Here is a 115,343-nt window from a genome sequence, read left to right on the forward strand (position 1 = left end):
GGCGTGTACCCGGCCGGGCGGGCGGCGAGCCGGCGCCGCCGGAAGGCCTGCGCGGCGGGCTGTCGCCGCTGCCCGCGCTTGGACGGGCCGGGCGGGCCTGGCCCTGCCGGCTCGGGCTCGAAGAGCTGCTGCGCGATTCGCCGCGGGCCAGCAGGCTGCGAACGGCTTCTTCGCCAAGCGGCAGCACCGTGTCGGCGAGCAGCTTGAAGCCTTCGTCCTGCTGCTGGACTTTGGCGCGCAGCGCCAGCAGCGCGCCGGGCTGCATGACGTCCTGGCTTCGCTTCCACACTTCGGGGAACATGACCAGCTCGCAGCGCTCGATCTGGTCTTCGATCTCGGCGAACGCCATCGCTTTGCCCTGCTTGGTCGTGATCGTCTTGAGGCTGACGACCATGCCGACCGTGACGGCGTGGCTCTCGTCCGGCGCGTCGCCGAGTTCCATCAGCTTCTGCACGCCGGCCTCGCCGAGCAGCGGTTCGTAATCGTCCAGCGGATGGCCGGACAAATACAAACCGAGCAGATCGCGCTCCAGATCAAGCTGTTCCGACGACGTGTAATCGCGCACGTCGGGATATTCGATCTCCCAATTCGGCGTCTCGACGAAATCGAACATCTGGATCTGGAAATCTTCGCGTTCTTTGCGCCATTTGGCGGCGGCGTCCAGCGCCTCGTCCAGCATGGCGAGCAGCTGGGCGCGGTGGCCGGGCAGCGAATCGAACGCCCCGGCCTGGATCAGCGCTTCGACCACGCGCCGGTTGCTCGTCTTCGGATCGACGCGGCGGCAGAAGTCGAGCAGGCTGTCGAACGGCCGCTCCGCGCGTTCGTCCATGATGCTGCGGATCGCGTTCGTACCGACGTTTTTGATCGCCGCAAGCCCGAAGCGCAGGCTCGCTTTGCCGTCTTCTTCGGACGGCGTGAACAGCATGCCGCTCCTGTTCACGTCCGGCGGCAGCACCGGGATATTCATCCGGCGCGTCTCGACGACGTATTCGGCCACCTTGCGATGGTTGCCGGTCACGGCGGCGAGCATCGACGCCATGAATTCGACCGGATAATGCGCTTTGAGGTAAGCGGTCTGGAACGCCAGCACGCCGTAGGCGGTGGCGTGGGCGCGCGGGAAGCCGTAATCGGCGAAGCGCACGATCATGTCGTACACTTTGTTCGCGTCTTCTTCGCTGTAGGCCTGGCCGAGGCTGCCGCGTACGAAGTGGCCGCGTTCCTCGTCCAGCGTCTCGCGCTTTTTCTTCGAGACGGCCCGGCGCAGCAGATCGGCTTCGCCGAGCGAGAAGCCCGCCATCGTCGAGGCGATCTGCATGATCTGCTCCTGGTACACGATGATGCCGTGCGTGTCTTCGAGAATCGGCTTGAGGTCTTCGTGCGGATAATCCGCGCGGACCAACCCGTGCTTGACCTGGATATAATTCGATATAAATTCCATCGGACCCGGACGGTACAGCGCCACGACCGAGATGATGTCTTCGATGACCGACGGCTTCATCTCTTTCATGACGCGGCGGATGCCGGGCGACTCCAGCTGGAACACGCCGGTCGTATCGCCGCGGCCGAGCAGTTCGTACGTGCCGGGATCGTTTTCGGACACGACTTTGAAATCGACGGCCGCTCCGGTTCGCTCCGCGATCCATTTTTGGCAGCGTTCAATGATCGACAGCGTGCGCAGCCCCAGAAAGTCCATCTTCAGCAGGCCGACCGCTTCCAGACTCTCCATCGGATACTGGGTCAGCGCCGTCTTCTCGCCGCCTTCCTGCAGCGGAACGTAATCGGTCAGCGGACCGCGCGCGATAACGACGCCGGCGGCGTGCGTCGAAGCGTGCCGCGGCATCCCTTCGACCCGGCGGGCCGTGTCGATCAGCCTCGAAGCGTCGGGCGACGCTTCGAGGCGGTCGCGCAGCGCCGCGTTCTGCGCCAGCGCGCGGTCGATCGTCATGCCGACCTGCACCGGGATCAGCTTGGCCGTCTTGTCGACTTCGCCGTACGGCAGCGCCAGCACGCGGCCGACGTCGCGCACCGCGGCGCGGGCAGCCAAAGTGCCGAACGTGATGATCTGCGCGACGCGGTCCGCGCCGTATTTGTCCGTCACGTAGGCGATAACCTCGTCGCGGCGTTCGTCGCTGAAATCGATATCGATATCGGGCATCGTGATCCGCGCCGGATTCAGGAACCGTTCGAACAGCAGATTGTATTTGATCGGATCGACGTCCGTAATGTTCAGCGTATAGGCGACGAGACTGCCCGCGGACGAACCCCGGCCCGGTCCCGTGACGATGCCCTGCTCGTGCGCGTAGCGGATAAAGTCCCAGACGATCAGGAAATAATCGGAGAAGCCCATCGTTCCGATCACGCCAAGTTCATACTCCAGCCGTTCGTCGAGCTTGCTCCGATGAGCGGCGTCTTCCCAGCCCGGCAGATGGGCGTAGCGACGCTCCAGCCCTTCGCGGCACAGGTCGATCAAATACTGCTGCGGCGATCGGCCTTCCGGCAGCGGCTGGTATTCCGGCAGAATCGAGCGGCCCAGTTCAATTTCCAGTTCGCACTGCTCCGCGATCTTCGCCGTATTGGCCAGCGCCTTGGGCAGATGCGGGAACAGCCGGGCCATCTCTTCGCCCGTTTTGAGATACAGCTGCCGCGTCGGAATACGGAACCGTTCTTCGTCTTCCATCGTTTTGCCGGTGCCGATACAGATCAGCACGTCCTGAATGTCGGCGTCCGGTTCGGACAGATAATGCGAGTCGTTCGTCACTATAAGCTCGACCTGAATCTCTTCGGCCAGCGCGATCAGCATCGGATTTACTTTTTTCTGTTCGGCCAGACCGTGATCCTGCAGTTCGATATAGAAGTTTTCCCCGAAAATCTCTTTGTACCGCAGCGCCGCCGCTTTGGCTTCTTCGGGACGTCCGTTCAGAAAATGCTGCGGAATCTCCCCGCCGATGCACGCGCTCGTGCAGACGATGCCTTCGCTGTAGCGCTCCAGCACTTCGCGGTCGATACGCGGCTTGTAATGGAATCCTTCGAGATGGCCGGCCGAGCAGATCTTCATCAGATTGCGGTAGCCGGTCTCGTTTTTGGCCAGCAGGAGCAGATGGTAGATCGGCTGCTCTTTGCGGCTGGCCCGTTCGGTCCGGGAGGCCGACGTATAATAGGCTTCGAAGCCGAGAATCGGCTTGATGCCGGCGGCCCGACACGCTTTATAAAACGGAATGGCGCCGTACATGACGCCGTGGTCGGTCAGCGCGAGCGATTTCATGCCGAGTTCGGCCGCGCGTCCCACCAGTTCCTTGATCCTCGCCGCTCCGTCGAGCAGGCTGTATTCGCTGTGCACATGCAGATGGACAAAATCGTTCATGCGGGCGTTCCCCCTTTTCCGTTCGTGATGAATCGGCGTTTCAGCCGTTTTCGATCGAATGCAGCGTCATCATCGCTTTGGCGACGGTCTGCTCGCCGTGCGAAATAGCGATCTCCAGCCGGCAGATCCGGCGGCCGACCTCCAGCACGATCGGCATGACCATGACGGCATCCTCGATCTGGACCGGCCGGATAAAATACGTGCTCATGTTATCGACGACGTAATCGTTGCCGCTGTGATCTTTGGCCATGCGCAGCGCGGCCTGCATCATGACGGACGTCATGACGCCTTCGGAGATGGTGCCGAGGTCGGTCGCCATCTGCGGGGTAATGAATCCATGGAAAAAGAGTCGGCCTTCCGCGTCGCGTTCTTCCGCGAAACCGTTCCAGATCAAATGATCGAACGTCTCGCCGAGGCTGCTCTGCTCGCGCGCGTCGCGCATCGCCTGCAGCACTTCGCGCCGCGTCAGCACGCCGGCCAGCTTGCGGTTGCGATCGACGACCGGCAAGAAATCGATCCCTTCCCACGTCATGATCTGCGCGGCCGACGCCAGCGAAGTGAGCATGCCGGCCGTGACGGGGCTGCGCACCATAGCCCGTTCGATGCTCTGGCCCGGCTCGACGCTCTCGATGTCTTTGCGGCTGACGATGCCGAGCACCCGGTTCCATTCGTCCGTCACCGGAAAGCTGTTCGCGCCGGTCCGCTCCGCGACGCGCCGGAAATCTTCGGCGGTGCTCGTCGCTTTGAGCGAATACGGCTTCGACTTCAGGCTGACGAGGTCTTCGACCAGCATAATTTTTTTCTTGATCAGGCGGTCGAAGATCGCCCGGTTGATCATCGACGCGACCGTAAACGTATCGTGCCGCGAAGAGATGATCGGCAGCCCGAGCCGGTCGGCGAGGCTTTTCACTTCGCGGCTCGTGCCGAATCCGCCGGTAATGAGCACGCCGGCTCCATGTTCGATCGCGAGCGAGTGCGCGTTCTCCCGGTTACCGACGATCAGCAGGCTGCCCATGTCGATATAACGCGCCATGGCGTCGACTTTCATGGCGCCGATCACGTATTTGTTCAGCGTGATGGACAGGCCTTCGTTTCCGCCGAGCACATGCCCTTCCACGATGTCGACCACGTCCGCGAACGTCAGTTGGTCCGTGATGTTGCGGGGCTTCTTCTCTACCCGGACGGTACCGATCCGTTCCTTCGTAATGACGATCCCGAGCGTCTCCGCTTCCTTGACGGCCCGGTAGGCGGTTCCTTCGCTGACGCCCAGTTCCTTGGCCAGCTTCCGAACGGAAATCTTCGTGCCGACTTTGAGCTGTTCGATATGCTGCAGCAGTTGTTCGTGCTTCGTCACGGCTTGTTCATGCCCTTCCAACTGTTCCACTCCTCTCCGGAAATCTGTATTAGACTGTACCTATATTATATCACAAATACCGGCATTTAAAATCCGGCCCGCCGCTTGAATGCCATACGAAAAAGCCCCGGTTTCCCATAAGGAAACGGGGGCTTGCGCGGAAAGTCACTTTGCGGCTTTCCGGCTTGGCGTCGTTTGGCTGCAGCGGCTTGACTGCGGCCGCTTGATCCTAGTTCGAATCGTACATATTGGCCAGACTGTCGGAGATGATCTTGTTGACGTCCTGGATAATGACGCTCAGACGCTGCTCGGCGTCGAACAGACGGCGAATGTTCAAGTTCAGGCTCAGCACTTCGAACAGCTTCTCCATTTGTTCCATTTCTTCCTGCGGCGGCATGTCGCCGCTCATGATCCGCTGCTGGATCGTCATCTGGCGGGCACGGAAATCGTCGAGCATGCGCTTGCTTTCGGGATCGGCTTCGATCAATTTCAAAGCTGCCGTAATATCCTGGACTTCCGCGCTTTCCTGAAGCGATGTGGCAAGGTCGTTGGCTTTATCGTAGATAAGAGTCATAAGGTAAGTCTCCTTCGCGTCGGGGCTTGGTCCAAGCCCCGTTGATGGGTGAATCTTTGCTTATTTGCTTATTCGGCCTGCCGGCTGTTAAGGCAGCCGATGATGCGCCTGAGGACGCGCCTGTGGATCTGCCCGCTTATTTGCCGGCTTGTTCATACAGTTCGATCAACTGACCGAACTTCGTAATCAGCACGTCGGCGTCTTCGAGCTCGTGGTTGGCTCCGAAATCGGCGTAGGCGCAGCCGATCACGCCGAGCCCGTTCCCGAGTCCCGCCTGCACGTCCGACGAACGGTCGCCGACCATCCAGGCGCTGTTCACGCCGTGGTTTTTGAGCAGCATTTCGACGAGCAGCACTTTGGTCGCGGTCTGATATTCGCCCGCGCTGTACTGCGCTTCGAACAGCGGCGCGATGCCGAGCGCATCGGATACGCCTTTGACGTAGCCTTCGAGGCCGTTGCTCGCGACGAACAGGCGTACGCCGCGCTGCTGCAGCACTTCCAGCGTTTCTTTGACGTCCGGGTAGAGCAGCGCTTCGCCGCCTTTGAGCACTTCCAGCTGCAGTTCCAGCAGCAGGTCGTTGGCCCGGCTGCGCACGTTCTCGTCGGCGTCCGGAATGACGATCTGCCAGATTTCTTCGAGCAGCATGCCGAGGCTGCCGAGAATTAGCCGCTCCGGCGGCGTCTCGCCCGTATAGAGCCCTTCGGCCCGCAGGACGTCAAACATCCGGTGATAAGCCGGCAGCAGCGCCGTTTCCGTCTGGAACAATGTGCCGTCCATATCGAAGATCATCGCTTCGGGCTGGCGTAAACGTTTTTCGTTTTGCATGTTCATATTCATCCTTCCCCAAAAACGAGCGGGGGCGATCAGTCGTCGCCCCGTTCGTTTTCTTCCCCGTTTTGTTCGTGAAGCTCCGCGTCTTTATGCGGTTTGTGGATATGGACGCGCGTGATGCGCAGCCGCTCCGCTTCGGCGACTTCGAACGTGATGCCTCCGAATTCGACTTTCTGGCCCGGCAGCGGGTTGCCTTCTAGCTCCTTAAACATCCAGCCGCCGATCGAATCGACTTCTTCGTCGTCGATCTCGGCTCCCGTCAGATCGTTCACGTCTTCGATCAGCAGACGGCCGTCGACAGAGATGACGTCGCCGACCACTTCGATCTCCGGACGTTCGTTCTCGAATTCGTCGTACAGATCGCCGACGATTTCTTCCAGAATCTCTTCCGCCGTCAGCAGGCCCGCCGTACCGCCGTACTCGTCGACGACGAGCGTCAGCTGGGCCCTTTTCTGCTGCATGAGGCGCAGCACGTGGCTGATCTCCATCGATTCCGGCACGTTCAGGATCGGGCGGACCAGCTTGCGCAGATTCGGCTCGGTGCCCTGCGGCCAGAGCAGGATATCGGTAATATGCACGAAGCCGATGATCCGGTCTTTATCCTCGATCGCCACCGGATACCGCGAATGGCGGGTCTCCGTAATGATCTTCAGGTTTTCTTTGAGCGACAGATTGACGTACAGACAGTCCATATCTGTTCGCGGCAGCATGACCTCGCGCGCCAGCATATCCGAAAAGTCGAAGATATTGTCCATCAGCTTGACTTCTTCCAGGTCGATGGCTCCGCTTTTCGCGCTCTGGTTCATCAGGATGCGAATCTCTTCTTCCGAATGCGCCGCTTCCGCTTCGCCCGCCGGCTCAAGGCCGAACAGTCGCAGAAAAGCGTTCGCGGCATGGTTAAGCAGCCAGATGACCGGCAGGAACACGTAATAGAATACCAGCAGCGGTCCCGCCAGCACAAGCGACGTTCCTTCGGACTTCTGGATCGCCAACGATTTCGGAGCGAGTTCGCCGAGCACGATATGCAAAAAAGTAATGATGGCGAAGCCGATCGCGACAGATACGCCGGCAATCAGCGTCTCGTCGGTGAAGCCCATTTGGTACATGAGCGGTTCGACGAGCAGTTCGGACACGGCCGGCTCTCCGAGCCAGCCGAGTCCGAGCGACGTCAGCGTGATGCCGAGCTGCGTCGCGGACAAATACGCGTCCAGCCGGTTGGCTACTTTGAGCGCATAGGGAGCCAGACGGTTCCCTTCGCTGTTCAGCTGCTGCAGCCTGGAATGGCGAACTTTGACGAGCGAAAATTCCGCGGCGACGAATACGCCGTTCAGGAGAACCAGAAGCAGGACCAAAAATAAATTAATCGCCAAGCTTCCCAACTCGATCTCGTGCTCCAAATGAAATCTCCTCTTTTCTTCGGCGCAGGCTGTCCGTTATCGGGGCTTGCGCCCCGGGCGCAGGCCTGCAGCCGGTTCAATCCATAATCGCGCGGCGCGACTTGAAGTCGACGCCTTTGTAGTACATGTCGGCCACGAGCAGGTTCGGCCCGCAGCAGCTGGCCGCGTCGCAGTGGCAGTCGACCGTGCGGTTCAGCGGATGGTTCGTCGTCCATTCTTCGAAAATGGAATCGAGATTGTCGCGGTACACGCTGCCGAACGAAGGAATGGCGGCAAAATCCGTCACGAACACGTCGCCCGTGAACATATTGACGTTGACGCGGCTGCGTCCGTCCGGGTCGTTGCGCACGGTAACGTTCTTGGAAGCGTACAGCCTGCGCAGCAGCGCGCGCTCTTCGTCGGTGCTGCCGCAGGCGAAGAAAGGCAGCGTGCCGAACAGCATCCAGACGTTCTCGTCGCGATGATCCAGCAGATCGTGGATCGCGACCCGCATCTCGTCGAGCGACAGCACCGGCAGGTTGGCGGCGAACGCCGACGGGTACATCGGATGCACTTCGTGACGGCGGCAGCCCATCTCCAGAATCGTTCGGTGCATCTGCGGCAGATGTTCGTGCGTCCGGAAGTTGATCATCGTCTCCGCCGAGATGAGCATGCCCGACCGGCTGAGGCTTTTGGCGTTGTCGATCATGCGCGTATACATTTTTTCGGCCGCGGCATAAGGAACGGGATGTCCGCTGTTGGCGAACCCGGTCTGATGGAAATTTTCCGGACCGGTATAGTTGAAGGAGATATGCATGACGTCCAGATAAGGCAGCAGCTTCTCGTAGCGCTCCAGATCCAGCGTCAGGTTCGAATTGATCTGCGAACGGATGCCCCGTTCCCGCGCGTAGCGCAGCAGCGGCACGATGACGTTATCGACGGTCTGCCGGCGAAAAGAAGGTTCTCCCCCCGTGATGCTGATCGTCTCCAGATGTTCCACCTCGTCCAGACGGCGGAGCATCAAATCCAGCGGGATCATGTCCGGTTCGTTCAATACGAGCGTATCGCCTACGGCGCAATGCTCGCAGCGCATGTTGCACAGGTTGGTGACCGTCATTTCCACGCTGGTCAAGCGGTGCCTTCCGTGTTTGCGCAGCGAGCGGATCGGATCCCAAGGATCGTAGCTCGGAGACAAATCGCGAAGTGTGGAACCGCCGTTATTGATTACTGTCATGTTGACCACCTTTATTATTAAGAACCTCCTTCGGGCCGCCGGCAGATGCCGAAGCGGCCCGAAAGGGATGAAGCGCGTTCTTTGTTCTATTAACCTTCCGACCGCGTTTTATGACGCCTGCCGGTTTTTTTAATTTTCCGCGATCCGGCTGACCATAATCGACAGATGGCGCGACAGGTCGACTTCGTACGGCTGCACGCTCGCGCCTTCTTCGTCTTCGATCACCCGCACGATCGGCCGGTTCGGCGTCTTCGGCGGCACGCTCGTCACGACGCCCGTCTGACCCGTGCTGAGTCTGACGGTCAGGCCGACCGGATACAGCGCGACCTTGTCGCGGAACACTTCCAGCTTGCGCTGGTCGTATTGGGTGCAGGAGCCGCTGTACAGGATGTCCACCGCTTCGTGCGGCAGCATGCCCCGGCGGTAGACCCGATTGGTCGTCATGGCGTCGTACGAATCCGTGATGGCGATCCATTTGGCAAAATCGTGGATCTCCCCGTCGCGGATGCCGCGCGGATAGCCGCTGCCGTCCAGCCGCTCGTGGTGCTGGAACGCGCAGTGCGCGGCGAGCAGCGGAACAAAAGGCTCGTCTTTGAGCAGGGCGTAGCCAAGTTCCGTATGCCGTTTCATCTCCGCGAATTCTTCGTCGGTCAACCGGCCGGGCTTGAGCAGCACTTTCGGCGAAATTCGCGTTTTGCCGATATCGTGCAAAATCGAACCCATGCCGAGCGTGAACAGGTCTTCCCGCGAATGCCCGGCAGCCATGCCGAGCGTCAGCGTGTAGAGACAGACGTTAAACGAATGGGTGTATAAATAATGATCCGTCGTGTGGATATCGCCGAGCATAATCAGCACGTCTTCCCGCGAACCGAGATCGTCCAGAATGCTTTCGGTCATTTTGCGAAAACTGTAACCGAGATGCGGATAGGACATGCGCCCCATCTTGTCGTTCATCATGCTGCGATAGACCGTGCGGATCTGCTTGACGGCTTCGCGGCGCGTCTCGTCGGCGACCATCTCCGGCAGCACGATATCGTCGGTCACCTCGTCTTGGACGTACAGGATATCGATGCCGAGCCGTTCCAGCCGGCGAATGATCGAGACGGTCAGTTCCGCCCCTTCGGCCAGCAGCGTGAGGCCCTCTTCATTATAAATGCGTTTGCCCAGCTTCATGCCGGGCCGTATTTGTCCGATCGACAGCAGGCGCACAAACTTCCACTCCATTTAAGCCGTCTCGTCGTCCGGATCGTGCGATTTGCGTTCGCGTCGGCGAGGGCGATTGGTATTTTTGAACCTTACCGAAAAAAGCGGGCCGAACCGAATGGTCAGACGCGGACCCAGCGGGCCGCGGCAGCTTCCAGGGCCGCCCCGGGGCGGCCGAGTTCCAGCCGCAGCAGGTCGCGCAGAAATTCGGGCAAAATAAACGTCTTGTCCGTTCCGCGGCTGAGTGATTCGTACCCGGCGCCGAACGTGAACATGTCCAGCGTGCCGACCCGGTATTCGCCGTCCGGCTCGATCGTCCGTTCGGACGTCCGGGCTTCCACGATGCGGGCATAGGCCGGCGCTTCGGGATCGTACCGGACGGTCAGGCCGTCCGCGCACAGCCCGCCGAGGCGTTCGCCGCGGAATCCGAATCCCGTCAGCTTTTTGCCCGTGTATTCGGGCAGCAGCGACTGTTCGAGGCTGCGCAAAATGTCGCTGCCCCGCAGCGTAACGACGCACGGATTGATCGGCGACGGACACAGGGCGTGCAGCAGCCCTTCCGTGATCTCTCCCGCCGGCAGCGGTCCGAGCACCTGGCCGGAATTGACCAGCGAGAACTCCCCGCCGGCGAAGCGCCGAACCGACTGGGCAAGCAAATTGCCGAGTTCGGATTCATGCTCGTAATCGATCGGCAGTTCCCGCTCGGAGACGGCCGCGACCTGCCGCAGGCGACGCGCCGCTTCTTCGTGATGCCAGGCGATCGCATCGTCCACGCGGGCGTCGGGCTCGACGTTCGCAAGTTCGACGAGCCCCGCTTCCTCCACGACGCACCGTCCGGACGACGTATCGCGCGCGATGACGATGCGCCCGATATGGCCGCCGAATTTGCCCGCCGCGCAGACGACGGTTCCGCCGATATCGATCGGCTCCGCCAGCAGATGATGCGTATGCCCGCCCAGAATAAGGTCGAGCCCTTCCGTCATTCCGGCAATCCGTTCATCCGACGCCAGTCCCAGATGCGACAGCAGCACAACGACGTCCGCGCGGGTGCGCAGCTCGTCCACCTGCCGCTGCAGACCGGCGAACGGATCGGACACGTCGACGCCGAGCAGCCGGTAAAAATCCGAGAACGGCGCCGTCAAGCCCAGCACGCCGACCCGGAATCCCCCGGTCTCGATCACTGCGCTATCGCGCAGCCAGCCTGGCAAAGAGCCGTCCGCCATGCGCACATTGCCGCACACGACCGGACAGTTCAGCGAAGCGTACACGTCTCCGAGCCGCTCCGGCGTAAAGGTCAATCCTTCGTTATTGCCGATCGTCACGGCATCGTAGCCCGAACGATTCAAAATATCGACATTGGCCGCTCCGAGACTGCCTTCCGTCTCGATCGCCATCCGATCCATATGGTCGCCCACGTCAAGCGTGCATACCGGCTTCCCCTGCGCTTTTTCCGCAGCGATATAAGCGGCGATTCGGCCCATCTGCTCAAAGTGGCTGTGCAGGTCGTTGGTATGCAAAATCGTCAGCGTCTCTCGCTTTTCCGTCTTTGAGCCCATCGAGGCCGTCCTCCTTCGGACCTTGCATCGCGCAGGCGGCGGCAGCCGCAACTGCCGGAGCTGTCCGCCGCCAACGCGGTTCGAGTCGATCTTCAATCATATAGCCGTCCCTCTGAACGCACAAGCGGAATTTCGAATGCCAAACCGGATGCCGAACCGGCCGTGCCGGAACGGTCCGCGGTCTATGCAAGTATTTTAACATGCCTCCGGCTCCCCGAAAAGAATAAGCAATTCGACAACCGTAAAATTTCTGCACGTTTTTTATCAAGCAGGATGAAAAATAAGGATATTTTGCACTTGTATGAGATAATTGACTGGTATATTTTACTCCAAATTGGTGACAAAATATGATATATTGAGAGGGTCAATCTCATCTTGGCTTCAAGTCTAAAGTCCCAAACAAATGAGTTGAATTGTGCCGATATACGAGTTACACAGCCTCTGCGCGTTTTGGACCCGAACCGAAGACATTCTCCATCTCGCGCCGGCCTTTCCACTTGGAGCGGTCGGCGCGGGAGTCTACTCAGGCGAAGCGATCCAGGAACCTACCTTTACCCATTCGCAGAAACACAGATCCGGAGAACGGCGCAGCCGTTCGGGAAGGGATGCCGCCCGGCATCTTCGCTCGTTCTCCACCCCACCGCATTCGCTTGTTACAGAAAGGAGAAATCGCTTTGAAAGTTCATGTAACCGACCTCAAAAACGGCGACCGCCTGATCGCCGATACGTTCAATCGACACGGCGTACACATTCTCGCCAAAGGCACCGCCCTGTACGATGCCGAAATCGCCCGTCTGATGCAGCACAGCATCGACTACGTCGAAGTTCACCCCAATGAGGAAGACCCTTATGCCAACGCAGGAACGGCAGCGTTTTTCTTCCCCGAAATCAAATCGACGTTCGACGACGCGGTACTGCTGTTCGAGTCGCTGTTCCACGATTCGATGACGACCGGCCGTTTCGACAGCGCGCTTGTCGAAGACATCATGCAGCCTCTGTTCAACGTACTCGCTTCCCAGAAAGACGCCGTCGCCCTGCTTCTGCTGCTCAACCGGGACGCCAATTACACGTACGTCCATTCGATGCAGGTCGGCATGCTGTCTTACTACCTCTCCCTCTGGCTCGGTTATCCGCATGATCAGGCTTCCGCGATTTGCCAGGCGGGCTATCTGCACGATATCGGCAAATCGACCATTCCCGGCGAGATTCTTAACAAACCCGGCCGTTTGACCAAAGAAGAATACGAAATCGTAAAAATGCATACCGTCAACGGGTATGAGATCATCCGCAACTCGCTCGGCGACACCGTCGCGGCGACAGCGGCGCTGCAGCACCACGAACGCGGAGACGGCAGCGGGTACCCGCACGGGATCAAAGCGGACGAGATGCATCCGTGGTCGGCGATCATCGCCGTAGCGGACGTCTACAGCGCCATGACGAGCAATCGGGTGTATCAGGACAAGCAGGAACTGATCAACGTGCTCAAAGAGCTCCATAGGCTCAGTTTCGGACAGTTGGCGCCCGAACCGACGCATACGTTTATCCGCAACATGCTGCCTTATTTTATTAACAAAAAAGTCCGGCTCACGAACGGCGAATACGGTTATATCGTCATGAACCATCCGACCGATTTTTTCCGTCCGCTCGTTCGCGTCAGCGACCGTTTCGTCGATCTGTCGACCGAACGCGAACTCGATATCGAAGAAGTGTTTTCCGACAACGCGGGTTGATCCCGGTGCGGGCCTCCCCTGGCTTTAGGGCGGTCGCCCGATCCCCTTACGGTCGGATATCTCAGGTTTGCGGCGTTTCGCAGCACAAAAAACACGTATCCGCCCAAGGCGGTACGTGTTTTTTAGGCTTTACTTCTTCAGCACGAGCTTGACCGTCGATGCGTTGACGTCTTCGTCCTTCGAAGCGACGTAGCGATGCAGCAGCTTCTGGGACTGGATCATGACGCTCGGCGTGTCGGTGCCCGTCTCTTTCCAGTAGCTCTGGAGCAGTTCGTACAGATTGCCGTACTTGCCCGCTCCTTCCGCCAGGAAGAAGTAAGCGATCTCGCTGCCGCGGGGCTTCAGATGACGTTCCGCGTGGCTGTTCGGATCGTACGTGCACACTTCGATCTCTCCCTCGCGGTTGACGCCGCCGAATGCGGTCATGACCGATTTGCCTTTTTCGGAAAACACGGCAAGCGTCATCTGCAGGATGACGAGAATGCGGTCGTACGGTGTACCTTCTTCAAGCAGCCCCGATATGTGCTTCGCGATCGTTTCGCGCGCTTCGCGGTCTCCGCCGGCGGTCGCCACGAATTCGCGTTCGCCCACTTTCACCACATGCTCTTCCGGCTGCGGCGTATGTTCCGAACCGTTGGCGCCGTTGTCGCTCATTACGGTTATAAAATTCTCTTTTGCGATTACGGAAATGAAGCTCATTGTCTATATTCCTCCTTCTTTAAAAGCGCGTACGCAAATGGCTCATGCAGCGGTGCAGGCAAAAGCGGCGGCGGCCGCTGCGGGTCCTTCCCGCCGGGCGGGATCGAACACCGCGCCATGCGCAATTTGCTTACACGCCGTAAGCCAACTAATTCGGGGGCAAGCAAGCTTATTCCTGCCGGCCTCGCAAATTTAAAAGAAAACGTCAGCTTTTTCAGTATAGCAGACTATCGGCGGTTTCGGCGAGCGAAGCCCGCGCTCAATCTGCATGTTTGTGGAAAAACATGGCGTGATCTCTATCTTTTCTAATGGGAATTCCGGAATCTTGCGTTAATATAGGTCTATAAGCCCAAATGATGCGTACCCGATTCGCCCGTCCCCGCATGAATGCCCAGACAGAAGAGGAGAATGAAAGTGAACTTACTTTGGAAAAATTCGCTTGGCCGCAAATCCCCGATCGATTCGTTCTCCGAGATCCGCCAGGCCGGCGGCATCCTCGATCGCTCCGTCCTCCCGGCCGTCTCGCCGCATCAGCTCTACGCCGAACTGGAGAATGCGCTCAATCTGCTGAACCTTTTTCCCAAAGCCAAAGTGTACCGCACCTGCAAAGAAATCGAGACGTATATGGAACGGCTGCGCACGGCACTGTAGGCGTATTATACAAAAAGCGAACCCCCGAGGCCGGGGGTTCGCTTTTTGCTTTTGCGTTTAATTATCCGGCTTGGCTGTGCAGCGTAATACGGTACCCGTCGGGATCGGCAAACGTAAACGTGCGTCCGAACGGTCCGTCGATCGGAGCGGACGTAATCTCCACCCCTGCGGCAAGCAGCTTGTCGTGGAGCTCCTGCGCCTCCGGCGCATGCAGCCACAGCGCAACGCCGAGTCCCGGCTGAACCGGCGAGCCGAGCTCGACGCCCGGCAGCAGGTCGCGCAGGGCAAAAGCGATCGGCCGGGTCTCGAACACGACGGCATGAGGCGGGCCGGCCGGCGAGCGAACGAGGCCCAGATAATCTTGATAGAAAGCGGCAGAACGATCGAGATCGTTCACCTGCAAAGAGATAAAATCGGGTCCAATGACTGGCATTTGGGTATTCTCCTTTGTCTGAGCGCTTATTTGTGAATGTTTCTGTGTTCATTGTATAGGTCTCCTCCTGACAACGGCATGTCAGCAGCCTTTTGGGGAATTTCATTTTACGCAAAAAAAAATCTCCGGGCAGGCCCGGAGATTTGTGGATATAACGGAGGAACAGGAGCGATCGGTTTAGCCGATCGAGCCTTCCATCTCAAACTTGATCAGACGGTTCATTTCAACCGCGTATTCCATCGGCAGTTCTTTGGTGAACGGCTCGATAAAGCCCATGACGATCATTTGCGTCGCTTCGTTCTCGCTGAGGCCGCGGCTCATCAGGTAGAAGAGTTGATCTTCGGATACCTTCGAGACTGTCGCTTCATGCTCCAGCATCACGTCGTCGGTCAGAATCTCGTTGTACGGAATCGTATCCGACGTCGACTCGTTGTCGAGAATGAGCGTATCGCACTTGATGTTCGACTTGGCGCCCTGCGCCTTGCGGCCGAACGAAGCGAGACCTTGATACGTCACCTTGCCGCCGTGCTTGCTGATCGACTTGGAGATGATCGTCGATGTCGTGTCCGGAGCCAGGTGGATCATTTTCGCGCCCGCGTGCTGATGCTGGTTTTTGCCGGCAACCGCGATCGACAGGACGGAACCTTTGGCACCGCGTCCTTTGAGAACGACAGCCGGATATTTCATCGTCAGCTTGGAGCCGATGTTGCCGTCGACCCATTCCATGTTGGCATTCTCTTCGGCAACCGCGCGTTTGGTTACGAGGTTGTAGATGTTGGAAGACCAGTTCTGGATCGTTGTATAACGAACGCGAGCGTCCTTTTTGACGATGATCTCAACGACCGCACTGTGCAGGGAGTTCGTTCCGTAGACCGGAGCGGTACATCCTTCCACATAATGCACGAAGCTGCCTTCGTCCGCGATGATCAGCGTGCGTTCGAATTGGCCCATGTTTTCCGAGTTGATCCGGAAGTAAGCTTGCAGCGGAACTTCGCATTTGACGCCCTTAGGCACGTAGATAAAGCTGCCTCCGGACCATACCGCGCTGTTCAGCGCCGCGAACTTGTTGTCGGTCGGCGGAATGACTTTGGCGAAATGTTCTCTCAGAATTTCCGGGTGCTCTCTGAGCGCCGTATCGGTATCCATGAAAATAACGCCCTGGTCTTCGAGCTCTTTCTGGATGTTGTGGTAGACGACTTCGGATTCGTACTGCGCCGAGACGCCGGCGAGGAACTTCTGTTCCGCTTCCGGAATGCCCAGCTTGTCGAACGTTTCCTTGATTTCGCTTGGCACTTCTTCCCACGTCTTGCTCTGGCCTTCGGAAGCTTTGACGTAGTATTGAATCTCGTCGAAGTTCAGTTCGCTCAGATCGCCGCCCCATGTAGGCATCGGCATTTTCTGGAACTGTTCGAACGCTTTGAGGCGGAAGTCCAGCATCCATTCGGGCTCGTTTTTCATTTTGGAAATGGAAATCACGATCTCCTTGGTCAGGCCTTTGCCGCTCTTGTAGATGGACTCGTGTTCGTCGCGAAAACCATATTGGTAATCTTCGCTAATCGGTGCTTGTTTAGCCATGTTGATTCCTCCCTTTTCTTAGTGGTCTTCCCGTTCGATTCCTTTGCGCAGGGCGTTCCAGGCAAGGGTGGCACATTTGATCCGGGCCGGAAATTTATTTACGCCCGATAAGGCTTCGATATCTTCATATTCTTCGAATTCCACGTTCTCGCCCTTCATCAGGGAAGAGAAGCGTTCGGCCAGTTCGAGCGCCTGCGGCAGCGTCTTTCCTTTGACCGCTTCCGTCATCATCGATGCGGAAGACATGCTGATGGAACAGCCGTCGCCGGTATAGCGGGCATTCTTCACGACTCCGTCTTCCAACTGAAGCTGCAGCGAAATTTTGTCGCCACAGGTCGGATTGTTGAGGTCGATCGTGACACCTTCGTCTTCGAACTTGCCTTTATTCCGAGGATTTTTGTAATGATCCATAATGACGCGGCGGTACAGATCGTCAAGTTGCATCTCCAAAGTACTCCTTTGTCCGGATCAAGGCGTCGATCAGTCGGTCGATGTCTTGTTCGTTATTATACAGGTAAAAGCTGGCGCGCGCCGTCGAGCTCACGTTCAGCCAGCGCATAAGCGGCTGGCAGCAGTGGTGGCCGGCGCGGATCGCGACGCCGTACGAATCGAGCACGGTCGCCACGTCGTGCGGATGCACGTCGTCCAGATTGAACGTCACGATGCCGACTTTGCGCTCCTGCGGGCCGAACACCCGCAGGCCTTCGATCTCGTTGATGCGGCGCATGGCGTACATCGCGAGCCGGTGCTCGTGCTCGGCGATGTTATCCATGCCGAGCTCGGTCAGGAAGTCGACCGCCGCCCCGAGTCCGACGGCGCCGGCGATAATCGGCGTGCCGCCTTCGAACCGGTACGGCAGATCTTTCCAGGTCGATTCGTAGAGGCCGACTTCGTCGATCATCTCGCCGCCGAATTCGACCGGCTCCATCCGCTCAAGCAGCGCCTTTTTGCCGTACAGGGCGCCGATGCCGGTAGGTCCGCACATTTTATGTCCGGAAAGGGCATAAAAGTCGCAGTCCAGATCCTGCACGTCGACCTGCATATGCGGCGTGCTCTGCGCGCCGTCGACCACGAGGATCGCGCCGTGCTTGTGGGCAAGCGCCGCGATTTCCTTGACCGGGTGGACGACGCCCATGACGTTCGATACGTACGCAATTGCCACGATTTTGGTCTTGTCCGTGATGACCTTGGCCGCGGCTTCCACGGTGATCGTGCCATCGGGATTCGGTTCGATATATTTGAGCGTCGCGCCCTTCCGCTTGGCCAACTGCTGCCAAGGGATCAGGTTGCTGTGGTGCTCGATCGGCGTGATGACGATCTCGTCGCCTTCTTGCACGTTGGCGTCCCCGTAAGAGGAAGCCACCAGATTGAGCCCCACCGTCGCGCCGCGGTTGAAGATGATTTCTTCGGCATGGGCCGCGCCGATAAACTTCGCGACTTTCTCCCGTGCGCCTTCGTAGGCGTCGGTCGCCCGGCTGCCCAGCGTATGCACGCCGCGGTGCACGTTCGAGTTGTCGAATTCGTAATAACGGCGCAGCGCGTCAAGCACGACGCGCGGCTTCTGCGAAGTCGCCGCGCTGTCGAGATAGACCAGCGGGTGGCCGTTCACTTCCTGGCTGAGAATCGGGAATTGCTCCCGAACGGAGGCGTTCATTACTGCCCCAGCTTTCTCTCAACGATACGCTGCAGGCGCGTGCGCAGCAGTTCCAGCGGGATCTCCGCGATAATCGGCGCCAGGAAGCCGTAGATGATCAGGCGCTCGGCATTCGTCTTGGAGATGCCGCGCGACATCAGGTAGTAGACCTGATCCGGATTGACTTTGCCGACGGAAGCCGCGTGTCCGGCCATAACGTCGTCTTCGTCGATCAGCAGGATCGGGTTCGCGTCGCCGCGTGCGTTCGGGCTCAGCATCAGCACTTTTTCCGTCTGCTGCCCGTTCGACTTGGTCGCGCCGTGCTCGATCTTCGTAATGCCGTTGATGATCGCCTGCGCTTCTTCTCTCATAACCGCGCGGGTGAACATGTCGCTCTCCGACGATTTGCCGAAGTGGACGGCGCGGGTCGTGAAGTTGAGCTTCTGCGCGCCGGAACCGATCGCGATGATCTTCGCATCGGAATGCGTGCCGCGGCCGTTCAGCGTCGTCGCCGTATCCGCGACCGTGTCGCCGTCGTTCATCTCGCCGACGATCCATTCGATATCGGCGTCGTTCGACAGCAGTGCGCGGCGGTACGAGACGTCCGTCACTTCTTTGCCGAACTGGTGAACGGTCGCGTATTGGACTTTGGCTCCGTCCAGCGCGATGACTTCGACGGCGCCGTTATGCAGCACGCTGCCGTTCAGGCCGGCGGACACGTAGTTGTCCACGTAAGTGACGCGGCTGTTCGTGTCGGCCACGACCAGGATGTGCGGAGCGAACGAAGCGGAAGCGTCGTCGCTCAGGAACACGGCCTGCAGCGGCACTTCGAGTTCGACGTTTTTGGGTACGTACAGGAATACGCCGCCGTTCCACGCCGCGTGATGCAGCGCGGACACTTGGTGTTCGCTCGGCTTCACGGCGGTGCCGAGGTATTTCTTGACGAGCACTTCGTGCTCGCGGGCAGCCGTTTCAAGATCGGTGAAGATGACGCCTTTGGCGCTCAGCTCTTCCGACAGCGAAGTGAACACGACGCCGGAGTTGTGCTGCACGATCAGGTTCTGCGTGCCTTCTTCGATCAGATCCTGCGCTGCGGACGGCAGGTCGCTTTGCGAAGATACGGCAGCGGCCGCTTTGAACGTGCCGTAGTCGCTCAGGTTCCAGCGGTCGAGCTTGGTTTTTTCCGGCTTCGGCAGTTCCAGCGAAGCGGCCAGTTCGAGCGCCTGCAAGCGGCGTTCGGTCAGCCATGCGGCTTCGCCGCGGGCTGCGGCCCACTCGGTGATCTGAGCGGCCTGAACCGGAAGAATGGTTGTTAAAGTCATAATCGGTGTTCCTCCTTCCGTTCCTTATTGGATTACGCTTCTTGTTCTTGTCCGACCGTCTCGTCGGTAATGCCCAGTTCTTCCTTGATCCAGTCGTAACCGTCCTGCTCCAGGCGCGCCGCAAGTTCCGGTCCGCCGGACTTGACGATGCGTCCCTGCATCATGACGTGCACGAAGTCGGGCGTAATGTAATTCAGCAGGCGCTGATAGTGGGTAATGATCAGGAAACCGCGGTCTTCGTGCTTGATTTCGTTCACGCCGTTCGCTACGATGCGCAGGGCGTCGATGTCGAGACCGGAGTCGATTTCGTCCAAAATGACGACTTTCGGATCGAGCATCATCATTTGCAGAATTTCGTTACGCTTTTTCTCGCCGCCGGAGAAGCCTTCGTTCAGGTAACGGTGCGCGAACTCGGGATTCATCTCCAGGCCTTTCATGCTGCCTTCCATTTGACGGATGAACTTGATCAGCGAGATCTCGTTGCCTTCGCCGCGGCGGGCATTGATCGCGCTGCGCAGGAAGTCGGAGTTCGTCACGCCGGCGATTTCGCTCGGATACTGCATGGCGAGGAACATGCCGGCGAGCGCGCGTTCGTCGACGCCCATGTCCAGCACGTCTTCGCCGTTCAGCGTAACCGTGCCTTCCGTAACTTCATATTTGGGATGTCCCATGAGCGCGGAAGCCAGCGTACTTTTGCCTGTGCCGTTCGGTCCCATGATCGCGTGGATTTCTCCGCCGTTCATTTCCAGGTTGATGCCTTTCAGAATTTCCTTGCCTTCGATTTGAGCTTTGAGTCCTTCGATGACGAATTTAGTTGCCATGTTCAGCGTCCCTCCAGAAATATAATGGTGAATCCGTGATATCCTTTTGATCAAACGCTCTAACCAAAATAATTATAACCTTGTAATGATTATAAACTGATTATCGTTGATTCTCAATTTATTTTACCCGAATTTATTTTGTAGTTCAACGAATCGCCATATATTTAAAAATTAAAGCTTCTTATCCATGAACGCGCCGAGGCGATTTAGGTCTTCTTTTGTGTCTTCTCGCAGGGGCGGGACCGACGTTCAATAACAAAAGCCCGGTCTGCATCAGACCGGGCTTTGCCTATGTCCGGCCGAAGCCGGAATCGTAAAGGTGCGTCAAGCTTGAATCTTAGTGTCCGAGGAACGAACGCAGCATCCACATATGTTTCTCGAGATCCTGCTTCATCGAGATCAACATGTCGCTTGTCGCTTGATCGTGCGCTTCTTCAGCCAGTTCGAGACCTTCTTGCATCTCTTCGGCTACCGTTGCGAAGTCTTCGATCAGCGTCTGTACCATCGTGCGGTAATCTTCGTTGCCGGCAGCTTCCTGAATGCTGGACAGCTCCAGATATTCTTTCATCGTTGCGGCCGGGCTTGCTTTGATTGTCAGCATGCGCTCCGCCACTTCGTCCATCTTCTCCGTCACTTCGTTGTAAAGTTCTTCGAACTTCACGTGCAGCGTGTAGAAGTTTTCGCCTTTTACATACCAGTGGAAGTTATGGATCTTCACGTAAAGAACGTTCAGGTTCGCGACCTGGCGGTTCAGAATTTCCTCGATTGTTTTGGTTTGGGCTTCTGTTTTCGTCTTGTCCATGATTAATCCCTCTTTCCTTAAAATGTATTCCGCGCGTTGTGTGTTCGGTTCATCGCGTGGGAAGTTCGTGTGTGTAAGACCGGCACGGCTTCGCTTTTCTCTTGGCCGCTTCTAAGTACAGATTACCCGAACAAAAATGCGGCGAAACAAGTCAACGTTCCAAAACGTGCCGCGCCCGACCCCAAAGGCGGAAGAACGCGGCGGCCGAAGAACACCTGCTCGGCCTCCTCCATTAAACTGGATATTTTCATGCCTGCAAGCTTACCAACCCCTAGGATTATGCCAAAAGTCATGCTATCATTGGAGAACGCCGGGTCCCGATCGCATTCAAGATCGAGGTCCGAATCAGAACGGGTTCAGACCGGAGGAACTATGACCAATAAGACATCGCAAGAACGTTCCGGATTTCTTTTCAACGTGGACATTTTGATCGACGGCTCGACCAACGGCCAAGCGCTGCAAGCCCTGTTGGCCCTTTTGAACGATTCCGACAAGGTGGTCGACCTTCGGATCAATTCCGGCATCGAACTCGGTCAGGTGATCGAATCGGCGCTGGCCAGCATGAAGACGAATTACCAGGAGAAATCCCGGGCGACGCTGTCCGCGGCCAAAGGCTTCCAAGCCAAAGCAGCAGCCGCGCAAATCGCTTCGCAGCCGGCTCCCAAAGCGGCGCCCAAACCTGCTTCTTACCTGACTCCCGACGACATTCGGGAAAGCATAAGCAAAAACCGGCTCGTGCGCCTGATCGTCAACAAGCCGGGCGGCAATCGCCTCAGCATCCCGTGCCGGATTCTCAACTTCGACGAATCCGCGCAGATGCTGAGTGTCTACCACGTCGACGAGAAGCAGGTCTACAGCTTCTCGCTCAACGAGATCGACGAATTGACCGGTCAGTAGAGGCTGCACCGCAGCCTGTCCTTTCCATTAAAAAAGACTCCGGAACCGCGTCTCAGCGGCTTCCGGAGTCTTTTTGGCTTGGCGCGGCGCAAGCCCGGTTCCGCAGCGCGGAATCAGCGCGCTTCGGACCGGCGGCCGGCGGAGAAGGCCAGCACGACCCAGCCCGCGATGAAGGCCACGCCGCCGAGCGGCGTAATCGGCCCGAAGATGCGCAGGCCGGTCGTGCTCAGCAGATACAGGCTGCCGGAGAACAAGACGATGCCGGCCAGGAACAGCCAGGCCGCCCACGCCAGGCCGCGCGATTCGCCCCATACGCCCATCGCGACGGCAACGATCAGCATCGCCAGCGCGTGAATGAAATGATATTGAATGCCGGTCTGGAACGTCTTCATGGAGTCTTCGCCGATGGCGTCGCCGAGCATATGGCTGCCGAACGCGCCGAGTCCGACGCCGATCATGGCCAGAAGGCAGGCCGTGACCGCAATTTTCCTCTGCATGCTATCCCTCTTTTCCTTGTGTTCGCCTCGTTGCGGAAACCCGGCGGCGCAGGATCGCCCGAACTCCCGCAAATCGACCTTTATTATAGAGCGTGGCGGCGCGAAAGACCAGAAAAAGCCACCTTCTTCGCGCGCAGCTTTTCGAAACCGTTCGGGATCCGAACCGTATCAAGGAAGATGTGCGCAACTTAAGGTTGCTTTTTACAGTCAAATATGGAAGAGTAATCACATAAAAGTTGCCTATACAAAGGAGAGTTGAAGCATGGATAATCGTTTTCCCCCGCCCGACGGTCCGAACGGCCGCCAGAACGGTCCGGATCTGCGCAAAAACCCGGAACGCGGCGAATTCGGCTCGCAGCCTTCCGATGACCCGTACCTGAACGACAACGACGGGCGAACGTACGAAGAACGCATGAATCCGCCGTTCAGTCCCTACGACGAATTTCCGCGCGACGACCGGGAGTTCGGCAAGCTGAAGCATTCGGGACCCGGCATCGCCTCGTTCGTCCTGTCGCTCGTCGCGATCGCGCTGTACGTCGTCTTTTTCGTTTCCGCGGTCGGCGTCGTCTATTCGATCGGCTCCGCGGGCACGACGTTCGATCCGTATACGGCGACCGAAGAACAGATGATGAGCGTCGGCGTCGGTGCGCTCGTGCTTATTGCGAGCCTGCTGGGCGCGGCCGTGCTCAATCTGATCGGCGTCATTCTCGGCATCGTCGGCCTGGTGTCCAAAACGCGCAAAAAAGTGTTCGCCGTGATCGGTACCGCGCTCAACGCGCTGTGCCTGCTCGGCGGAGGCGGATTTATCCTGATCAGCACGCTGATGGGCGCGGGCGGGCTGTAAGCCGCAGCCGCTCCCCTGCTTCCGAATTTACGTTCGAAAGATCGTCCCCGCTTCGCCAAAAAGGCCGGTGCGCAAGCGCCGGCCTTTGGCCTGCCTAATCTTCACCGATCGTGCTATACTGGTAACGGAACGCCATTGTATGGAAAACGTTCCGAATTCGCTTATTTCGCCCCTTTGCTCTCAAAACGCTCGGGAGCGGTTACAAGGAGATGAACATGTCCAACATCCGAATTTTTTCCGATAGTACCAGCGACCTTCCCCCGGAACTGCTTGAGCAGTACGGGATCGGCATCGTTCCGCTGTATGTGGTATTCGAAGACCAGACGTACCGGGACGGTACCGACCTGACCCCTTCGCAGCTGTTCGACAAAGTCTCCCGGCAGGGCAAACTGCCGAAGTCGGCGGCGCCTTCGCCTGCCGATTTCAGCCGGGCTTTTGCGCCGGTGCTCGAACGGGGAGATCGCATCCTATACATCAGCTTGTCGGCCGAATTGTCGTCCACCTACCAGAACGCCCGGATCGCCGCCGACGATTTCGAGCCCGGCCAGGTGACGGTGTTCGACTCGCGCAACCTGTCTACGGCAATCGGTCTGCAGGTGCTGCGCGCAGCGCGGGCCGTCGAAGCCGGCATGGACGTTCCGGAGATCGTACATATGCTGCAGCTTGCGCTGCCCGGCATCGAGACGGAATTCGCGATCGACACGCTCGAATATTTGCACAAAGGCGGCCGCTGCTCGGGCATGCAGAACCTGATCGGCAGCCTGCTCAGCATCCGTCCGATCATCAAAGTGATCGACGGCGCGATGACGCCGGCTTACAAAGTCCGGGGCAAACGCGAGAAAGCGCTGGATAAAATGCTGCAAAACCTGCTCGCCAACAAAGACCGGCTGGACGGTCCCGTCGCTGTCGTGCACGCGGATGCGGAGCAGGACGCCCTGCGCCTGCGCAAAACGATCCTGCGCGAGACGGGCGCCCGCGAAGTGCTGCTGTGCACCGCCGGCTGCGTCATCTCCACCCACTGCGGACCGGGCACGCTCGGCTTGATGTATGCGTTAAAATAAAAGCCGAACCGCAAACGGCGGCGCAATCCTCTGAGGATTGCGCCGCCGTTTTTGCGTTGCCTGCCGTTATCATGCACGCCGCCGCGCCGTCTTCGCGTCTAACGCCGTTCCGCTCTGCCGCCCGCCGCTCAGGCTTCGCCCAGCAGCGGCAGCGCAAACGAAAAGACCGATCCTTCGCCTTCGCTGCTCTCGGCCCAGATCGTGCCGCCCATACGCTCGATCCACCGTTTGCAGATCGCAAGGCCAAGTCCCGTGCCTTCGTAACGGCGGTCCATCGCCGAATGGATCTGCGAGAACGGCTGGAACAGCAGCTCCATTTTGTCCGCCGGAATGCCGATTCCGCTGTCGCGCACGTCGACCTTCAGCACGTACCGGAGCGGTTCGCCGTCGTCCGTCCCCGGCCGCATCACGCAGTCGGCTGTCACGACGATGCGGCCTCTCGGCGTAAATTTGACCGCGTTGCCGACCAGGCCGACCAGAATCTGCCGCAGCTTGCCGGCATCGCCGACGAGCCGCTTCGGGAAAGCTTCGCCGAAGCGCAGATCCAGCTCCACCCCGGAAGCTTCCGCCTGGACGGAGAAAGACGCCACCGCTTTTTCAAGCAGCAGCCGGGCATCGAACGATTCGCGTTCGAACGTCAGGCTGCCGCTCTCGGCCGCGTTGAAATCGAGAATCCGGTCGACGACGACCTGAAGGCCGAGACCGCTGAGGCGCAGCACTTCCATATAATCGCGCTGCTCTCCCGTCAGCATCGTATCGGACATGAGATCGGCCATGCCGAGTACCCCGTTCAGCGGCGTGCGGATCTCATGGCTCATAAGGCTGAGGAACTCGGTCTTGGCGGCAAGTCCCCGCTGCGCTTCGTTCTTCTGCCGAACGATCTCGCTCTGGCTCGTCACGTCCTTGAACACGACGACGGCGCCGGCCGGTTCGCCGTTCTCGAACAGCGGATTGACCCGGTATTCGACCAGCAGGCTCGTTCCGTCTTTGCGCCAGAACACTTCGCCTTCGACGAAACAGGAATCGCCCTGCCGGATCGAGCGGTGGATCGGGCATTCCTCGATCGGATACGGAGTGCCGTCGGAACGGCTGTGGTGAATCAGGTCGTGGTTATAGACGTTTTCGAATTCGCCGCTTGCGTAACCGAGCATACGGGCTCCCGCCCGGTTGATAAAGATCGAACGTCCTTCGCGGTTGATCTCGAAAATGCCTTCGGATACCCCGTTCAGAATGGACGTATACTGCTCGGTCAGTTCGCGGCTGCGCTGCATCTGCCGTTTCCACTCGGTGATGTCCAGCGCGATCATATAGACGCCGAGCGTCTCGCCGTCCACGATGATCGGCAGCACCGTCAGATTAACGTCGATGCGCTGGCCGTCTTTGGCTTGCACCTGCGTCTCGAAATTGCCCGACTCGCCGCGGAACGTGCGCTCGAAGCGCTCCCGCAGCCGCTCCGTCGTCTCGGCCGGAAAAAAGTTCAGGTACGGCCGCCCGGACAGTTCGCCGCTCGCGTATCCGGTCATCGCTTCCAGGTTCGGGTTGACCGACAAACAGCGGCCTTCCGCATCGAACGACAAAATGCCGGCCGGATTGTATTCGAACAACGACCGGTACAGCTTCTCCTGCTTTTTCAGCTTCCGGTTTTTGTCTTCGGCTTCCGTGATGTCTTTGGCAATGCCGTAGATGCCGACCCGCCGTCCTTCCTGTTCGATCGCCACGTAAGTGACCGCGAGGGTCCGCAGGCTGCCGCTTTTGCTCACGATGTTCAGCTTGAATTCCAGGTGCTTCTGCTCATTCATCGCGCCGCGGCCGACCCGGCTCCGTTCGTATTCGCCGTCCCGGTAAAGCTCCCGCAAATCCATCGCCTGCAGCTCTTCCAGCGTGTAGCCGCTAATGCGCTCGGTCGCGGGATTTGCGTAAATCAGTTGTCCCGCCATGTTCATCACGTAGATGGCGTCGGGATGATATACGAACAGCGGACGATAAATTTCACTCTCCGCAAACGTTTCTCCTAACAAATCGAATGGATTTTTCAAAGCCGACTCCCTTTCATTTTTGCATAATCCGTAAAACGGCCTAATCCAACTGCATACCCCGTATTTTATCTCAAATTTTGTATAAAAAATAGGGGAAATCCAGTTGCCGGCCTCTTTTGCATCTTCCCTTCCCCGGGAGTGCTTCATTTAGCTTGCTTGTTGTTATATACAGTTAGCGCGATTGTGCAAGCTTGCCCATCGCAAAGGGAAGGATGAACGGGGATGCGAAACGAAGAATCATGGACGACGCACCGCAGCTCGACCATCATGCGGGCGGCGGGAAAACACAAAGAAACCAGGCACAGACCGGGCAGGCGCGCCCGGGGTTCCCGGGCTCCTTTTTCCGGGGGACGGATCATTCGCACCGCGCTCCTGCTGCTCGTCGTATGGCTGCTGGCGGTCATCGTCTACCAGATGAACAAACCGCTGCCGGACGGCGTTTCGTACGCAAGCCCCGTCTATCGCACGGACCGGGTCGATTTTCTGTACGACCTCACGTATCCGGCGCAGACGCGCGAGTTTACGCAGGAGAGGCAAATTTTTGACCGGACGATCGAGCTGATCGGCGAAGCGGAACGGTTTATCGTCATCGACGTTTTTCTGTTCAACGATTACACGCACGAAGACCAGCAGTATCCCAAAGTCAGCGCCAAGCTGGCCAAAGCGCTGATCGAACGCAAACAGGCGGTGCCCGAGCTCGATATCGTGTTCATCACGGACGAGGTCAATACCAACTACGGTTCGGCGCCGAACGCCCTGCTCGAAAACCTCAAGCAGGCCGGCATCCGGGTGGTCATTACCGACGTCGATCCGCTGCGCGATTCCACGCCGGCCTATTCGGCGGTCTGGCGCACGTTTATCCAGTGGTTCGGCCAGTCGGGCAGCGGCTGGGTGCCGAACCTGATGGCGACCGAAGGCCCGGACATCACGATGCGTTCGTATCTGAAGCTGCTGAACGTCAAAGCGAACCATCGCAAAGCGTTTATCACGGAGAAAAGCGCGATCGTCTCCAGCGGCAATATCCACGATGCCAGCGCCTACCATTCGAATATCGCGCTTGAAGTCGACGGCCCGATCATCGGCGACATGCTTCAAGCGGAGCAGGCGGTGCTCGACATGTCGGGCGGCGGCACGCTTCCGGTCTATACGGCCGACGAGGGGGCGGGCGCCGACGGCCAATATGCGGTGCAGTATTTGACGGAAGGCAAAGTGTACGACCGGGTGCTGCAGGAGATCGACAGCGCCGTGTCCGGCGATACGATCTGGATGGGCATGTTCTATCTCGCGGACAAAAAAGTGCTGGAAAGACTCGGCGCGGCGGCCGATCGGGACGCGGAAGTGCGGCTCGTGCTCGATCCGAACGAGAACGCGTTCGGCCGGGACAAAATCGGTATCCCGAACCGCCCTGTCGCGGCCGGCCTGCACAAGGAAGCGCCGGACAAAATCGCGATACGCTGGTACAATACGACCAAAGAGCAGTATCATTCCAAAATGATCTTCGTGGACCGTCAAACCGGCGACAGCAGCGTGCTGGCCGGCTCCACCAACTTCACGCCGCGCAATCTGAAAGATTACAATCTGGAGAACGACCTGTTTGTCGAAGCGGCGGCGGACACCGAATTGATGGACGGGATTCGCGCTTATTTCGAGCGGATCTGGACCAACGACGGCGCCGAGTACACGCTCGACCTCGAAGAGCATCTGGAACCGACGACGTGGCTCAAAGACATCGTGTACCGTATTCAGATGCGGGCGGGCTTCACGACGTTCTGATGTTTGGATGCAGCGGAAGATTTAAGCAGACGGAAGATTTGGATTCGATAAAAAAAGGCCCGGCGGAAGTAATCCGCCGGGCCTTTTTTTGTTTGAAATTCACGATTTGCAATTCACGATTTGAAGCTCACGATTTAAGGTGCAGGTCGAAAAATTCGCCGACCTTGTCCAGCACGTCGCCGCGCGTCAGCAGCTCGGCGGTGGAATGGCCCGTGCCTTCCAGCACGCAGAATTCGGAAGGAACGCCGGCTTCCGTCAGCGCATCGTGCAGCAGCTGGCTCTGACGCAGCGGGACGGTCGTGTCGGCATCGCCGTGCATGATCAGGAACGGCGGCACTTCGCGGCCGTCCAGGTAGGCGATCGGATTCGTGCTGCGCGCAAGTTCCGGCTTCATGCGGATCGTGCCGCCGAGCATCATCGCCATGACCGGCATATGGTATTCGCTCTGGAAGTCCAGTTCGATATCGATCGGGCCGCTGAATTCGGCGACCGCCCGCACCCCGGTCGACTGCTGGAGATGGTCGGCCGTCTCGAATTCGGGCGATCCGCCGGTCACGCCCAGCAGCGCCGCCAGCTGTCCGCCGGCGGAATGGCCCCATACGCCGATTCGGTCGGCGTCGATGCCGTATTTGGCCGCATTGGCGCGCAGGAAGCGCAGCGCGCTTTTGGCGTCTTCGATCTGCGCCGGAAAGCGCGCTTCGTGCGCGAGGCGGTATTCGATCGCGGCGACGGCGTAGCCCTGCTCCGCGAAGCGCACGAGCTGCGGCAGGTTCCGCGCCGCGTTGCAGCTGACCCAGGCCCCGCCGACGATCCACAGGATCAGCGGCACGGGCCGGTCGGAAGCCGGCAGCAGCAGGTTCAGGCTGAGCGTCTTGCCGCCCGCGAATTGGGCGAACTGCACGTCCGGAACGAGCCGGACAAACGGACGGTCGGCGCTGACCGCCGACCAGGTATTTTGGGTATTCATGAGAAGTCTCTCCATTTCGTCTATATAAGATAAGCAGGTCATCGACCGTGTTCGTCGGTCCGGCAAAAATTGTGCGAATACGTCTATCATAACATAGCCTCGGCGCACACATCGAACAATTCGGGGCGACCGCCGACAGCCCCGAACGAACGCCCAAAACAAAAGACGTTTCCCGGGCTTTCCCGGCGAAACGTCTGTATGGCTGCACATTTACGGTCAGGCCGCTTGTTGGGACAGGCTCTTGGGCCCGATCTCCTGGGTCTGCTGACGGGAGATAACGAACAGGACCGACCAGATCAGGATAAACCCGACGATCTGCGCCGACGTCACCACTTCCCCGCCGTACAGCCAGTTGATCAGCACCCCGACCATCGGGAAGCTGAGTTCGGCCAGCGTCGCGACCGACGCTTTGGTCGTTTTGAGTCCTTTGTAGTAGGCCAGCAGACTGAGAAGGCCCGGCAGCAGCGCCTGCAGCAGCAGGTTGACGCCGACAAGCGTCAGCGCGATGCCTCCGGCCGGCAGCGCCCAGGCGGCGCCTTCCCCGGCCGTGATCGCCAGCAGAAGCGGCAGCGCCAGAATGAAGCGCAGCGAAGTGACCGTCTCGTATTTGAGCTTGCCGACCATAAAGCGGCCCATGACCGTCGATCCGCCCCACAGGGCGGCGGCGCCCAGCGCGAGCAGGCTGCCGAGCTGGAAAAACTCGCCGGCATGGCCGACCGGCATCGTGAAGCCGAACGTCAGCAGATACGTGCCGAACAGCGCGACCAGCAGCAGCGGGCCGAAGCGGCGCGGCAGCGATTCCTTGAGCATGAAGTGCGCCAGGATGATGGCGAACAGCGGCTGCAGCTTTTGCAGCAGCAGCACCGTGTTGAAGGCGCCGCCCGCATGCTGCAGCGCAAGCGTGAACATCAACGTCGCGAGCGCCGAGCCGCCCCACGAGATAAACAGCAGCGCGCCGACGTGCCGCAGGCCGAGACCTTTCAGTTCCGCGCGGTTTTTCCACAGGATCGGAGTGACGAACAAAGCGATAATGACGTGTTCGAGCAGAACGATCTGCGATGAAGTCATCGATTCCAGCAGCAGGATGCGGAACAGCGGATCGACGCCCCAGAGCGCCGCTCCCAATACGATCAGCCAGAAGCCGCTGCCGGCTCTGGAGAAAAATGAAGATCCGTTCCCTCCCGTGTGTGCTTGACTCAAGTGATTACGATTGTCGGTTGTCATTTCCCTAGTCTCCTCATCCGAATAAGGGGGATCCCGTGCGCAAAAAGCCCCGAAGCCGGAAGATCCGGCGTTCGGGGCGGTTTTTACGTCAATCGAAGGGTCGAGCGGCAGGCCAAATACGCGGCGGGTAGCTGCGGCAGGTTCCATAAATAAACCTGCAGTGTACGTACACCGGCATGCCTGTGCTTGATCTTCTCCCATCCGGACTGTACCGTCGGCTCTGGAATCGCACCAGATCAGTCCCGCGGCTTCTTCTCGAAGACGCCGCGGGAGTCGCGGGCCAAGTTCGCATAAGCGAACCATTACCGCCGGTCGGGAATTTCACCCTACCCCGAAGATCCTTTATTCATTTGTATTTTGATAGTCTTAGTTTAAACCTTTTTCTGTCCGCTGCCTGTGAAAGTTGTCACGGTAGAATCGCCCCGGTCTTTTTTCGTAAAAAGAACATGCGCTTCATTCCGTTTCGCAAACTTTCGCAAGCCCTGCGGCTTTCAGCTCTGGTTACATTCTAAACGATCATTCACACTTTTACAAGTAGGTGAATAAAATAAAGCTGGTTTCTATAAAGCCGGACGTTTCCGCTTCAATCGGCTTCGTGTTCCGGCTCCCACGGATAGCGCGAAGTCAAAAATTCGGCCAACGCGCGGCTCGCTTCGCGGCGCTGCTTGCGCATCAGCGCCCGCTCGGGCGCGCTGTCGTGCAGCTTCTGTTCTTCTTCCGTCTCCGGCACGACGGGCGCGACTTCGATTTTGCGGCCGTGGTCGTCCATCGCGACGAACGTCAGAAACGCCGTGGCCGCGATCTGGCGCTCGCCGCTTTTGAGATCTTCGCGTATGACTTTGACGAAAGTCTCCATCGAGCTGCGGCCTGTCCAGGTGACGAACGCTTCCAGCGTGACGGAATCCGTCATGTAGATCGGGTACAGAAAATCGACGGAGTCCGTCGAAGCGGTAATCGTATTGGCGCGCGACAATTTGGCGGCGGCAATCGACGCGATATCGTCGATATACGCCATCAGCCGGCCGCCGAACAGCGTCTGGTAGCTGTTGACGTCGGTCGGGAACACGCGGGCCATTTTGTAGCTGCGCGTCGTTCGAATCGGTATGGGCTGCATGCTGCACTTCCTTTTTCCTCAGGGTAAACGCTCGTTCGTTCATTATAAGCTTCCACCGATCGGCGGAACAAGTCGGAAGCCCGGTTTGTCTCGTGAACGCCAAACAGCCGCCGTCCCCTGGGGGATCGGCGGCTGCATGCCGGCTTGCCGCAGCGGGCGGAATCTGCGCCCGCGTGGACGCATGAACGCTGCGCGTTACAGCTTGATGAAATCGGCCATCGATTTGACTTCGACGGCTCCGGCGGAGCCGTGGGACAGCGTTCCGTCTTCGCGGCGGGCCTGGAACTCGACCGTGACCGGTTCGCCCGGCACAAGGTCGAAGTAATTGTCCGTGAAGACGCCTTCCGCTTCGGCGGACAGCCAGACCTGCTTGGCCAGCGCGTCCGTCTCCAGCGTGAACGTCGATCGGCCTTCGCCGTCGTCCGTACGGCTGACGACGATATTCGGCGCCGACAGCCCGATTTCGCGCGCGGACACGAAGTAGTGCGTCCGCTGATCGAGAATGCGGCCTCCCTGTTCCAGTTCGGCCACCAGCACCGTGCGCTCCGGCGCTTCCGCGCCGAGCAGCTCGGCCGCTTTGACCGAATACGCTTTGGCGGCGCTGTTCGCGGCCGCTTCGAGATTCAGCACCTGTTCGCCGCGCACGCCGCCGCCGAAGCTGACCAGACGCAGTCTCAGCGACACCGATTCGGCGCTTAAGCCGTCGTTGAGAATATGGAAGTTCAAATCTTCCCCGTTGGTGCCGTCGATCGAGACGGACAGATCGCGGAAGCTGCGGCGCGCGTAGTAATGCAGCGCTTTCCAGCGGCCGTAATAGTCGATGCCCGACCAGGAAGCGACCGGCCAGCTGTCGTTCATCTGCCAGTACAGCGTGCCCATGCAGTACGGCATGCTGCGGCGGTGCGCTTCGATCGCCGACTTCATCGCTTCGGCCTGCAGCACCTGGCTCATGTACAGGAACGAGACGAAGTCTTTCGGTTCCGGCAGGTACTTGTCCATGTATTCCTTGATCAGGAAGTTGCCGCGGCCGTTTTTCTGATGCGCGAGCATGATTTTCGAATCGAGCTGCAGCGCGTCTTCCGGCGCATATTGCAGCACCGATTTGTGCTCGGGGAACGATTGGAAGCCGTATTCGCTCATGAAGCGGCCGATGTATTTGTTATAGTTCTCGAACGGTTCGGAATTGTGCCACACGCCCCAATAATGGATATCGCCTTCCGACGTGCCCGGATGCGCGTGCTGGTTCTCGTCGTTCGACAGCGAGACGAGCGGCGACGAAGGCCAGTATTCCGCGCCCGGCGCAAGCTTGGAGATCGCATTTGGCAGCAGCTGATGGAAAATCGTTTCGTAATCGGCCCAAATGACGTTTTGCTGCTCCGGCGTATAGTCTTTTTTCCAGCCCCAACCGCCGTCCGGAATATAATGCGCCCACGCCGAATCGATCTCGTTGTTGCCGCACCAGAGCACGATGCTCGGATGGTTGCGCAGCCGGCGGACATTGTCTTCGGCTTCGTGGCGAACGCTCTCCAGAAAGTCTTCGTCGCCCGGATACATGCTGCAGGCGAACATGAAGTCCTGCCAGACCATGATGCCGTACTCGTCGCACAGCTCGTAGAAAGCGTCTTCTTCATAGATACCGCCGCCCCACACCCGCAGCATGTTCATGTTCGCTTCGGCCGCGGAGACGATCTCGTACCGGTACCGCTCGCGCGTCACGTCCGTCTCGAAGTTGTCGTTCGGAATATGGTTCGCGCCTTTGGCGAAGACCGGCACGCCGTTCAGCTCGATGTAGAACGAAGCGCCGGCGCCGTCTTTTTCCCGCTTCAGCTTGACGCTGCGCAGGCCGGTCCGTACGCTCTTGGACGCGCTGACCGATTCGCCTTCGAGCAGCTCGGCCTTGAACGTGTACAGATGCGCGTCGCCGAGTCCTCTCGACCACCACAGCTTCGGATCGTCTATCGCGAATTCCAGGCGGACCGTATTGTCGCCGAGACGGATCGCTTCCGTATGCTGGACTTCGAATCCTTCCGCGGACAGGCGCAGCCGGCCTTCGAAATCACGATCCGATTCGATCGTCAGCAGCGCGGTCAGCTTGGCCTGCGACGCGCTTACTTCGTCCTGACGGATACACAGGTCGGTAATGCGCACGCCCGTCCAGCCTTCCAGCCGCACCGCGCGCCAGATGCCGCTCGTGACAAAGCGCGGGCCCCAGTCCCATCCGTAATGATACGGCGCTTTGCGCGCGAACACGCTGACCCGCTTGTCGCCGAGTCCGCCGAGTTCCGATTGGTCGTTGGCGGCAGGCAGCGCGTACCCGAGCCGCTCAAGCTTAGGCAGGTCTTCGTTGATCGGCGAACGGAACACGATGCGCAGCCGGTTCTCGCCTTCCGTCAGATGCGTCTTGACCGGCACATTCCACGTGCGGAACATATTGTCGACGGACAGGATGCGCTGTCCGTTCAGTTCGACGTCCGCATACGTGTCCAGGCCGTCGAACACGAGGCTGAGATTGTCCTGGCGCAGCAGATCGCCGGGCACGGTGAACGCCGTCTCGTACTCCCAGTCGCGCTTGTCGATCCACTGCAAATCATGTTCGTTCGTGCCGTAATACGGATCGGGAATCTGCCCGTTCCGATACAGATCGCTGTGCACGCAGCCCGGCACGACCGCCGGCTGCCATTCCTGCTGTCCGGCTTCCCGGAAAGTCCATTCGTTCAATTCCCATTTGATTTCGTTCAAAATTTGTTCCTCCCCTGCCAAAGTGTAACCGCTTTTACTCTCCTTCACACCGTATCATCCCCCGCGCTGAAATTCAATAAAAGATCTAACTTTTATGCTTATTTTATTTTTTATAACTAACAAAATACTTATAATAGATTTTTGTTAGTATCGGTAAAATAAAAAAAGACCCTGCCGCAAATGGGTAGGGTCTGTGCATCAAGCGATATCCATCGATTCCGGCAAACGGTATTCGCCGATCCGAAAGGATTCGAACCGATTCGCTCTGATCCGATACGAACCGATCCGGCGGTTCGAACCGCGGGGACTACGGACGGATGCGCCGCGGTTCCCGCTTACGGCGCTGCCGGATCAGGACTTGGCGCCGCCCGGCTTGGCCGTCGTGCAGCGGACGACCAGATTCGAAGGTTCCGTGACGACCGGCGGCAGAAAATCCGTGTTCTCGATCATCGTGATCAGCGTCTCGATCGCGTGCGAGCCGATCGAGCGAATATTCTGGTTGATCGTCGTCAGCGCCGGGCTGAAAATTTCCGAATAATACGTATTGTCGAAGCCGACGACGGAAATGTCTTCGGGCACCGACAAGCCGCTGCGGTGAATAACGCTGATAGCGCCGATCGCCATCATGTCCGACGTGCAGACGACGGCCGTCGGGCGTTCCTTAAGCTCCATCAGCTCGTTCATCGCCACCGTTCCGCCTTCCATCGAATAGTCGCTGACTTTGACGTACGATTTGGGAACGTTCAGCTTGTGCGTCTTCATCCCTTCGAGGTAACCTTCGTGGCGCAGGGCGCCGACCGCATTGTCCAGCTCGCCCGAGATGAACGCGATGCGCGAATGGCCGAGTTCGGCCAGATGCGCGACCGCCTGCATCGTGCCCGCTTTGTTCTCGGTCGTAATGTAGCCTGCCCGCGGTCCGCGAATATCCGCGTCGACGAACATGGTCGGAATATCCGATTTGAGCAGTTCTTCCAGATGCGGATCGTCCCGGTCCACGCCGAAGCCGACCACGCCGTCCACGTTCCGGCTCAGGCAGTGCTCCACGAACGAGTAACTGTCGTCGTCGAAACGCGTGGACAGCAGCACGAGGTCGTACCCGCTGTTCTGGAGCGCCGTCTTGATCCCTTCCAGCAGTTCCGTCACGAACGGATTCGTGAACGGCGAAGTGACGAACACGCCGACCGTCCACGAACGCCCTTTGACCAATCCTCTGGCCGCGACGTTCGGATGGTATTTGAGATCCTTGATCGTTTGGCTTACTTTTTTGCGCGTTTTATCGCTCACGTCCGGATAATTGTTAATGACCTTGGAAACGGTTGCAACGGACACGCCCGCTTCTTTGGCTACATCATGAATCGAAGCCATCGCTTTACCTCCTTCCCGGCCGGATTTTGCGTTTTGGCAAGACTCCGTCCGGAAAACCATATTTATTTCTTCTATTATATATAGGTGTCCGTTGCGCGACAAGCTTTTTTGCCAACCGACTGTTTTAGCGGTATGATGAGATATTGAATTTACGCAATTCCACCTGTCAAAGGAGCTTAGAAGATGGCCGTGAAATACGAAACGGAACTGTATCCGCCGCTCAAAGCCTTTTTCGAGCAGCAGGGCTATTCCGTCAAAAGCGAAGTCCGCCACTGCGACCTGCTGGGCTACCGCGACGGCGAACCGGAACCGCTGATCGTCGAGATCAAAAAGACGTTTACGCTGGAGCTGCTGCTTCAGGGCGCGGACCGTCAGCGGACCGGAGGCCGGGTCTACCTGGCGGTCGAACGCAATCGAACCAAAAAAGGCGCGCATAACCAGCGGTTCGGCGATATCGCGCTGCTGTGCGGACGGCTCGGCCTCGGCCTGATCGCCGTCACCTTGTACAAGACCAAAGACCCGTTCGTCGAAGTGCTCTGCGAAGCCGGCTGCGCCGGGAGCAAAAAACCGGGCACGCGCTCCAAGCGGCTGCGGGCGGAATTCGACGCGCGCAGCGGCGACCACAACGTCGGCGGTTCGAGCAAACGCAAAATCGTGACGGCCTACCGGGAAAACGCGCTGAAAGTCGCCCGCCAACTGTGGATGTTCGGCGAAGCGTCCCCCGTCATGCTCAAGGAAGCGGCCGGCGTCGGCAAAGCGGCGGCGATGCTGCGAGACAATCATTACGGCTGGTTCGAGCGGGTGTCGCGGGGGCGCTACAAGCTGACCGAAGCCGGAATCGCCGCGCTGGACGAATACGCGTCGGTCGTCGCGGCGTGGCCCGAGCGCTAACGAAAACGGTGAAGAATTAGGTGTGAAAATTGAAAACTTTTGTTGAAAACATATAAAACGGCTTTTGCGAAATAAAACCCCGCATGATAAAATGAAAGCTGAAATTCGGGCCTTGGGCCCAGGTTTTAAATTTGCGACGAGGTGATGGAATGAAAGCTTCAACGGGACCTGCCTCTACCCCGTCCCGCAGCATGAAAAAGGACAGACTTCCCGCCAGATGGTTCCTGCTGTTCTGGGTCGTCCTGATCGCCGTGTTCATCTATGCCGCCTACGCGTACAGCCAGAAGCTCCAGGAGCAGACGCTGACGGCTCTGGAGGCCCAGACGGCGGCCCAGATGGCCGAACTGCGCGCCGACTACGAGCAGCAGTTCGTCGCGCTGGACAAGCAGGTGGCCGCGCTGCAGGGCAAGGTGGACTCGTTCAACGAACTGCTGACTTTTACCCAAGACAACGCGAACGACAAAACGGATAACAGCAACAAGCTGTACACGCAGCTGAACGAAGTGAAGAGCAAGCTCAGCGAACTCCAGAAGAAAATGGACCTGCTGCAATGACGAGAGTCCAGCGGGTGAACCGCTTCTTCCTGCTGCTGGCCGCGCCGGTCATCGGCCTGATGCTCTGCCTGCTGCTGTTTCCGCCCGAACCCGTTCTGCGTTTGAATACCGATTCCTACAAAACGGACAAAAGCCTGCATCCTTCTTCCGCCAAGCTGATCCGGGATCTGGGTGCGGCCGAACAAAAAGCGAAGTCCACTTCCGATTCGCTGCAGAAGACGCTGAGTCTGTACAACGAGACGACCCGGACGATGTCTTCGATCGTCCAGAAAGCTTCGATCCAGGCGCAGCGCCCGGAAGGCATCTACGACAAGCGGATCCGCTCCAAGCTCGGCCGCCCGATCGAGACGGTCGACAGCGGCAAAATCCGTATCGAGCTGTTCCGCGTCAACGCCGTAACGTACAACGGGTACGCCATGAAGGTCAAGCTCAAAGACCCGGCGGCGATGCGCATGAGCCTGGCGGGCGAAGCGCTGGGCAGCTCGGAGACGACGCTCAGAGCCGTCCAGCGGCACGGAGCCGTCGCGGGTATCAACGCGGGCGGCTTCGCCGACCAGGACGGCAAGCGCTACCCGCTCAGCACGACCGTAGTGGACGGCAAGTACCTCACCGGCTTCCAGTCCAGCTTCAAGGACCTGTACTTCGTCGGTTTGAACGAGTCCGGCAAATTGATCGGCGGCAAGTTCAACCAGCAGGAACAGCTCGACCGGCTGGAGCCGCAGTTCGGCGCTTCGTTCGTGCCGATCCTGCTCAAGGACGGCAGGAAGATGCCGATTCCGTCCAAATGGAAAGCCGCGCCCAAACGGGCGCCGCGCACGATCATCGGCAGCTACAAAGACGATCAGCTGATCGTCTTCGTGATCGACGGGTATAACGAAGGCGGCCGCTCCGGCGCGACGCTCGAAGAAGTGCAGGACCAACTGCACAAGATCGGCGTCGTCAACGCCTACAATCTGGACGGCGGCGGTTCGTCTTCGCTCGTCATGAACGGGCGCGTCGTCAACCATCCGTCCGACGGCACGCTTCGGCCCGTGCCGACCAGCTTTTTGTTTTTCGACTGATCGACCGAGCCGGAGTCGCCCGCTTACTACCCGCCTACTTCAGTATCCGACCAAAAAACGACAAAAAAAAGAGCCCAAGGGCTCTTTTTTTGCGTCTTGCCGAGTTCGAACGGGTTCAGCCGTGCTTCGGAATCTGCATCATCTCGGAGACGCACGCTCCGCAGATATACCGGTCCCTGAATTCGCTGACTTCTTCGATCGAACCGCAGAACACGCATTTCGGGCGGTAACGCTCCAAAATGATATGATCTCCCTGGACCAAAATTTCGACCGGATCGCCTTCGTTCATTTGGTATCTTTTTCTCAGCGATTTTGGGAGGACGATCCGTCCCAATTGGTCGACTTTCCGGACTACTCCAGCAGGTTTCATAATTGATAACACCTCTTCTGTTTTTAGTTTGCTGCTTCTGCCCCACCTGCAGAAATAAATCTGCAAACCCAAGAATACATATTCGAGGTCCGAAGAAGAATTCCTTCTTTACGGATAAAAAAAGAAAGGCTGGTTAATTATCGGTTTTTTGACTAATCAGGCAATGACCTAATGCCAGAGGAAATCTATTGGTCATTCCCCCTACTCCATCCCGGGGAAATCAAGCTGGCGCAGCGCCTCGTACAGCATGATCGCGACCGAGTTGGACAGGTTCAGCGAACGGACATGCTCGGTGCGCATCGGCAGCCGGATCGCGGTCTCCGGGTTCGCCTCGATCAGCTCCGGCGGCAGCCCTTTGGTTTCTTTGCCGAAAACGAGAAAGTCGCCGTCGCGGAACGACACGTCGCTATAACGCTTCGTCGCCTTGGTCGTCGCGTAGAAAAAGCGTCCTTCCGGATGCTCGGCCCGAAGCTCTTCGAACGAATCGTGATAGGTCAGCTTAACGGACGGCCAGTAATCGAGCCCGGCGCGCTTCAGCGAAGCGTCGTCGGTCCGAAATCCGAGCGGACGCACCAGATGCAGATGGGTATCCGTTGCGGCGCAGGTTCTGGAAATATTGCCGGTGTTGGCCGGAATTTCCGGCTCCACCAGCACGATGTGCAGTGGCATAAAGATCGATTCACTCCGTTTCTGGAAAATGGACGGACAGCGCCGGGCTCCGGGAATGAGGCACACGTAAAAGCCGCCCGAAAGTCGGGCGGCTTTTACGTCTCGTGCTCTTCCGTCTCTTCTGGTTCTATATTACCCGAATCGCCGGCTTAAGGGAAGAACCGGAATCAGCCGTTGCGTTTGGCGAAATCGCCCATGAAATCGACCAGCGCCGCGACGCTCTCGTGCGGAACGGCATTGTAGATCGAAGCGCGCAGGCCGCCGACGCTGCGGTGCCCTTTGAGCCCGACGAAGCCCTGCTGTTCGCTCTCTTTGGCGAAAGCTTTCTCCAGCTCCTCGGAGCCGAGGCGGAACGTGACGTTCATCAGCGAGCGGCTGCCCGCCTGGGCGACGCCGCTGTAGAACCCGCCGCTGTTGTCGATCGTGTCGTACAGCAGGTTCGCTTTGGCGCGGTTCTTCGCTTCGACGCCTTCGAGGCCGCCCTGCTCTTCGATCCAGCGCAGCGTCTCGTTCACCATATAGATAGAGAAGGACGGCGGCGTGTTGTAGAGCGAGTTGTTCGACAGATGCGTGCTGTAGCGGAACACGGTCGGAATATGCTTCGCTTCGGCCGACAGCAGCTCTTCCTTCGCGATTACGACCGTCACGCCCGACGGGCCGAGGTTCTTCTGGGCGCCGGCATAGATCATACCGAACTTTTCGATCTCGAGCGGACGGCAGAAGATGTCGCTGGACAGATCCGCGACGAGCGGCACGCTGCCGGTGTCCGGATACTGCGCGAACTGCACGCCTTCGATCGTCTCGTTCGACGTGATATGCACGTACGCCGCGTCTTCGCGAATCTCGATCTCGTCCTGCGCCGGCATGCGCGTGAACTTGTCGCCTTCCGTCGAAGCGGCGGCGTACACGTCGCCGATCAGCTTCGCTTCCTTGGCCGCTTTGGAAGCCCAGCTGCCGCTCATGACGTAGCCGGCCTGGCGGCCCGCAGCCAGCAGGTTCATCGGAATCATCGCAAACTGCGTGCTGGCTCCGCCCTGCAGGAACAGCGTCTTGTAGCCGGACGGCTGGCCGAGCAGCTTCAGGATGCGCTCCTGCGCTTCGTTATGTACGCTCTCGTAGACCGCTCCGCGGTGGGACATCTCCATGATCGACATGCCCGTTCCCTGAAATTCCACAAATTCCGCCTGCGCGCGCTCAAGCACTTCGAGCGGCAGCGCCGCCGGTCCCGCGTTAAAGTTGTAAGCCCGTTTGCCCATGAATCGAAAGCCCCCTCAAGCCATAATTTAGGGTTAATCATAACAGCAATCTAACATTACTTCAAGTAAAACCCCGACGCGATAACGCGGTGACGGACTCCTTTTTTCAACCTGTACGCTTTTTGCCATAATTGGCTCTTCGTTCGTGTTTTTGATTTTGGACAAAATAATTTGACAAAATCATTGACGTTTGCGGCCGCCGCTTATATACTTCAAGAGCCATACGGCGACCTCACATTTATCTTGTTCATACCAAAGGAGATTTCACATGCAAACCGTCAACAAACGTGCCTGGGGTTATGCCCTGCTGTTCCTCGTTTTGGCTTTGGCCGAAATCCCGCTGCGCAGCCTGAACTGGCAGGGCAGCACCATGCTCCACACCTCGATGGAGATCATGGCCACCATGCTCGCCGCCTTCATCGGCATTCTCGCCCTCGTGTATTATTACACCCAGAACCGGACGTCCATGCTGTTGATCGGCAGCGGCTTTCTCGGCACGGCCCTGCTTGACGGCTACCATGCCATCGTCACTTCTGCCTTTTTCTCCGATATGTTCCCGTCTATTTCTTCATCCCTCGTCGCGTGGAGCTGGCTCGCTTCCCGGATGTTCCTGTCCGTGCTGCTCGTGCTCGCCTGGCTGCTCTGGACGCGCCGCGAGACGTCGGCCGCCGAACGCCGCCGCACGGAACGGCTCGTCTACGGCACCACCGCGCTGCTGACGCTGGCCTGCTTCCTGTTCTTCATCTTCGTGCCGCTTCCGAAAGCGTACGTCGAAGGCGGCTTCATCGGGCGTCCGCAGGAACTGATCCCGGGCGTGCTGTTCCTGATCGCGCTGTTCGGTCATTTGAAGCTTGGTCTATGGAAAAAAAACCATTTCGAACACTGGCTCGTGCTGTCCATCATCACCGCGGCGCTGACGCAGCTCGGCTTCATGTCGTTCTCGCACGCTTCTTACGACGTCAACTTCGACCTGGCCCATCTGTTCAAAAAAGTCAGCTATCTGCTCGTCCTGATCGGCCTGCTCGTCAGCATGTATTTCCAGTTCAAGCGCGCCGAAGCGAGCACCGACATTTTGCGCCAGAAGCAGCAGCTTGAACAGATCATGGTCCAGGCCGGCAGCACGTCCGACCAGATCGTCCTGATGGCTTCCGAATTGTCCAGCCTGCAAGCCCAGAGCAAAGAGATGAACGGACGGATCGTCTCCGCCATGCACGATATCGCGCATCACTCGCTGCTGCAGTCCAAAGGCACGATCGAAAGTTCCGCCGCCGTCGGCGAAATTTCGCACGGCATTCTGCACGTCGCGGAAATGACCGGCGACGTGTCCGAGCAGGCCAAAAAGACGACGCTGCAATCGCAGGTCGGCGCGGACTCGATCCGGCAGTCCATCTCGCAAATGCAGGAGATACGCGAAAAAGTGTCGCGTTCGTCCGCGTCCATCGCCGAGCTCGACACGATGTCGAGCCAGATCGCCGCGATCATCGCCTTTATCCGCGACGTCGCTTCGCAGACGCAGCTGCTCGCCCTGAACGCCGCGATCGAAGCGGCGCATGCCGGCGAACGCGGCCGCGGCTTCGAAGTCGTCGCAACGGAAGTGCGCAAGCTGTCCGAAGAGACCGGCGGCGCCGTGCAGCAGATCGAACAGGTCGTGTCGGACATCCGCCAGCGGATCAGCCGCTCTTCGAGCGACATGGTGCTGATCAGCCAGGACGTCGAAAACGGCATGAGCCGGATGAAAGACAACGAAGCGCAGTTCCGCGACATTCTCGAAGCGACCGAACGCTCGGAGCTGCAAATCCAGGGCGTGAGCGCCTCCGCGGAACAGATCTCCGCCGGCACGCAGCAGGTTAACGCTTCGATGGAAGAACTCAGCCGCCTGTCCCGGCTGTCCGAAGAAGAAGCGGGCAAAGTGGCGCAGATGAACGAAAACTACGCGGCTTCGCTCGACCGGTTCTCGGAACTGATCGAAGACCTGAACCGCATGTCGGCCGAACTGAAATCGGCGACCGAAGGCTGATCTCCCCCGCGCGGAGGCTCGTGGTGCGGCGGCTGCCCTGCACGCTTGCCGTGACTCCGCTTCCTGCTTCCTTCTTTCGCCTTCCTGCTTCCTGCTTTCGGCTTCCTGCTTTCGGCTTCGCCAAGCGTACGCAAAAAAACCTCCGCCCGGAAAGGGCGGAGGTTTTTTGCGTACGGCATCGGGGCGGCAGGGTCGCTGCCGCCCCGCCGCTGCGGATTAGCAGTCGTAGTACAGGCTGTATTCGTGCGGATGAACGCGGATCGAGACCTGTTTGGCTTCGGCGCGTTTGAACGCGATGTAGTTGGCGATGAAGTCTTCGGAGAAGACGCCGCCTTCCGTAAGGAACGAGCTGTCCGCTTCGAGCGAGTCGAGCGCTTCTTCCAGGGAACCCGGAACGCTGCGGATTTGCGATTTTTCTTCTTCCGGCAGATCGTACAGGTTCTTGTCGGCAGGACCGTAGCCGAGTTCAACCGGGTTGATCTTCTTCTTGATGCCGTCCAGGCCGGCCATCAGCATAGCCGAGAAGGCCAGGTAAGGGTTAGCCGTGGAGTCCGGCGTACGGAACTCGATGCGACAGCCTTTAGGCGTCACGGCAGCGACCGGAATCCGGACAGCCGCGGAACGGTTGCCTTTGGAGAAGACCAGGTTAACCGGTGCTTCGTAGCCCGGAACGAGACGTTTGAACGAGTTCGTGCTCGGGTTGGTGAGCGCGATCAGGGCCGGAGCGTGGTAGAGCAGGCCGCCGATGTAGTGCAGCGCCATTTCGCTCAGGTTCGCGTAGCCGCCTTTTTCGTAGAACAAAGGCTCTCCGTCTTTGAAGATCGATTGGTGCACGTGCATGCCGCTGCCGTTGTCGCCGAAGAGCGGTTTAGGCATAAACGTTGCCGTTTTGCCGTATTGGCGAGCCGTGTTATGCACGATGTATTTGTATTTCAGCAGGTTGTCTGCCGTTTTCTTGAGCGTATCGAAACGGAAGTTGATCTCCGCTTGTCCCGCCGTCGCCACTTCGTGGTGATGACGTTCGATCACGAGGCCGGCTTCTTCGAGCAGACGGCACATTTCGCTGCGGATGTCCTGTTGGCTGTCGACCGGAGCGACCGGCACGTAACCGCCTTTGACGCCGATCTTGAATCCGAGGTTGCCGCCTTCTTCCTTGCGGTTCGTGTTCCAGGCCGCTTCTTCGGAATCGACCGCGAACGAGGAGCTGTTCATGCCGCTGTGGTAGCGGACGTCGTCGAAGATGAAAAATTCGGATTCCGGTGCGAAGAACGCATCGGAACCTACGCCGCTCGCCTGCATGAAAGCTTCCGCTTTCTGGGCGATGCCGCGCGGATCGCGGTCGTAATGCTCGCCGTCCGGCGTGTAGATGTTGCACATGACGTTCAATGTCGGATGTGCGGTGAAAGCGTCAATGTATACCGATTCGGGATCCGGCATCATGACCATATCCGATTCTTCAATACCGCGGAAGCCCGGAATCGACGAACCGTCGAAAGCTACCCCGTTCTCAAACGTTTCTTCTTCAACCGCGCTGGCAGGAACCGAAATGTGATGAGCTTTTCCCGACAGATCCACGAAACGGAAATCAACCCACTCGATGTTGTTCTCCTGAATAAGCTTCAATACTTGTTGTACCGACATGTCACTTTCCTCCCAAATTTCCGAACATTGAACGGATGTACCTTATGAAACGTTCATGCTCTTTTTTCGCTGTCGTCATTATAAAACGGCACTATTTAGCAGTCAAGACTCGTGTAAGGTATTTTTTACGATAATGTGAGTAATGCTTACACTTTCGTGAAATTTCAAGCGACTTATGAATAAAGCCCGACATCGGCCGCAAACGGCGGCACGACGCGGGCTTGTGCGATTGGAAAAGACGGTAAAAGAGGGTGGCTTTTTTGCGTACGGAGGAGCAAAATTTAGACGATCGCCCAATTTTTAAAAGATTCCGCTTCGGCCTTTTTCGTGGAGAAACTTTTGCCGACGATCGGCGAAAGCTGCTCCAGATCGCGCATCAATCCGGCGAACTGGTCCGGGAACAACGATTGTACGCCGTCGCCCGTCATGGAATTGTCCGGATCGGTATGCATCTCGATGATCAGGCCGTCCGCGCCGGCGGCGACGGAAGCTTTGGCCATCGGTTCCACCAGTTCGCGGCGGCCCGTGCCGTGGCTCGGGTCGGAGATGACCGGCAGATGGCTGAGGCTCTGCAGGGCGGGAATCGCCGCAAGGTCGAGCGTGTTGCGGGTGTACGGCTCGAACGTGCGGATACCGCGTTCACACAGCATGACGTCGGGATTGCCGCCGGCCAGAATGTATTCGGCCGCGTTGAGCAGCTCGTCGTACGTCGCGCTGAAGCCGCGCTTGAGCAGCACCGGACGTCCGCACGTACCGAGTTTGCGCAGCAGGTCGAAGTTCTGCATGTTCCGCGTGCCGATCTGCAAAATGTCGGCGTATTCCGCGCAGATATCGACGTATTCCGGCGTCATGACTTCGGTAATCGTCAGCAGGCCGTGCTTCTTGCCCGCTTCGGCCATCATGATCAGCCCTTCCACGCCGACGCCCTGGAAGCTGTACGGGCCGGTCCGCGGCTTGAACGCGCCGCCGCGCAGCACCTGGCCGCCGGCCGCTTTGACGAGGCGCGCGATCTCGTCGATCTGCTCCGGCGATTCGACCGCGCACGGTCCGCCCATGACGACGAGCTCGCCGCCGCCGATCTTGACGTCGCCGATCTGAATGACCGTATCTTCCGGATGGAAGTCGCGGCTGGCGAGCTTGTACGATTTCGTGATCTTCACGACGTCCTCGACGCCTTTCATCTGGCGCAGATGCTCGGCCAGTCTCGGCTCGGCCGTGCCGACGAGTCCGACGACGGTACGGTCGGCTCCCCGGGACAGATGGACGCTCAATCCTTCGTTTTCGATGACGCGAATGACTTCCTGCAGCTGCTCCTCCGGAGCTTGGTTCGATAAGATGGCGATCATGTGCAAAACTTCCTTCCGTATATGAATTGGGCCTATGCCCGGCATGCGCGAATTGTTGGCTTTTCCCGTTCCGACGATGATACTTCTTTACTTAGACGCTTGTTCGCTTTTAAGCTTTTATCCGTTAAAGTAATTCTAGCAAACAAAGTCGTTCCCGTCAACCCGCGACGTTCGGAAAAGACGCATTTTGTTCCGCAGTCCGCTGCCGCACGTCCGCCCCTGTTCGCCGCCCCCCCTGCGCCGCCTGCTCTGCAAAGTAAAAAGCCGGACCGCGCTTCGCGAAGAAGCGGGGCCCGGCTCTCTGTCTTTTCAGATCGGCGCAAGCGTTCCGGTTAGTTGATGTCCTTGTCGTACTGCAAGTAGACCACCTGCGTTTGCAGATATTCGTTCAGCCCGTGCTTGCCGTCCGCGCCGCCGATGCCCGATTTGCGCCAGCCGGCGTGGAATCCCTGCATCGCTTCGAAGTTTTCCCGGTTGATGTAGGTCTCGCCGTATTTCAAGCGCTTGACGACTTTCATCGCGACGTTGAGATTTTGCGTGTAGAGCGACGAAGTCAGACCGAATTCGCTGTCGTTCGCAAGCGCGATCGCTTCGTCCAGATTGGTGAACGTCACGATCGGAATGACCGGACCGAAAATTTCTTCCTGAATGATCTCCATGTCGTTGGTCGCGTCTCCGATCACGGTCGGTTCGTAGAAGCTGCCTTTGCCTTCGACCTTTTTGCCGCCCAGCAGCAGCTTCGCGCCCTGCTCGACCGCGCGGTCGACTTTGGCCTGGACCGAATCCTGCGCGTCCTTGTTGATCAGCGGCCCCATATGGATATCGCTATCCTGCAGCGGATCGCCGTATTTGACCGCCCGCATCGCTTCGACGAGCCGGTTCGTGAACTCTTCCTTGATCGCTTCGTGCACGTAGACGCGCTCGGCGCAGTTGCACACCTGACCGGTGTTGATGACCCGCGAATCGACGACCGCTTTGACCGCGAGATCCAGATCCGCGTCTTTATGTACGATCGCCGGCGCTTTGCCTCCGAGCTCCAGACTGACTTTGATAATGTTCTCGGCGGCAGCCTGCATGACTTTCTGCCCTGCCGGCACGCTGCCTGTCAGGCTGACCATGCCGACCTTCGGATTGCTGGCCAGTTCGCTGCCCACTTCGCCGCCGCGTCCCGTCACCAGATTGAACACGCCCGGAGGCAGGCCGGCCTTGTCCGCGATTTGCGCGAACGCGATCGCGTTGTTCGGCGATTCCGCGCTCGGCTTCACGACGATCGTGTTGCCGGTAATAAGTGCCGGAGCCATTTTGCGTGCAATAAGGAAAAACGGGAAGTTCCACGGCAAAATGCCGGTCGTGACGCCGATCGCTCTTTTGAACACAAAAATATGCTCGTTGTCCCGGTCGCTCTGGACGATCTCGCCTTCGTACCGCCGCGCCCATTCCGCCATGTAATCCATATAATCCGCCGTGAAGTTGACCTCCACCGTCGACAGCTCTATCGTCTTGCCCACTTCTTCGGAAATCAGCCGCGCAATTTCGTCCGACCGCTCGCGTATGCCGGCCGCGATCCGGTGCAGATAGACGCCGCGTTCCACCGCCGGTGTCTCTTCCCAGGCATCCTGCGCCGCTTCCGCCGCATCGATCGCCCGGGCCACGTCCGCCCGCGTCGCTTTCGGTACTTGCGAGACCGCTTCGTCCGTGGAAGGGTTGACCACGTCCATCCATTCCCCGTTCTCCGCATCCGTAAACTGCCCGTTAATATACATTTGATGTTTTTGCACCGTACTGCCTCCTCGAAATGGGATAAAAGCTGTTTCTTCTATTGTATTGTAAACGTTATCATTTTTTATTGTCAACATTTTATTCTTTTATTTTGTGGTTTTGTAATGATTTTTTATTTTATTTTTGCCCTATTGTGGTTTTCAAACCTTTCTTCAAAGCGTACAATAGAGAAAAAACGGAGGGATGAGTCATGAAAGTCAGCCTCTTCTCGACCTGCGTGGTCGACCTTATGTATCCCGGCGTCGGCAAAGCGATGGTCGAAGTGCTCGAACGGCTCGGCTGCGAAACGGATTTTCCCGCTTCCCAGGTATGCTGCGGGCAGCCTACGTACAACAGCGGTTATCTGGAAGATTCCAAAGCGGCCATGATCAATATGATGCGCGCGTTCGAACAGGCCGATTACGTTGTGGGACCGTCCGGTTCGTGTATCGCCATGTTCCATGAGTATCCGCGCATTTTCAAAGACGACCCGCAGTGGGAATTGAAAGCGATTGCACTCAAAAAAAAATCGTTCGAATTCACTCAATTCGTCGTGCGCGTGCTCGGCGTGACCGACGTCGGCGCCCGCCTGGAAGGACTCGCCACGTACCATCGTTCGTGCCATATGACGCGGCTGCTCGGCGAGACCGAAACGCCGTTTCTGCTGCTGGCCGAAGTCGACGGCCTGGAGCTTGCACCGCTGGTCAATGCGGACAACTGCTGCGGCTTCGGCGGCACGTTCTCGGTCAAAATGCCGGAGATCTCGCAGCAGATGGCGGACGAGAAAAGCGCCTGCGTCGCGGAGACGGGCGCGGACTATCTGATCAGCGCGGACATGGGCTGCCTGATGAATATCGGCGGACGCCTGTCGCGGACAGGCCGGGAGATCCAAGTGATGCATATCGCGGAAGTGCTCAACCAGGTGCCGCCGAATACCGAAGTAAAAAACGGCCTGAAAAGCGGTTTGAAAAATAGTCTGAAAAATGGTCTGACAGGAGGGAATTCGACATGAGTCTGCAAACGGACAAACGGGATTTCGAACAGCGCACCGCGGACGGGATCGGCGACGCGTATATGCGGGGCGCCGTCGGCTCCGCCCAGGACAGCCTGAAGACCCGCCGCCTTACGGCGGCGACTTCGCTCGGCGATTGGGAACAGTGGCGCGAACTCGGCCAGCAGATCCGGCAGCATACGCTGGAAAATCTCGATTATTATCTCGGGCAAATGGCGGACAACGTCGAACGCCGCGGCGGCCACGTGTTCTTCGCGCGGACGAAGGAAGAAGCGAGCGGCTATATCCGCGACGTGGTGCAGAGCAAAAACGCGCGCCGGGTCGTCAAAGCGAAATCGATGGTCACGGAAGAGATCGAGATGAACCGCGTGCTGATCGAAGCCGGCTGCGAAGTGATCGAGAGCGATCTCGGCGAATACATTTTGCAGGAAGACGATTGGGACCCGCCTTCGCATATCGTGGCGCCCGCCCTGCACAAGAACCGCGACCAGATTCGCGACGTGTTCGCGTCCAAATTGAATTACGCGGGCGACGAGACGCCAGAACATCTGGCCCGCTTCGCGCGCGAGGTGCTGCGCGAAAAGTTCCTCGCCGCCGAGGTCGGCATTACCGGCTGCAACTTCGCCGTCGCCAATCTCGGAGCGATCAACCTCGTCACGAACGAGGGCAACGGCGATTTGACGGCCGCCCTGCCGCCGACGCATATCGCCGTCATGGGCATGGAGCGGATCGTGCCGACGCTCGAAGAGATGGAAGTGCTCGACAACCTGCTCTGCCGCAGCGCGGTCGGGCAGAAGCTGACGAGCTACATTACCGTCATGGGCCCCCGGGCGGAAGGAGACTCCGACGGACCCGAAGAATTCCATCTCGTCATCGTCGACAACGGACGTTCGGACATTCTGGCGAGCGAGTTCCACGAAGCGCTGCAATGTATCCGCTGCGGCGCGTGCCTGAACGTCTGCCCGGTCTACCGGCATATCGGCGGACATGCTTACGGCTCGATCTACCCGGGGCCGATCGGCGCCGTCATCACGCCGCTGCTCGGCGGCTACGACGACTACAAAGAGCTGCCGTACGCTTCCAGCCTGTGCGGCGCCTGTACCGACGTCTGTCCGGTCAAGATTCCGCTGCACGAGCAGCTGGTCCTGCACCGGCAGAACATTGTCTCTCAAGGGCGGACAGGCAGCGTCGACCGGATGCAGATGAAAGCGGCCGGGCGGCTGCTCTCTTCGCCCGGCCTGTTCGCCGGCACGCTGCGGCTGGCGAATCCGCTCAGCCTGCTGCTGAGCCGGCACGGACGGATCGTGCGCGGACCGGCTCCGCTCTCGGGCTGGATCGGCAGCCGCGATCTGCCGCAGCCGGTCAAGCGCAAAGACGGCTTCCGTGCCTGGTACGCCAACCGCGAGCCCGGCAGCGGCGGCGGCTCGTCGGCCCGGGCGGCCGATCCGGCCGTACCCGCGTCCGGCTCTTCCCCGGACGCTTCTCCGGGCGCTGCGGCCGGTGCCGCCGGGCGGCGCGTCTCCTCTTCTCTTTCTATAGAAGAAAAAGGAGGGACACGCCCATGACGATCCGCAGCGATCGAGATCCCTCGCGGCCCGATCCCTACAACCGCGAAGCGTTCCTGAACCGCGTCTCCGACCGTCTCGGGCGTCCCCGGCGCACGGACAGCGTCACGCGCCCGGCCTGGACATGCACGCCGCATCTGGAGACGCTGGCCGACCGGACGCCGGAGCAGCTGGTCGACATTCTCAAGGAGCAGTGCTTCTTCATCCATACGCAGATCATCGAATCGACGCCGGCCCTGCTTCAGCGGACGCTGAACGATCTGATCGCAGGCTGCGGCGGCGGGCCGGTCATCCGCTCCGGCGATGCCCGCTTCGCGAAATACGGACTATCGTTTGAAGGCGAAGCCGTCTGGTCCGAACAAGCGGGCCGCGCCGGCAATATCCGGCTGGCCGAAGCGGCCAACGTCGCTCTCGTTTTTGCCGATTTCGCGCTGGCCGAATCCGGCACCGTCGTGCTGGAGAGCCGGCCCGACCAGGGCCGGGCGCTGCATTTCCTGCCGGCGCATTATATCGCCGTCATCGAGCGCGAACGCATCGTGCCGCGCTCGACGCAGGCGATGCAGGAGCTCAATCGCCGCCATGAAGCCGGCGCCGCGCTCGGCTCCTGCCTCAACCTGATCTCCGGCCCGTCGAACTCGGCCGATATCGAAATGCAGCTCGTCGTCGGCGTCCACGGACCGCTGAGAGCTACTTACGTCCTGATCTGAGCCGCCTCCTCCCGTATAGGACTTTGCTTCTTGCGGGACTTGCCGCCTTGCCGCGCTGCGCCTCTCGGGGCTTGCGCCTTCCGAAGCGCCAAGCGAAAAACCCGACCGATTCCCCGGTCGGGTTCTTCGCTTGGCGCGGCTGCGGCCGGCCGGTGTTCAACAGGCCGCACGGACTTTATTCCGCGGCGGCTTTCTTTTTCTCGCGTACCGGCGGCAGCAGTTTTTTCATATCGACCGTGCGCTTGATTTCCCAAGTGGACGGATCGCTTTCTTCGAACTGCTCCAGGTAGAGAATGACTTCTTTGGTAATCGGCGTCGGCGTCGAAGCGCCTGCCGTAATAGCCACCTTGCTGATGCCCATCAGCCATTCCTGCTTGATCTCGCTCACGTCGGACACGCGGTAAGCGGTCGTGCCGGCGATCTCTTCGGACACCTGCGCCAGGCGGTTGGAGTTGTTGCTGCGCGGGTCGCCGACGACGATGACCAGATCCGCTTGCCCGGCCTGCTCGGCCACCGCTTCCTGCCGTACCTGGGTCGCCAGGCAGATTTCGTTATGCACTTCCGCTCCCGGGTAACGCTCCAGCAGCTTTTTCATAATCGTCTTGATGTCCCACTGGCTCATCGTCGTCTGATTCGTGATGATGATTTTGCCCGGCGGAATGTTCAGCGCTTCGATCTCTTCTTCCTTCTCGATCAGATGCACCCGGTCCGGAGCGACGCCGATCGCGCCTTCGGGTTCCGGATGGTTTTTTTTGCCGATATAGATAATCTCGTAGCCTTCGCCCGCTTTCTCGCGGATCAGGTCATGCGTCTTCGTGACGTCCGGGCACGTCGCGTCGACCGTCGTCAGGCCGCGCTCGCGCGCCCGCTTGCGCACTTCCGGGGATACCCCGTGCGCGGTAAAGATGACCGTTCCCTTGTCCACCTGCTCAAGAATTTCCAGCCGGTTCGGACCGTCGAGCGTCACGATGCCTTCGTCTTCGAACGACTGGGTAACGTGCGCGTTGTGCACGATCATGCCGAGTATATAAATAGGCCGGGGCAGATCGAGATTTTTGGCCGCTTGTCTGGCGAGCACCATCGCGTCGACGACGCCGTAGCAATAGCCTCGCGGGGCAATACGTAGAACTTCCATCTATTCGCACCTGCTTTCGGATTCATGGCTTAAACGCGGATTCGCGCATACCCCGATTATAACGTATTCGCCAGCCCGAAGAAAGGCACAGCCTTCCGGACCGCCGGTCAGACCGATCCGGAGCCGCGTCCGCCCGGTCCTTGTTCCGGCTTCGGCGGCGAATCGGCTGCGTCATTGCCGCGCTGCGCTTCGTCCGGGTCTTCGATCTCTACGGGCTCCACAGGCTCCGAAGAGTCTTCCCCGACGCCCTCCCCGGGTTCCCCGTAAACTTCCTCCGGCTCTACGACGATCTCTTCCGGTTCGGACGCGGCCTGAATTTCCGGGAACAATGCCGGCAGCCAGATGATGAACGTGGTGCCTTCGCCTTTGACCGTGACGACTTCGACCGAACCCTGATGCTCGTCGATGATCCATTTGGCGATGGACAGTCCAAGCCCCGTGCCGGGCGTCTTGCCCCGCGATTCGTCGGCCCGGTAGAAGCGTTCGAAAATATGCGGCACTTCGTCTTTGTCCATGCCGATCCCGGTATCTTTGACCCGGATGCCAACCTGCTGGCGGTAAACGAGAATATCGAGCGAGACTTGTCCTTCCACCGTGTATTTGAACGCATTTTCGATAAAAATGAACAGCATCTGCTGCAAATAATCTTTGTTGCCGACTACGGCGATTCCGTCGAGCGCGGTCAGGTCACCCGGCACCCACTGGGCCTGATGCGGCAGAAACTGCGCCCGGCGCACGACGTCTTCGACCAGCGGACCGAGCTGCAGCAGTTCTTTTTGCATCGTCTGGCCGGCATCCGCCCGTGCCAGCGACAGCATGTCGCCGATCAGCCGGCTCATTCGCTCGGATTCGTCGGCGATATCGCCGATCGCTTCGACGGACATCTGCCGCAGATCTTCTTCGGTCAGGCCGTGCGGCATGCTGTCGAGCGTCCAGATCTTTTTGAGCAAATCGGTATTGCCCCGAACGGTCGTCAGCGGCGTGCGCAGCTCGTGCGAAGCATCCGAGACGAAGCGCCGCTGCGCCCGGTACGATTCTTCCAGGTCTTTGTAAAACAGTTCCGTGCGCGCCAGCATCCGGTTCACCGTGCTGATCAGCTGTCCGACTTCGTCCTGCGGGCCGGTGTAGTCGATCCGGACGCTGAGGTCGCTGCTGGTCTGTACCCCGTTCGCCGCTTCGATGACTTTGCCGATCGGCGCCATCGATTTGCGGGCCAGAAACATGCCGAGCGTAGCGGCCAGAATAAGCGTGGACACCGAGCCGAGCAGGAGAATGAAGCGCAGATCCGACAGCAGGTTCTCCGCTTCTTCCGTACTGGCCGCAATTTGCAGCAGCACCGGCTCGCGCGCACCGTTTGCCGGCAGCAGCAGCTGTTGATACATCAAATAAGGCCGGCTTTCGGAGCGGATACGGCTGAAATCTTCTTTGACTCCTTCCAGCGGAGGAATCTCGAATTTGAACGCGCCGGGGCCGAACGTCATATTGTCCGACTGCTGAAGATCGCCGCTGCCGTAAAAGTAAATCTGTACATACAGCCGGCTGTCGATCGTTTTCAAAATATTTTCGATATTGATCTTGGAAGTGACCATGCCCGAATCGTCGACGACGATGCTCTGCCGGATCTGCTCGCGAATACGGCTCTGCCACGTGTCGTACGTATTCTGGTAAGTGTTGTAATAGACGAACGTATAGATGATCGCGCTGAACATCAGCAGGGTCAGCGCCAGGATGCCGGAGTACCAGGCGGTCAGGCGTAAACGGATAGACATAGCAGAGGGCTGCCCCCTTTTAGGAATCGCTTCTTAGGATGTAACCGGCGCCGCGGATTGTCTGGATCAGGCGCTTGGAGCTTGAATCTTCCGTCTTCTGGCGCAGCATCGCGATATACACTTCGAGCACGTTGGATTCGCCGCTGTAATCGTATCCCCAGATTTTGTCCATAATCACGTCGCGCGACAGCACCCGTCTCGGATTGAGCATGAACAGATGGAGCAGTTCGAATTCTTTGGCCGTCAGTTCGACCTTGCGTTCGCCTCTCGTCACTTCGCGCGAATCGATATTCATGACGAGGTCTTCGAAGCTCAGCCGCTCGCCGTCGTCTTCGCGGACCGTGTCCGTTTTGCGGCGCAGCAGCGCGCGCACCCGCGCCAGCAGTTCTTCGAGCGCGAACGGCTTGACGAGGTAATCGTCCGCGCCGAGATCGAGTCCTTTGACCCGATTCTCCAGCTCGTCCTTGGCCGTAAGCATCAGCACCGGAACGGCGCTGCCCGCTTCGCGCAGCCGGCGTACCACTTCGAACCCGTCCACCTCGGGCATCATGACGTCAAGCACGAGCAGATCGGGATCGGTCGTGCGCATCAGCTTCAGCCCTTCCGCCCCGTTTGGCGCCGTGTGTACCTCGTATCCTTCAAAAGCCAGCCCCCTGCGCAGCATGGAGATGATTTTTTCGTCGTCGTCGACAATCAGAATATTGGATCGCATATGCATTCGTTCCCCTCTACGTTCTTTTTCTATTATTGTAGCAACGTTCACGTACCTTCGCATCCTGTTTTCTTGCGGCGACTCTCAGGCCGGGCGCCAAAAAACGGGAGGGGTCTCCCCCTCCCGTTCGCCCGCTTCGTATCCGTCGTTCGCCGGCGATCCTTATTGGCCGCCGAACGGGTTAATCAGTCCGTTGTTCGGAGTCTGGTTCTCGCTGCCGCCGCCCTGCTGTCCAGCGGCCGATTCGTCGTACTGGTTCCGGTCGCCCACCGTTACTTTGAGGTCGACTTTCTTATCGTTGCGCACGACGTTCAGCGTAATTTCGGTGCCGACTTTGAACTTCTGGATCGCCGCGATCAGATCCTGGCTGGTCGCATAAGGCGTACCGTTCACGCCGGTGATGATGTCGTAGCTGCGCAGATCGGCTTTGTAGGCCGGCGATCCGTACAGCACTTCGCTGACGAGCGAACCTTCCTTCGTGTCCACGCCCATCTGCTGCGCGATGCTGTCCGACATCGTCGTCAGGCTTGCGCCGATAAACGGAACGGCTTCTTTCGGAATTTCTTCGTTGTTTTTGAGCTGTTCGACGACGCCTTTGATCGTGTTCGAGGAAATCGCGAAGCCGATGCCCTGCGCTTCCGTGCTGACGGCCGTGTTCATGCCGATCACTTCGCCGTTCAGGTTGATCAGCGGACCGCCGGAGTTGCCCGGGTTGATCGACGCGTCGGTCTGCAGCAGGTGCTTGTACTGCGTCGCTTTGCCCGTCGTCTCGTCGGCAATCGAAATTTCGCGTTCTTTGGCACTGAGCACGCCGGCCGTAACCGTGTGTTCGAAGCCTTCCGGGTTGCCGATTGCGACGACCCAGTTGCCGATCGCCGTCGCATCGGAATCGCCCAGCGAGATGTACGGGAAGTCGCTGCCGTCGGTGCTCGTGATCTTGAGGACCGCCAGGTCAAGATCGGCGCTATGACCGAGCAGTTTCGCTTCGTAAGGCTTGGTCGTACCGTCCAACGTAACCTGGATGACGTCTCCGCCTTCAACCACGTGGTTGTTCGTCAGGATATAGCCTTCTTTATCGAAAATGAAACCCGTTCCGAGTCCGAGCGGCGTCAGTTGATCCGAAGCGGAACCGGAATTCGTGCCGGAGCCGCCGTTGTTCTCGCTGCCCTGGGAGTCGCCGTAGAAATATTTGAAGAACGGGTCGTTGTAATTGCCCTGCTTGCCGGAAGTGCCGCCTTTGGACAGCGTCTCGATCTTGACGACCGAAGGACTGGACTGGTTCACGACGTCCGAGATGTCTTTGGACGACGCGATCGTGTACGCCGCGGTCGAGACGCCGCTCGGGTTGGACGGCGCGGTCTGCGAAGTCGCCGCCTTGGCCGTGGACGCTTCGTCGCCGTCGAACCAGCCGGCATGTCCGGCGCCGAACACCGAACCGGTAATGACGATGGCGCCCAGCGCCCCGGCCGCGAACGACGTCAGCGCGTTCTTGAACGAAGACTTCGGCTTCTGGTTGTAGTTCCAGTTGCCGCCCGAGCCGCCGCCCGGAGCCGAACCGTTCGGTCCGCTTGGCGTGCCGTACGAGTCGTAACCGCGGATCGCGCTCGGAGGCGTGACTTCGACGTCCTGCACTTTGGGCGCTTCCGGATCGGAAGAGCCGACCGATTGGAACGGGCCGTACGAGTAATAGTAAGACGAGCCGTCCGGGTTCGTGCCTGTCCGCTCGGAGGAGTCGGCTCCGGAATTGTTGCGGTTCCCTTCGCTGCTGCCTGCTCCGTTGTTGTCTTCAAAAGAATTGCCGTATTTCTTCTCGTCCATCTCTATTTCCTCCTCGCGTTCGGGCTGTGCCGAATGACGTAAATGTGAATTGCGTTTGCTACCGATTGAATGGGACAAGTACCGTCTGCCCTGATGCTGCCGTTTACTTCTGTACTTATTTTCGCCCAGCAACCTTAATTACACATTAAAAGAGGCATAAAGAAAGATAAGAAAGCCCTTAATTTTGCAAAATGCCAAAAAAGCCTCTTCTCTGCGGAAAAGGAGAGGAGACCGGCTTCCCCGCAAGATCGGTGCAGAGGCGGCTTAGCGTCGGTTCAGGCCCGGACTTCGGAACCGGACGATTCGGGCGGCACGCGAAAAGTCAGGCAGTACATCAGGCCGCGGCAGATCTCGCGCGCTTCGACTTCGAGCATCCCGTCCGGAATGAGCCGCACCGGAACGACGATCTCCGCGCGCTGCTTGAACCGGCGGCCGACGAACGGAATCTTCTCGTACGTGCCGGAAGCGAGCCGTTCGGTCTCGTCGACGATCACGATCTTCGTGCCCGGCTTGGCGACGCGGATCATTTCCCGGACCGCCTGCGCCCCGTCGTTGAAAAAGTTGATACCGCCGACATGGTAGACCGTATCGAAAAAGTCGTCGCCGAACGGAAGGCGTTCGGCCGTCGCTTGGTATAACGAAGCGGAACGTTTCCATTTGCGCAGATGCTTCCGGCACACGTTCAGCATGCCGAGCGACAGATCGAGGCCGTGCAGCTCGATATCCGCCGGCAGATACGGGAAATTGTCCCCGGTGCCGCACGACACTTCCAGCACGCACCCGCCGGGCGGAATCTCGAGTTCGTCCAGAAACTGCCGCCGGTAAGCTTCTTCCCCGCCAAATTTCAAGCGAAAGTAGACTTTGTTCGACAGATTGTAAAAAGGCGCGATGCGGTCGTACATGCTGCGGTATTTGCCGTTGTCGCCGACGGCGCCGCTCGCTTCCGGAAAACGCCGGATCTCCGTCAAGTCGTTCGCAAGCAGGCTCACGAGCGGACCATCCCCTGCCGGTGGGCATAGATCGCAAGCTGCGTGCGGTCTTCCAATTCGCACTTCATCAGCAGGTTGCTGACATGGGTCTTGACCGTTTTGATACTGATATGCAGCTCTTCCCCGATCTCCTTGTTGCCCATGCCTTCGGCGATCAGCAGCAGCACTTCCTTCTCGCGCTCGGTCAGCGGAGACGAATCGGCTTCCACCGTCCGCTGGCGGATCCCGCGCGTCAGCGCCTGGGAGACGTCTCCGGTCATGACCGGCATGCCGCGGTAAGCGCCTTTGAGCGCGTAGATCAGTTCTTCCGCCGTGACCGTCTTCAACACATAGCTGACGGCGCCCGCTTCGATCGCTTCCATCACCAGCTTGTCTTCGAGAAAACTGGTCAGCATAACGACGCGGATCGTCGGAAATTCCGACATGACGAGCCGCGTCGCTTCGGTGCCGTTCATCTCCGGCATCATCAGATCCATCAGGATCAGATCCGGCATTTCGCCGCCTTCCTCGGACAGCGTCCGCAGATGCCCGATCACTTCGAAGCCGTTCGCCGCTTCCCCGATCACGTCAAACCCCGGTTCCAGCATCAAGTACGTTTTGAGTCCCATTCTCACCATGTCGTGATCGTCCGCCAGCAGGATCTTGATCTTGTCCATGCGTGTCCACCGCCTTTTCTTCTCCGAATTTTGGAATATGTACGCGGATTGTCGTGCCCGCGCCCGGCTTCGACAAGATTTCGGCCCGTCCGCCGAGCTTCTCCGCCCGTTCGCGCATCGTCAGCAGCCCGTAGGAACCCTGCTTCTGCGCCGCGCCGCCCGAAAACCCTTTGCCGTCGTCGCTGATCGACAGCAGCACCTGCCGCTCGTTCTCCCGCAGCGACAGGCTGACCATGCTCGCCTGGGCATGCTTGACGATGTTCGCCATCGCTTCCTGGACGATCAGGAACAGCTGCTGCTCGATCGCTTCGGACAGCCCGTTGCACAGTTCGACGTCTTTCATGCCTTTCAATCCGTTCTGGATGCAGTAATCCGGGAACCAGCGATCGAGCGCGGCCGGAAGCTCCATTCCTTCGAGTTCGACCGGCCTCAGCTGCGCAATCAGCGCCCGCATCTGCTTCTGCGCGAGATTCGACATCTGGATCAGCTGCCGCATGACCGTCTCCGCCGCGTCCGGGTTGCGCTCCAGCACTTTGGGCAGCGCAGCGGCTGACATATGGATAGCGAAAATCTGCTGGCTGACCGAGTCGTGCAAATCGCGCGCCATCCGGCGGCGTTCTTCGCGCACGGCGCTTTCGACCAGCTGCTCCTTGCCGACCGCGTCGCTCTCGCCGAGCTTTTGCAGCAGCTTCGTCTTTGTCTCGATCGAATTCATCATTGTATTGAATTCGCGGTAGACGCGCGCGAACGACTGGTCTTCCGTATCGCCCAGCCGCAGACCCAGATTGCCCTGCGCAACCTGAAGCATGCTGTAGTGCAGCACGTCGATCCGGCGCTGGATACGCTGACCGGCCACGTAACCGGTGACAACGGCGACGATCACCGTGGCCAGCAGGTAGAACAGCCAGACTTTCCGCGGAAAAACCTGTACGAGTCCGTACAGGCTGAACCAATATAACAAAGCGGCGAGAATGCCGCCGCTAAGCAGGAAGTACAAAATCAGTTCCCATTTCGTGTTTTTCAATAAGTTGCCCATAGGTAAGCTCCCACCCCGCCCCAATCTGCTTAACCGACTCTCGTCACGTGCACGTCTCCGATGAAGGAACTCGCCGAAATCTTGATCCGTTTGGCGCATTCGTCGTAGTTCTGCGTCTCGTCCACGCCGCTCACGATACCCGAGCGCGTGCTGCCCAGCACGTTATGGTCGCCGAGAAACGAACTGCTGTTGGCCCGTACGCCAAGTTCCGGATCGTTCGGAACGTAGATGACGACGTCGCCGATAAAGCAGGAAATGTTGATTCTCGTCGTTCCGTAAGGAATCTGCGCTTTGGTCAGATCGATCACCGTGTCGCCAACAAAATGGGAAATGTTCAGCGGCTTGAGACGGAAATAGTCTTTGCCGATATAATAGTCGCCGATAAAGCTCGATTCATTGACCGTTTTTTCCTTTTTTTCCTTGTCCGCCTGCTGGCGCGCTTTTTTCATTTCCGCCCGGTCGTTTTCTTCGTCCCTACTGTCTTCGCGGCAGTCGTCGTAAAACCTGCTGTCTTCGGCAAAATAGTCCGGGAACGGTTCTTTGCCTGGCGACACGCCCGATTTATGCCGGGGTCCGGCTTGTTTGTCGCCTTCTTTGCCGAGCGACTTTTTGAAATCGTGCATCGCGCTGTCCACTTCGTGCTTCACTTCGTCCGCGATCCGGGAAAAGTCGATCTTCCGCATCTGCTCGGCCGTCTGCTTGCCGAACTCGCGGGCCATCCCGCCGATTTTGTGAAACTCCGATCCTTCGTTCGAACGCTCGCGGCCGGCGGCCGGTTGTTCACTTTCGCCGTCGCTTCTTCCGTCACGTTCGGGCGCCCAGTCATACCGTTTGCGCGGCTCGCCGGCGCCGGCCGGTTCTTCTTTGTCCAGATTGACAAACATGCGGTCAAGCGGCGATTCCAGCGGTTCGATCGGCATCGGCGGAACCGGAGGAGCCGGCGGCGTCGAATGATGGAAGTCTTCCGGGTTGTCACGCTGGACCGACGGATACTCCGGCGATCTTTTCGGTTTGAGCAGCACGTAGACGCCGGTGGCGATCAGCGCTGCGGGAATCATGATTTTGAAAAACTCGCCCGGGCTGAGCACATGCATGCCCAGGTTCCGCGTCTGAAAATAACCCCCGATGACGATCATGATTACACTGCCGACGATGCTGGAACTCATTTTTTTGGTGTCCAACAGTTTTTGCAGGCCGATCAGGATCAGAATCATCGGCCAGAACGTCCGAATCAGATCTCCGATGCCGAAGCTGATCCAGCCCAGCTGATAGGCCAGAAACACGCCGCCGACCGCGATCAGCCACAAAGCTCCACTTTTTTTCATTGTCTTCTCCTCCTTGTATCGGTACCGGATGCAGGCGCTGCCGATCCGGACACTTCTTATGATGATACGTTCAGTCTACCGGACCGAAAACTTTTGCAAAAGCGGCGCGGGAACGAAAGTCGCCTCGGTCCCGAGACCGAGACGCTTTGTGTCCCGCCGTCTACATCCGGCCGCGCAGCAGGCCGAGCGTCAGTTCTTCGTTCAAGCTGCGATCGTAATCGAATGTCTCTTCCCCGCCGCGCTTCGACGGACGCAGCGGCCGACTGTCCGCCGCCGACACGGTACCTCCCTGCATTTCCCGCGATCCGAACAATTTGCCGTACGCCGCTTTGAGCAGCTTTTTCGCTTTATTCTTTTTCATGGTCCGCGCCTCCCTTCGTTTTTTCCAGTATGCGGGAAAAACAAGGGAGTCCGAAGCGGCGCGCGGATGATTTGCGCCTGCGCCTGCGGGGCGAACTTTCGGCCCGCCTCCGGCCGGAGGGCAGCCGGCCTTGAGACCGAGCCGCGGCGGCGGGACGGACCGAAAGCGCACGCGAAAAAGCCGCTCCCGTGAAGGGAGCGGCCTGCGTTCAAGACGCCTGAAGCCTTGCAAGACGGCCCGAAGCGTTAAATTTTACGGGTGCGGATCTCTTCTTGCAGCATGGCGATCACTTCGTCCAGCGGCTTGGCGCCGAGGTCGCCTTCGCCGCGCTTGCGCACGGACACGCCGCCCGCTTCTTTCTCGTTCTCGCCGACGACGAACATATACGGCGATTTTTCCAGTTGCGCTTCCCGGATCTTGTAGCCGAGCTTTTCGTTGCGCACGTCGGTCTCGACGCGAATGCCGGATTCTCTAAGCTTCTCCGCCACCTGCTCGGCGTACTCGCTGTAGTTGCCCGATACCGGAATGATCTTCGCCTGCATCGGCGACAGCCACAGCGGCAGATTGCCGGCGAAGTTCTCCAGCAGGAAGGCCGTGAAGCGTTCCATCGTGCTGATGATGCCGCGGTGGATCACGACCGGGCGATGCTTCTGGCCGTCGTCGCCGACGTATTCCAGTTCGAAGCGTTCAGGCAGCAGGAAGTCGAGCTGCGCAGTCGACAGCGTCTCTTCTTTGCCAAGCGCCGTTTTGATCTGTACGTCGAGCTTCGGTCCGTAGAACGCCGCTTCGCCTTCCGCTTCGTAGAACGGCAGGTCGAGTTCTTCGACGACTTCGCGCAGCATACGCTGGGACATTTCCCACATCTCGTCGTTCTGGAAATACTTCTCGGTATCCTGCGGATCGCGGTAAGACAGACGGAAGCGGTAGCTGTCGATACCGAAGTCTTCGTACACTTTGGCGATCAGCTTCACGACGCGGCCGAATTCTTCCTTGATCTGGTCCGGGCGGCAGAAAATATGCGCATCGTTCAGCGTCATCGCGCGCACGCGGTGGAAGCCGGTCAGCGCGCCGGACATTTCGTACCGGTGCATCAGGCCGAGCTCGGCGATACGGATCGGCAGTTCCCGGTAGCTGTGCATATCGTTTTTGTACACCATCATATGGTGCGGACAGTTCATCGGACGCAGCACGAGCGATTCGTTGTCCAGCTCCATCGGCGGGAACATGTCTTCCTGGTAATGTTCCCAGTGGCCGGACGTTTTGTACAGCTCCACGTTGCCCATGACCGGCGTGTACACGTGCTGGTAGCCGAGGCTTTCTTCAAGATCGACGATGTAACGCTCCAGCGTCCGGCGCAGCTTGGCACCGTTCGGCAGCCAGATCGGCAGGCCCTGCCCGACCAGATTGCTGAACGTGAACATCTTGAGGTCTTTGCCCAGCTTCCGGTGGTCGCGCTTTTTGGCTTCTTCGAGGAAATGCAGATGCTCGTCCAGCTCCGCTTTTTTGAAGAAGGCCGTGCCGTAGATCCGCTGCAGCATTTTGTTCTTGCTGTCGCCGCGCCAGTAGGCGCCGGCCACGCTGAGCAGCTTGAAGATTTTGAGCTTGCCTGTCGACGGCACGTGCGGTCCGCGGCACAGGTCGAAGAACTCGCCCTGGTCGTAGATCGTAATCGCCGCTTCTTCCGGCAGCGCATGGATCAGTTCGAGCTTGTACGGATCGCCCAGCTCGCCGAAGATTTTGAGCGCTTCGTCGCGGCTTACTTCGCGGCGGGTAATCGGCAGGTTCTCGCCGACGATCCGCTCCATTTCCTTCTCGATCTTCTGCAGATCTTCCGGATTGAGGCCGTGCTCCAGATCCATGTCGTAATAGAAGCCTTCCTCGATGACCGGACCGATGCCGAGCTGCACTTCTGTCGTGCCGAACAGACGTCGGACCGCTTGAGCGGTCAGGTGGGCCGTGCTGTGGCGAACGACTTCGAGCCCTTCCGGCGAACCCGGCATGACGATTTCGATCTGTGCGCCGTTCTCAAGCGGGGTGTTCAGGTCGACGACGATACCGTTTTGTTTGCCGGCGAGCGCGTTTTTGCGCAGGCTGCTGCTGATCGACGCGGCGACGTCTTCGATTGTGCTGCCGTCCGCGTATTCTCGGACAGAACCGTCCGGCAAGCTGATAGAAATGGCCATAATTAAAATTCCTCCTTCAAATTTGGGAAAATGGGACGCGAAACGCGCGCAAAAAAAGCCCGTCCCGCGAAGGGACGAGCGTTATACCCGTGGTTCCACCCTGATTCGGCCGTAGGTCCGCCTACCGGTCTGCATCGACCGAAAGCGGGCGATAAGCCCTCATTGAGCACATCAATAACGGAAGTGCGGTCCGGCGTTCTCTACTGCCCGGATAACGGAGGCGTGCGGATGATGGCGTGCGCGCTGCCGGCGGGGTTCGAAAACGCAGCTCGGAAGGGGTAAATGCAGGTCGATCCGGAGGAAATTGCAGCCTGGGTTTCCTCTCTCTGGGACGGTACCGGGTGCCTGGCATTGTTGTCTTCGTCGTTGCTTTTGCTGCTGTTCATTATAAGTCGTACGCCGGCGAGCGTCAAGACCAAGCCGGCGGCACGGAAAGGCGTACGCCGCTGCCGGGCGCGCCCGAAGCGGCTTTTACATGCGGGCCGTTCCGGACGTGCCGACGGCGGAAGGCCGCAGCACATGCTCCAGCTCCCCGATGTGATCGACCGTCGCGTTCGCTTTCTCCAGCTCGCCCGGCTCCGCGAAAGCGGACCGGATACCGACCGACGGCATGCCGACCGCGAGAGCCGCGTCGATGTCCGACTTGCGGTCTCCGACCATCAGCACCTGCTCCGGCCGGCGCCCCGACTGCCGCAGCAGTTCGGCCAGCACTTCGCTTTTGCGCTGCGCGCCGACGCTTCCCGCGCACAGCGGATACCGGATCAGGTCTTCAAGGCCGTCGATCCGCAGCACGCGCTCCAAATACGCTTCCCCGCAGTTGCTCGCCGTCGCGAGTTCATACGTGCCCGACAGCCGCTTCAGCAGCTCCGGCACCCCGCCGAGCGCGTACGAGCGCGACTCCATCTTGCGATGCAGCAGGTCGTCGTGCCGCTTCTTGTACCGTTCCTGCGCCGACTTGTCCATATCGGGCGCTACTTTTTTCCACGCTTCTTCCCCCGTCAGGCCGAATACCGAGCGGATTGTTTCTTTGGAAGGCTGCTCGTCCGCATCCCCGTTAGCGATCGCTTCTTCGAAAACGTCGTGATTGACTTCGTACATCGCTTCCGACGTATCGATCAGCGTGCCGTCCAGATCGAACGCGATCACTTCGATGGCGGACGCGTCAAAAGTTGTTTTTTTGTTCATGACCGATGTTCTCCTTCCGTGTTGCCGTAATGTTCGCCAGCGGCGCAGCCGATGACGCGATATGTCTTTTTTTACTCAATACATATGTTCATTATTTCTTATACCCAATTTTATGCTCTTTCGCCCTTTTGCGAATTTGCGGCGCAAAAGCGCGCGGATGCGGAAATCGGGGCTTTTCATGCGTTGGGGCAGGATTACGCTTGCGCACGCCGAATACTTAGGGAAGCACGTCCGTTTCACCACTAACCCGGCAGCAAGCCGACACAAGGAGGATTCCATGCTATCGTTCAAAAAACCCGATGTCGAGCAGTTCTTCCGTACGTTTGCGATCGAGAATTTCACGGTCAGTCCGGATGAAGAACAGCTTGTGTTCAGCACCAATCTCAGCGGCAAGTTTGATCTCTGGGCCATGGATCTTCCGGATACGTTTCCGTATCCGCTTACTTTTAACGGCCAAAACTGCCACGATCTCAAATACGACAAAAACGGCCGCTTCCTCGTAGCCGGGTTCGACTGCGACGGCGACGAGAACGCGCAGCTCTACGCGCTGCAGCCCAAAGGCGGCGAACTGCTGCCCCTGTGCGTCAAAGAAGGCCACCGGCACATGAACCCGATCCTGTCCGAGGACGGCAAGCGTCTCTACTATACGTCCACCAAAGAAGACCCGACCTACCTCAGCGCCCTCTGCTGTGACCTCAAGACGGGGCAGGAAGTGTCCGTGCTTCAAGGTTCGGGCGACGCTTCGATCTTCCTGATCGACGTCGGTCCCAAAGAAGAACATCTCGTGTACGCCAAACATTTCTCCAATACTTACGCCCCGGCGTTCGTCTGCTCGGGTGACGACCACGTCTCGCTCGACCCGGAAGCCGAAGGCGAATATACGGTGTCCGACTGCGTGTTCACGGGCAAGCACGAACTGCATTACCTGACCAACGCGGGCAAAGACTTCTCCTACCTGGCCCGATTCGATATCGAGAGCGGCACCAAAACGGTCCTGCTCGAACTCGAAGGCGTCGATTTCACGTCGGTCGCCTATGACAAGGAACGCGGCCTGCTGTACCTGAGCGCAAGCAAGGGAGTCGCCGACCATCTGTACACCTACGATCTGGAAAGCGGTTCGCTCGGCGGCATCGCGCTTCCGGTCGACGTCCTGTCTTCGCTCAAAGTGGCGGAGAGCGGCAATGTGTACGTGCTCGGACGCAGCGCCGTCAGCCCGACCAACATTTTCAAAAAAGAACCGTTGTCCGACGAATGGACGCGCTGCACCAACTACGGCGTACCGGGCATCGCGGAGTCGGAGCTCGTGCGGCCCGAAGTACTGACCTACCCGTCGTTCGACGGCCTGGAGATCGAAGCGCTGTTCTTCCGGGCTCGCGAAGGCACGTCCAACGGGCATACGATTCTGTGGCCGCACGGCGGGCCGCAGGCGGCGGAACGTCTCGGATTCCGTTCGCTGTTCCAGTTCCTCGTCAGCCGCGGCTTTCATATCTTCGCGCCGAACTTCCGAGGATCGACCGGCTACGGCCTCGCTTTCTGCAAGCTTGTCGAAGGCGATTGGGGCGACGGTCCGAGACTGGACAATATCGCCGGGCTGGACTGGATCATCGACAACGGCTACGCCGAACGCGACAAGCTGCTGCTGATGGGCGGAAGCTTCGGCGGCTACATGGCGCTTCTGCTGCACGGACGCCACGCCGATTATTTCAAAGCCGTCGTCGACATCTTCGGTCCGAGCGACCTGTTCTCGTTTATCGAATCGGTACCGGAGCACTGGAAGCCGATCATGAATCAATGGGTCGGCGATCCGGTAGCGGACAAGGACAAATTGATCGCCTACTCGCCGATAACGTACCTGGACGGCATGACCAAGCCGATGCTCGTCATTCAGGGCGCCAACGATCCCCGCGTCGTCAAAGCCGAATCGGACCAGATCGTTCAAGCGCTGCAGGGCAAAGGCGCAGACGTCGAGTACCTCGTGCTGGACGACGAAGGACACGGATTCTCGAAAAAGGAAAACGAGATTCGCGTTTACCGCGCCGTTCTGGAATTTTTGGAAAAAGCGATCAAGGAACAGCCGGCCGGCGTAGAAGCCTGACCGTAAATATCCGGCGTCAAACACCCGCAAGCCAGGCGATTCATATCGCTTGGCCGGCGGGTTTTTTCGTCATGCGCGTTATGTTGGACCTTTGAACAAGACATCGACTATTGACAAACTTTCGCTTCGACCTTACTCTTTGAATAGTCCGTTCGTTGATAACGATTATCGTTTTCAATTAAAATTTATTCGGAGAGGGAGAATACATACTTATGAAAAAGATCTTTTTGCCCCTGCTGCTGCTGCTCGTCGTCGCGTTGACCGCCTGCGGAGGAGGCCAGACTGCCCAGAAGTCCGGCAGCAGTACCGCCGCGGCCGCCGATTCCAAAACCGCCGATCCCAAGGCTGCCGAAGCTTCCACGGGAACCGTCGCTTATCAATCGGAGAACGGCCCTATCCAGGTGCCGGCCAATCCGCAGCGCGTCGTCGACCTGTCGAGTTATACCGGCACGCTGATCCAGCTCGGCGTTCCGGTCGTCGGCGTGGACACGTGGACCAAAAACAACCCGAACTTCAAAACCGATTTGGCGGACGTGCCCGAAGTTTCGGCCGACAATATCGAGAAGATCATCGAGCTGCAGCCCGATCTGATCATCGCTTCGAGCGACGTGAAGAACGCCGACAAGCTCAAACAGATCGCGCCTCTCGTCACGTACACGTACAACAAAGTGGATTACCTGACGCAGATCGAAGAAGTGTCCAAAGCGGTCAACAAAGGCGACGAAGGCGCCGCCTGGGTCGCGGACTTCAAGACCCGCGCGCAGCAGGCCGGCGAAGAGATCAAAGCGAAGATCGGCGCCGACAAGACGATCACCGTCATGGAAGGCGACGCCAAAAACCTGTACATCTTCGGCGATGCGTGGGGCCGCGGCACCGAAATTCTGTATCAGGCCATGGGCCTGAAAATGCCGGACAAAGCCAAAGAAATGACGTCCAAGCAGGGTTATTACGAACTGTCGCTCGAAGTGCTGCCGGAATACCTCGGCGATTACGTCATCTTCAGCAAAACGCTGAGCGGGGACAATTCGTTCCAGGAGACCGACACGTACAAAAACATTCCGGCGGTCAAAAACGGGCAGGTCTACGAAGTCGACGCCACGGGCTTCTACTTCAACGACGCCAAATCGCTCGACTACCAGCTCGATTTTTTCAAAAAGTCTTTCCTGGGCGAATAACTTTGCGCGATGAAAACTTCCGCTTCGACTCGCGTTTTCCGTTTCTTTCCGTTTAAGCTGCTGCTCAGCCTGATCGCCCTGGCGCTGCTGTTCGTCGGCTCGATCCTGCTCGGAGCCAAAAACATCTCGCTGCCCGACATCTGGAGCGCGCTGTTCGTTCCGGGCGCAACAAATGCCGATATCTCGATCATTCGGGATCTGCGGCTTCCGCGCGAGATCGGCGGCATGCTCGTCGGCGCCGCGCTCGGCGTCTCCGGCGCCGTCATGCAGGGGCTGACGCGCAATCCGCTGGCCGATCCCGGCCTGCTCGGCGTGACGGCCGGCGCCAACGCGGCGCTGGCTGTCGTGTTCGCTTTCTTTCCGGCCGTCGGCTATTTCGGCGTCATGATCGCCTGCTTCATCGGAGCGGCGTTCGGCGTAACGTTCGTGTTCGGCCTGCTTGCGCTGCGCGGCAAAACGCTGTCTCCCCTGCGCATGATTCTGGCGGGCGCGGCCGTATCGGCGCTGCTTGCCGCCGCGGCCGATACGATCGCCCTGGAATTCAAAATTTCCAAAAGCGTATCCATGTGGACGTCCGGCGGCTTGATCGGCACCTCTTGGGGGCAGCTGCAAACGATCGCTCCGGCCATCGTGCTCGGCCTGGCCGTGGCGCTGCTGCTGTCGCGGCATCTGACGATCCTCAGCCTGAACGAATCGACCGCGGTCGGCCTCGGCTTGAACACCGGCTGGATCAAAGTCGCCTTGTACGCGGCGATCACGCTGCTGACCGGAGCCGCGGTGGCGCTCGTGGGCAATCTCGCGTTCGTCGGGCTGATGATTCCCCATTTGGTGCGCATCTTCGCGGGCACCGATTACCGGAGCATCCTGCCGCTATCCGCCGTGTTCGGAGCGGCGTTCATGATCATTGCCGATACGCTCGGCCGGATGCTGAACGCGCCGCTTGAGACGCCCGTCGCCGCGATCGTCGCCGTGCTGGGCCTGCCGTTCTTCCTGTTTATCGTGCGCAAAGGAGGGAAAGGCCTCTCATGAACCGGATGCTGCATATGCTGCGCCGCCTGCCCCGACATAACGGCGTGCTTGTTACGCTTGCCGCTTTGATTTTGGTCACCTTTTTCGTCAGCTTGGGTCTCGGTTCTTCGTCCGTCTCGTACGGACGGATCATTCCGACGCTGCTCGGCAGCGGCACGTTCAAGGACGAATTCGTCCTGTTCGATATCCGGATGCCCCGCATCCTGATCACGCTGCTGGCCGGCATGGCGCTCGCCCTGTCCGGAGCGCTGCTGCAGGGCATCACGCGCAACGAACTGGCCGATCCCGGCATCGTAGGCATCAATGCGGGAGCCGGCGTCGGCGTGACCGTATTTTTCCTGTTCGCTCCGATCGAAGTCGGCACGTTCGTCTTTCTGATCCCTGCCGTCGCTTTTGCCGGAGCGCTATTGACCGCCGTGCTGATCTACCTGTTCGCTTACCGTCCGGGCGAAGGCGTGCAGCCGATCAAGCTGATTCTGATCGGTGTCGGCTTCTCCACGGCTCTGTCCGGCGTCATGATCGTGCTGATCTCTTCGGCCGAACAGGGCAAAGTCGATTTTATCGCCAAATGGCTCGCCGGCACCGTCTGGGGCACCGACTGGCCGTTTGTGTTCGCGCTGCTGCCCTGGCTGCTGCTGCTTATTCCGTTCGCGCTGGTCAAGACGCGGTCGCTGAACCTGCTGTCGCTCGGCGAAGCTTCCGCCGTCGGCGCCGGCGTGCCGATCCAGAAAGACCGGATTCTGCTGCTGCTGACCGCGGTCGCTCTCGCCGCTTCCGCCGTATCCGTCACCGGCGGAATCGCTTTTATCGGCCTGATGGCGCCGCATATCGCCCGCGCGCTCGTCGGACCGGCACATCAGCGGTTTATTCCGGTCTCGATCCTTGTCGGCGGCTGGCTGCTGCTGCTGGCCGACACGATAGGGCGCAGCCTGAACGATCCCGGCGGGATCGCGGCCGGCATCGTCGTCGCTTTTATCGGGGCGCCGTATTTCCTGCATCTGCTGCTCAAAAAGCCGAACTGAACCCAAACCGCAAAAAACCAAAAAACGCCCTTCCGCCTTGCGGTCCCTTGCCGGGAACCGCTTGAGCGGAGAGGCGTTTGCTTATCGTTCGCCGAATCGGCGGTAAAGGTTGCGTTGGCGCGGCCTGCTGGTCCTGCTTCTGGCGTTGCCTCTAGTTTTGCATGATGAAATCGCGTTTGATTTTGTAATTTTGGTCGTCGAACACCTGGATCAGGTTATATTTCGTATCGCGCTGGGCCGGAATCTTGCCGGCGGCGCGGATAATGTCGAGCGTCTGCTCGATATTGACCTTGTGGGTCGTGCCCGCGGCCGATACGACGTTTTCTTCCATCATCGTGCTGCCGAAGTCGTCGCAGCCGTAGCTGAGCGACATTTTGCCCACTTCCGGTCCCATCGTGACCCACGACGATTGGAAATGCTTGATGTTGTCGAGCACGATGCGGCTGATTGCCACGTTTTGCAAATACTGCTCCGGCGTCTGCTTCTCGACTTTCATGTTCGTGTTGTCCGGCTGGAACGTCCACGAGATGTAGGCGAGGAACCCTTCGGAATCGTAGCCGTTGCGAATGCACTCGTCCTGGGCTTCGCGCACTCTCAGCATGTGCAGCGCGCGCTCTTCGTACGATTCGCCGAAGCCGATCACCATCGTCGCGGTCGTGTTCATGCCGACTTTGTGCGCCGTCTGCATGACGTCCATCCAATCGCGCCACGAGCCTTTGAGACGGCTGATCTTGCGGCGGGTCCGGTCGTCGAGAATCTCGCCGCCTCCGCCGGGCAGGGAATCAAGTCCCGCTTCGTGGATCGCGCGGATCGTATCTTCCATCGACATGCCGGACAGCTTCTGCATCTTCATGATTTCCGCGGGCGAGAACGAGTGCATCGTCACGTTCGGGAAATGCTGCTTGATCTTGCGCAGAATGTTCAGGTAATATTCGAACGGCAGATCCGGGTTGACCCCGCCCTGCATCAAAATTTCCGTGCCGCCCACGTCTTCGGTCTCCTGAATTTTTTGCAGGATCACTTCATCGGGAAGCACGTACCCTTCGGGCGAACCCGGACGGCGGTAAAACGCGCAGAAACGGCAAAAAACGTCGCACACATTCGTATAGTTGACGTTGCGTCCGATGACGAACGTCGTGATCGGATCGGGATTTTTGCGAATCATCAGCTCGTTGGCGGCATGTCCCAGCTTCTCGATCTCGTTCGTTTCGTACAGGGCGATCGTATCTTCGACGTCGAGACGTCCCCCGTTCAAAGCTTTATCCAGTATTTTATCAACCGCACTCATTGCATGCAGCCTCCTTTGTGAAAATAGGTTCAAATAAAGTGAGTCGTATCCGTTCGGGCCGTACTGCACAATCTCTATTTTGAAAAGTTAAAATTTAATCGGGCCCTGCAATACAACTAATCCTATCACACTTTACATAAGAATTAAATATGAGTGAACTTCGATCCGCCGGCAAAAAACAAAAACCGGTCCGCCGAAGCGGACCGGTCTGCTGCTGCTTGGCGCCGTTAGGCGAGCAGCACGGCGATCAGCGCGATCAGCGCCGGCACCGTCTGGATAAACAAAATTTTGAATTTGGCCGTAGCCGCTCCGTAAATGCCGGCGACCATTACGCAGACGAGGAAGAAGATCTGGATATGCGCCCCCGCCTCCGCGTTCGGATACACCAGGCCGAATACAAGACCCGCCGCCAGAAACCCGTTATACAGCCCCTGATTGGCCGCAAGCGACAACGTCATGTCGGCAAATTTCTGCTCCAGTCCGAACGCTTTCATCCCGCGCGGCTTGTTCCACATAAACATTTCCAGGACCAGAATATACACGTGCAGCAGCGCGATCAGCGCTACCAGGACGTTGGCCACCCATTCCATCGCATTCCCTCTTTTCTTCTGAGGCTTTTGCCTATTTCCATTCATTGTAACAGAAAAAAGAGGTTGCTCCCTTTAGCGAAGGAAAGTTAATCGGCCAGCGCCTGTTCCAGGTCCGCAATCAGGTCGTCGACGTTCTCCAGGCCGACCGAGAAGCGCAGCAGGCCGTCGGCAATGCCGCGCTCAAGCCGCACTTCGCGCGGCATCGCCGCATGCGACATCATCGGCGGATACGACAGGATGCTCTCAACCGCGCCCAGGCTGACCGCAACGAGCGGCAGCTTCACGCGGTTCAGCAGCCGTTTGGCCCGCTCCTCGGAGCCGACGTCGAACGACACGACCGCGCCGTAGCCGGTCGACTGCCGTTCGTGGATGACGCGGCCCGGATGCTCCGGCAGGCCCGGGTAGTAGACGGCTTCCACGTCTTGACGTTCGGACAGCCACTGCGCGAGCCTGCGCGCTCCGATCTCGCTGCGCTCCATGCGGGCGCCGAGCGTCTTGATGCCGCGGATCAGCAGCCAGCAGTCCTGCGGCCCGAGCACCGTGCCGAGCCCGTTTTGCAGCTTTTTGAGCTGCGCGGCCAGCTCCGGCGTGCGCGCCACTGCAAGGCCGGCCAGCACGTCGCTGTGTCCGCCGAGGAACTTCGTCGCGCTGTGCAGCACGATATCGACGCCCTGTTCGATCGGCCGCTGATAATACGGCGTCATGAACGTGTTGTCCACGAGCGTCAGCAGGTCATGCTCTTTGGCCCAGTCCGCTACCGCGCCGACGTCGGTAATCTTGAGCGTCGGATTCGACGGCGTCTCCATGTAGACGCCTTTGGTGTTCGGACGCAGCGCCGCTTTGACCTGATCGAGCTCGGTCATGTCGACGAAGGTCGTCTCGATGTTCATGCGGCTCAAAATGGTCGTCAGCAGCCGGTACGTGCCGCCGTAGACGTCTTCCGTGACGATCAGGTGATCGCCGGCCGAGAAGATCATGAGCGCCGCGGAGATCGCGGCCATGCCGGACGCGAACGCGTAACCGCCGGCTCCGCCTTCGAGCAGCGAGATATAATCTTCGAGCGCCTGGCGCGTCGGGCTGCCGGAGCGGCTGTAATCGTACTGCGGCGGATTATAAATGTCGAAATGGTGGAACGTCGACGCCTGATAGATCGGCACGCTGGACGCGCCGGTCGCCGGATCGATCTCCGCGCCGAAATGGATCAGCTTCGTGTCGAAATGCCGGTCTTTGAGCGCCTGCGCCGCTTCTTCGGGCGTTTGCAGCTGCCGGGGCGCGGCCGCGGCCTGCTCCGGCGTGCGTCCTTGCGGCTGCGCCGTTTTCTCCGTGCCGGTCTCCAAACTGTCGCCGTTATTCCCCTTGTTTACGTCGGTCATATTAAGCTTGCGCCCCTTCCGTCTCGTTCCAAGCCGCCTGCAGCGCGCCATCCAGATCCGCGATCAGGTCGTCGATATGCTCGATGCCGACCGAGAAACGCAGCAGCTTGTCGTCCACGCCGATCGCGTCGCGAATTTCCTGCGGAATATCCGCGTGCGTCTGAATCGCCGGATACGTCATCAGCGACTCGACGCCGCCCAGACTTTCCGCGAAAGCGATCAGCCGGATATGACGCAAGATCGGATCGATCCAGCGCGCGTCTTTGACTTTGAACGAGAAAATACCGGTATTGCCGCTCGACTGCCGGTTCTGTACGTCGTGTCCCGGATGCTCCGGCAGACCCGGATGGTAGACGGCTTCGATCTGCGCATGCTGCTGCAGAAAGCGCGCAAGCGTCAGGGCGTTGCTCTCGTGCCGCTCCATCCGCAGCGCCAGCGTCTTCATGCCGCGCATTAATTGGTAGGAGTCGGTCGGGCTCAGCACCGCGCCGATCGAATTGTGGAGGAAAAACATTTCTTCGGACAGCTCTTTGCCTTGGGTCACGATCAGGCCCGCCAATACGTCGTTATGCCCGCCCAGGTATTTGGTGGCGCTGTGCACGACGATGTCGGCGCCGAGTTCGATCGGACGCTGGAAAAACGGCGTCAGCAGCGTGTTGTCGACGATCGTCAGTATCCCGTGCGGCTTCGCCCAGTCGGCGACCGCCTTGATATCGGTGACCATCATGAGCGGATTGGTCGGCGTCTCGATAAACACCGCTTTCGTATTCGGCGTGCGCAGACGCTCGATGCCTTCGAGATCGTTCGTATCGACGTATGAGGCTTTGACGCCGAACCGGGACAGCACGCGCTCCAGCAGGCGGTACGTGCCGCCGTACAGGTCGAGCGAGACGATCAGATGGTCGCCCTGCCCGAACAGCGCAAATACGGTCTGCAGCGCAGCCATGCCGGAACTGCACGCGAAACCGGCGTCGCCCGCTTCCAGCTTGGCCGAAGCTTCTTCCAGCACGCTGCGGGTCGGGTTCTTGGTCCGGGTATAGTCGAAGCCGGTGCTCTGGCCGAGCCCCGGATGCCGGTAAGCGGTCGAATGGTAGATCGGGAACGTCACGCCTCCCGTCTGCGGGTCTTCAAGCGAGCCGATCTGCGCAAGCGCGCTTTCGATTTTGAGCTGTCTGTCGTCCTTCATGGTCATTCCTCCTGAATGGATCGTGGATTGATTGAGTGAGTGATTCAGATGCCGGCGCCGTAGTCGCTGAACGATACTTCTTTGGTCAGGTCGACCTGATCGAACGGAGTCTCCTGGTAGACGTAATAGTTGAGCCAGTTCGAGAACAGCAGATTGGCGTGCGCTCTCCAGGAAGACAGCGGCTTGCGGGTCGGATCGTCGTTCGGAAAATAGTTTCTCGGAACCGGGATATCCATCCCTTTGGCGATATCGCGGTCATACTCCCATTTGAGCGACAGCGGATCGTATTCGGAGTGGCCGGTGGCAAAGATCTGCTTGCCGTCGCGGGTCGCGACCAGATAGACGCCCGCTTCTTCGGACTCGGCCAGAATCTCGAGTTCCGGGCTGCGCAAAATATCTTCCCGCTGCACGTCCGTATGGCGCGAGTGGGGCACGAAGAAACATTCGTCGAAGCCGCGCAGCAGCTGCACGTTGGTCTTGTTCATCGTATGCGGGAAGACGCCGAAGCATTTGTCCGCCAGCGGAATTTTGTTCACGCCGAAGTGATGGTACAGGCCGGCCTGCGAAGCCCAACAGATATGCAGCGTCGAAGTGACGTTCTTCTTGGACCACTCGAAGATCTGGCGAATCTCGTCCCAGTAGCTCACCTGCTCGAATTCGAGCTGCTCGACCGGCGCCCCGGTAATGATCATGCCGTCGAAGCGTTTGTGCTTGATTTCGTCGAACGTTTTGTAAAAAGTGTTCAGGTATTCTTCCGACGTGTTCTTGGACGTATGCGAACTCGGGTACAGCAGCACGACGTCCACCTGCAGCGGCGTGTTGCCGATCAGGCGCAGCAGCTGCGTCTCGGTCGTCTCCTTCGTCGGCATCAGGTTCAAAATCGCGATGCGGAGCGGACGGATATCCTGGCTGTACGCCCGGCTCTCGTCCATGACGAAAATATTTTCCTTCAGCAGCACTTCCATGGCGGGCAGATTATCGGGTACTTTAATCGGCACTTTCCATTCACTCCTTTTACGTTTTGACGTTTGACGTTGAATGTGGACACGGGTGTCGTGCGATCGAGCATTCGGCAGCCGGAAAAGCGTTTTTCGGCACGAAAGTGTACCAAAAAGACCTTTCCGGGCAAGCCGAGAAAGGTCTATATAAAGCTAGCGCCTCTCTCATCTGTCAAGTTACCGGATGCGCGACGCTAAGATCGAAGCTGATCGACTCGTGCCTCGTCTCTGTTCGCACGGCGTGCCGTGACGACAAGGGCTGATCGACTCGTGCCTCGTCTGCGTTCGCACGGCGGGCCGTGACGACAAGGGCTGATCGACTCGTGCCTCGTCTCTGTTCGCACGGTAACTTGCAAGAATTAGCACCGTACGACAAAGTCGCCGGTTGCCGGGTTTCATCGGGCTAGTCCCTCCACCTGCTCTTGATAAGATTCCACTGAAATATTCAATTGTCGAATTCCCGACACTTTCGCCGGGATAACGTTAGATTCAATTATACACATTTTATGCATTCAAGCAAGAAGCGGGCTGTATCGATTTTCTTCATCTACAGTTTCGCCGCGGCGGAGCCGATAACGTAAGCATCCCTTGTCACAAACAAGACCTTGAAAGGCCCTAGGGTGCAGGTTATACTTAACGAGGGTTTTATGAAAACAATTTTGAAAACAAGAGGTGACTTTCAGATGGACGGCGACCCGAGGCCCAAGCGCGAGAGAACGCAGCACGCATCCGACAATCGAAAAAACGGCCGACCGGCGTCAATGCCTCCATGTATGGAAGTTAACTGACCGGCCGCCGCCTTAAGGGCTGAACTGCCGTTCAACCGTTTAAGGCGACGCCCGTTCCGGCGACGGCCTGTTTTTTCCTGCGCTCTCCCGCGAATTCGAGACTATTTCACCAGACGAGCGATCGTCTCATTTCGAAGGAGTTGAACCGCATGAAAATCCGGCATGTCAAATACGGCGTTTTTACGCTGATCGAAAATGAAAAACTGACCGACACGCTCACCCCGCCCGAAGAAGGCTTCTACTGGATCGATGCCGATCTCGACGACGTGACGCTGCTCCAGCTCACGTTCGGCCTGCACGATCTGGCGGTCGAAGATATGCTCGGCGAGGAAGAACAGCGGCCGAAAATCGAAATTTACGAGAACCACTATTTTACCGTCGTCAACAGTATCCGCTTCGACAACGAAGAGATCTTTATGCGCGCGCTGAACATTTTTCTCGGCCGGCATTTTATCATTACGGTAACCCGGCAGAAGATTCACGAACTCCGCACGGTCAAGCCGATCATGTGGGAAGAAGAAGTGCATACGCCGGACCGCTTCATGTATCTGCTGATCGACCGCGTCGTCGACAACTTCTTCGCCGTCGGCGACCGGATCGAAGACCAGATCGAGCAGCTGGAAGAAGATATCCTGATGAATACGAAGCGCACGCATCTCAACGATATCATCGGCCTGCGGGCGGAGATTCTCTGGCTCAAAAAGGTACTGGTGCCGCAGCGCGAAGTCATCAATATTCTGAACAAAAAAGATCTGCGCCTGATTGACGACGAGCTGCAGAAATATTTCAGCGACATCTACGAAAATACGGTCAAAGTGTCCGAGGCTTTCGATACGTACCGCGATCTGATGGGCAACCTTCGCGAAGCGTACCAGTCCAGCATTTCCAACCGCGCGAACGAAATCATGAAGGTGTTCACGGTCATCACGACCATCTTCATGCCGCTGACGGTCGTGACGGGCATCTACGGTATGAACTTCGACCATATGCCGGAGCTGCATTGGACGTACGGCTACCCGATGGTCATCGCGCTCATGGTCGTGCTCGGCTTTACGATGTACCTGCTGTTCCGCAAAAAAGGCTGGCTGTAAGTTCGGCGCGTTCGGCGCCTTCCTGCATCGACCCGCTCCGCACACGCACGCATACAAAAGGGCTGTTCCCGCTTCCGGCATCCGGAGCTTGGAACGGCCCTTTTTGGCGATCCGCGGCGCAGGCGCAAGATTAAGCCTGACGCCTGGCGTCCGAAGCCGGGTTCAACCGGCGTGCGTGCCCCGCTTGCGGCCGGATGCGGCAGGCGCGGCGGCCGGCTTAGGCGCGATGACGACTTCCGGCGCCGATTCCACTACGGCTTCGGCGACCGCTCCCGGCGCAGGCTGCCCTGCCGGTTCCGGTGTCATCGCCGCTTCGGCTTCGCGGCGCTCCGCGGCCCGGCGACGAAGCATGCGCAGCATCCGCAGCTGCTCGTACAGAATCTCCAGGCCCGGTTCGCTCGGCGGTTCTTCGCCGTACACTTTCTTCAGGACGGGCTTGAGAAAAGAATCGCCCAGTTCGGCATACGCCCGCATGACGGCTTCGCGCTGCTCCTGCGGCATCAGCTGCAGTTCGTGCTCGATTACGGATTCCAGGTCGTATCCGTTCTTCTCCAGCGATTCCATCATGTCGATCAGCTCGCGCCGATCCAGACCGCTGGCCTCGCTGATCTGAGACAGCGAAGAACCGACTTTGGCGGATTCCAGCAGCAGCCGCGTCGCCCGGACCCGTTCGGCTTCGCGCTTGAACTTGCGCTCTTTGCCTTTGTACGTCCACGCTTCGAATTCTTCCTCGTCCAGGCGCCGCTCCACCCAGTCGAGCGGGAAAGTATGCTTGCGCTCCAATGTTCGCGTATGCTCCAATACCGCTTCGCCGTAACGCTGCACGGTGTTCTCGCCGATCCCCGGCAGCTCGCGCAGCTCTTCCTGCGTCCGCGGCATGAACGCCGCAATGAGCCGCAGCGCGCGATTGGTCGCGATCAGATACGGCGCCCGGTGCTCTTCGGTCGCCCGCACCCTGCGCCAGGCGGCCAGCCGCTGGTACAACTCTTCGTCGGCGTTCAGTTCGCTGTAGCAGATCAGCCTCTGCGTGAAGCGGCCGCGCTGACCGGCTTCGAGAAATTCCTGAAACGTATCCCGGATCACCGGCCGATACCCTTCGGCAAGCTTGGCCGCCAGCCGGTGGCGGTACACGGCCAGCATCTCGTTCCAGACCGAGCCTTCGTACCAGATTTCGCGCTCCGGCCGCTTTTCCCCCGCGGCGTCTTCCCGACTCCAACCGCTGATCCACAATCCGTCTTCTTCTTCGATCCAGACCTGGGCCGACTCGATTTCATGCTCCTTCTCAATTTCCATCCGGTTCAAAAATACGATCGTCATTTCGTTTCCCCCCGTTGTGTCGCGCGACGTCGACAAGTTTGCAGCGAAAACGCAAAAAAGCACCCCTCCTACATGGATATGTAAGAGAGGTGCTTCCTCCGCGCTTGTATGCTGTTGCCCTTATCATACTCTCGATACGGAAGAAGAGTCAAGATTCTTTTGGCGGCTTTTTGCTGCGTCGACATCCGGGCCGCTCACGCCTGATTGTCCAATGTCTCCAGCCGCTTTTGGAGCGGTCCCCGCCAGGCGTCGGCCAATTCGCGAACGTCCAGCAGGCTGCGGATCGCTTCGGCATCGTCTTTGCGCTTGTACTTGATCTCGTTCGCGCGCATGACGGTCATGCCGGCCGGATGGCGTTCCAGCAGTTCCATCCGGTCTCCGGCCTGGATCAGCCCTTCACGGACGACCCGGAAATAAAAGCCGCTGTAGCCCGTCTCCTGCACTTTCTCCGGCAGTTCCGGCACGCCGTAGCGGACCGACAGCTTGAAGCAAGGCTGCCTCGGCTGGCTAAGCTGCACGATCGCTTCGCCGATAACGAACGTATCGCCGATACAAAAATCTTCTTCCGCTCCGCCCGCGATCGATAAATTTTCGCCGAAAGCGCCCGGGCCGAGCTTCGGCAGCACGCCGTCTTCCCAGAACGCAAACCGGTCCGTCGAATAGACGCAGACCGCTTTGTCCGGACCGCCGTGATTTTTGAGATCGGCCTGCCCGTCGCCTTCGAAGCCGAGCGTACCCAAATACGCGGCTCCGTTGACCGGTTCTTTGAAGATTCCGGTCTGCACTTCCTTTTTGCCGTTCGGTACGGATCTGGGCAGTCCGACGTTCACTGCCGCGATTACGACTTCCTTCATGTTGCATTCCTCCGTTTCTATGGCATGGCGACCCATTGGCCGAAGACGAGCGTGTTGCTCAGCGGCCGCCCGGCCCCGGTCAGCGTCCGACCGTTCGCGTACAGCGCCGAAGAAGCGCCGCCGTCCAGGTTCATCGCCTGCTTGGCGCCCATTTTCTGCATGACCTGCGCCCATTGGCTCATCGTCGCGCCGCCGATCGTGGCCAGCAGCACCGATCCGTCCGGCATGATCGCGATTCCGCTGCGCGCGCCGGAGGCGGTCAGAATCTTGGGATCGTTGAAGCCTTCGCCTGTAGCGTCCAGCGACACTTTGCCGTCCGTGACCAGACGCGGCCCGGCTCCGACTGACGTCACGACGTCGGACCAAGGAATTGGACGCTTGGCGGCATTTTCGTAGGAGAGATTCATGTCGACCGCGGACCCGACTTCAAAACGTCCGGCATTGTTCTGCTCGGAGCCGTGATACACCAGCACGTAACCGTCGCCCGGAATGGACGCGTTGGCATTCGCCGCTTTTTTGACGACTTTGCCTTTGCGCACCGTAACGGCGGTTCCGCCGCTGAAGCCCACGTTCGTCCCCCGGGCCGAATTGTACATGAGCACTACGTTTTGGCCGTCATCCGGCGTACGGTTGACGAAAGTCGCGTACCACCCAAGCGTTCGGCTTTGGCCCGCTTTGTCCGGTCTGCCCGTCACGGTGCCCCGGATGCCGACGCGCAGCGAATCCATCAGCACGGTTCCGTCTGGTTTGAACCCGATGCTCGTTCCGTAATAACCGGTATGCACGATCTGCCCCTGGGCGATCAGCGTGCCGTAAGGATCGGCCGGCCCTCCGTAAGCGTTGAAAAACGCACCGTTGATCGCCGCCGTCGCCCGGCTCTGCTTGACGATCGAAGCGAAACTCTGCGTCTGCCCGACCCGGCCCTGCGCCAGTCCGAGCGCGGCTTTGGTACCTTTCGGAATACTCACGGTCTGCACGGCGTACATCCGCCCCGCGACCGACACTTTCCGCACGCCCGCCTGGATCGCCGCCGCCGCTTCCGTTTGGTGTTCCCCCGCAGCGCCAAATATACCCGATACGGTCAGCACCCCGGCCAACAGCAGCATGCTCCACTTTTTGCTTTTCCCCATGAACGATATCCTCCCGAACCTTTTTGCGCGGCCGCTTGTTTTGTTGGCTGCTTGTTCTATTTGGCGACGAAGGCCGCTTTTTCCTGCTTGACGGGCAGGAAAGTTGGACAGTCAGTCCCCGTCCTTACGCCAAACAAACCCGCCCCTCCATCCGGAGAGCCGGGTTCCCAACCATCAAGACCGTATATCAAGACCTCTCAGCCCTTGAACTCAGTCCTTGAACTCGCCTTTGAACTCGCTCTTGAACTCGCTCTTGACCTCGCCCTTCCCCTCCCTCCCCAAAAAAGGAGAGAGGTGTCCCCGGCGAGCGCAGCAGCAGCGAAGGGTGGAAGAAAGGCTGAGAAGCGACAGCGTTCGCATCTAAAATCCGATTCCCTTCCCCAAGCTGCTTTTTCTTCAATCAGGGGGAATCGGATTTTAGCGGCGATCGAAGCTTCTTCCACCCGGAGCGCCTCCAACGCAAACAGCGCAAACAGCGCTCCCAGCTTCCCCAACCTCAGCCGCATCTCCAACCCCCCTCACCCAAATACGTCCGTCCCCATCATTTTCCCCAGACTGCTCATCTCAAGCTCCGCGAACTTCGCCGACACTTTCGCGTCGTCGATCCGGAATTCGCACAGATCGATCGGGCATTCGACCGGCACTTCGCAGTGGATCTCGGCGAGGGAACGGGACATGTGCAGCATATCGAGATCGTTCTCGATCTTGGCGCGGACAGACTTCGTCAGTTTGTCCAGATTGGCGAGGATGCCGTCGATATCGTCGAATTCCTGGACAAGCTTGATCGCCGTTTTTTCGCCGATGCCTTTGACGCCCGGATAATTGTCGCTGGCATCGCCCATAAGCCCTTTCATGTCGATAATCTGCGAAGGCTTGAGCCCTTTTTCTTCCATCAGGAATTCCGGCGTGTACACCTGGTAGTTGCCATAGCCTTTTTTCATAATAATGACTTTGATCCGGTCTTCGGTCAGCTGCAGCATGTCGTTATCGCCCGACAAAATCTGGACGTCCATGTTCTGCTCGCGCGCGCAGCGCTTGGCGATCGTGCCGATACAATCGTCCGCTTCGTAGCCCGGCATGCCGATATTCGGAATGTCCATCGCCGCGACGACATCCTTGACGAGATCGAACTGCGGAATAAGATCGTCGGGCGCGGCAGAGCGGTTGCCTTTGTACGATTCGAACTGCTCGGTGCGGAACGTGCGGCCGCCCATATCCCAGCAGCAGGCGACGTGCGTCGGGTCGAACTGCCGGATCGCGTCCCACATGTAGCGGACGAATCCGTAGATGCCGTTCGTCGGTACGCCCGCTTCGGTGCGGCGGATATACCCTTTGAGCGCCGTCGCGTAGTACGCGCGGAACAGCAGCGCCATGCCGTCGACCAGCATCAGCGTCGGCTTGCGCGCGAGGACGTTTTGCGGAAGGCTTTCGATGCCACCGTGTTCGCTCATGCCTGCTCCTCCTTTTGGCTCCAGCTTTGTGCGTACAGCTCCGGCTTGAAGCCGACCGTTACGCGTTCGCCGTCGGTGACGACCGGACGTTTGATCAGCATGCCGTTCGAAGCCAGCAGCTCGGCGCGTTCTTCTTCGCCAAGGTCGGCCAGCTTGTCTTTGAGTCCAAGCGATTTGTACACTTCCCCGCTTACGTTAAAAAACTTTTTGGAATCCAGACCGCTGCGTGCGATCAGGTCGAGCATTTCGGACTTGGACGGCGGCTGTTCGTTGATCGGAATCAGTTCCAGCTCCCGCCCTTCGTTTTGCAGCCATTTGATCGCATTGCGGCATGTGCTGCATTTGGCGTAATGATACACTTTAAGCGAAGTCATCGGTACGATTCACATCTCTTTCTTGGGTGACTGGACGATCCGCCTGCGCGGACTGCCCGCTGTTCAATCGGCGTTCCAACTCTTCCAGATCCGGCGGAAAAGGAGCTTCGAACGTCATCCGCTCCCGCGTGCCCGGATGAACGAAAGACAGCCGGAACGCGTGCAGCGCCTGACGGTCGATCCACGTATCGAGAAGCCGCGCCTGCAGCAGCTGCGGCTCGTTCAGCGGATCAGCGGATGTATATTTATACATAGTGTCTCCGATAAGCGGACAGCCGGCATGCGTCATATGGACGCGGATCTGATGCGTGCGCCCGCTTTCGAGCTCCAGCTCGACCAGCGAAGCGCGCTGCGCGTCATACCGTTCCAGCGTACGGTATCGGGTCGCCGCCGCGTAGCCGCCCGGCGTCACGATCCGCACATGCGGATTCTCCGGATCGCGGTCGATCGGACCTTCGATCCGGCCCGATTCCGGCTGCGGGCAGCCGTGCACGATCGCGCGGTACGTCTTGTCGACGGTACCGGCGATCATCTGCTCGGAAATATGCTGGTGCACGTACGGATTTTTGGCGATGGCCAGCACGCCGGACGTCTCGCGGTCCAGCCGGTGCACCGGGCGAAACCGCACCTGTTCGCCGCGATCCCGCCAATGCCGCACGACGCCGTTGGCCAGCGTGCCGGTGTAATGGCCCTGCGTCGGATGAACGATGACGCCGGCCGCTTTGTTCACGATCAGCAGATCGCGGTCTTCGTACAGAATATCGAGCGGCATCTCTTCCGGCAAAATATCGTCTGATATTTCGCGTTCCATCCGCAGCTCGACGAGGTCGCCGGCCCGGACATAGACGCTGATATAGACTCTTTCGCCGTTGAGCGTAATGCCGCGTTCGGTCATTTTGAGCCGGGAAGTCAGCTTGCGCGAGACGCCGAGCCGGTTGTGCAGCAGCGTCTTGAGCGTCCAGCCGTTCTCCCGTTCGGTGACGACGTACACGATCGGATCGTAATAGCCGAGTTCCGGTTCGATGCCTTTTTCCTGCGGAAATTCGCGGCCTTGCGACCTGTTTTCCACCTGTGCGTGTTGTATCGTTCGTTTGGGTATCGGTTGTTTGGGTATCGGGCTGTTTGTTGTCGGTTCGATCTTCATTCACCCTGCTTTTGTTCAGTTTGACGGTCCGGTTCTTCGCCGCCGGAAAAGACCCGGGCGCCGCGCACATACTCCACGTCGTCGACCCGCAGCTTGAGGTTGGCGGCACGCGCGGCGCTGAAAAAGTAATCCGACAGACGGTTGAGGTACTTGAGCACTTCCGGATTGACGTCCGCTTCGTCGGACAGCGTGACGGCGCGGCGCTCCGCCCGTCTGCATACGGTGCGGCAGACGTGCAGCAGAGCGGCCGGCGGACTTCCGCCCGGCAGAATAAAGCGTTCGAGCGGCGGATTGTTCGCTTCAAGCTTGTCGATCCACGTCTCCAGACGCTCCGTCATCGCCGGATGCGTCTTGTACGGCTGCTGCTTCGCGGGCGTATACGCCAGGTCGGAGCCGCAGTCGAACAGTTCCTGGCCGACGACGGCCAGCTGTTCGCGCAGATCTTTGAACCGGTCGTCGTGCAGCAGCGCCGCCGCCTGGCCGACGAAGCTGTTCAGCTCGTCGATCGTGCCGTAGGCTTCTACCCGCGCATCGTCTTTGCGTACCCGTCCCCCGATCACGGACGTCTGTCCTTCATCTCCGGTCTTCGTATAAATACGCATGGTCGCGTCCTCCCTTGGCTGTCTGCCGGTGATGTCGTCTTGCGTAGGTCACGCGGTCGCGGCTTAACCTTCGGCAAGCTTCTGCAGCACTTTGATCGCCGCGTCTTTGTCGGGCGCGTTGATCAGCACGCAGGCGAGCATGCCGTCGGGCGTATAGCCGGCATCCTGGAACATCTTCATGTCTTTGACCGGAATGCCGAACAGATGCTTTTCGAGCGTAGCGTCGCGGTCTCCGTCTTTGAGCACGCCGCTTTCGAATACGCCGTCCGGATAATCGGCCTGGTCGAAGTAATCGTCGAGCACGACGTGGGCGCCGTCCTTGCCGTAAATTTTAATCGAATCCTCGGGAAGAATGACGATCGAATTGCCTCCCGCGGCGTATTCCACCAACACTTTTTGCAAATCGAACATCGGCGAATAGTTGAACTCCGCTTTCAGATCCGGCACGTCGGCGTTCAATTTTTCTTGAATGACGTCGATTCCTTCGCGGCTCGATGAAGCTTTGTCCGACATAAAGATCAGAACGCCGTCGTCTTTGCCGCATCCGGCCAGCATCAGGATCGAAGCGATCAGCAGCAGCCAGATCCCCATTTTTTTCCGTTTCACTCTTACTCCTCCTTGGACGTTTCCCTGGGCGCGCGCGCCCGTAATCGAAGTGGTGCTTTAACCAATATATCATACTCTTTTGCCTCAAGCATTTCCGTGCCTGCCTGTCCGCGCTCCCACGCAAAAAGGAAGAGCTTCCGCTGCGCGGGCTCTTCCTTGTCGGGTCGGTAGATCGATCGTTTCGGGAGTGAATGCAGAAATCGTTCCGCGCGCTTGAAGTCCGAAAAAGACGGCGTCAGCGGACGAGCTGCATATATTCGTTGATTTTGAGGTCGAGCCGACTGCTGATTTCGACGACGTTCACAGCGGTGAACGACTGTTCGCGGCCGAAAGTTTCTTCCATTTGGGCGCGCAGAATGCGTATCTCTTCCTGCAGGAACAGCTCGCGTTCCGCCATGGCGCCGGAAGCGTGAGCCCCGTGCTGCATATGCGGTCTTGCAGAACGTTGTCCATGCCTCGGTGTATGAAACGAAGCGGCAGACAAAAAAGATTCCCCCTTGAAAAATCACCTGGTTTGATTACCCATTATATAGAAGGTATCCATTAAAATCAACTTATTCAAGAGGGAGTAATATCTCTTTTTTTTGGATTTTAACCCAATTTGCATTAAGCGCCTTCGCGCTTGACCTTGTACACGAATTGGCCGATCCGGTCCATCGCTTCGTTCAGCTGCGCGACCGAAGTCGCGTAGGAACAGCGCAGGAATCCTTCGCCGCCCAGCCCGAACACGTCGCCCGGCACGGCAGCCACTTTTTCTTCCACGAGCAGGCGCTGGGCGAACGTCTCCGACGTCAATCCGGTAGACTGGATACTCGGGAACGCGTAGAACGCGCCTTCCGGTTCGTGGCAGTCGAGTCCCGCGTCGCGCAGTCCCTGTACGACAAGCCGGCGGCGGCGGTTGTACGATTCGACCATTTTGTCTTTTTCGCCCAGTCCGTTCGTCAGCGCTTCGAGCGCCGCGACCTGTCCCATAACCGGCGCACACATCACCGTATACTGGTGAATCTTGAGCATGGCCGAGATCAGCTCCGGGTGTCCGCAGGCATAACCCATCCGCCAGCCGGTCATCGCGAACGCTTTGGAGAAGCCGCTGACGAGAATCGTCCGGTCTTTCATGCCCGGAGCGGCGGCGAAGCTTGCGTGCTTGCCTTGTCCGTAGCTGAGTTCGGCATAAATTTCGTCGGAGATGACGATCAGATCGTGCTTTTCGACCACTTTGGCGATCGGCAGCCAGTCTTCGGCCGTCATCGTCGCTCCGGTCGGATTGCTCGGGTAGCACAGAATAAGCACTTTGGACTTCGGCGTGATGCTCGCTTCGAGCGCTTCGGCCGTCAGCTTGAAGCCGTCTTTGGCGAACGTCTCGATGCCGACCGGAATCCCGCCCCCGATCGAAGTGATCGGCGAATACGAGATGTAGCACGGCTCCGGCACGAGCACTTCGTCGCCCGGACGGATCAGCGCCCGCAGCGCCAGGTCGATCGCTTCGCTGCCGCCGACCGTGACAAGCACTTCTTTTTCCGGATCGTACGACGTGCCGAACGAACCGCTCAGGTAAGACGCGATCGCTTCACGCAGCTCGATCATGCCGGCGTTCGACGTGTAACGCGTGTAGCCGCGCTCCAGCGAATAGACGCACGCTTCGCGCACATGCCACGGCGTCACGAAATCGGGTTCGCCCACGCCGAGCGTAATGATGTCTTTGCTCGCGCTCACGAGATCGAAAAACTTGCGGATGCCCGAAGGCTTGATATCGCGCACAAGCGGCGACAGATAGCGTTCCATCGACCCCTGTTCGGAGTCGGAAGGTTGAAGCAGGCTTCCTTTATCGTTCAGTTCCCGGTTAGTAATCATCGTTTCGCATCCTTTACGGCGAGATCATCAGACGGCGATCTTCTTCGTGTTCCTCGAAAATGATACCGTTCTGCTTGTATTTTTTGAGAATGAAATGCGTTTTGGTCGACAGGACGGATTCGATCGGCGAAAGCTTGTCGGAGACGAAGCTGGCCACTTCCTTGAGGCTCAGGCCGTCCACTTCGACGAGCAGGTCGTAGGCGCCGGACATGAGGAAGACCGATTTGACCTGCGGGTACAAATAGATCCGCTCGGCGATTCCTTCGAATCCGCGGCCCCGCTCCGGCGTAATCTGCACTTCGATCAGCGCGGTCACTTTCTCGTCGTTGACTTTGCTCTCGTTGACGACGGTCGCGTATTTGACGATGACGCGGTCTCCTTCGAGTTCGGCCACCGCTTCGCGCACTTCTTCCTCCGGCACGTTCAGCATGGTGGACAGCAGCTGCGGCGTACGCCGCGCGTCCTCTTCCAACAGTTCGAGAATATCCAGTTTGAGCTTGTTCGTTTCTTTCACTACGCATGCCTCCAGATCGATTTCGCTTGATAATGAATCGTTCGGTACTCCTTGCAAACCTTGTTGTACCTCATCTTACCCCAAAAAAACCGGTTCTGCTACCGTTCGCCGCCAATCCGAGCATACCGCCGGCGTTCCAAAAAGCGCTTCGCGCGGATGCGCCACACCACGGCATGCCAAAACCCCCGCTTCCGTAAGGAGCGGGGGTTTTGCGCATGACGCGGGATTTTGATTTTCGGCAAGAGCCGCCGCGGACGCCGTCTCCCGGCATCCGCGCATCGGCGCTCTTTTGTGGGAACCTTGTTACAAGACCTTTTTGCAGGATCTTTTTACAAGACCGAGACGCCGATCACATACGACAGCGAGATCGACAAGATCATCGAGATCAAGCCGACCGCCCGGTTATCCCGTCCGATCTCTTCATCCACCTTGAAAAACGGAGTGATGAACTCGAACAGGAAATAGGCGACCATCAGCAGTACGAATCCGACCAGCGACCACAGCATGCTCTCGTAGATGCTGGAGCCGGATTCGATACAGAAACGCAGGATGTTGCAGATGCCGAAAATTTTGCCGCCGGTCGCCATGGCGACGGCCACGTTGCCTTTGCGGATCTCGTCCCAGCATTTGTAGCGGGTGACGACTTCGAAAATGGACAGAAAAACGACCAGCTCCAGCACCGCGACCGAAAAGTAGGCCACGGCCGCTCCCATCGGAGTCGCCAGCATAGCATCGATTACCGTATTCATGCGCGTTCCGCCTCCGCCCTGTCCGTTACTTGAGCTCGGCTACGGTGACGCCGTTGCCGCCCTCGCCATAATTGCCGAGCCGGTACGACTTGACCAGTTTGTGCCGGCGCAGATGTTCCTGGATGCCGGTGCGCAGCACGCCCGTGCCTTTGCCGTGAATCAGATACACCTGGCCGAGGTTCGACAGAAACGCTTCGTCGATAAAGCGGTCGGCTTCCATCAGCGCTTCTTCCAGGTTCGCGCCGCGCAGATCGAGCTCGGAGCGGGTGCTGTCGTCCTTCGTGCGCTTGACCGCCGTCACCGGCTTCTGCTTGGGCGCCGTGACCGGAGCGCTTTGCACTTTCTCCAGCGAAGACAGCGCCACTTTCATCTTCATGATGCCGAGCTGGACCATCGCTTCCTTGCCGTCCAGTTCGATCACGTGGCCGCGCTGGCCAAGGTTCGCCAAAATCACTTCGTCGCCCGGTTCGATCTTCTGCGACACTTGGGCGCCGGACGGCTTTTTGCTCTTCTTGACGCGGGCGGCCGGTTCGGCTTCGTCCAGCTGGCGGCGGGCCGCGATCAGCTTGTGTTCCTTGACCGAGGCGCCTTCTTCCATCGCCAGGCGGCGCAGTTCGGACACGACTTCGTCGGCTTCCTTGCGGGCTTTGGCGATAATGTCGCGCGCTTCGTTCTCGGCTTTCTCGAGTCTCGCGTCGCGCTGGGATTCCTGCTTCTCCAATTCGCGTTCCTGCCGCGTCCGCAGCTCTTCGATCTCGCGGCGCAGCCGTTCGGCTTCTTCGCGCTCGGCTTCGGCTCCGATCCGGTTCTCTTCCAGCGCGCTGATCATGTTCTCGACGCGCAGATCTTCTTCCTTCACTTCGCCGCGGGCGAAGCTAAGAATTTTGCCCGGCAGGCCGAGGCGCTCGGCGATGGCAAACGCGTTGCTTCGTCCCGGCACGCCGACAAGCAGCCGGTAGGTCGGGCTCAGCGTCGCCACGTCGAACTCCATACTGGCGTTGATAACGCCGTCGCGCTCGTACGCGTACGCTTTGAGTTCGCTGTAGTGGGTCGTCGCGACCATGCGGCAGTTGAACTGGTGGATATATTCGAGGATGGCGATCGCAAGCGCCGAACCTTCCGCCGGGTCCGTGCCCGCGCCCACTTCATCGAGCAGGACGAGACTTTTCGGCGTCATGTCTTTCAGGATGCGAATGATGTTCGTCATATGGCTGGAAAATGTACTCAGGCTCTGCTCGATGCTCTGCTCGTCGCCGATGTCCGCGTAGATCGCGTCGAACACGCACAGTTCGCAGCCTTCGTCGGCCGGTACGAACAGACCGGACATCGCCATCAGGCTGAGCAGGCCGATCGTCTTGAGCGTGACCGTCTTGCCGCCCGTGTTCGGGCCGGTCACGATGATGCTGGAAAATTCCCCGCCGAGCTCGACGTCGAGCGGCACGACATGTTTGGGATCGATCAGCGGATGGCGCCCTTTGCGGATACGCAAATACCCGCGGTCGTTGACGGTCGGCTCGGTCGCTTTCATGCGGTGGGCCAGACGGCCTTTTGCGAAAATGAAGTCGAGCTGGGCCAGTACGTCGACGTCGTACGCGATCAATTCCGCCTGTTCGCCGACCGCGGCGGTCAGCTTCTGCAAAATGATCTCGACTTCGCGCGTCTCGCGCAGCTTCGTCTCGCGCAGCTTGTTGTTCATCGCCACGATCGCTTCCGGCTCGATAAACATCGTCGCGCCGGAACTCGATTGGTCGTGCACGATGCCGCCGAAGTGCGAGCGGTATTCGGACTTGACCGGGATAACGAAGCGGTCGCCGCGAATCGTGATGAGCTGGTCCTGAAGCATCTTGGAGACGCTCGACGAACGGATCATCGATTCCAGCTTCTCGCGGATGCGGGATTCGCCCCCGCGCAGTTCGCGCCGGACGGCCGCAAGCGTCGGGCTGGCCGAATCCAGCACTTCGGCCGAATCGCCGATGCACGAATTGATCAGGCGCTCCAGCTCTTTCTGATCGGAGATCAGCTCGGCCAGGCCGTCGAGCAGTTCGACCGGATGCTCTTCGTGCAGCGTCTGGATAAACCGGCGCAGGCGGCGCGAGCCGTACAGCGTCGTCGCGATGCCGAGCAGCTCGTGCGGATTCAGCATGCCGCCGATCCGCGCGCGCTGCACGGCCGGACGGATATCGACGATGCCGCCGAACGGCGGCGAGCCTTTCAGGCGATCGACGTGGAACGCTTCGTGCGTGGCCTGAAGCAGCTTCTGCACCGACGACAGGTCGGTATCGGGCTTCAGCGCGCGCGCCGCTTCTTTGCCGAGCGACGTCTGCGCCTGATCGGCCAGCGCGTTCGAGATGTTCGCATATTGTAAAATTTCGAATATTTTATCGTTCAAGAACGTGACAACTCCTTATCGGTTCTGGAGGCCCTGCAGGCACCCCGTCCCTTAATTATACCGGATTACGGCCCCGGAAACCATGTATATCGCCGATCCGGCGCAGCCGCTCTCCCGCTGCCGCAAAGCCCGCTCCGCCCAAAAAGCCTTCCCGAACCCGGCCGGATCGGCCGGATGTTCGAAAAGGCTTGGCGGAAACGGACCGGCTTCCTGCGTATCGCCTCCGCAAGCGGCGGCGCCGGGCCGGATGTTCTATTCGCGCCGGGAGACCGTATCCCGGCTTGCGTCGTACTTTTCGACCCGGTTTTTGCCGGACCGTTTGGCACGGTACAGCGCCGCGTCGGCTTTGCCGAACAGGCTCTCCGGCGTATCGTCGGGCAGGCATTCGCTCAACCCGACGCTGATCGTAACCGGATGGTTGCCCATGTAGGAGTAATTGGCGCCCTGCACCGCTTCGCGGATACGTTCGGCGTAAGCGGCCGACTCTTCGAGCGTTTTCTCCGTGAAAATGACCGCGAACTCCTCGCCGCCGTAGCGGGCGGCAAAGTCATTCGGCGAAATGGTCATCCGAATACGGATCGACACTTCCTTGAGCACCAGATCGCCGATCAGATGCCCGTACGTGTCGTTGATCTTTTTGAAATTGTCGATATCGAGCACGGCTACCTGAATCTGCAGCCCGTTGCGCTTGCACTGGTCGACCAGGTCTTCGAGATATTCGTAGAACGTCTGGTGATTGTAGAGCTGCGTCAGCGCATCGGTCTTGATCAGGCGCTGTGAGACCGCATTATCGACAAGCAGGTCCTGCTGCGATTTGGTCAAATGCTCGACCTGCCGCCCGATTTCGATCGCGCGGACCAGAACGGTGCGGCCAAGCAGCAGCGCTGCCGCCAGCATGAATTCCATGAGCAGAAAATGTTCGATCTCCCGGCCGTAGACCGCACGCTCGACGATAAAATAAAAGGCGGCGTACAGCGCGATGTTCGCGATGCCGAACAAATTCAGCAGCTTCCCGTCAAAATAAATGAGCGGCACGAACATCGGGAAGATCAGCAGGATGCCGGGCGCGTTTTCCGTGTACAGGCCCAGATTCAAATAATTGATGTAGGCCATCGTCAGGCTGACCCCGGCGACGATCTGCCGGCCGTACCGGCGAAACGACGCGTGCAGCAGTTCGCCCAGCGCCGCGACCGTGACCACGAGCAGGCTGCCCACCGTCAGCGAGACCAGATCGGCCCGGCCTTCGCCGCCGTTGCCGGTCAGGAAATACGACAGTTCGACGACGAATACCATCGCCGCCACGATCCAGTAAGCGTTCAGAATCTGCCGGTTCAGCCGGTCCACGTTACCCATGGCTCACCTTACCGCTGCTCGTGTTCCAGCATTTCCATCCATTCGTTGTACTCTTTTTGCAGCGCCGCGTACTCCTGCTGCAGCTTGGCATGTTCCCGGTCGGCCTCTTCACGCTTTTCTTTCTCCATTTCCCGTTCGACATGAAGAATGCGGAGCTGATGGGAAAGAACTTCATACTGCTCCGTCACCTGCCTCAATTCGTTTTGCCGGGCGGCGGCATCCGGCGGTTCCTGCCCGCTTTGCGCCTGAATGTCTGGCGCATGGCTCTCTGGCATCCGGTCGTCTGACCGGGCGGCGGACAATTGCCGTTCCAGTTCGGCCTTTTCTTCGGCCCAGCCGCCGCGGCTTGCTCTCAGCTGTTCCAGTTCGGCATTCAGCCGGGCGCTGCGCGCTTCGAGTTCCCGGCCGCTCTCCCGCAGCGTACGCAGTTCTTCCTGCAGCCGCTCCTGTTCGCCGGAAGCTTGAAGAGCGCGTACGACTGTTTCTTCCAGCTTGCGCTCCGCGGCGTTCTTCTGCTTGACGAGCGACCGTTCGCGTTCGCCGGCTTCTTCCAGTTCGCGGCGCTGGCGCGCCGTCTCGATACGCCACGACGCTTCGCGACCGCCGAATTCCGCCACGCGGGAAGACAGCCGTTCGCGTTCCGTCTGCCACTGCGCTTCGGCTTCGCCCAGACTCTCGGCTTCCCGCCGCGCTTGTTCCAGCGCTTCGGCCGCTTCGCTTCCGGCGAGCCGCGCTTGTTCCAGCTCGGCTTCCAATCCGCCGATCCGCGCTTCCAGACCGCCGGCGCGTTCGTTCAGCTGGTCCGCCGCGCGGCGCGCCTGCGCAAGCTGCGCTTCAAGGTCGCTTTCCCGGCGTTCCGCGGAACGTTCCCGTTCGCCGGAAGCGGCCAGTTCGTTCTCCAGCCGCGCGTATTCCCGCGCCCGCTCCGCTTGCCCGGCGCTCAGCGCTTCGAGCCCGCGTTCCAGTTCTTCCTTCTGCTCGCGCAGGCGGCCGACCTGCTCTTCCAGATCGCCCGTCAGGCGCTCTTGATGCAGCCGTTCTTCTGTCCACTCGCTTTCAAGCTGCGCGTACCGGTCCAGTTCCCCGGACATCTGTGCCAGGCGCTGCTCAAGCCCGGCCAGATGGCTGCGCAGCCCGTCCAGTTCGCCGGACAGCTCGCCGCCGCGGCGCACCGCGGAATCGTGCTCGCCGCGCACGCGTTCAAGCTCCGCCTGCACGCTTGCGCGCTCGGCCGCAAGCTCCCGCTCGCGCTGCCCGGCTTCGCCGAGGCGTTCGGCGAGCGTATCGCGCTCGGCCGCAAGTTCGCCCGCTTGTCCGCGCAGCTCGTCCAACTGCGCAGCCGAATCCCGCTGCGCCTGCTCCAGCGCTTCGAGCGAACGGCCGGCTTCGGCCAGCTTCGCTTCGAGGCCGCCTTTTGCTTCTTCGAGCAGCAGCACTTCTTCGGTCAGCGCGTCTTCGCTTGCGCCCAGTTCGCCGACGCGGCTCTCCAGACGCGCCGTCGTCTCTTCCAGTTCGCGGCTGCGCGCTTCCAGGCGGGCTTCCAGCGCTTCCCGCTGAGCGTCAAGCTCGCCGATCCGGTCGTTTGCGCCGCGCAGCTCGTCTTCGAGGCGCTCCCTGCTCCCGGCAAGACGCCCGGCTTCCGCACGGGCCGCTTCCGATTCGGCTTCAAGCGCACGCTTCTCGTCCGCAAGCGCGGCTTCGCGCTCGGCCAGCGCCGCCAACTGCAGCGTCAGCGCCGCTTCGGCTTCCGCCTGCCGCGCGCCTTGTTCGCGCTCGGCCGCAAGGTCCGCGGACAGGGACTGCTTGTCCGCAAGCAGCGCTTCGCGCTCCTGCCGCGCCGCCGCAAGGCCGGCTTCCAGTTCGGTTCGGGCCGCGTCCAGCGACGCGGCATTTTCCCGCTCGCCGCGAAGCTGCTCCTGCAGCGTTCCGCGCTCGCTTTCGAGCTCCGCGATGCGCGACCGCAGGCTCTCCGCCGCCGCCTCGCGCTCGCGCATCTCGCTTTGCAGCGCGCGCTCGCGCCCGACAAGCCCGGTCACTTCCTCTTCCAGGCGAACCGCTTCGCCGGTCAGATACTCCTCGCTTTCGCCCAGCTCGCGCACGCGCTCTTCCAGGCGGACGCGGACTTGTTCCAGTTCGCGGCCCGCGGCTTCCAGCTCGCCGAGCCGGAGTTCCGATGCGGCGATCCGGGCGTCGCGTTCTTCCGCCGCTTGTTCCAGTTCCTGGCGGCGAAGTTCCCACGCCGCTTCGGCTTCCCCATATTGCGCAAGCCGTCCATTCAGGGCGGCTCGCTCTTCGTCCAGCGAGACAATCCGGTCCTGCGCGCTGCGCAGTTCGGCTTCAAGGCCGGACTTCTCGCCGTTCAGCGAGGCCAGCTCCTGCGCCAGACGGTCGCGTTCGCCGCTCGCCGACGTCCATTCGCCGTTCAGACGATCTTTCTCTTCGCTCAGCGACATCCATTCTTGTTCCAGCGTATCCTTTTCGGCCGTCAGCCGCTCCAGACGTTCTTCCAGATCCCGCTTGTCGCCGCGCAGCGACTCTTGCTCGGTCTCGAAGCGGACAGTGTCCGCTTGCGCCGCTTCAAACCGCTCTTCCAGACGCTGCTTCTGCTCTTGAACCGAACGCAGTTCTTCTTCCAGACGCAGTCGATCCGACGCCGCGGCCGAGAGTTCGTTCCGCAGCCGGGCTTGTTCGCCCGACGCGGCTTCCAATTCCTGCTGCAGCCGCGATCGGCTCTCGCCGAGGGTCGACAACTCGCCGGCCAACCGGTCCCGATCCCCGGACAACCCTTCCAACTCCCGCTCCAGACGTTCTTTGTCCGCCGATACGGTCTGGAGTTCGAGTTCCAGCCGCTGCTTGCCTTCGCCGAGCGTCTCCAGTTCGCCGCCGAGACGAACCGTCTCCGCCTGGCGTTCTTCGATCGCCCGGTTCAGTTCGCCGCGGGAAGCTTCCGCTTCCTCAAGCAGCGATTCGAACGTGTCTTTCTCCGCCTGCCAGGACCGTTCGCGCTGCGTCCACGCTTCGAGTTCAGAGGCCAGCGCCGCGTTCTCCGAAGCGAGGGCCGCTTCGGCTTCCGCCAATTCGGCCGCGCGGCGTTCGAGCGCTTCGCGTTCCTGGCGCTGAACGTCCATCGCTTCGCGCAGCCGCTCGCGCTCTTTGCGCAGATCCTGTTCCGTCTGCCGCGCATCCGCAAGCTCCGCTTCCAGTTCGCCGCGGCGCGCCTGCTCCGAAGCTTCCCGTCCGCGCAGCTCTTCGAGCTGCCCGCGCGCTTCTTCGTACCGCTCGGACAGTTCTTGCTCGCGCACGCGCGTCTCGCCGAGTTCCGATTCCAGGCGCGCATGTTCTTCGCTCCAGATCGTCTCGCCGTCTTCCAGCTCGCCGACTCTCGTCTCCAGCTGCTGGCGGACTTCCGTCAGCGCGCGCAGGCCTGCTTCCAGTTCCCCGGCGCGCAGCGCAGCCGCCTCGCCTTCGCTCCGCAGCCGGGCTTCGGCTTCTTGCCGCGCGGACAGCTCCGCGCCGAGCGCAGCAATCTCCTCGGCCGCGCGTTCGCCGGCCGCTTGCAGCTCCGAGACGCGGGCTTCCAGCCCGGCGCTCAGCTCGTTCAGGCGGGACTCTTCTTCGCGCAGCAGGCCGAGTTCGAGTTCCAGTTCTTCACGCTTCGACTCGCTCTCCGCCAGGCGGGCGCGCAGTTCTTCGAGTTCCTGTTCGAACGCTCCCGCCCGTTCGCGGCTGTGGGCCAGCGCTTCTTCGCCCTGGCGAAGTTCCAGACGGGCCGTTTCGAGTTCGCCGGACAGCCCTTCCTTGGCCGCGCGTTCCGCCGAGAGATCGCGGCCCGCTTTTTGCAGCGCGTCGCGCGACGCGCTGCCGCTTTTCTCCGCTTCGGCCAATTTGCTCTCGAGCTGCCGCTTCTGTCCGTTCAGCCGTTCCAGTTCGGCGTTCGCTTTGCGCAGTTCTTCGCGGCGAGTCGCCAATTCCCGGTCCGCTTCCGCAAGCTTGGCGTTCTCGGCGCGCAGCGCTTCTTCGGCCGAAGCCTGCTCCGCCGTCCGTTCGCGCAGTTGCGCCGTCTCGGTCTCCAGGCGATCGGCGCGCGACAGAGACTCGTCAAGACGCTCCTGCAAGTCCTGGTTCATGATGTTCGTCTCGGCCATATTGACCGCGGCGAGCACGGCGATGCGCACCGTATCGAGCCTCGGATGGCCGGCCGCGATCGCGCTCATGCGCTCGTCGACCAGATGGGCGACACGCTTCACATACTCCTGGCTGCTGCCGAAAATTTTATAGGACGTTCCGTAAATCTCTACGCTGACTGTTTTTCGTTCAGCCATATCCGCCCGCTCCTCTCCGTGTTTTAAATTGTGTTGACGTCCAACATTTTCTTATATGGCGCGTCGGCAACATGCCGCCGCGCAGGCGTTCAGTCGCCTGTCGGTTGTGTAGGGTAAATGGATCGGGACGATCGCGGCGGCCGCCATGCTCCGGGTGGAGACTGCCGAGTCCGCTCGCCGGCGAAAGTCCACCTATCGGGTTATGACGCCTTCGCCGCCCGAAAGTTGCTGTAAGGCCGCGGCCGGGCCGCGTTTTTCGGTACCGACGGACAAAAACCGCATCCCTCTTCAGGACGCAGGTCCGCGGCGGACCGTATTCCTAGAAGAATTCGATGCGGTTTTGTCCTTCTCCTGCCGGAGACTGCTTACTTTCTCAATTCGGCTGCAAAAGTTTGTTCCAGCGCCGTCACGACATTATGCTGGGCGGCCGCCACTTCTTCGTCCGTCAGCGTACGTTCCCCGTGCTGGTACGTCAAAGCCAGAGCGACGCTTTTTTTGTCGGCCGCGACGCGGTCTCCCGTATACACGTCGAACACGCGCACGTCCTGCAGCAGTTCGCCCGCCGAATCGCGGACGGCCGCGATCAGCGAAGAAGCTTCGACGGTGAGGTCGACGACGACGGCGATATCGCGCTGCGCGGACGGATAGCGCGGCAGATCGCGGTATTCGATCTCCGGCGCCGCTGCCGCGTACAGGTCGTCGAGGCAAATCTCGGCCGCGTACGTGTCGTCGAGATCGTAATCGCGCTGCAGCTGCGGATGCAGCTGGCCCAATACGCCGACGCGCTTGTCCGGTGCGGACACCAGATACAGCGACGCGGAACGGCCCGGATGGAATCCGTCCGGCGAATCGGCGCGGAATTCGACCTGCAGGCCCAGTTCGCCGAGTACGCTCTCCACAGCGCCTTTGAGATCGAAGAAATCGACTTTGCGCGCTGCGGCGCCCACGGTCTCATCCGTGCTACTGCCGGCCATAAGCAGAGCCAGCATGGTCAGCTCGGTCGGCTGCTTTGTCGCTTTTTGCTCGCTGCCGTGGAACACGGTGCCGACTTCGAACAGCGACAGATCGGCGTTTTTGCGATTGCGGTTGTACTGCGCCGCTTCCAGCAGCAGCGGAACCAGCGTCGTGCGCAGCACGCTGCGGTCTTCGCTCATCGGCATCGCCAGCGGCACGGCATGGCTGCCGGCCGAGAACGCGGTGAAGCGCTGCGTGTTCTCCGGGCGGGTGAACGAATACGTCACCGCTTCATGGAAGCCGCCGTGGGTCAGCGTGCGGCGTACCGCGCGGCGCACCGATTGCGACTTCGTATACGCGCCCGGCGTCGTCGGTCCTTCGATGACCGTCGACGGAATATTGTCGTAGCCGTGAATCCGCGCCACTTCTTCGATCAGGTCGACGTCGCGCGTAATATCGCCGCGGCGCGTCGGCACCTGCACGTCCAGCACGCCCTGCGCGCTGTCGGCGCATTTGAAGTTCAGGCGCGCGAAGATCGCTTTCACTTCCAGCATCGAAATGTCCGTGCCGAGGTACGCGTTCAGCTTCGGCAGCGACAGCGACAGCTTTTGCTCCGTCACCGCTCCGCTTTTGCTCTCCACGATGCCGTGCAGCACGGCTCCGCCCGCATGGCGCGACAGCAGCAGGGCCGCCCGGTCGAGCGCCGCGATCACGGCCGACGGATCGACTTCTTTTTCAAATCGCAGGCTCGCTTCCGAGCGCAGGCCGAGCTTTCTCGACGTTTTGCGGACGGAGGAACCGGCGAAGCGCGCCGATTCCAGCGCGATATTGACCGTCGAAGCCGTCACTTCCGTCTCGGCTCCGCCCATAACGCCGGCAAGCGCCGCCGGGCGGTCGCCGCCTGTAATAAGCAGCATCGACGGATCGAGCTTGCGCTCCTGACCGTCGAGCGTCGTCAGCGTTTCGCCTTCGCGTGCCGAACGCACGCCGATCTCCGGCCCGAGCTTGTCCGCGTCGAACGCGTGCAGCGGCTGCCCGCATTCCAGCATGACGTAGTTCGTAATATCGACGACGTTGTTCGTCGGACGAATGCCCGCGGCCATCAGCCGGTTCTGCATCCACTGCGGCGAAGGGCCGATCTGAACGCCCGAAATGTAGCGGATCGCGTAATGCGGGCTCAGTTCGCCGTTCTCGACCGTAACGCTTACTTTGCCCGAAGCCGGACCGCCCGTCTCGATCAGATCGATCGCCGGCAGCTTCACTTCACGGCCCAAAATGGCCGCCGTCTCGTAAGCCGCGCCGATCATGCTGAGGCAGTCGGAACGGTTCGGCGTGAGGTCGAATTCCAGCACCGCGTCGTCAAGACCGAGCACCTGCGTGATCGGCAGACCGATCTCGGTGCCTTCCGGCAGCACGAGGATGCCTTCCTGCTGGTCTTTCGGCAGCAGCTTGTCGTTCATGCCAAGCTCGCTGGCCGAGCAGATCATGCCCTGCGAAGCGACGCCGCGCAGCTTGGCGTTTTTGATTTTGAAGTTGCCCGGCAGAACCGCGCCCACGACCGCGACCGGCACTTTTTGGCCCGCATCGATATTTTTCGCGCCGCAGACGATCTGCAAATCTTCGCCCGTTCCGGCGTCGACGGTGCAGACGTTCAGCTTGTCGGCGTCGGGATGTTTTTCCTTATGCTTGACATAGCCTACGACTACGCCCTGCACCCCTTGATTGCGCTGCTCGATCTCGTCGATCTCGATGCCGGAGCGCGTAATTTTCTCTGCCAATTGTTCAGGCGTCACGCCTTCGATGCTTACGTATTCGGATAACCACTGCGTCGATACTTTCACTGCCCGCTCACTTCCTTCTTTTCTGATATGGACCTGCGTTTACGCTTCTATTGACGGGCGAACTGGTTCAGGAACCGTTCGTCGTTATTGTAGAAATGACGGATATCGTCGATGCCGTATTTGAGCATCGCGAGACGTTCGGCGCCCATGCCGAACGCAAATCCGCTGTACTGCTCCGGATCGTAACCGCTCATCTCCAGCACGCGCGGATGCACCATGCCGCAGCCGAGCACTTCGAGCCAGCCCGTATTTTCCGCACCTTTTTTCCGGTAGCTGACGTCTACTTCCGCACTCGGTTCGGTGAACGGGAAAAAGCTCGGGCGCATGCGGATCTGCGTATCGCTGCCGAACAGCTCCTGCATAAGCCGCAGCAGCGTGCCTTTGAGGTCGCTCATACGGATGTTTTTGCCAATGACGAGCCCTTCGATCTGATGGAACTGGAACGAATGGGTCGCGTCGTCGTCGTCGCGGCGGTACACTTTGCCCGGGCAGATGATCTTGACTGGCACTTCGCCGTCCATCTTCTGCATCGTGCGCACCTGGACCGGGGACGTGTGCGTGCGCATCAGCAAATCTTCCGTTATATAGAAGGAATCCTGCATATCGCGCGCCGGATGGTCTTTGGGCAGATTCAGCGCTTCGAAGTTGTGGTAGTCGGTCTCGACTTCCGGACCTTCGGAGATCTGGTAGCCCATGCCGATGAAGATCTGTTCGATCTCTTCGATGATCCGGTTCAGCGGATGCGCCGCGCCGCGCGGCAGCTTGCGTCCCGGCAGCGTGACGTCGATCGTCTCGGACGCCAGGCGGCGCTCCGTTTCTTCGCGTTCGAACCGCTCGCTGTGCGCACTTACGGCCGCGTCGATCGCGTCGCGCACTTCGTTCGCCAACTGCCCGATAACCGGACGTTCTTCGGCGGACAGTCCGCCCATGCCGCGCAGAATCTCGGTCAATTTGCCTTTTTTGCCCTGGTATTTGACGCGCAGTTCGTCGAGCTGCTTCGCGTCCGCCACGCTTTGAAGTTCCTCAAGCGCTTCGGCTTTCAATTGTTCCAAACGTTCTCTCATCGTCCGCAGACTCCTTTCCCGCCAAGGGAAGTATTCGATCGTGATCTTTTTTGCCAAAAAAAGGCCCGAAAAACAAAAAGATCTTCCCGCCCCAAGGGACGAAAAGATCGCGTTACCACCCTAATTCAGAAGTTCTCCCGCCGGATACCGGCTATCGGGAAACTCGCGGCCGCAGCGGCCGACTTCTCTCGGAGACGAAGATAACGGGTCGTCGACCCGGCTGTCCTAGTGCGAAGCGCAGGGCGCCCGGTTCAGACAGCGGCTCCGGAGCGAACTTCGGCGTCGGCGTTGTCGCGAAAATGCTCTCAATCCACGGCATTTTCTCCCTGTTCGGCGTCGGCGCTTACTCTTCTCCATCATCGCGGCAAAAGATATGTTTGAATTAAATGTTGTATGTTATACACATATATTCTACTAAAAAGCTTCCGGCTGCGTCAATGCGAATTTCCACCGCGGCGAAAACGGCTACGTTCTGTCCGCAAAATGCGACAGCGCCGCAAGCTCCTGCTTCACTTCGCGAATCTCGCTCAACGCTTCGTCCGAGAACGCCTCCGGCAGCGCGCCGCTCTCCGGTCTGCGCTTCTCGCTGTCCGCCCGGCTGTCCGCTTCGCCGCGCAGCAGCTGCGCAAGCTTCAGCTCCAGCATCAGGCGCCGCTCGTTGTCTTCGCGGCCGCCGGGATGACGCTCCGCCCGCTTCAGGTCTTCTTCCCGTTCGTCGAGACTGCCTTCGAACAGCGTGAAGCTGCCCTGCCCGTCCAGCTCCGCGATCCGGTTCGCCGCCCGGCGCACCAGCATCCGGTCGTGCGAGACGAGCAGCAGCGCGCCTTCGTAGCGCATAAGCGCCGACTCCATCACCTCGCGCGTCTCGATATCGAGATAATTGTTCGGCTCGTCGAGCACGAGCAGGTTCGACCCTCCGAAGTAGAGCCGGATAAACGCCGCCCGGCACTTCTCGCCCATGCTGAGCTCGCCGATCCGCTTGAACGCGTCTTCGCGCGGAAACAGGAAGCATCCCAACAACGTGCGGGCCTGCGTCTGCGTCATGTTCGGCAGTTCCAGCAGGCTGTCGAGCAGCGTCTGCCCGGTCGGCAGCCCTTCCAGCTCCTGCGAGAAATAGCCGATCTTGACGTTCGGATGCAGCGCGACGCGGCCGCTTGTCGGCTCAAGCCGGCCGGTAGCCAGACGCAGCAGCGTCGTCTTCCCGCTTCCGTTCGGGCCGCGCACCGCCAGGCGGTCGCCGCGATTCAGCCGCAGATGGATCTGCCGCAAAATATCCCGGCCTTCGTAAGCAAAGTCCACATGCTCGAAGCGCAGCAGCGTGCGCGCTTCGAAGCCTTCGTCTTCAAGCTTCATGTTCAGCCTGGGCGCCCGGCGCACGCTGCCGACGCTTTCGGCATCGAGCCGCTCCAGCTGCTTCTGCTTGGCGTGATAGCGCGAAACGTTCTTTTTGGCTTTGGCTTTGTAATAGCTCTGCGTAATTTTGACTTCGTTTTGGTGCGATGCGGCGTTATGCGCCTGCAGGAACCACTGCTGGTAATTGCGGATTGACTCTTCGAGCGCTTTGCGCTGCTGCTCCTGCTTTTTGTGCAGCGCTTCGTGTTCGCGCAGTTCGCGTTCCTTGTGGCTCTGGTACTCGGTGTAGCCGCCCCGGTATTTCACGATGCCGTCCGGGTTCAGCTCGCAGACGGCGGTCGCCACCTCGTCGATAAACTGCCGGTCGTGCGAGACGAACAGCAGCGTACCCGCATAGCTGCGCAGCTGTTCTTCGAGCCAATGCAGGCTCTCTTCGTCCAGATGGTTGGTCGGCTCGTCGAGAATGAGCAGCTTGGGCGATTTTGCCAGCAGCGCGGCCAGGCGCACCCGTGTTTTCTGGCCGCCGCTGAGCGACACATACGGCAGGTTCCAACTCGGTTTGGGCATGCCGATCCGCTGCAGCTGCTTTTCCACTTCGTTTTCCCACTGGAATCCGCCTTCCGCTTCGTACGCTTCGAGCGCGGGGCCATACGCTTCCAGCGCCTGCTGCGCCTGTTCGCCGGAGCCGCCCATGTGTTGCGTCAGACGATCCAGCTTGCGCTTGAGCGCATGCAGGCGACCATGCTCCAGATACGCCCGTTCGAGCGCTGTCGTATCGGCCGGCACGTCTTCGTGCTGCTTCATCATGCCCCATTCTTCAAGCGGCAGAAGCCGCTCCACACTGCCTTCCGTCGCCTGCTCCATGCCGGCCAGTATGCGCAGCAGCGTCGTTTTGCCGCAGCCGTTTCGCCCGAACAGCGCCAGCCGCTCGCCTTCCGTCACTTCCAGATCCACTTTTTCGAACAGCGTCCGTCCGTTCCATTCTTTGGTCAATTGTTTGGCAATCATCCATGTACGCATAAAAAAATCATCCTCTCCGAATAAAAAAAGTCCGCGTGACGGCAAACGCCGCTGCGGACTCGGAGAATCGATGATTGATCGGAAACCTGCGCAGGACCACGGAAGTGAGGCACACCGTCGGCAAAACACCGGAAAATACCGGAAAACGGTACGCAAAAAGAGGCACACTTCCGACGGAAGACGCACGCATCCCTCTCTCACTCCTGCCGCAGCCGAACGTTTGAACGTCCGCCTGTCGTGATCCGCTGTTCGTTCGCAGTCAAATACACGGTAAGAAGACCGTGTGCCGCGAACAAGCGAATATGCCGGGTTAGATAAGGACATGCGTTGTATACTTCATCGTATAGGGTGTACCTCTCGAATTCTACAGAATGATGGAACACCGCCAGTCTAACAAAACTTCGAAGCGGTGACAACCTTTTTTACCCGGTCAGCCGAAAATGAATCCCCAGACCGTCTGCAATCCCTTGCCCGCGAGCAGCAGGACGCCGGCGATAAAAGCCAAATAAACGAGCAGGCCGATACCCGCGATCAGCGCGATACCGATCCGGACTCCGCCGACGATTCTTTTCTCGATTCGCTTGTGGATACGATTTGCGCTGCGGGCTTCCCTTTTCCCGTGCATGCGGTCTTCCATGATCGAACACTCCCCGTTTCTCCGATTGGGCCTTTGGTCTCAAATAAATCCCGGACAAAAAGCTCTGCTTTTCTTTTATCGGCATTTCTATCCCGTTTTAACACCCCGCAACGGCAAATATTGTGTGAACGTGGTAAAATCGACATAGCGAAAGCGAGAGGAATGAGCGGACATGACCAAAAACATCTCGGATATCGCGCAGATGGCGGGCGTCGCCAAAAGCACGGTCTCCCGTTACCTGAACGGCGGCTCCGTCAGCGCCAAAACGAAGCAGAAGCTCGAACGCATTACCCGGGAAGCCGGGTACGTGCCCAACACGTTCGCCCAGAGCCTCAAAGCGAAACGGACCAACCTGATCGGCACCATCGTGCCCCGGCTCGACTCGTTCGCGGCCGCGCAGACGATGACCGGCATCGACGAAGAACTGCGGACGGCCGGCGGACGGATGCTTGTCTACAACGCGGGACAGGACCCGCAGCGGGAGATCGAAGCGATGCAGGATCTGGCCCGGCAAAAAGTGGCCGGCATCATCTTGATGCCGGCGCAGGTGACGGACGAGCATCTGCTTGCGGCCGAAGCGGCAGGCATTCCGGTGCTGCTCGTCGGCCAGGGCAGCGACCGGCTGCACAGCCTCGTGTACGACGATTACAGGGCCGGCCTGCTGATGGGACGCCATGTGCTCGGCATGGGGCATCGCCGCATCGCCTACCTCGGCGTGACCGAAGACGACGAAGCGGTCGGGCGGCGGCGCAAAGAAGGTTTCCGGGCCGCGGCGGCAGACTGCGCAGACTGCGACATTTCGTACTACGAGAGCAGCTTCGCTATCGGGGACGCGCGCCTCGCGGCCGAAAGGATTCTCGACGAAAGCGCGCCTTCGCTGATCGTCTGCGCTACCGACAATCTTGCGCTCGGCGTCGTCAAAACGGCGCATCTGCGGGGATTGTCGATCCCGTCGCAGCTATCGATTACCGGCTTCGGCGGTTATGAGGTCACGGCGATCATCAACCCGGAATTGACGACCGTCCGGTTCCCGTACTACGAAGCCGGCAAGCTTGCGGCGCGCAGCATGCTGAAGCTGACCGCCGGCGAAGAAGTGGAACGCCTGACGGTGCTGGACGTCGAGCTGCTGGCCCGAGAAAGCGTTGACAATTTGAATAAGCCTTCGGTATAATGCAATCGGAACCGGTTCCAGTCATGCGTTCGGGCAGCGTCCCGGCGCAGGAACGGACCGGTCTGCCGAGAGGCGAAATTTTTCGCATCCTGTTTTGGAACCGGTTCCTTCTTTTCTTTTTCTTGTCTGCTCTCTTTTTTTAAAACAAAACGGAACCGGTTCCTAAAAAATAAATAAGGAGGAAGCCTTACTCTTATGCATATGACGAGAGCACAAAAATACCGGCTGCTGCGCCAAGCGGAAGCCGGCGAACTGGAACGGCTGGCCGAACGGGCCGCGGACTGCGCCTGGCGGCAGACGTACCATATCCAGCCGCACGCGGGCCTGCTGAACGATCCGAACGGCTTCGCTTATTACAACGGCCAATACCATCTGTTCTACCAATGGTTCCCGCTCGGCACGGAGCACGGCATGAAATATTGGTATCATGTCGTCTCCTCCGACCTGGCCCGTTGGACCGACGCCGGAATCGGCCTGGAACCGGGCGGCCTCTATGATTCGCACGGCGCCTACTCCGGCAGCGCGATCGAAAAAGACGGCCGGCTGTACCTGATGTACACCGGCAATACGCGCGACGCGGATTGGGTCCGCCGGCCGTACCAATGCCTGGCCGTGATGGACGAAGACGGAACGATCGCCAAAACGGAACTTCCGGTCATTGCGGATGTTCCGGCCGGTTATACGGATCATTTCCGCGATCCCAAAGTGTGGCGCGAAGGCGACGCCTATCTGTGCGTCATCGGCGCGCAGCGCAGCGATCTGACCGGCGCCGCGGTGCTGTACCGCTCGCCGGACCTGCTGGACTGGAATTTTGCGGGCGAAATCCGGACTTCGCTGCCGAATTTCGGCTACATGTGGGAATGCCCGGATTATTTCGAGCTGGACGGCACCGGCGTGCTGCTGCTCTGCCCGCAGGGCGTGGAGCGGGACGGCGAACGCTTCCGCAACATTTACCAGTCGGGCTATCTGCTCGGCGAACCTCTGAATACGGCGGACGGTACATTCCGGCACGGGGCGTTCGCGGAACTTGACCGCGGCTTCGACTTCTATGCGCCGCAGACGACGGCGGGACCGGACGGGCAGCGCCTGCTTGTCGGCTGGATGGGGCTGCCGGATCTTGATTATCCGACCGACGATCTCGGCTGGGCGCACTGCCTGACGCTGCCGAGAGAGCTGTCGCTGCGCGGCGGCCGGCTGATTCAGCGGCCGGCAGCCGGACTTCGGCTGCTGCGCGGCGAGGAGCGCTCTTTCTCCGCCGCCTGGGCCGACGGACGCCGCAGCTTCGATGGAATCGAAGGCCGCTCCTACGAGCTGCAGGTCCGCATAGCGCCTGCTGCGCAGCGGTCGGACTTGGCCGACGGCGGGGCTGAAGATGGCGAATCTTCCGCCAACCGATCAACCGATCGCGAACTTCCCGGGATTGGAGACGGCCGGTTCGGCGTCGAATTCCGCACCGGCGCCGAAGAACGCACGGTGCTGACGTACGACGCGGGAAGCGGTACGGTCACGCTTGACCGGTCACGCTCCGGCGTGCCGCTCGGTATCGACTACGAAGCGACGCGCAGCTGGACGCTGGACGCCGCAGTCGGCAGGCAGGATGTCGAATTCCGCTTGTTCGTCGATACGTCTTCCGTCGAAATCTTCGTGAACGACGGCGAAGAAGTGTTCACCGCCCGCCTCTTCCCCGATTCCGCCAGCACCGGTATCGCGTTCTTCGCGGACGGAGGCGGCGCGGCCTTCGAAGGGTCGTACTGGCCGTACGGCGAAGGCGCGATTCCGCGCGGGCTGCCGGCCGGCCTGGCCGACTACGGGCAGGTGAGACCATGAGCCGGCTGTACGCGATCGGCGAAGTGCTGATCGATTTCATTCCGCTGCAAACAGGCTGCGCGCTCAAAGACGTAACCGCATTCGAACGAGCGCCGGGCGGCGCGCCCGCGAACGTGGCGGCAGCGGCGGCCAAATACGGCGCTTCCGCCGCCGTCCTGACCAAGCTCGGCACCGACGCGTTCGGCGATTTCCTGCTGGACGCGCTGCGGCAGGCCGGCGTGGACACGCGGCATATTCGCCGCACGAGCGAAGCGAATACGGGACTTGCGTTCGTCTCGCTCCAAGCGAACGGCGAACGGGACTTTTCCTTCTACCGGAATCCGTCCGCCGATCTGCTGCTGTCGGAGAGCGAGATCGACGCGCAGCTGTTCGAAGCCGGCGACATCCTGCATTTCGGCTCGGTCGATCTCGTCGAAAGTCCGATGAAGCAGGCGCACCGCAAAGCCATTCGCGCCGTCAAAGCATCAGGCGGATTGATCAGCTTCGATCCCAACGTCCGGCTTCCGCTGTGGACAGACCCCGAAGACTGCCGCCGCGCCATTTTGGAATTTTTGCCGACCGCGCATCTGGTCAAAATCTCGGACGAAGAATTGACGTTCATCACCGGCATCGAAGACGAAGAGACTGCGATCGCTTCGCTATTTCGCGGCGACGTGCAGGCGGTCGTCTACACGCGCGGCCCCGGCGGAGCGCAGCTGCATACGGCAGCCGGCCGTTACGCTTCTCCCGGCTTCGCGGTCGACGCCCGGGACACGACCGGCGCGGGCGACGCTTTCGTCGGCGGCCTGCTGCTGCACCTGCTGGAGCGCGGCGCCAATCCGTCGAACCTGACGGCGCTGCTTGATCGGCACCATGATCAAATGCTTCGCTTCGCCAATGCGAGCGGAGCGCTGACGACCACGAGCAAAGGCGCGATCTCCGCCCTGCCCGAACGCGCCGCAATCGAGGCGCTTATGCAATCGCAGCCTGTTCACCCCCTATCCGGAAAGGAATGAATCCCATGTCCGAAAACCGCGACATCGCCCGCGAAGTCGTCGAAGCTATCGGCGGCAAAGAAAATATCGCCTCGTTCGCGCACTGCGCGACCCGGCTGCGCATCATGGTCCGTGACAAAGACAAGATCGACCAGAACCGGATCGAAAACACGGATAAAGTCAAAGGCGCCTTTTTCAACTCCGGCCAATACCAGATCATCTTCGGAACCGGCACCGTCAACCGGATTTTCGAAGAGGTCGAACGGCTCGGTATCGACAGCACGTCCAAGGAAGAGATCAAAAGCGAAGGCAAAAAGCAGGGCAACGCGTTCCAGCGCGCGATCCGCACGTTCGGCGACGTCTTCGTCCCGATCATTCCCGTGCTCGTCGCGACCGGTCTGTTCATGGGTCTGCGCGGCCTGCTGACGCAGGATTTGGTCCTGTCGTGGTTCGGCCTGACTCCGGGCAGCATCCCGCCGAATTTCCTGCTGTTCACGCAGGTGCTGACCGACACGGCGTTCGCGTTCCTGCCGGCGCTCGTCGCCTGGTCCGCGTTCCGCGTCTTCGGCGGCAGTCCCGTGCTCGGGATCGTGCTCGGCCTGATGCTCGTCAATCCGGCGCTGCCGAACGCCTATGCCGTCGCCGACGGCAGCGCCGAAGCGCTGACGATGTTCGGCTTCATCCCGGTCGTCGGTTATCAGGGTTCCGTGCTGCCGGCATTTTTCGTCGGCCTGCTCGGCGCGAAGTTCGAGAAGTTTTTGCGCAAAAGAGTGCCCGAAGCGCTTGATCTCATCCTGACGCCGTTCGTGACGCTGCTCGTCATGATCACGCTTGGACTGTTCGCAATCGGACCGGTGTTCCACTCGCTGGAAAACGTCGTCCTGCACGGCACGACGTACCTGCTTGACCTGCCTTTTGGCATCGCGGGCCTGCTGATCGGCTTTTTCCATCAGATTGTCGTCGTTACCGGCGTGCATCACATCTTCAACTTCCTGGAGATCCAACTGCTGGAGCAGACCGGAGCCAATCCGTTCAACGCGATCATCACCTGCGCGATGGCGGCTCAAGGCGCGGCCTGCCTCGCCGTCGGCCTGAAGACCAAAAACGCCAAGCTCAAAGCGCTGGCGCTGCCGTCTTCGCTGTCCGCTTTTCTCGGCATTACCGAACCGGCGATCTTCGGCGTCAACCTGCGCTACATGAAGCCGTTCGTTATGGGCTTGATCGGCGGCGCGGCCGGCGGCTTCCTCGCCTCGCTGCTGCATCTGGCGGGCACGGGCATGGCGGTGACCGTCATTCCGGGCGCCCTGCTGTATCTGAACGACCAACTGCCGATGTACATCCTGTGCAATCTGGTCGGAGCGGCCGTCGCTTTTGCGCTGACCTGGCTGTTCGGCTACAAAGACGAGCCGGCGGCAGTTCCGGGCAGTTCCCCGGTCTCGGCTGCTTCGGCTCCTGTGGCAGCGGCCGCTGCGTATGCCAAAGCGCCGGATCACGTTCCGGGAGCGATGAGCGCCGCAGTTCCGGGCGTCGAAACGGCTTCGTCCCTGCTGCCGGTCAAAGCGCCGATCAGCGGACGCGTCGTAGCGTTGACGGACGTGCCCGATCCGGCATTCTCCGAAGGCCATATGGGCCGCGGCATCGCGATCGTCCCGTCCGAAGGCCGGGTACACGCGCCGTTCGACTGCACCGTCGCCCACGTGATGGGCAAAAGCAAACATGCTCTTATTCTCGAGCACGACAACGGCACGCAGCTGCTGATCCATGTCGGCATCAATACAGTGTCGCTCAAGGGAGACGGATTCACTGTCCATGCTCAGGGCGGAGAGCGCGTCGCGGCAGGCCAACTGCTGCTCGAATTCGATCTGGACGTTATTCAGGCGGCAGGTCTCTCGCCGATCACGCCGGTGCTCGTGCCGGACGGCATGGAGCGCGTGCTGGACGTCGAGACGTATGCGGGCGGCTCCGTAACGGCCGGCGAACAGACGGTGCTCGGTGTGCGCGTCTCGGAAGCCGAGGCTTCCTGACACGGATTTTGAACCGACGATTGGAACCGTATAGAGACAACGCAACACCCGCCGGAAAGATACCGGCGGGTGTTTGTGTATGCGCAATCCGGGGCGCAGGATCGTTGACCTTCAAAGCGATAAGGCGGCGAAAGTGTCGGAACGCAAAAAAAGAAGCCCGCAAAGGGCTTCCTGATTTAAGCGGGTGATGGGAATCGAACCCACGCTACCAGCTTGGAAGGCTGGAGTTCTACCATTGAACTACACCCGCATATGTATGAAATTTATTGAAAAAAAGAATGGTCGGGACGACACGATTTGAACATGCGACCCCCTGCTCCCAAAGCAGGTGCTCTACCAAGCTGAGCTACGTCCCGACATTGTGTAGTACTTTTTATTGATGTGTCCTCTTGGGGACAAGAAATAATATACCATGCCCACAGAAACATTGCAAGCACTTTTTACGAAAAACAATTTCGGCCGCAAATTGCGGCCAAAGAACCGGCAATAAAGGACAGCCGGGCGGGCCGGGAATCCGCTGCTTAGCCCAGCTTCTCCTGCCGCAAAAACAAGTCTTCGAACCGGGCGGCCGGCACCGGACGGCTGAACAGGAATCCCTGCGCTTCATGGCAGCGCTGGGTGCGCAGAAACGCGAGCTGCTCCTCGTTCTCCACGCCTTCGGCCGTCACTTTGAGCTTGAGGTGATGCGCCATCGACGCGATCGTCGAGACGATCGCCGCGTCACTCTCGCCGCTCATTACTTCGCTGACGAACGACCGGTCGATTTTCAGACGGTCGATCGGCATGTTTTTCAAATAATGCAGCGAACTGTAGCCCGTACCGAAATCGTCGATACTGATATGCACACCCAACTGCTTGAACCGTTTGAGCTGTTCGAACGCGGCGTCTTTGTCCACGGTCATGCTCTCGGTAATCTCAAGCTCCACATACTGCGGGTCAAGACCGATCGTATCGAGCATATGCCCGATCTGCTCGGCCAGCCGCGGTTGGCGGAATTGGCGGATCGACAAATTGATCGACATGCAGAGTGGCTCGTAGCCTTTGTCCTGCCACGCTTTGTTCTGCCGGCACGCTTCGTGCAGCACCCATTCGCCGAGAGGCACGATCAGGCCGCTTTCTTCGGCAAGCGGAATGAATTCGCCCGGCGGCACCGGTCCGCGCAGCGGATGATTCCATCGCACCAGCGCTTCCATCCCCAGGATGCCGCCGTTTTCGACCGACATTTTGGGCTGGTATTCGAGGAAAAATTCGCCGCGTTCGAGCCCTTTGCGCAGATCGCTTTCCAAAATAAGCTTTTCCCGGGCAATCGTCGTCATTCCTTTGGAGAAACGTTTGACTTCCGCCCCCTGTTCCTTCGCCAGATGGACAGCCGCGTCGGCGCTCTGCAGCAGTCCGTCGGCGGCATGCCCGTCTTCCGGATACACGGCGATGCCCGCGGACAACGCCACGTAATGTTCCATGCCGCCCACGTTGACCGGACGTTCGAACTCTTCCAGCAGCGCGTAGGCGCGCCGCATCGCTTCGTCGCCCCCGCTCTCCGGCATGACGACCGCAAATTCGTCGCCGCCCGTGCGGAACACTTCTTCGGGGCCTTCGAGCCGGTTCTGGAGCGTCTCGGAGACGATACCGAGCAGGCGGTCTCCCGCCTCGTAACCGAGCGAATCGTTGATCGTCTTGAAACGGTTGATATTGAGCACCATCAACGCGGTCTTGCCGATATAGGCTTCTTCGAGGCGGACATTCAGCTTCGCATGCAGGCTTCTGCGGTTCGGCAGGCCTGTCAGGTCGTCGTTATACGCCAAAAATTCGATGCGTTCTTCCGCTTCGCGCCGCTCGCGCAGCGGTTCGGCGATCGCCAGGCGAAGTCCGCGGCTGACGAGGAATCCGTACGCCAGCGCATGCAGCGCGGAAGCGATCAGCAGCGGAATGCCGGCCGCGCTGCCGGATTGAAGCAGCAGCACCTGGGCGACCGCGACGAAGCCCAGCGATTGGACCGCGACCCAGATCGCCGCGATGCGTCTGCGCCGGTAGCGCAGGAACAAGTGGCCGGCCGCAAGCACGGCGGCTCCGAGCGCGGCGATCGTCAGCGCCGATTCCACCCCGGCCCACTGCGCGGCGGGCAGTTCCGCGCGCACGAAGAACAGCAGGCCCGCCAGCGCAAGCGTCGAGAGCGGAAGCCCGAAATAGAGCAGGCGTCCCGGCACCCTCTCCGGACGGTTGGGCAGGGCGAACAGCAGCACGAGGCCGACCGTATAGACGAGAGCGGCCAGCGACAGCAGCCATTCGGTGCCGATACGGTTACCTCCCGATCCTTGCATAAAATGGTATAAGTTCGTCAGCAGGTACAGCAGCTCGATCGAGCCTGCCGCTCCCATCAGCTTGACCATGCGTTTGCTGTAGCTTCCGATTCGGCGGTCGAACAGCGGCGTGGCATGAAAATAGACGGTCAGGCACGCCGTGACCGAGAAGCAGACGGTGAGCAGGGTCAGAGCGGGAGCCCACCGGTTATCAAGTCCCGAAGAATAGAAAAAGAGTTCGATCGCTTCGCACGCAAGCACGACAAGAAAGACGGAAAGGGTGTAAAGCGTCAGTTGACGGCGTATCGCCGGGTTTGCGTTCATGGGTTCACTTCCGTCCTGCTGGGATGTCATAAAATCGATCAGTCTCGCCTTCGTTTTAGATTCTATGCCGCCTTGCTTTTTCCTGCCGTTCTTCGTCAAAATCAGACAATTTTCTTTTTCGGAACAAGAAAAAAGGTTCCTCTGTCGGAACCTTGTCGGCTTACACCCGCTTTTCTCAAAGTCGAATGTGGGTTTAAGGGCAACGCCGTTTTGGGCTTTTTCATCATACTCAAGGCGATCTGCAAAGTAAAGCGGAAATTCCGCGTTTTTATGACAATTGTCGCAGACCTTTCCGGTTTGGAGTGCGCCCGGCCCAAAACGGCTCTTCATTCCATTTCGTATACGGGCCTATTTCGTATACCGGCTGCGATTATACCGCTCGACCAGCTCCTGCACCTGCTCCGCGTTCTGCTCGCGGTAAGCGGGCTTGTCGGCGATTTCTTTGGCCGTCTCGCTCGGCGTCAGCCAGGGGCGGAACGCGTACCCGCGTTCGATCGCGGCGCGCACGAGCCGGAAATAGGCGCGCCGGTTTGGGTCGGACGGCTCGGAAGCCGCCCTTCCGGACGCCGCTCGCCCGGAAGACGGCTTGCCGCCGAGCTTTTCGGTCGTGTCGGCGTACGCTTCCCCGTCCGCTGTACGCAGCGGCTTCGCCGCGATGCGGAGATTTTGCAGCAGCCGCTTCAGCCAATCCGGCAGCCATTCGGACAGCACTTCGTGCAGCAGCCGCAGCAGGAAGAACACGGCCGTTCCGATCGACAGCAGCGCGATCAGCGCCACGCCGTAGATGATCCAGCGGTCCAGACCCAGACCGGCTTCCGCTTCGTTCTCCAGATCGTAGATGACTTCGGCATCCGGAGAAGCCGGATCGGCGGGAATCGGCGGCGGTTCCGGCACGTAATCGAGATCGACGCCGCCGTACAGCAGGAACAGCCAGAACCGGTACAGCCATTCCAGCACGACGGACAGCTGCGTCGCGCCTCCGATCAGCACAATGGACAGCAGCAGGGCAGCCATAAAGCTCCGGTTCATGCGCAGCAGCTGCCCCGAAGGGAGATCCGCTTCCTGCGACAGTCCCATCGCTTCCCGCACCCGGCGTTCGTTCCAGCGCAGCAGCTGGACGAGCAGCGTCACCGTACAGGCCGTGTAGACCGAGAACGCATACGGTTCCAGCAGTCCCGGGCGCAGCGCGGCGGTGTAGACGACGATGCCTCCCAGCAGCCCGGCGAAGACAAGCGGCGTATCGCGGCGCCCGCTCACCGCCCCGTTCAGGCGGTAGACGCCGCGCACGCCGGCCGCGCATAGCAGAAGCAGCAGCGGTACGATGCGCAGCCCGAGCCAGGCGGACCACGCCAGCACCAGCAGCGCCGGCACCAGCGGAAGCACAAGCGCGGCGGCGTAAGCCCGCTGCCCGCCGAGAATCCCGGCGGCTGCGGCTCCGGCCATAAGGCAGAGACCGAACAGTCCGGCCAGTACGTAGGGGGACAAGTCGAACACGTACAGCGACAGAAGCAGAAGCAGCGGGTAGAACAGCGCGGTGTCGCGAATGGCGGTCTCCAGCGCTTTGAACAAATTTCGGTTCATGCTTCCGCCTCCTTCCGCAGCGGGATGTGCCGCGGCGCCGCACGGCCCGGAGCCGGATCGGAAGCGCCGGAAGCACGGGAAGCACCGGAATCGACGGAGGCATCGGCGGCGGAGCCATCAGCCGATAAGAAGCCGGGGTCGATCAGGCTGACCTTGTGGCCCAGCCGCTCCAGCCGGGCAACAGCCGGACCGATCCCGGCTTCCCCGCCCGACGCGATCACGATGTAATCGCGAGCCGGTCCGACTTCGCGGGCTTCGGCCATCAGGCATTCGGCAAGCGAACGCTGCACTTTGAGCCGAATACCGGCCATCGCTTCCAACAGCAGGCGCAGCTGCCCCGCTCCGCCGCCGACAGGAATTCGCGGCAGCGACAGCGTATGCGCGTTATGCGCCAGCCCGACCGGCACGCCGTCCGCGATCAGCCGCGCGGCGATCGTCGCCGCCAGGCTGATCGCATGCTCGGCTTCCGGCTCGCCTCCGCCGCCGCGAAGTCCCGGCGTTACCGTGCCGATATCAAGCACGAGCATGACCCGCGGATCGGCGGAATGTCCCTGCCGATACGTCTGGAGGCCGCCGGTACGGGCGCTCGCTTTCCAGTGAATCCGGTTCATCGGATCGCCCGGCGCGTATTCGCGCGAGCCTTCGATCAGGAACGGGTCCGCCAGAATCCAGCGGCGCACCGCGAATTCTCCCTGCCAGCTGCGCCACTCCTGCGGCAGCCGGCGTTCTTCCAGCAGCCGGGGATAGACGATCAGCGGAGCCTGTACATTCTCGGAGCGCGAACGCAGCACGAAACCGAGCAGGTCGCCCGAAGTCATGAATACGGTGGACAGCCGGAAGATGCCGCGGCCTTCGCAGGTGACGAAATGCCGGCGGGTAACGCGCCGCCTCGGCATGATCGTGAATCCGCTCGTATGCGTCTGATAGACGCTGCCCCGTTCCTGCTTGAGAGCGGTCGATCCGCGAAACCGAAAAACGGCGGGAAATTCCGATTCGAGCCGCAGCCACGGAATCGGCAGCCTCTTGTCGTTCTCGATGATCTCGACCATCTCCAGATTGTCCCCGGCATGGCAGCGGTCCTTGTTGAACTTGCGGCTGTACCGGACCCCTCTCAGAGCCGATCGCCCGATCAGCTGCGCCTGCGCCGTCGCCAGGATCGCCACGGTCAATATCATCCAAAATAGAGCCAAGCCGTTCCCCTCTTTCGTTCAAAATACGGTGTTACCGATTCTTGTCGGCATCGCGGTAACGCGCGTCGTTGTACCGCTCGACGAGACGTTCCAGTTCTTCGGCGGACAGCTCCGTGTACCGGCCCTGCGACAGCTCGCGGCCGTTCTCGGCCGGCGTGCGGCTCGGCCGCAGCGGAAAGCCTTTGCGCGAAGCGTGCAGCACGACGCTGCGATAGCGCAGCCGCGGATCGTCGCCTCCATAGTCGGCTTCGCGGCGTTCCCGCCGGAAAAAGCGCGCGAAGCCAGCGGTTTTGTTTTCTTTCAACTTCTCCGCTTTGTCTGTGTAATTGACATTCGACGCAGCCAAGCGGACCGCGCGCATCAGCCCGAACCGGGAAGCGATCTTCGCGATCAGGTTGCGGATGCCGTTCGGCAGCCAGCGGCCCAGCAGCCGGTACAGCAGCCAGCCGATCCCCAGAACAGCCGCGATCCAGAACAAGCCCAGCAGAATATAGCCGATAAGCTTGAGCCACAGCGGCGTCTCTCCCGCCTCGCCCAACTGTTCGAACTGGGACGCGTCGACGCCGGGCATCGGCTGGACCGGTTCCGCCGCCGGCGGATTGCCCGGCAGCGAGCCGCCGAAGATCGACAACCACCAGTCGCGCAGCGCGTTCAGCGCGCCCGTCGGACCGCCGATCAATCCGGCTATGACGATAAGCGCCGCCACGATCCAGGTCAAGCGCCGGTTCTGCGTCAGCACGCCCGACAAAGCGGACGTCTCCTGCCCGGCCGCCGTGCGCACGCGGTCGCCGTTAAGCAGCAGCAGCGTCAGCGCAAGCGCAAGCGTCGAGACCATGTAGAGCAGCGGCCGGTATTCGTTCAAATCCGGTATTCGCCCGGCAACTATGTACAAAATGAGCATGGCCGCCACACCCGAGAGCGGAATGCGCAGCTGCATCTGGTCCCACAGCTGCCTCCGCCCGGTCAGCAGTCCGCGCAGCGCCGCGAGCAGCAGCACGGCCGCGGCGCTTCCTTTGACGAGCCAGCCGCCGGGAAAAGCAAGTCCGAGCAGCAGCGCGGCGGCAAACGGCAAAGCGGCGGCCGCGCCGCCGATCCGCTGCTCCGCCTGCCGCAGCCCGATCAGGTTCGCCGACAGATGCAGCGCCAGGATCGGCAGAAGCAGCAGCAGGTCGGACACTTTCACGGCATAATGCGCGACCAGCACGACCGCCGCGTACGCGGCCAGCGTTTCCAGCAGCGAATAGGCGGCCGGACGGCCGAATCCCTGCAGCAGCGGCCCTGTACGGGAAATGGAGCGGGAACGGGTTCGGGTCGTTTTCGTCATAATACGGCCTCCTCTCGGCGTTCCGATTCGCGGCGCTGCGACGAACGAACGCCCGAGGACACAAGCCCCGGCTCGTTCGCCGCAAAGCCGGTGACGCCTACCCGGTGACCGAGCCGTTCCAGCGACGCGATCGCTTCCCGGACCTTATCGGAGCGGTGCGCGGTCACGACGAGATAATCGATCGGTTCCCGGAATTCGCGCTGCGCTTCCAGTTGAAGCAGGTCATGGAACGGCAGCCGGGACTTCAACTCCAACCCGGCCAGCGCTTCCATGATCCGGTTCAAATGCACCGGACCGTAATCGGTCTCCAGCCGGCAGCCTTCTTCGCCCAGCTGCGAATCGCCGTTGTGCGCGAAGCCCGAGGCCATGCCCTGCCCGATCAGCGAAGCGGCGCAGGTCGCGGCCAGCGACAGCTGGCGTTCGATCAGTCCCGTCCGGGTCACGACGCTCCACATCGACTCCGAGTCTTCGACGTTGAGCAGGATCACGACGCGCGGATCGGCGGAAAATCCGCTTTTGTGAACTTGAAGCTGTCCCGTTCGCGCGCTCGCTTTCCAGTGAATCCGGTTCATCGGATCGCCCTGCGCATATTCGCGCACGCCGGTCATGATGAACGGGTCTTCGACGATCCAGCGGCGTACCGCAAGTTCCCCCTGCCACGTTTTCCACGAGATCGGCAGTTCGCCGTCGCCAAGCGTGCGGGGATAGATCACCATGCGCATATGCAGATCGACCTTTTTTGAAGGCGCATACATCCCGAACAGATCGCCGCCCGTCATCGT

The 115,343-nt window shown here is 59.7% G+C and carries 90 protein-coding genes, 2 tRNA genes, 1 pseudogene and 2 riboswitches (1 of these 95 running past the window's edge); of the genes and pseudogenes, 22 read left to right on the top strand and 71 right to left on the bottom strand.

Going from position 1 to position 115,343, the window contains the following annotated elements; all coding sequences use genetic code 11:
* From FTE24_RS07325 to FTE24_RS07360, 8 genes are all read right to left on the bottom strand, one after another.
* On the bottom strand, positions 1-3,361 hold a 3,361-nt coding region (locus FTE24_RS07325), incomplete at its 3' end, for a DNA polymerase III subunit alpha (RefSeq protein ID WP_237401685.1).
* Positions 3,362-3,401: 40 nt separating this feature from the next.
* Positions 3,402-4,736 carry a DRTGG domain-containing protein gene (locus FTE24_RS07330; RefSeq protein WP_150231335.1) on the bottom strand — a complete coding sequence of 445 codons (1,335 nt, stop codon included), beginning with the start codon at positions 4,734-4,736 and terminating at the stop codon, positions 3,402-3,404.
* Between the two features lie 208 nt (positions 4,737-4,944).
* Entirely contained in the window at positions 4,945-5,289 is a 345-nt protein-coding gene (locus tag FTE24_RS07335) for a YlbF family regulator (RefSeq protein ID WP_150231338.1), read from the bottom strand.
* A gap of 136 nt (positions 5,290-5,425) precedes the next feature.
* Positions 5,426-6,115, bottom strand: a complete 690-nt coding sequence (locus tag FTE24_RS07340) for an HAD family hydrolase (protein ID WP_150231340.1) — start codon at positions 6,113-6,115, stop codon at positions 5,426-5,428.
* 38 nt (positions 6,116-6,153) lie between these two features.
* Positions 6,154-7,518 carry a hemolysin family protein gene (locus tag FTE24_RS07345; protein WP_150231342.1) on the bottom strand — a complete coding sequence of 455 codons (1,365 nt, stop codon included), beginning with the start codon at positions 7,516-7,518 and terminating at the stop codon, positions 6,154-6,156.
* A 76-nt stretch (positions 7,519-7,594) separates the two neighbouring features.
* Entirely contained in the window at positions 7,595-8,731 is a 1,137-nt protein-coding gene (yfkAB, locus tag FTE24_RS07350; protein WP_150231344.1) for a radical SAM/CxCxxxxC motif protein YfkAB, read from the bottom strand.
* Between the two features lie 129 nt (positions 8,732-8,860).
* On the bottom strand, positions 8,861-9,955 hold the full coding sequence (locus FTE24_RS07355) for an HD-GYP domain-containing protein (RefSeq protein WP_150231346.1): 1,095 nt from the start codon (positions 9,953-9,955) through the stop codon (positions 8,861-8,863).
* Positions 9,956-10,056: 101 nt separating this feature from the next.
* Positions 10,057-11,490: a bifunctional metallophosphatase/5'-nucleotidase gene (locus tag FTE24_RS07360; RefSeq protein ID WP_150231348.1), complete on the bottom strand. Its 1,434-nt coding sequence runs from the start codon at positions 11,488-11,490 to the stop codon at positions 10,057-10,059.
* 674 nt (positions 11,491-12,164) lie between these two features.
* Between FTE24_RS07360 and FTE24_RS07365 the strand changes: the two genes are divergently transcribed.
* On the top strand, positions 12,165-13,220 hold the full coding sequence (locus FTE24_RS07365; RefSeq protein ID WP_150231350.1) for an HD-GYP domain-containing protein: 1,056 nt from the start codon (positions 12,165-12,167) through the stop codon (positions 13,218-13,220).
* A 129-nt stretch (positions 13,221-13,349) separates the two neighbouring features.
* On the opposite strand, the gene FTE24_RS07370 is transcribed toward FTE24_RS07365, so the two are convergent.
* Positions 13,350-13,919 carry a hypothetical protein gene (locus tag FTE24_RS07370; RefSeq protein WP_150231352.1) on the bottom strand — a complete coding sequence of 190 codons (570 nt, stop codon included), beginning with the start codon at positions 13,917-13,919 and terminating at the stop codon, positions 13,350-13,352.
* A gap of 414 nt (positions 13,920-14,333) precedes the next feature.
* On the opposite strand from FTE24_RS07370, the gene FTE24_RS07375 reads away from it, so the two are divergent.
* Positions 14,334-14,570, top strand: coding sequence for a hypothetical protein (locus FTE24_RS07375; protein ID WP_150231354.1), 237 nt, complete (start codon positions 14,334-14,336; stop codon positions 14,568-14,570).
* Between the two features lie 61 nt (positions 14,571-14,631).
* Here the strand turns inward: FTE24_RS07375 and FTE24_RS07380 are convergent, their stop codons facing one another.
* From FTE24_RS07380 to FTE24_RS07410, 7 genes are all read right to left on the bottom strand, one after another.
* Positions 14,632-15,003 carry a VOC family protein gene (locus FTE24_RS07380; RefSeq protein ID WP_150231355.1) on the bottom strand — a complete coding sequence of 124 codons (372 nt, stop codon included), beginning with the start codon at positions 15,001-15,003 and terminating at the stop codon, positions 14,632-14,634.
* A 177-nt stretch (positions 15,004-15,180) separates the two neighbouring features.
* Complete coding sequence (gene sufB, locus FTE24_RS07385; protein WP_150231357.1) at positions 15,181-16,578, bottom strand: Fe-S cluster assembly protein SufB; 1,398 nt, start codon at positions 16,576-16,578, stop codon at positions 15,181-15,183.
* Between the two features lie 18 nt (positions 16,579-16,596).
* Complete coding sequence (gene sufU, locus FTE24_RS07390; protein WP_141449092.1) at positions 16,597-17,022, bottom strand: Fe-S cluster assembly sulfur transfer protein SufU; 426 nt, start codon at positions 17,020-17,022, stop codon at positions 16,597-16,599.
* Positions 17,012-18,232, bottom strand: coding sequence for a cysteine desulfurase (locus FTE24_RS07395; RefSeq protein WP_150231359.1), 1,221 nt, complete (start codon positions 18,230-18,232; stop codon positions 17,012-17,014). The genes sufU and FTE24_RS07395 overlap by 11 nt, the downstream gene beginning before the upstream one ends.
* Positions 18,232-19,533: a Fe-S cluster assembly protein SufD gene (gene sufD, locus FTE24_RS07400; protein WP_150231362.1), complete on the bottom strand. Its 1,302-nt coding sequence runs from the start codon at positions 19,531-19,533 to the stop codon at positions 18,232-18,234. Before sufD ends, FTE24_RS07395 begins: the two co-directional genes overlap by 1 nt.
* Before the next feature lie 32 nt (positions 19,534-19,565).
* Positions 19,566-20,354: a Fe-S cluster assembly ATPase SufC gene (gene sufC, locus FTE24_RS07405; RefSeq protein ID WP_150231363.1), complete on the bottom strand. Its 789-nt coding sequence runs from the start codon at positions 20,352-20,354 to the stop codon at positions 19,566-19,568.
* Between the two features lie 337 nt (positions 20,355-20,691).
* Positions 20,692-21,156, bottom strand: coding sequence for a Dps family protein (locus FTE24_RS07410; RefSeq protein WP_141449088.1), 465 nt, complete (start codon positions 21,154-21,156; stop codon positions 20,692-20,694).
* Between the two features lie 372 nt (positions 21,157-21,528).
* On the opposite strand from FTE24_RS07410, the gene FTE24_RS07415 reads away from it, so the two are divergent.
* A complete protein-coding gene (locus tag FTE24_RS07415; RefSeq protein WP_150231365.1) occupies positions 21,529-22,053 on the top strand; it encodes a hypothetical protein in 525 nt (174 codons plus the stop codon).
* 113 nt (positions 22,054-22,166) lie between these two features.
* Here the strand turns inward: FTE24_RS07415 and FTE24_RS07420 are convergent, their stop codons facing one another.
* Positions 22,167-22,550, bottom strand: coding sequence for a DUF423 domain-containing protein (locus tag FTE24_RS07420; RefSeq protein WP_141449086.1), 384 nt, complete (start codon positions 22,548-22,550; stop codon positions 22,167-22,169).
* Between the two features lie 262 nt (positions 22,551-22,812).
* On the opposite strand from FTE24_RS07420, the gene FTE24_RS07425 reads away from it, so the two are divergent.
* Both FTE24_RS07425 and FTE24_RS07430 read left to right on the top strand, forming a co-directional pair.
* Entirely contained in the window at positions 22,813-23,394 is a 582-nt protein-coding gene (locus tag FTE24_RS07425) for a YIP1 family protein (RefSeq protein ID WP_141449085.1), read from the top strand.
* Positions 23,395-23,609: 215 nt separating this feature from the next.
* Positions 23,610-24,455: a DegV family protein gene (locus tag FTE24_RS07430; protein WP_150231367.1), complete on the top strand. Its 846-nt coding sequence runs from the start codon at positions 23,610-23,612 to the stop codon at positions 24,453-24,455.
* Positions 24,456-24,583: 128 nt separating this feature from the next.
* On the opposite strand, the gene FTE24_RS07435 is transcribed toward FTE24_RS07430, so the two are convergent.
* Positions 24,584-26,491 carry a PAS domain S-box protein gene (locus tag FTE24_RS07435; RefSeq protein WP_160441691.1) on the bottom strand — a complete coding sequence of 636 codons (1,908 nt, stop codon included), beginning with the start codon at positions 26,489-26,491 and terminating at the stop codon, positions 24,584-24,586.
* 267 nt (positions 26,492-26,758) lie between these two features.
* Here FTE24_RS07435 and FTE24_RS07440 point away from each other — a divergent pair, with 267 nt between their 5' ends.
* Positions 26,759-28,264 carry a phospholipase D family protein gene (locus tag FTE24_RS07440; RefSeq protein ID WP_415663157.1) on the top strand — a complete coding sequence of 502 codons (1,506 nt, stop codon included), beginning with the start codon at positions 26,759-26,761 and terminating at the stop codon, positions 28,262-28,264.
* Positions 28,265-28,391: 127 nt separating this feature from the next.
* Here the strand turns inward: FTE24_RS07440 and FTE24_RS07445 are convergent, their stop codons facing one another.
* The 5 genes from FTE24_RS07445 to FTE24_RS07465 all read right to left on the bottom strand — a co-directional run bounded on the left by FTE24_RS07445 (position 28,392) and on the right by FTE24_RS07465 (position 35,673).
* The gene (locus tag FTE24_RS07445) at positions 28,392-29,231 is read right to left on the bottom strand and encodes an alpha/beta hydrolase (RefSeq protein ID WP_150231373.1); all 840 of its coding nucleotides are present in this window, start codon (positions 29,229-29,231) and stop codon (positions 28,392-28,394) included.
* A gap of 216 nt (positions 29,232-29,447) precedes the next feature.
* Complete coding sequence (locus FTE24_RS07450) at positions 29,448-30,431, bottom strand: DMT family transporter (protein ID WP_150232565.1); 984 nt, start codon at positions 30,429-30,431, stop codon at positions 29,448-29,450.
* A 209-nt stretch (positions 30,432-30,640) separates the two neighbouring features.
* Positions 30,641-30,798, bottom strand: a riboswitch (FMN riboswitch).
* A 240-nt stretch (positions 30,799-31,038) separates the two neighbouring features.
* Entirely contained in the window at positions 31,039-31,569 is a 531-nt protein-coding gene (locus FTE24_RS07455; protein ID WP_141449079.1) for an acyl-CoA thioesterase, read from the bottom strand.
* Between the two features lie 195 nt (positions 31,570-31,764).
* Positions 31,765-34,308 carry a beta-mannosidase gene (locus FTE24_RS07460; RefSeq protein WP_150231375.1) on the bottom strand — a complete coding sequence of 848 codons (2,544 nt, stop codon included), beginning with the start codon at positions 34,306-34,308 and terminating at the stop codon, positions 31,765-31,767.
* A 351-nt stretch (positions 34,309-34,659) separates the two neighbouring features.
* The gene (locus tag FTE24_RS07465; RefSeq protein WP_150231377.1) at positions 34,660-35,673 is read right to left on the bottom strand and encodes a LacI family DNA-binding transcriptional regulator; all 1,014 of its coding nucleotides are present in this window, start codon (positions 35,671-35,673) and stop codon (positions 34,660-34,662) included.
* 183 nt (positions 35,674-35,856) lie between these two features.
* Between FTE24_RS07465 and FTE24_RS07470 the strand changes: the two genes are divergently transcribed.
* The 3 genes from FTE24_RS07470 to FTE24_RS07480 all read left to right on the top strand — a co-directional run bounded on the left by FTE24_RS07470 (position 35,857) and on the right by FTE24_RS07480 (position 38,179).
* Complete coding sequence (locus FTE24_RS07470; RefSeq protein ID WP_150231379.1) at positions 35,857-36,564, top strand: DUF2161 family putative PD-(D/E)XK-type phosphodiesterase; 708 nt, start codon at positions 35,857-35,859, stop codon at positions 36,562-36,564.
* 149 nt (positions 36,565-36,713) lie between these two features.
* A complete protein-coding gene (locus tag FTE24_RS07475; RefSeq protein WP_150231381.1) occupies positions 36,714-37,118 on the top strand; it encodes a hypothetical protein in 405 nt (134 codons plus the stop codon).
* The gene (locus tag FTE24_RS07480; protein ID WP_150231383.1) at positions 37,115-38,179 is read left to right on the top strand and encodes a phosphodiester glycosidase family protein; all 1,065 of its coding nucleotides are present in this window, start codon (positions 37,115-37,117) and stop codon (positions 38,177-38,179) included. Before FTE24_RS07475 ends, FTE24_RS07480 begins: the two co-directional genes overlap by 4 nt.
* A gap of 115 nt (positions 38,180-38,294) precedes the next feature.
* Here FTE24_RS07480 and FTE24_RS07485 read toward each other — a convergent pair whose 3' ends face one another.
* The 3 genes from FTE24_RS07485 to serC form a co-directional block, all read right to left on the bottom strand.
* Positions 38,295-38,549: an AbrB/MazE/SpoVT family DNA-binding domain-containing protein gene (locus FTE24_RS07485; protein WP_141449073.1), complete on the bottom strand. Its 255-nt coding sequence runs from the start codon at positions 38,547-38,549 to the stop codon at positions 38,295-38,297.
* Positions 38,550-38,750: 201 nt separating this feature from the next.
* On the bottom strand, positions 38,751-39,218 hold the full coding sequence (trmL, locus tag FTE24_RS07490; RefSeq protein ID WP_150231385.1) for a tRNA (uridine(34)/cytosine(34)/5-carboxymethylaminomethyluridine(34)-2'-O)-methyltransferase TrmL: 468 nt from the start codon (positions 39,216-39,218) through the stop codon (positions 38,751-38,753).
* Between the two features lie 167 nt (positions 39,219-39,385).
* On the bottom strand, positions 39,386-40,474 hold the full coding sequence (gene serC / locus FTE24_RS07495; RefSeq protein WP_141449071.1) for a 3-phosphoserine/phosphohydroxythreonine transaminase: 1,089 nt from the start codon (positions 40,472-40,474) through the stop codon (positions 39,386-39,388).
* A 268-nt stretch (positions 40,475-40,742) separates the two neighbouring features.
* On the opposite strand from serC, the gene FTE24_RS07500 reads away from it, so the two are divergent.
* Positions 40,743-42,491, top strand: a complete 1,749-nt coding sequence (locus tag FTE24_RS07500) for a methyl-accepting chemotaxis protein (RefSeq protein WP_141449070.1) — start codon at positions 40,743-40,745, stop codon at positions 42,489-42,491.
* A 216-nt stretch (positions 42,492-42,707) separates the two neighbouring features.
* On the opposite strand, the gene glnA is transcribed toward FTE24_RS07500, so the two are convergent.
* From glnA to aldA, 3 genes are all read right to left on the bottom strand, one after another.
* A complete protein-coding gene (gene glnA / locus FTE24_RS07505; RefSeq protein WP_141449069.1) occupies positions 42,708-44,132 on the bottom strand; it encodes a type I glutamate--ammonia ligase in 1,425 nt (474 codons plus the stop codon).
* Positions 44,133-44,413: 281 nt separating this feature from the next.
* Positions 44,414-45,478: a 3-deoxy-7-phosphoheptulonate synthase gene (gene aroF / locus FTE24_RS07510; protein ID WP_141449068.1), complete on the bottom strand. Its 1,065-nt coding sequence runs from the start codon at positions 45,476-45,478 to the stop codon at positions 44,414-44,416.
* Between the two features lie 332 nt (positions 45,479-45,810).
* Positions 45,811-47,256, bottom strand: coding sequence for an aldehyde dehydrogenase (gene aldA / locus FTE24_RS07515; RefSeq protein ID WP_150231387.1), 1,446 nt, complete (start codon positions 47,254-47,256; stop codon positions 45,811-45,813).
* 191 nt (positions 47,257-47,447) lie between these two features.
* Here aldA and FTE24_RS07520 point away from each other — a divergent pair, with 191 nt between their 5' ends.
* The 3 genes and pseudogenes from FTE24_RS07520 to FTE24_RS07530 all read left to right on the top strand — a co-directional run bounded on the left by FTE24_RS07520 (position 47,448) and on the right by FTE24_RS07530 (position 50,520).
* Entirely contained in the window at positions 47,448-48,248 is an 801-nt protein-coding gene (locus tag FTE24_RS07520) for a (Fe-S)-binding protein (RefSeq protein WP_150231390.1), read from the top strand.
* Positions 48,245-49,669, top strand: a pseudogene (locus FTE24_RS07525) (LutB/LldF family L-lactate oxidation iron-sulfur protein); the annotation flags it as partial. The gene FTE24_RS07520 and the pseudogene FTE24_RS07525, both read left to right, overlap by 4 nt.
* Before the next feature lie 140 nt (positions 49,670-49,809).
* Positions 49,810-50,520 (top strand): LutC/YkgG family protein, encoded by a 711-nt coding sequence (locus FTE24_RS07530; RefSeq protein WP_150231394.1) that lies wholly within the window; start codon positions 49,810-49,812, stop codon positions 50,518-50,520.
* Positions 50,521-50,695: 175 nt separating this feature from the next.
* Here FTE24_RS07530 and FTE24_RS07535 read toward each other — a convergent pair whose 3' ends face one another.
* From FTE24_RS07535 to FTE24_RS07585, 11 genes are all read right to left on the bottom strand, one after another.
* Positions 50,696-51,655: a 4-hydroxy-3-methylbut-2-enyl diphosphate reductase gene (locus FTE24_RS07535; RefSeq protein WP_141449063.1), complete on the bottom strand. Its 960-nt coding sequence runs from the start codon at positions 51,653-51,655 to the stop codon at positions 50,696-50,698.
* 107 nt (positions 51,656-51,762) lie between these two features.
* Positions 51,763-53,424, bottom strand: coding sequence for a sensor histidine kinase (locus FTE24_RS07540; protein ID WP_150231396.1), 1,662 nt, complete (start codon positions 53,422-53,424; stop codon positions 51,763-51,765).
* Between the two features lie 19 nt (positions 53,425-53,443).
* Positions 53,444-54,136: a response regulator transcription factor gene (locus tag FTE24_RS07545; RefSeq protein ID WP_141449062.1), complete on the bottom strand. Its 693-nt coding sequence runs from the start codon at positions 54,134-54,136 to the stop codon at positions 53,444-53,446.
* A 162-nt stretch (positions 54,137-54,298) separates the two neighbouring features.
* Entirely contained in the window at positions 54,299-55,954 is a 1,656-nt protein-coding gene (locus FTE24_RS07550) for a S1C family serine protease (RefSeq protein ID WP_141449061.1), read from the bottom strand.
* Positions 55,955-56,229: 275 nt separating this feature from the next.
* Positions 56,230-56,943 (bottom strand): class I SAM-dependent methyltransferase, encoded by a 714-nt coding sequence (locus FTE24_RS07555; protein WP_337190031.1) that lies wholly within the window; start codon positions 56,941-56,943, stop codon positions 56,230-56,232.
* The gene (locus FTE24_RS07560) at positions 56,940-57,599 is read right to left on the bottom strand and encodes a response regulator (protein ID WP_150231398.1); all 660 of its coding nucleotides are present in this window, start codon (positions 57,597-57,599) and stop codon (positions 56,940-56,942) included. Before FTE24_RS07560 ends, FTE24_RS07555 begins: the two co-directional genes overlap by 4 nt.
* Positions 57,511-58,635 carry a sensor histidine kinase gene (locus tag FTE24_RS07565; protein WP_150231400.1) on the bottom strand — a complete coding sequence of 375 codons (1,125 nt, stop codon included), beginning with the start codon at positions 58,633-58,635 and terminating at the stop codon, positions 57,511-57,513. Before FTE24_RS07565 ends, FTE24_RS07560 begins: the two co-directional genes overlap by 89 nt.
* A gap of 29 nt (positions 58,636-58,664) precedes the next feature.
* Complete coding sequence (gene liaF / locus FTE24_RS07570; RefSeq protein ID WP_237401687.1) at positions 58,665-59,960, bottom strand: cell wall-active antibiotics response protein LiaF; 1,296 nt, start codon at positions 59,958-59,960, stop codon at positions 58,665-58,667.
* Between the two features lie 160 nt (positions 59,961-60,120).
* Positions 60,121-60,321 carry a hypothetical protein gene (locus FTE24_RS07575; protein WP_150231401.1) on the bottom strand — a complete coding sequence of 67 codons (201 nt, stop codon included), beginning with the start codon at positions 60,319-60,321 and terminating at the stop codon, positions 60,121-60,123.
* A 245-nt stretch (positions 60,322-60,566) separates the two neighbouring features.
* Entirely contained in the window at positions 60,567-62,504 is a 1,938-nt protein-coding gene (thrS, locus tag FTE24_RS07580; protein ID WP_150231403.1) for a threonine--tRNA ligase, read from the bottom strand.
* 471 nt (positions 62,505-62,975) lie between these two features.
* A complete protein-coding gene (locus FTE24_RS07585) occupies positions 62,976-63,689 on the bottom strand; it encodes an HAD family hydrolase (protein WP_150231405.1) in 714 nt (237 codons plus the stop codon).
* Between the two features lie 277 nt (positions 63,690-63,966).
* On the opposite strand from FTE24_RS07585, the gene FTE24_RS07590 reads away from it, so the two are divergent.
* The 4 genes from FTE24_RS07590 (at position 63,967) to FTE24_RS07605 (ending at position 69,010) form a co-directional block, all read left to right on the top strand.
* Positions 63,967-65,784, top strand: coding sequence for a S9 family peptidase (locus tag FTE24_RS07590; RefSeq protein ID WP_150231407.1), 1,818 nt, complete (start codon positions 63,967-63,969; stop codon positions 65,782-65,784).
* A 212-nt stretch (positions 65,785-65,996) separates the two neighbouring features.
* Positions 65,997-66,959 carry an iron-hydroxamate ABC transporter substrate-binding protein gene (locus FTE24_RS07595; protein ID WP_150231409.1) on the top strand — a complete coding sequence of 321 codons (963 nt, stop codon included), beginning with the start codon at positions 65,997-65,999 and terminating at the stop codon, positions 66,957-66,959.
* 9 nt (positions 66,960-66,968) lie between these two features.
* Positions 66,969-67,988 (top strand): FecCD family ABC transporter permease, encoded by a 1,020-nt coding sequence (locus tag FTE24_RS07600; RefSeq protein WP_141449053.1) that lies wholly within the window; start codon positions 66,969-66,971, stop codon positions 67,986-67,988.
* Entirely contained in the window at positions 67,985-69,010 is a 1,026-nt protein-coding gene (locus FTE24_RS07605; RefSeq protein ID WP_415663150.1) for a FecCD family ABC transporter permease, read from the top strand. The genes FTE24_RS07600 and FTE24_RS07605 overlap by 4 nt, the downstream gene beginning before the upstream one ends.
* Positions 69,011-69,161: 151 nt before the next feature.
* Here FTE24_RS07605 and mqnC read toward each other — a convergent pair whose 3' ends face one another.
* The 5 genes from mqnC to metA all read right to left on the bottom strand — a co-directional run bounded on the left by mqnC (position 69,162) and on the right by metA (position 74,445).
* Positions 69,162-70,298 carry a cyclic dehypoxanthinyl futalosine synthase gene (gene mqnC / locus FTE24_RS07610; RefSeq protein ID WP_150231411.1) on the bottom strand — a complete coding sequence of 379 codons (1,137 nt, stop codon included), beginning with the start codon at positions 70,296-70,298 and terminating at the stop codon, positions 69,162-69,164.
* A 227-nt stretch (positions 70,299-70,525) separates the two neighbouring features.
* The gene (locus FTE24_RS07615) at positions 70,526-70,888 is read right to left on the bottom strand and encodes a DUF1304 domain-containing protein (protein ID WP_150231413.1); all 363 of its coding nucleotides are present in this window, start codon (positions 70,886-70,888) and stop codon (positions 70,526-70,528) included.
* Positions 70,889-70,974: 86 nt separating this feature from the next.
* On the bottom strand, positions 70,975-72,261 hold the full coding sequence (locus tag FTE24_RS07620) for a trans-sulfuration enzyme family protein (RefSeq protein ID WP_237401688.1): 1,287 nt from the start codon (positions 72,259-72,261) through the stop codon (positions 70,975-70,977).
* 1 nt (position 72,262) lies between these two features.
* Positions 72,263-73,447 carry a PLP-dependent transferase gene (locus FTE24_RS07625; protein ID WP_150231415.1) on the bottom strand — a complete coding sequence of 395 codons (1,185 nt, stop codon included), beginning with the start codon at positions 73,445-73,447 and terminating at the stop codon, positions 72,263-72,265.
* 44 nt (positions 73,448-73,491) lie between these two features.
* Complete coding sequence (gene metA, locus FTE24_RS07630) at positions 73,492-74,445, bottom strand: homoserine O-acetyltransferase MetA (protein ID WP_141449049.1); 954 nt, start codon at positions 74,443-74,445, stop codon at positions 73,492-73,494.
* A gap of 325 nt (positions 74,446-74,770) precedes the next feature.
* Positions 74,771-74,877: riboswitch (SAM riboswitch) on the bottom strand.
* 505 nt (positions 74,878-75,382) lie between these two features.
* Here metA and corA point away from each other — a divergent pair.
* A complete protein-coding gene (gene corA / locus FTE24_RS07635; protein WP_150231417.1) occupies positions 75,383-76,324 on the top strand; it encodes a magnesium/cobalt transporter CorA in 942 nt (313 codons plus the stop codon).
* Between the two features lie 162 nt (positions 76,325-76,486).
* On the opposite strand, the gene FTE24_RS07640 is transcribed toward corA, so the two are convergent.
* From FTE24_RS07640 to FTE24_RS07730, 19 genes are all read right to left on the bottom strand, one after another.
* Positions 76,487-77,641 (bottom strand): HRDC domain-containing protein, encoded by a 1,155-nt coding sequence (locus FTE24_RS07640; RefSeq protein WP_150231419.1) that lies wholly within the window; start codon positions 77,639-77,641, stop codon positions 76,487-76,489.
* Between the two features lie 194 nt (positions 77,642-77,835).
* Positions 77,836-78,495, bottom strand: a complete 660-nt coding sequence (locus FTE24_RS07645; RefSeq protein WP_150231421.1) for an MOSC domain-containing protein — start codon at positions 78,493-78,495, stop codon at positions 77,836-77,838.
* A 17-nt stretch (positions 78,496-78,512) separates the two neighbouring features.
* Positions 78,513-79,625, bottom strand: a complete 1,113-nt coding sequence (locus FTE24_RS07650; RefSeq protein WP_150231423.1) for a phosphodiester glycosidase family protein — start codon at positions 79,623-79,625, stop codon at positions 78,513-78,515.
* Between the two features lie 518 nt (positions 79,626-80,143).
* Positions 80,144-81,076 (bottom strand): 5'-3' exonuclease, encoded by a 933-nt coding sequence (locus FTE24_RS07655; RefSeq protein WP_150231425.1) that lies wholly within the window; start codon positions 81,074-81,076, stop codon positions 80,144-80,146.
* Complete coding sequence (locus FTE24_RS07660) at positions 81,073-81,450, bottom strand: arsenate reductase family protein (protein WP_150231427.1); 378 nt, start codon at positions 81,448-81,450, stop codon at positions 81,073-81,075. Before FTE24_RS07660 ends, FTE24_RS07655 begins: the two co-directional genes overlap by 4 nt.
* The gene (locus FTE24_RS07665; RefSeq protein WP_337190034.1) at positions 81,437-82,474 is read right to left on the bottom strand and encodes an RluA family pseudouridine synthase; all 1,038 of its coding nucleotides are present in this window, start codon (positions 82,472-82,474) and stop codon (positions 81,437-81,439) included. The genes FTE24_RS07660 and FTE24_RS07665 overlap by 14 nt, the downstream gene beginning before the upstream one ends.
* Positions 82,475-82,590: 116 nt before the next feature.
* Positions 82,591-83,196 carry a cob(I)yrinic acid a,c-diamide adenosyltransferase gene (locus tag FTE24_RS07670; protein WP_150231432.1) on the bottom strand — a complete coding sequence of 202 codons (606 nt, stop codon included), beginning with the start codon at positions 83,194-83,196 and terminating at the stop codon, positions 82,591-82,593.
* Positions 83,197-83,259: 63 nt separating this feature from the next.
* Positions 83,260-83,802: a hypothetical protein gene (locus tag FTE24_RS07675; RefSeq protein WP_150231433.1), complete on the bottom strand. Its 543-nt coding sequence runs from the start codon at positions 83,800-83,802 to the stop codon at positions 83,260-83,262.
* 235 nt (positions 83,803-84,037) lie between these two features.
* On the bottom strand, positions 84,038-84,229 hold the full coding sequence (locus tag FTE24_RS07680) for an aspartyl-phosphate phosphatase Spo0E family protein (RefSeq protein WP_141449038.1): 192 nt from the start codon (positions 84,227-84,229) through the stop codon (positions 84,038-84,040).
* 179 nt (positions 84,230-84,408) lie between these two features.
* On the bottom strand, positions 84,409-85,584 hold the full coding sequence (locus tag FTE24_RS07685; protein ID WP_150232574.1) for an aminotransferase class I/II-fold pyridoxal phosphate-dependent enzyme: 1,176 nt from the start codon (positions 85,582-85,584) through the stop codon (positions 84,409-84,411).
* Positions 85,585-85,666: 82 nt separating this feature from the next.
* Positions 85,667-86,167, bottom strand: coding sequence for an Lrp/AsnC family transcriptional regulator (locus tag FTE24_RS07690; RefSeq protein WP_141449037.1), 501 nt, complete (start codon positions 86,165-86,167; stop codon positions 85,667-85,669).
* Positions 86,168-86,496: 329 nt separating this feature from the next.
* Positions 86,497-86,916 (bottom strand): DUF350 domain-containing protein, encoded by a 420-nt coding sequence (locus tag FTE24_RS07695; RefSeq protein WP_141449036.1) that lies wholly within the window; start codon positions 86,914-86,916, stop codon positions 86,497-86,499.
* A gap of 25 nt (positions 86,917-86,941) precedes the next feature.
* Complete coding sequence (locus tag FTE24_RS07700) at positions 86,942-89,305, bottom strand: endonuclease MutS2 (protein WP_150231435.1); 2,364 nt, start codon at positions 89,303-89,305, stop codon at positions 86,942-86,944.
* A gap of 252 nt (positions 89,306-89,557) precedes the next feature.
* On the bottom strand, positions 89,558-90,658 hold the full coding sequence (locus tag FTE24_RS07705; RefSeq protein WP_150231437.1) for a GGDEF domain-containing protein: 1,101 nt from the start codon (positions 90,656-90,658) through the stop codon (positions 89,558-89,560).
* Between the two features lie 8 nt (positions 90,659-90,666).
* On the bottom strand, positions 90,667-94,980 hold the full coding sequence (gene zapA, locus FTE24_RS07710; protein WP_150231439.1) for a cell division protein ZapA: 4,314 nt from the start codon (positions 94,978-94,980) through the stop codon (positions 90,667-90,669).
* Between the two features lie 365 nt (positions 94,981-95,345).
* Positions 95,346-97,775, bottom strand: a complete 2,430-nt coding sequence (pheT, locus tag FTE24_RS07715; protein ID WP_150231440.1) for a phenylalanine--tRNA ligase subunit beta — start codon at positions 97,773-97,775, stop codon at positions 95,346-95,348.
* Between the two features lie 47 nt (positions 97,776-97,822).
* A complete protein-coding gene (pheS, locus tag FTE24_RS07720; protein ID WP_150231442.1) occupies positions 97,823-98,839 on the bottom strand; it encodes a phenylalanine--tRNA ligase subunit alpha in 1,017 nt (338 codons plus the stop codon).
* A gap of 465 nt (positions 98,840-99,304) precedes the next feature.
* Complete coding sequence (abc-f, locus tag FTE24_RS07725; protein ID WP_150231444.1) at positions 99,305-101,212, bottom strand: ribosomal protection-like ABC-F family protein; 1,908 nt, start codon at positions 101,210-101,212, stop codon at positions 99,305-99,307.
* 430 nt (positions 101,213-101,642) lie between these two features.
* Positions 101,643-101,849, bottom strand: a complete 207-nt coding sequence (locus tag FTE24_RS07730; RefSeq protein WP_150231447.1) for a hypothetical protein — start codon at positions 101,847-101,849, stop codon at positions 101,643-101,645.
* 172 nt (positions 101,850-102,021) lie between these two features.
* On the opposite strand from FTE24_RS07730, the gene FTE24_RS07735 reads away from it, so the two are divergent.
* The 4 genes from FTE24_RS07735 (at position 102,022) to FTE24_RS07750 (ending at position 107,845) form a co-directional block, all read left to right on the top strand.
* Positions 102,022-103,020, top strand: a complete 999-nt coding sequence (locus FTE24_RS07735; RefSeq protein ID WP_150231448.1) for a LacI family DNA-binding transcriptional regulator — start codon at positions 102,022-102,024, stop codon at positions 103,018-103,020.
* A gap of 195 nt (positions 103,021-103,215) precedes the next feature.
* Complete coding sequence (locus FTE24_RS07740; protein ID WP_150231450.1) at positions 103,216-104,847, top strand: glycoside hydrolase family 32 protein; 1,632 nt, start codon at positions 103,216-103,218, stop codon at positions 104,845-104,847.
* The gene (locus FTE24_RS07745; protein ID WP_150231452.1) at positions 104,844-105,842 is read left to right on the top strand and encodes a carbohydrate kinase family protein; all 999 of its coding nucleotides are present in this window, start codon (positions 104,844-104,846) and stop codon (positions 105,840-105,842) included. The genes FTE24_RS07740 and FTE24_RS07745 overlap by 4 nt, the downstream gene beginning before the upstream one ends.
* A 5-nt stretch (positions 105,843-105,847) precedes the next feature.
* Complete coding sequence (locus FTE24_RS07750; protein WP_150231454.1) at positions 105,848-107,845, top strand: sucrose-specific PTS transporter subunit IIBC; 1,998 nt, start codon at positions 105,848-105,850, stop codon at positions 107,843-107,845.
* Between the two features lie 179 nt (positions 107,846-108,024).
* On the opposite strand, the gene FTE24_RS07755 is transcribed toward FTE24_RS07750, so the two are convergent.
* From FTE24_RS07755 to FTE24_RS07785, 7 genes are all read right to left on the bottom strand, one after another.
* A tRNA-Gly gene (locus tag FTE24_RS07755) sits at positions 108,025-108,095 on the bottom strand.
* A 29-nt stretch (positions 108,096-108,124) separates the two neighbouring features.
* Positions 108,125-108,201, bottom strand: a tRNA-Pro gene (locus FTE24_RS07760).
* Between the two features lie 165 nt (positions 108,202-108,366).
* Entirely contained in the window at positions 108,367-110,466 is a 2,100-nt protein-coding gene (locus tag FTE24_RS07765) for a putative bifunctional diguanylate cyclase/phosphodiesterase (protein WP_150231456.1), read from the bottom strand.
* 348 nt (positions 110,467-110,814) lie between these two features.
* The gene (locus FTE24_RS07770; protein WP_150231459.1) at positions 110,815-112,047 is read right to left on the bottom strand and encodes a DUF4129 domain-containing protein; all 1,233 of its coding nucleotides are present in this window, start codon (positions 112,045-112,047) and stop codon (positions 110,815-110,817) included.
* Positions 112,044-113,237, bottom strand: coding sequence for a DUF58 domain-containing protein (locus FTE24_RS07775; RefSeq protein ID WP_150231460.1), 1,194 nt, complete (start codon positions 113,235-113,237; stop codon positions 112,044-112,046). Before FTE24_RS07775 ends, FTE24_RS07770 begins: the two co-directional genes overlap by 4 nt.
* Positions 113,238-113,268: 31 nt before the next feature.
* Positions 113,269-114,561 carry a DUF4129 domain-containing protein gene (locus tag FTE24_RS07780; protein ID WP_150231462.1) on the bottom strand — a complete coding sequence of 431 codons (1,293 nt, stop codon included), beginning with the start codon at positions 114,559-114,561 and terminating at the stop codon, positions 113,269-113,271.
* Positions 114,558-115,343, bottom strand: the 3' portion of a protein-coding gene (locus tag FTE24_RS07785; protein WP_150231464.1) for a DUF58 domain-containing protein. Its footprint extends 369 nt past the window's final position; the window shows 786 of its 1,155 coding nt (coding positions 370-1,155); the start codon falls outside the window, past its right edge; the stop codon is at positions 114,558-114,560. Before FTE24_RS07785 ends, FTE24_RS07780 begins: the two co-directional genes overlap by 4 nt.

The organism is Saccharibacillus sp. WB 17 (assembly GCF_008634075.2).
Taxonomy (GTDB): domain Bacteria; phylum Bacillota; class Bacilli; order Paenibacillales; family Paenibacillaceae; genus Saccharibacillus; species Saccharibacillus brassicae.

Coding starts and splice junctions, on each gene's coding strand:
- FTE24_RS07615 (WP_150231413.1), bottom strand. CDS start 70,888: ATGGAATGGGTGGCCAACGTCCTGGTAGCGCTGATCGCGCTGCTGCAC.
- sufC (WP_150231363.1), bottom strand. CDS start 20,354: ATGGCAACTAAATTCGTCATCGAAGGACTCAAAGCTCAAATCGAAGGC.
- FTE24_RS07685 (WP_150232574.1), bottom strand. CDS start 85,584: ATGGAACGCTATCTGTCGCCGCTTGTGCGCGATATCAAGCCTTCGGGC.
- yfkAB (WP_150231344.1), bottom strand. CDS start 8,731: ATGACAGTAATCAATAACGGCGGTTCCACACTTCGCGATTTGTCTCCG.
- FTE24_RS07695 (WP_141449036.1), bottom strand. CDS start 86,916: ATGAATACGGTAATCGATGCTATGCTGGCGACTCCGATGGGAGCGGCC.
- corA (WP_150231417.1), top strand. CDS start 75,383: ATGAAAATCCGGCATGTCAAATACGGCGTTTTTACGCTGATCGAAAAT.
- FTE24_RS07480 (WP_150231383.1), top strand. CDS start 37,115: ATGACGAGAGTCCAGCGGGTGAACCGCTTCTTCCTGCTGCTGGCCGCG.
- FTE24_RS07640 (WP_150231419.1), bottom strand. CDS start 77,641: ATGACGATCGTATTTTTGAACCGGATGGAAATTGAGAAGGAGCATGAA.
- serC (WP_141449071.1), bottom strand. CDS start 40,474: ATGGGCAAACGGGCTTACAACTTTAACGCGGGACCGGCGGCGCTGCCG.
- FTE24_RS07595 (WP_150231409.1), top strand. CDS start 65,997: ATGAAAAAGATCTTTTTGCCCCTGCTGCTGCTGCTCGTCGTCGCGTTG.
- FTE24_RS07425 (WP_141449085.1), top strand. CDS start 22,813: ATGGATAATCGTTTTCCCCCGCCCGACGGTCCGAACGGCCGCCAGAAC.
- abc-f (WP_150231444.1), bottom strand. CDS start 101,212: ATGCGTACATGGATGATTGCCAAACAATTGACCAAAGAATGGAACGGA.
- FTE24_RS07335 (WP_150231338.1), bottom strand. CDS start 5,289: ATGACTCTTATCTACGATAAAGCCAACGACCTTGCCACATCGCTTCAG.
- FTE24_RS07670 (WP_150231432.1), bottom strand. CDS start 83,196: ATGCGTATTTATACGAAGACCGGAGATGAAGGACAGACGTCCGTGATC.
- FTE24_RS07360 (WP_150231348.1), bottom strand. CDS start 11,490: ATGGGCTCAAAGACGGAAAAGCGAGAGACGCTGACGATTTTGCATACC.
- FTE24_RS07445 (WP_150231373.1), bottom strand. CDS start 29,231: ATGAATACCCAAAATACCTGGTCGGCGGTCAGCGCCGACCGTCCGTTT.
- FTE24_RS07530 (WP_150231394.1), top strand. CDS start 49,810: ATGACGATCCGCAGCGATCGAGATCCCTCGCGGCCCGATCCCTACAAC.
- FTE24_RS07600 (WP_141449053.1), top strand. CDS start 66,969: ATGAAAACTTCCGCTTCGACTCGCGTTTTCCGTTTCTTTCCGTTTAAG.
- FTE24_RS07355 (WP_150231346.1), bottom strand. CDS start 9,955: ATGGAGTGGAAGTTTGTGCGCCTGCTGTCGATCGGACAAATACGGCCC.
- FTE24_RS07765 (WP_150231456.1), bottom strand. CDS start 110,466: ATGAACGCAAACCCGGCGATACGCCGTCAACTGACGCTTTACACCCTT.
- FTE24_RS07585 (WP_150231405.1), bottom strand. CDS start 63,689: ATGAACAAAAAAACAACTTTTGACGCGTCCGCCATCGAAGTGATCGCG.
- FTE24_RS07415 (WP_150231365.1), top strand. CDS start 21,529: ATGACCAATAAGACATCGCAAGAACGTTCCGGATTTCTTTTCAACGTG.
- zapA (WP_150231439.1), bottom strand. CDS start 94,980: ATGGCTGAACGAAAAACAGTCAGCGTAGAGATTTACGGAACGTCCTAT.
- FTE24_RS07565 (WP_150231400.1), bottom strand. CDS start 58,635: ATGGGCAACTTATTGAAAAACACGAAATGGGAACTGATTTTGTACTTC.
- FTE24_RS07340 (WP_150231340.1), bottom strand. CDS start 6,115: ATGCAAAACGAAAAACGTTTACGCCAGCCCGAAGCGATGATCTTCGAT.
- FTE24_RS07740 (WP_150231450.1), top strand. CDS start 103,216: ATGCATATGACGAGAGCACAAAAATACCGGCTGCTGCGCCAAGCGGAA.
- FTE24_RS07625 (WP_150231415.1), bottom strand. CDS start 73,447: ATGAAGGACGACAGACAGCTCAAAATCGAAAGCGCGCTTGCGCAGATC.
- FTE24_RS07680 (WP_141449038.1), bottom strand. CDS start 84,229: ATGCAGCACGGGGCTCACGCTTCCGGCGCCATGGCGGAACGCGAGCTG.
- FTE24_RS07650 (WP_150231423.1), bottom strand. CDS start 79,625: ATGGGGAAAAGCAAAAAGTGGAGCATGCTGCTGTTGGCCGGGGTGCTG.
- pheS (WP_150231442.1), bottom strand. CDS start 98,839: ATGAGAGAACGTTTGGAACAATTGAAAGCCGAAGCGCTTGAGGAACTT.
- FTE24_RS07735 (WP_150231448.1), top strand. CDS start 102,022: ATGACCAAAAACATCTCGGATATCGCGCAGATGGCGGGCGTCGCCAAA.
- sufD (WP_150231362.1), bottom strand. CDS start 19,533: ATGACTTTAACAACCATTCTTCCGGTTCAGGCCGCTCAGATCACCGAG.
- glnA (WP_141449069.1), bottom strand. CDS start 44,132: ATGTCGGTACAACAAGTATTGAAGCTTATTCAGGAGAACAACATCGAG.
- FTE24_RS07550 (WP_141449061.1), bottom strand. CDS start 55,954: ATGGACGAGAAGAAATACGGCAATTCTTTTGAAGACAACAACGGAGCA.
- FTE24_RS07655 (WP_150231425.1), bottom strand. CDS start 81,076: ATGAGCGAACACGGTGGCATCGAAAGCCTTCCGCAAAACGTCCTCGCG.
- FTE24_RS07750 (WP_150231454.1), top strand. CDS start 105,848: ATGTCCGAAAACCGCGACATCGCCCGCGAAGTCGTCGAAGCTATCGGC.
- FTE24_RS07485 (WP_141449073.1), bottom strand. CDS start 38,549: ATGAAACCTGCTGGAGTAGTCCGGAAAGTCGACCAATTGGGACGGATC.
- FTE24_RS07590 (WP_150231407.1), top strand. CDS start 63,967: ATGCTATCGTTCAAAAAACCCGATGTCGAGCAGTTCTTCCGTACGTTT.
- trmL (WP_150231385.1), bottom strand. CDS start 39,218: ATGCCACTGCACATCGTGCTGGTGGAGCCGGAAATTCCGGCCAACACC.
- aroF (WP_141449068.1), bottom strand. CDS start 45,478: ATGATCGCCATCTTATCGAACCAAGCTCCGGAGGAGCAGCTGCAGGAA.
- FTE24_RS07395 (WP_150231359.1), bottom strand. CDS start 18,232: ATGAACGCCTCCGTTCGGGAGCAATTCCCGATTCTCAGCCAGGAAGTG.
- FTE24_RS07380 (WP_150231355.1), bottom strand. CDS start 15,003: ATGCCAGTCATTGGACCCGATTTTATCTCTTTGCAGGTGAACGATCTC.
- FTE24_RS07605 (WP_415663150.1), top strand. CDS start 67,985: ATGAACCGGATGCTGCATATGCTGCGCCGCCTGCCCCGACATAACGGC.
- liaF (WP_237401687.1), bottom strand. CDS start 59,960: ATGAAAAAAAGTGGAGCTTTGTGGCTGATCGCGGTCGGCGGCGTGTTT.
- FTE24_RS07770 (WP_150231459.1), bottom strand. CDS start 112,047: ATGAACCGAAATTTGTTCAAAGCGCTGGAGACCGCCATTCGCGACACC.
- FTE24_RS07455 (WP_141449079.1), bottom strand. CDS start 31,569: ATGCAGCCCATACCGATTCGAACGACGCGCAGCTACAAAATGGCCCGC.
- FTE24_RS07540 (WP_150231396.1), bottom strand. CDS start 53,424: ATGTCTATCCGTTTACGCCTGACCGCCTGGTACTCCGGCATCCTGGCG.
- FTE24_RS07440 (WP_415663157.1), top strand. CDS start 26,759: ATGCGGGCGGCGGGAAAACACAAAGAAACCAGGCACAGACCGGGCAGG.
- FTE24_RS07470 (WP_150231379.1), top strand. CDS start 35,857: ATGGCCGTGAAATACGAAACGGAACTGTATCCGCCGCTCAAAGCCTTT.
- mqnC (WP_150231411.1), bottom strand. CDS start 70,298: ATGAGTGCGGTTGATAAAATACTGGATAAAGCTTTGAACGGGGGACGT.
- FTE24_RS07500 (WP_141449070.1), top strand. CDS start 40,743: ATGCAAACCGTCAACAAACGTGCCTGGGGTTATGCCCTGCTGTTCCTC.
- FTE24_RS07370 (WP_150231352.1), bottom strand. CDS start 13,919: ATGAGCTTCATTTCCGTAATCGCAAAAGAGAATTTTATAACCGTAATG.
- FTE24_RS07535 (WP_141449063.1), bottom strand. CDS start 51,655: ATGGAAGTTCTACGTATTGCCCCGCGAGGCTATTGCTACGGCGTCGTC.
- FTE24_RS07430 (WP_150231367.1), top strand. CDS start 23,610: ATGTCCAACATCCGAATTTTTTCCGATAGTACCAGCGACCTTCCCCCG.
- FTE24_RS07645 (WP_150231421.1), bottom strand. CDS start 78,495: ATGAAGGAAGTCGTAATCGCGGCAGTGAACGTCGGACTGCCCAGATCC.
- FTE24_RS07620 (WP_237401688.1), bottom strand. CDS start 72,261: ATGACCGACGTAAACAAGGGGAATAACGGCGACAGTTTGGAGACCGGC.
- FTE24_RS07560 (WP_150231398.1), bottom strand. CDS start 57,599: ATGGACAAGATCAAGATCCTGCTGGCGGACGATCACGACATGGTGAGA.
- FTE24_RS07545 (WP_141449062.1), bottom strand. CDS start 54,136: ATGCGATCCAATATTCTGATTGTCGACGACGACGAAAAAATCATCTCC.
- FTE24_RS07475 (WP_150231381.1), top strand. CDS start 36,714: ATGAAAGCTTCAACGGGACCTGCCTCTACCCCGTCCCGCAGCATGAAA.
- FTE24_RS07780 (WP_150231462.1), bottom strand. CDS start 114,561: ATGACGAAAACGACCCGAACCCGTTCCCGCTCCATTTCCCGTACAGGG.
- FTE24_RS07660 (WP_150231427.1), bottom strand. CDS start 81,450: ATGACTTCGCTTAAAGTGTATCATTACGCCAAATGCAGCACATGCCGC.
- FTE24_RS07420 (WP_141449086.1), bottom strand. CDS start 22,550: ATGCAGAGGAAAATTGCGGTCACGGCCTGCCTTCTGGCCATGATCGGC.
- FTE24_RS07705 (WP_150231437.1), bottom strand. CDS start 90,658: ATGGGTAACGTGGACCGGCTGAACCGGCAGATTCTGAACGCTTACTGG.
- FTE24_RS07745 (WP_150231452.1), top strand. CDS start 104,844: ATGAGCCGGCTGTACGCGATCGGCGAAGTGCTGATCGATTTCATTCCG.
- FTE24_RS07465 (WP_150231377.1), bottom strand. CDS start 35,673: ATGGCTTCGATTCATGATGTAGCCAAAGAAGCGGGCGTGTCCGTTGCA.
- FTE24_RS07520 (WP_150231390.1), top strand. CDS start 47,448: ATGAAAGTCAGCCTCTTCTCGACCTGCGTGGTCGACCTTATGTATCCC.
- sufB (WP_150231357.1), bottom strand. CDS start 16,578: ATGGCTAAACAAGCACCGATTAGCGAAGATTACCAATATGGTTTTCGC.
- thrS (WP_150231403.1), bottom strand. CDS start 62,504: ATGGCCATTTCTATCAGCTTGCCGGACGGTTCTGTCCGAGAATACGCG.
- sufU (WP_141449092.1), bottom strand. CDS start 17,022: ATGCAACTTGACGATCTGTACCGCCGCGTCATTATGGATCATTACAAA.
- FTE24_RS07730 (WP_150231447.1), bottom strand. CDS start 101,849: ATGGAAGACCGCATGCACGGGAAAAGGGAAGCCCGCAGCGCAAATCGT.
- FTE24_RS07575 (WP_150231401.1), bottom strand. CDS start 60,321: ATGAAAAAGAATAAAGCGAAAAAGCTGCTCAAAGCGGCGTACGGCAAA.
- FTE24_RS07410 (WP_141449088.1), bottom strand. CDS start 21,156: ATGGACAAGACGAAAACAGAAGCCCAAACCAAAACAATCGAGGAAATT.